This window comes from Mumia zhuanghuii, assembly GCF_042681565.1.
In the GTDB taxonomy this organism is placed as follows: Bacteria; Actinomycetota; Actinomycetes; order Propionibacteriales; family Nocardioidaceae; genus Mumia.
The window spans coordinates 335191-450117 of record NZ_JBHUFT010000002.1; the positions used below are offsets into that span (position 1 = coordinate 335191).

99 protein-coding genes and 4 tRNA genes (2 of these 103 cut by a window edge) are annotated in these 114927 nt (G+C 70.8%); 68 read left to right on the plus strand and 35 right to left on the minus strand.

Features of this window, described 5'->3' with window-relative positions; genetic code table 11:
• The 3 genes in view from ACFSDF_RS04755 to ACFSDF_RS04765 are tightly spaced (at most 11 nt apart) and all read left to right on the plus strand, a layout consistent with a single transcriptional unit that may run on beyond the window.
• On the plus strand, nt 1-201 hold the 3' end of the coding sequence (locus tag ACFSDF_RS04755) for an FAD-binding oxidoreductase (protein ID WP_377156463.1). Its footprint begins 1401 nt before the window's first position; only the last 201 of its 1602 coding nucleotides appear in the window; its start codon lies off the left edge, out of view; its stop codon occupies nt 199-201.
• Nucleotides 198-1097, plus strand: coding sequence for a diacylglycerol/lipid kinase family protein (locus ACFSDF_RS04760; RefSeq protein WP_167006006.1), 900 nt, complete (start codon nt 198-200; stop codon nt 1095-1097). Before ACFSDF_RS04755 ends, ACFSDF_RS04760 begins: the two co-directional genes overlap by 4 nt.
• A gap of 11 nt (nt 1098-1108) precedes the next feature.
• Nucleotides 1109-1726 (plus strand): TMEM175 family protein, encoded by a 618-nt coding sequence (locus tag ACFSDF_RS04765; RefSeq protein WP_167006003.1) that lies wholly within the window; start codon nt 1109-1111, stop codon nt 1724-1726.
• A 3-nt stretch (nt 1727-1729) separates the two neighbouring features.
• Here the strand turns inward: ACFSDF_RS04765 and ACFSDF_RS04770 are convergent, their stop codons facing one another.
• Together ACFSDF_RS04770 and ACFSDF_RS04775 are read right to left on the minus strand one after the other, a co-directional pair.
• Nucleotides 1730-2452, minus strand: a complete 723-nt coding sequence (locus ACFSDF_RS04770) for a dienelactone hydrolase family protein (protein ID WP_377156466.1) — start codon at nt 2450-2452, stop codon at nt 1730-1732.
• A gap of 15 nt (nt 2453-2467) precedes the next feature.
• The gene (locus ACFSDF_RS04775) at nt 2468-4063 is read right to left on the minus strand and encodes an alkaline phosphatase D family protein (RefSeq protein ID WP_377156468.1); all 1596 of its coding nucleotides are present in this window, start codon (nt 4061-4063) and stop codon (nt 2468-2470) included.
• Between the two features lie 106 nt (nt 4064-4169).
• On the opposite strand from ACFSDF_RS04775, the gene ACFSDF_RS04780 reads away from it, so the two are divergent.
• Entirely contained in the window at nt 4170-4721 is a 552-nt protein-coding gene (locus ACFSDF_RS04780) for a hemerythrin domain-containing protein (RefSeq protein ID WP_167005994.1), read from the plus strand.
• Nucleotides 4722-4745: 24 nt separating this feature from the next.
• Here ACFSDF_RS04780 and ACFSDF_RS04785 read toward each other — a convergent pair whose 3' ends face one another.
• Complete coding sequence (locus ACFSDF_RS04785) at nt 4746-5618, minus strand: 1,4-dihydroxy-2-naphthoate polyprenyltransferase (RefSeq protein WP_167005991.1); 873 nt, start codon at nt 5616-5618, stop codon at nt 4746-4748.
• Between the two features lie 135 nt (nt 5619-5753).
• Here ACFSDF_RS04785 and ACFSDF_RS04790 point away from each other — a divergent pair, with 135 nt between their 5' ends.
• The 6 genes from ACFSDF_RS04790 to ACFSDF_RS04815 all read left to right on the plus strand — a co-directional run bounded on the left by ACFSDF_RS04790 (nt 5754) and on the right by ACFSDF_RS04815 (nt 13422).
• Nucleotides 5754-6806, plus strand: a complete 1053-nt coding sequence (locus ACFSDF_RS04790) for an AMP-binding protein (RefSeq protein ID WP_377156470.1) — start codon at nt 5754-5756, stop codon at nt 6804-6806.
• Between the two features lie 19 nt (nt 6807-6825).
• Nucleotides 6826-8190: a DUF2252 domain-containing protein gene (locus tag ACFSDF_RS04795; RefSeq protein ID WP_167251542.1), complete on the plus strand. Its 1365-nt coding sequence runs from the start codon at nt 6826-6828 to the stop codon at nt 8188-8190.
• A gap of 63 nt (nt 8191-8253) precedes the next feature.
• Nucleotides 8254-9171, plus strand: a complete 918-nt coding sequence (locus tag ACFSDF_RS04800; protein ID WP_167251749.1) for an o-succinylbenzoate synthase — start codon at nt 8254-8256, stop codon at nt 9169-9171.
• The gene (gene menD / locus ACFSDF_RS04805) at nt 9168-10829 is read left to right on the plus strand and encodes a 2-succinyl-5-enolpyruvyl-6-hydroxy-3-cyclohexene-1-carboxylic-acid synthase (protein ID WP_377156472.1); all 1662 of its coding nucleotides are present in this window, start codon (nt 9168-9170) and stop codon (nt 10827-10829) included. The genes ACFSDF_RS04800 and menD overlap by 4 nt, the downstream gene beginning before the upstream one ends.
• Nucleotides 10830-10883: 54 nt before the next feature.
• On the plus strand, nt 10884-11792 hold the full coding sequence (locus tag ACFSDF_RS04810) for an AurF N-oxygenase family protein (RefSeq protein ID WP_167005983.1): 909 nt from the start codon (nt 10884-10886) through the stop codon (nt 11790-11792).
• Between the two features lie 10 nt (nt 11793-11802).
• Nucleotides 11803-13422, plus strand: coding sequence for an FAD-dependent oxidoreductase (locus tag ACFSDF_RS04815; RefSeq protein ID WP_377156474.1), 1620 nt, complete (start codon nt 11803-11805; stop codon nt 13420-13422).
• Here the strand turns inward: ACFSDF_RS04815 and ACFSDF_RS04820 are convergent.
• The 3 genes from ACFSDF_RS04820 to ACFSDF_RS04830 all read right to left on the minus strand — a co-directional run bounded on the left by ACFSDF_RS04820 (nt 13419) and on the right by ACFSDF_RS04830 (nt 16780).
• Nucleotides 13419-15014: an AMP-binding protein gene (locus tag ACFSDF_RS04820; protein WP_377156476.1), complete on the minus strand. Its 1596-nt coding sequence runs from the start codon at nt 15012-15014 to the stop codon at nt 13419-13421. The two genes, ACFSDF_RS04815 and ACFSDF_RS04820, sit on opposite strands and share 4 nt — an antisense overlap.
• Nucleotides 15015-15078: 64 nt before the next feature.
• Nucleotides 15079-15288 (minus strand): biotin/lipoyl-binding carrier protein, encoded by a 210-nt coding sequence (locus tag ACFSDF_RS04825; RefSeq protein WP_167005977.1) that lies wholly within the window; start codon nt 15286-15288, stop codon nt 15079-15081.
• Nucleotides 15275-16780 (minus strand): acyl-CoA carboxylase subunit beta, encoded by a 1506-nt coding sequence (locus ACFSDF_RS04830; protein ID WP_377156478.1) that lies wholly within the window; start codon nt 16778-16780, stop codon nt 15275-15277. Before ACFSDF_RS04830 ends, ACFSDF_RS04825 begins: the two co-directional genes overlap by 14 nt.
• A 180-nt stretch (nt 16781-16960) precedes the next feature.
• Here ACFSDF_RS04830 and ACFSDF_RS04835 point away from each other — a divergent pair, with 180 nt between their 5' ends.
• Both ACFSDF_RS04835 and ACFSDF_RS04840 read left to right on the plus strand, forming a co-directional pair.
• Nucleotides 16961-18436: a S8 family peptidase gene (locus tag ACFSDF_RS04835; RefSeq protein WP_377156480.1), complete on the plus strand. Its 1476-nt coding sequence runs from the start codon at nt 16961-16963 to the stop codon at nt 18434-18436.
• 130 nt (nt 18437-18566) lie between these two features.
• The gene (locus tag ACFSDF_RS04840) at nt 18567-19193 is read left to right on the plus strand and encodes a TetR/AcrR family transcriptional regulator (RefSeq protein ID WP_167005969.1); all 627 of its coding nucleotides are present in this window, start codon (nt 18567-18569) and stop codon (nt 19191-19193) included.
• A gap of 142 nt (nt 19194-19335) precedes the next feature.
• Here the strand turns inward: ACFSDF_RS04840 and acpS are convergent, their stop codons facing one another.
• Together acpS and ACFSDF_RS04850 are read right to left on the minus strand one after the other, a co-directional pair.
• A complete protein-coding gene (gene acpS, locus ACFSDF_RS04845) occupies nt 19336-19728 on the minus strand; it encodes a holo-ACP synthase AcpS (RefSeq protein WP_167005966.1) in 393 nt (130 codons plus the stop codon).
• Complete coding sequence (locus ACFSDF_RS04850; RefSeq protein ID WP_377156483.1) at nt 19725-28862, minus strand: fatty acid synthase subunit beta domain-containing protein; 9138 nt, start codon at nt 28860-28862, stop codon at nt 19725-19727. The genes acpS and ACFSDF_RS04850 overlap by 4 nt, the downstream gene beginning before the upstream one ends.
• Nucleotides 28863-28951: 89 nt before the next feature.
• Between ACFSDF_RS04850 and ACFSDF_RS04855 the strand changes: the two genes are divergently transcribed.
• Nucleotides 28952-30574, plus strand: coding sequence for a GMC family oxidoreductase (locus ACFSDF_RS04855; RefSeq protein WP_167005960.1), 1623 nt, complete (start codon nt 28952-28954; stop codon nt 30572-30574).
• A 51-nt stretch (nt 30575-30625) separates the two neighbouring features.
• Here the strand turns inward: ACFSDF_RS04855 and ACFSDF_RS04860 are convergent, their stop codons facing one another.
• Nucleotides 30626-31474, minus strand: coding sequence for an alpha/beta fold hydrolase (locus tag ACFSDF_RS04860; RefSeq protein ID WP_208322442.1), 849 nt, complete (start codon nt 31472-31474; stop codon nt 30626-30628).
• 157 nt (nt 31475-31631) lie between these two features.
• Between ACFSDF_RS04860 and ACFSDF_RS04865 the strand changes: the two genes are divergently transcribed.
• Together ACFSDF_RS04865 and ACFSDF_RS04870 are read left to right on the plus strand one after the other, a co-directional pair.
• Entirely contained in the window at nt 31632-32099 is a 468-nt protein-coding gene (locus ACFSDF_RS04865) for a hypothetical protein (protein WP_167005957.1), read from the plus strand.
• A gap of 443 nt (nt 32100-32542) precedes the next feature.
• Complete coding sequence (locus ACFSDF_RS04870; protein WP_377156486.1) at nt 32543-34084, plus strand: aldehyde dehydrogenase family protein; 1542 nt, start codon at nt 32543-32545, stop codon at nt 34082-34084.
• 45 nt (nt 34085-34129) lie between these two features.
• On the opposite strand, the gene pta is transcribed toward ACFSDF_RS04870, so the two are convergent.
• The 3 genes from pta to ACFSDF_RS04885 form a co-directional block, all read right to left on the minus strand.
• Nucleotides 34130-36211, minus strand: a complete 2082-nt coding sequence (gene pta / locus ACFSDF_RS04875; protein ID WP_377156489.1) for a phosphate acetyltransferase — start codon at nt 36209-36211, stop codon at nt 34130-34132.
• A gap of 105 nt (nt 36212-36316) precedes the next feature.
• Complete coding sequence (locus ACFSDF_RS04880) at nt 36317-36859, minus strand: GNAT family N-acetyltransferase (protein WP_167005948.1); 543 nt, start codon at nt 36857-36859, stop codon at nt 36317-36319.
• Between the two features lie 29 nt (nt 36860-36888).
• Nucleotides 36889-39522: a DEAD/DEAH box helicase gene (locus ACFSDF_RS04885; protein WP_167251560.1), complete on the minus strand. Its 2634-nt coding sequence runs from the start codon at nt 39520-39522 to the stop codon at nt 36889-36891.
• A gap of 83 nt (nt 39523-39605) precedes the next feature.
• Here ACFSDF_RS04885 and ACFSDF_RS04890 point away from each other — a divergent pair, with 83 nt between their 5' ends.
• Nucleotides 39606-40376: an SGNH/GDSL hydrolase family protein gene (locus ACFSDF_RS04890; protein WP_167005942.1), complete on the plus strand. Its 771-nt coding sequence runs from the start codon at nt 39606-39608 to the stop codon at nt 40374-40376.
• A 61-nt stretch (nt 40377-40437) separates the two neighbouring features.
• Entirely contained in the window at nt 40438-42261 is a 1824-nt protein-coding gene (gene ggt, locus ACFSDF_RS04895) for a gamma-glutamyltransferase (RefSeq protein WP_167005939.1), read from the plus strand.
• On the opposite strand, the gene allB is transcribed toward ggt, so the two are convergent.
• Genes allB through uraD form a run of 4 tightly spaced genes read right to left on the minus strand, consistent with a single transcriptional unit; the run spans nt 42262 to nt 45418 of the window.
• Entirely contained in the window at nt 42262-43647 is a 1386-nt protein-coding gene (gene allB / locus ACFSDF_RS04900; protein ID WP_377156493.1) for an allantoinase AllB, read from the minus strand.
• Nucleotides 43648-43651: 4 nt separating this feature from the next.
• Nucleotides 43652-44551 carry a factor-independent urate hydroxylase gene (gene pucL / locus ACFSDF_RS04905; protein ID WP_377156495.1) on the minus strand — a complete coding sequence of 300 codons (900 nt, stop codon included), beginning with the start codon at nt 44549-44551 and terminating at the stop codon, nt 43652-43654.
• A gap of 1 nt (nt 44552) precedes the next feature.
• Nucleotides 44553-44888 (minus strand): hydroxyisourate hydrolase, encoded by a 336-nt coding sequence (uraH, locus tag ACFSDF_RS04910; protein WP_377156498.1) that lies wholly within the window; start codon nt 44886-44888, stop codon nt 44553-44555.
• On the minus strand, nt 44885-45418 hold the full coding sequence (gene uraD, locus ACFSDF_RS04915) for a 2-oxo-4-hydroxy-4-carboxy-5-ureidoimidazoline decarboxylase (protein ID WP_167005927.1): 534 nt from the start codon (nt 45416-45418) through the stop codon (nt 44885-44887). Before uraD ends, uraH begins: the two co-directional genes overlap by 4 nt.
• Nucleotides 45419-45501: 83 nt before the next feature.
• On the opposite strand from uraD, the gene ACFSDF_RS04920 reads away from it, so the two are divergent.
• Nucleotides 45502-46008, plus strand: coding sequence for a nucleotidyltransferase family protein (locus ACFSDF_RS04920; protein ID WP_377156500.1), 507 nt, complete (start codon nt 45502-45504; stop codon nt 46006-46008).
• Entirely contained in the window at nt 46005-46346 is a 342-nt protein-coding gene (locus tag ACFSDF_RS04925; RefSeq protein ID WP_167005924.1) for a HepT-like ribonuclease domain-containing protein, read from the plus strand. Before ACFSDF_RS04920 ends, ACFSDF_RS04925 begins: the two co-directional genes overlap by 4 nt.
• 30 nt (nt 46347-46376) lie before the next feature.
• On the opposite strand, the gene ACFSDF_RS04930 is transcribed toward ACFSDF_RS04925, so the two are convergent.
• Both ACFSDF_RS04930 and ACFSDF_RS04935 read right to left on the minus strand, forming a co-directional pair.
• Nucleotides 46377-47627: an allantoate amidohydrolase gene (locus tag ACFSDF_RS04930; RefSeq protein WP_167251566.1), complete on the minus strand. Its 1251-nt coding sequence runs from the start codon at nt 47625-47627 to the stop codon at nt 46377-46379.
• On the minus strand, nt 47624-48841 hold the full coding sequence (locus ACFSDF_RS04935; protein WP_377156503.1) for a pyridoxal-phosphate-dependent aminotransferase family protein: 1218 nt from the start codon (nt 48839-48841) through the stop codon (nt 47624-47626). Before ACFSDF_RS04935 ends, ACFSDF_RS04930 begins: the two co-directional genes overlap by 4 nt.
• A gap of 177 nt (nt 48842-49018) precedes the next feature.
• Between ACFSDF_RS04935 and ACFSDF_RS04940 the strand changes: the two genes are divergently transcribed.
• Nucleotides 49019-52381: a DEAD/DEAH box helicase gene (locus tag ACFSDF_RS04940; protein WP_377156505.1), complete on the plus strand. Its 3363-nt coding sequence runs from the start codon at nt 49019-49021 to the stop codon at nt 52379-52381.
• On the opposite strand, the gene ACFSDF_RS04945 is transcribed toward ACFSDF_RS04940, so the two are convergent.
• Entirely contained in the window at nt 52378-53688 is a 1311-nt protein-coding gene (locus ACFSDF_RS04945) for an isochorismate synthase (RefSeq protein ID WP_417568538.1), read from the minus strand. The genes ACFSDF_RS04940 and ACFSDF_RS04945 overlap by 4 nt on opposite strands.
• Before the next feature lie 60 nt (nt 53689-53748).
• Here ACFSDF_RS04945 and ACFSDF_RS04950 point away from each other — a divergent pair, with 60 nt between their 5' ends.
• The 17 genes from ACFSDF_RS04950 (at nt 53749) to ACFSDF_RS05030 (ending at nt 74134) form a co-directional block, all read left to right on the plus strand.
• Nucleotides 53749-54441 carry a demethylmenaquinone methyltransferase gene (locus ACFSDF_RS04950; protein ID WP_167005915.1) on the plus strand — a complete coding sequence of 231 codons (693 nt, stop codon included), beginning with the start codon at nt 53749-53751 and terminating at the stop codon, nt 54439-54441.
• A gap of 252 nt (nt 54442-54693) precedes the next feature.
• Nucleotides 54694-55053 (plus strand): NADH-quinone oxidoreductase subunit A, encoded by a 360-nt coding sequence (locus tag ACFSDF_RS04955; protein ID WP_167005913.1) that lies wholly within the window; start codon nt 54694-54696, stop codon nt 55051-55053.
• Between the two features lies 1 nt (nt 55054).
• Nucleotides 55055-55609, plus strand: a complete 555-nt coding sequence (locus ACFSDF_RS04960) for a NuoB/complex I 20 kDa subunit family protein (protein WP_167005910.1) — start codon at nt 55055-55057, stop codon at nt 55607-55609.
• Nucleotides 55606-56346, plus strand: coding sequence for an NADH-quinone oxidoreductase subunit C (locus tag ACFSDF_RS04965; protein WP_167005907.1), 741 nt, complete (start codon nt 55606-55608; stop codon nt 56344-56346). Before ACFSDF_RS04960 ends, ACFSDF_RS04965 begins: the two co-directional genes overlap by 4 nt.
• Nucleotides 56343-57698, plus strand: coding sequence for an NADH-quinone oxidoreductase subunit D (locus ACFSDF_RS04970; RefSeq protein WP_167005904.1), 1356 nt, complete (start codon nt 56343-56345; stop codon nt 57696-57698). The genes ACFSDF_RS04965 and ACFSDF_RS04970 overlap by 4 nt, the downstream gene beginning before the upstream one ends.
• Nucleotides 57695-58483, plus strand: coding sequence for an NADH-quinone oxidoreductase subunit NuoE (nuoE, locus tag ACFSDF_RS04975; RefSeq protein WP_167005901.1), 789 nt, complete (start codon nt 57695-57697; stop codon nt 58481-58483). Before ACFSDF_RS04970 ends, nuoE begins: the two co-directional genes overlap by 4 nt.
• Nucleotides 58480-59796, plus strand: coding sequence for an NADH-quinone oxidoreductase subunit NuoF (gene nuoF, locus ACFSDF_RS04980; protein WP_167005898.1), 1317 nt, complete (start codon nt 58480-58482; stop codon nt 59794-59796). Before nuoE ends, nuoF begins: the two co-directional genes overlap by 4 nt.
• Nucleotides 59793-62309, plus strand: a complete 2517-nt coding sequence (locus ACFSDF_RS04985; protein ID WP_167005895.1) for an NADH-quinone oxidoreductase subunit G — start codon at nt 59793-59795, stop codon at nt 62307-62309. The genes nuoF and ACFSDF_RS04985 overlap by 4 nt, the downstream gene beginning before the upstream one ends.
• The gene (nuoH, locus tag ACFSDF_RS04990; protein ID WP_167005892.1) at nt 62306-63559 is read left to right on the plus strand and encodes an NADH-quinone oxidoreductase subunit NuoH; all 1254 of its coding nucleotides are present in this window, start codon (nt 62306-62308) and stop codon (nt 63557-63559) included. Before ACFSDF_RS04985 ends, nuoH begins: the two co-directional genes overlap by 4 nt.
• 5 nt (nt 63560-63564) lie before the next feature.
• Complete coding sequence (nuoI, locus tag ACFSDF_RS04995) at nt 63565-64125, plus strand: NADH-quinone oxidoreductase subunit NuoI (RefSeq protein WP_167005889.1); 561 nt, start codon at nt 63565-63567, stop codon at nt 64123-64125.
• A gap of 26 nt (nt 64126-64151) precedes the next feature.
• Nucleotides 64152-64934, plus strand: a complete 783-nt coding sequence (locus ACFSDF_RS05000; protein ID WP_243843069.1) for an NADH-quinone oxidoreductase subunit J — start codon at nt 64152-64154, stop codon at nt 64932-64934.
• Nucleotides 64931-65230 (plus strand): NADH-quinone oxidoreductase subunit NuoK, encoded by a 300-nt coding sequence (gene nuoK / locus ACFSDF_RS05005; protein WP_167005883.1) that lies wholly within the window; start codon nt 64931-64933, stop codon nt 65228-65230. The genes ACFSDF_RS05000 and nuoK (ACFSDF_RS05005) overlap by 4 nt, the downstream gene beginning before the upstream one ends.
• 10 nt (nt 65231-65240) lie before the next feature.
• The gene (gene nuoL / locus ACFSDF_RS05010; RefSeq protein WP_167005880.1) at nt 65241-67196 is read left to right on the plus strand and encodes an NADH-quinone oxidoreductase subunit L; all 1956 of its coding nucleotides are present in this window, start codon (nt 65241-65243) and stop codon (nt 67194-67196) included.
• 5 nt (nt 67197-67201) lie between these two features.
• Nucleotides 67202-68740: an NADH-quinone oxidoreductase subunit M gene (locus tag ACFSDF_RS05015; protein ID WP_182397110.1), complete on the plus strand. Its 1539-nt coding sequence runs from the start codon at nt 67202-67204 to the stop codon at nt 68738-68740.
• A 23-nt stretch (nt 68741-68763) separates the two neighbouring features.
• Nucleotides 68764-70350 (plus strand): NADH-quinone oxidoreductase subunit NuoN, encoded by a 1587-nt coding sequence (nuoN, locus tag ACFSDF_RS05020; RefSeq protein WP_167251753.1) that lies wholly within the window; start codon nt 68764-68766, stop codon nt 70348-70350.
• 95 nt (nt 70351-70445) lie between these two features.
• Entirely contained in the window at nt 70446-71378 is a 933-nt protein-coding gene (locus ACFSDF_RS05025) for a polyprenyl synthetase family protein (protein ID WP_167007133.1), read from the plus strand.
• Nucleotides 71379-71419: 41 nt separating this feature from the next.
• On the plus strand, nt 71420-74134 hold the full coding sequence (locus tag ACFSDF_RS05030) for a SpoIIE family protein phosphatase (protein WP_167005874.1): 2715 nt from the start codon (nt 71420-71422) through the stop codon (nt 74132-74134).
• A 6-nt stretch (nt 74135-74140) separates the two neighbouring features.
• Here the strand turns inward: ACFSDF_RS05030 and rarD are convergent, their stop codons facing one another.
• Together rarD and ACFSDF_RS05040 are read right to left on the minus strand one after the other, a co-directional pair.
• On the minus strand, nt 74141-75058 hold the full coding sequence (gene rarD, locus ACFSDF_RS05035) for an EamA family transporter RarD (protein ID WP_167005871.1): 918 nt from the start codon (nt 75056-75058) through the stop codon (nt 74141-74143).
• A 9-nt stretch (nt 75059-75067) separates the two neighbouring features.
• On the minus strand, nt 75068-75781 hold the full coding sequence (locus ACFSDF_RS05040; RefSeq protein WP_208322935.1) for a ThuA domain-containing protein: 714 nt from the start codon (nt 75779-75781) through the stop codon (nt 75068-75070).
• Nucleotides 75782-75879: 98 nt separating this feature from the next.
• Here ACFSDF_RS05040 and ACFSDF_RS05045 point away from each other — a divergent pair, with 98 nt between their 5' ends.
• From ACFSDF_RS05045 to ACFSDF_RS05060, 4 genes are all read left to right on the plus strand, one after another.
• Nucleotides 75880-77109, plus strand: coding sequence for a cytochrome P450 (locus ACFSDF_RS05045; protein ID WP_167005868.1), 1230 nt, complete (start codon nt 75880-75882; stop codon nt 77107-77109).
• Between the two features lies 1 nt (nt 77110).
• Nucleotides 77111-77407 (plus strand): Dabb family protein, encoded by a 297-nt coding sequence (locus ACFSDF_RS05050; RefSeq protein WP_377156512.1) that lies wholly within the window; start codon nt 77111-77113, stop codon nt 77405-77407.
• 87 nt (nt 77408-77494) lie between these two features.
• Complete coding sequence (locus tag ACFSDF_RS05055; RefSeq protein ID WP_167005862.1) at nt 77495-78370, plus strand: TrmB family transcriptional regulator; 876 nt, start codon at nt 77495-77497, stop codon at nt 78368-78370.
• An 87-nt stretch (nt 78371-78457) separates the two neighbouring features.
• Entirely contained in the window at nt 78458-78673 is a 216-nt protein-coding gene (locus tag ACFSDF_RS05060; protein ID WP_377156515.1) for a ferredoxin, read from the plus strand.
• Between the two features lie 10 nt (nt 78674-78683).
• Here ACFSDF_RS05060 and ACFSDF_RS05065 read toward each other — a convergent pair whose 3' ends face one another.
• Nucleotides 78684-79688, minus strand: coding sequence for an amidohydrolase family protein (locus ACFSDF_RS05065; protein WP_167005856.1), 1005 nt, complete (start codon nt 79686-79688; stop codon nt 78684-78686).
• Between the two features lie 142 nt (nt 79689-79830).
• Here ACFSDF_RS05065 and ACFSDF_RS05070 point away from each other — a divergent pair, with 142 nt between their 5' ends.
• From ACFSDF_RS05070 to ACFSDF_RS05085, 4 genes are read left to right on the plus strand one after another with little or no spacing between them, the layout of a single operon-like run.
• The gene (locus ACFSDF_RS05070) at nt 79831-81027 is read left to right on the plus strand and encodes a cytochrome P450 (protein WP_167251580.1); all 1197 of its coding nucleotides are present in this window, start codon (nt 79831-79833) and stop codon (nt 81025-81027) included.
• A 40-nt stretch (nt 81028-81067) separates the two neighbouring features.
• A complete protein-coding gene (locus ACFSDF_RS05075) occupies nt 81068-81829 on the plus strand; it encodes an SDR family NAD(P)-dependent oxidoreductase (protein WP_377156518.1) in 762 nt (253 codons plus the stop codon).
• A complete protein-coding gene (locus ACFSDF_RS05080) occupies nt 81826-82587 on the plus strand; it encodes an SDR family NAD(P)-dependent oxidoreductase (protein WP_167005848.1) in 762 nt (253 codons plus the stop codon). Before ACFSDF_RS05075 ends, ACFSDF_RS05080 begins: the two co-directional genes overlap by 4 nt.
• A gap of 17 nt (nt 82588-82604) precedes the next feature.
• Nucleotides 82605-83963 (plus strand): metal-dependent hydrolase family protein, encoded by a 1359-nt coding sequence (locus ACFSDF_RS05085; RefSeq protein WP_377156521.1) that lies wholly within the window; start codon nt 82605-82607, stop codon nt 83961-83963.
• 10 nt (nt 83964-83973) lie between these two features.
• Here ACFSDF_RS05085 and ACFSDF_RS05090 read toward each other — a convergent pair whose 3' ends face one another.
• The 9 genes from ACFSDF_RS05090 to ACFSDF_RS05130 all read right to left on the minus strand — a co-directional run bounded on the left by ACFSDF_RS05090 (nt 83974) and on the right by ACFSDF_RS05130 (nt 96415).
• On the minus strand, nt 83974-84792 hold the full coding sequence (locus tag ACFSDF_RS05090) for an FAD binding domain-containing protein (RefSeq protein ID WP_167251584.1): 819 nt from the start codon (nt 84790-84792) through the stop codon (nt 83974-83976).
• Nucleotides 84789-85301, minus strand: a complete 513-nt coding sequence (locus ACFSDF_RS05095; RefSeq protein ID WP_167005842.1) for a (2Fe-2S)-binding protein — start codon at nt 85299-85301, stop codon at nt 84789-84791. Before ACFSDF_RS05095 ends, ACFSDF_RS05090 begins: the two co-directional genes overlap by 4 nt.
• Entirely contained in the window at nt 85298-87694 is a 2397-nt protein-coding gene (locus ACFSDF_RS05100) for a xanthine dehydrogenase family protein molybdopterin-binding subunit (protein ID WP_347878347.1), read from the minus strand. Before ACFSDF_RS05100 ends, ACFSDF_RS05095 begins: the two co-directional genes overlap by 4 nt.
• A 204-nt stretch (nt 87695-87898) precedes the next feature.
• Nucleotides 87899-88975, minus strand: a complete 1077-nt coding sequence (locus tag ACFSDF_RS05105; protein ID WP_377156524.1) for a 2-oxoacid:ferredoxin oxidoreductase subunit beta — start codon at nt 88973-88975, stop codon at nt 87899-87901.
• Nucleotides 88972-90870, minus strand: coding sequence for a 2-oxoacid:acceptor oxidoreductase subunit alpha (locus ACFSDF_RS05110; protein WP_465264190.1), 1899 nt, complete (start codon nt 90868-90870; stop codon nt 88972-88974). Before ACFSDF_RS05110 ends, ACFSDF_RS05105 begins: the two co-directional genes overlap by 4 nt.
• 119 nt (nt 90871-90989) lie before the next feature.
• Nucleotides 90990-92036, minus strand: a complete 1047-nt coding sequence (locus tag ACFSDF_RS05115; RefSeq protein ID WP_167005830.1) for a cohesin domain-containing protein — start codon at nt 92034-92036, stop codon at nt 90990-90992.
• Between the two features lie 72 nt (nt 92037-92108).
• The gene (locus ACFSDF_RS05120; protein ID WP_377156526.1) at nt 92109-93722 is read right to left on the minus strand and encodes a M20/M25/M40 family metallo-hydrolase; all 1614 of its coding nucleotides are present in this window, start codon (nt 93720-93722) and stop codon (nt 92109-92111) included.
• 117 nt (nt 93723-93839) lie between these two features.
• Nucleotides 93840-94349: a hypothetical protein gene (locus ACFSDF_RS05125; protein ID WP_167005825.1), complete on the minus strand. Its 510-nt coding sequence runs from the start codon at nt 94347-94349 to the stop codon at nt 93840-93842.
• Nucleotides 94350-94435: 86 nt separating this feature from the next.
• On the minus strand, nt 94436-96415 hold the full coding sequence (locus tag ACFSDF_RS05130) for a S8 family serine peptidase (protein ID WP_167005822.1): 1980 nt from the start codon (nt 96413-96415) through the stop codon (nt 94436-94438).
• A gap of 79 nt (nt 96416-96494) precedes the next feature.
• Here ACFSDF_RS05130 and ACFSDF_RS05135 point away from each other — a divergent pair, with 79 nt between their 5' ends.
• The 11 genes from ACFSDF_RS05135 to rnhA all read left to right on the plus strand — a co-directional run bounded on the left by ACFSDF_RS05135 (nt 96495) and on the right by rnhA (nt 105750).
• Nucleotides 96495-96869 carry an NADH-quinone oxidoreductase subunit A gene (locus tag ACFSDF_RS05135; protein ID WP_167005819.1) on the plus strand — a complete coding sequence of 125 codons (375 nt, stop codon included), beginning with the start codon at nt 96495-96497 and terminating at the stop codon, nt 96867-96869.
• Nucleotides 96860-97465, plus strand: a complete 606-nt coding sequence (locus tag ACFSDF_RS05140; RefSeq protein WP_167005816.1) for an NADH-quinone oxidoreductase subunit B — start codon at nt 96860-96862, stop codon at nt 97463-97465. The genes ACFSDF_RS05135 and ACFSDF_RS05140 overlap by 10 nt, the downstream gene beginning before the upstream one ends.
• Nucleotides 97466-97470: 5 nt before the next feature.
• Nucleotides 97471-98229, plus strand: a complete 759-nt coding sequence (locus tag ACFSDF_RS05145) for an NADH-quinone oxidoreductase subunit C (protein WP_243843032.1) — start codon at nt 97471-97473, stop codon at nt 98227-98229.
• Complete coding sequence (locus ACFSDF_RS05150) at nt 98226-99179, plus strand: complex I subunit 1/NuoH family protein (protein ID WP_377156530.1); 954 nt, start codon at nt 98226-98228, stop codon at nt 99177-99179. Before ACFSDF_RS05145 ends, ACFSDF_RS05150 begins: the two co-directional genes overlap by 4 nt.
• Nucleotides 99176-99712, plus strand: a complete 537-nt coding sequence (locus tag ACFSDF_RS05155) for a NuoI/complex I 23 kDa subunit family protein (protein WP_167005810.1) — start codon at nt 99176-99178, stop codon at nt 99710-99712. The genes ACFSDF_RS05150 and ACFSDF_RS05155 overlap by 4 nt, the downstream gene beginning before the upstream one ends.
• Nucleotides 99709-100212 carry an NADH-quinone oxidoreductase subunit J family protein gene (locus ACFSDF_RS05160; protein ID WP_167251596.1) on the plus strand — a complete coding sequence of 168 codons (504 nt, stop codon included), beginning with the start codon at nt 99709-99711 and terminating at the stop codon, nt 100210-100212. The genes ACFSDF_RS05155 and ACFSDF_RS05160 overlap by 4 nt, the downstream gene beginning before the upstream one ends.
• The gene (nuoK, locus tag ACFSDF_RS05165; RefSeq protein WP_167005804.1) at nt 100212-100544 is read left to right on the plus strand and encodes an NADH-quinone oxidoreductase subunit NuoK; all 333 of its coding nucleotides are present in this window, start codon (nt 100212-100214) and stop codon (nt 100542-100544) included. The genes ACFSDF_RS05160 and nuoK (ACFSDF_RS05165) overlap by 1 nt, the downstream gene beginning before the upstream one ends.
• The gene (locus ACFSDF_RS05170) at nt 100541-102304 is read left to right on the plus strand and encodes an NADH-quinone oxidoreductase subunit 5 family protein (RefSeq protein WP_167005801.1); all 1764 of its coding nucleotides are present in this window, start codon (nt 100541-100543) and stop codon (nt 102302-102304) included. The genes nuoK (ACFSDF_RS05165) and ACFSDF_RS05170 overlap by 4 nt, the downstream gene beginning before the upstream one ends.
• Nucleotides 102301-103812, plus strand: coding sequence for a complex I subunit 4 family protein (locus ACFSDF_RS05175; RefSeq protein ID WP_167005798.1), 1512 nt, complete (start codon nt 102301-102303; stop codon nt 103810-103812). The genes ACFSDF_RS05170 and ACFSDF_RS05175 overlap by 4 nt, the downstream gene beginning before the upstream one ends.
• Entirely contained in the window at nt 103809-105239 is a 1431-nt protein-coding gene (locus ACFSDF_RS05180) for an NADH-quinone oxidoreductase subunit N (RefSeq protein ID WP_167005795.1), read from the plus strand. The genes ACFSDF_RS05175 and ACFSDF_RS05180 overlap by 4 nt, the downstream gene beginning before the upstream one ends.
• Nucleotides 105240-105309: 70 nt before the next feature.
• Nucleotides 105310-105750, plus strand: a complete 441-nt coding sequence (gene rnhA / locus ACFSDF_RS05185; protein WP_377156534.1) for a ribonuclease HI — start codon at nt 105310-105312, stop codon at nt 105748-105750.
• Here the strand turns inward: rnhA and ACFSDF_RS05190 are convergent.
• Nucleotides 105747-106241, minus strand: a complete 495-nt coding sequence (locus ACFSDF_RS05190; RefSeq protein WP_167005790.1) for a YajQ family cyclic di-GMP-binding protein — start codon at nt 106239-106241, stop codon at nt 105747-105749. The two genes, rnhA and ACFSDF_RS05190, sit on opposite strands and share 4 nt — an antisense overlap.
• 97 nt (nt 106242-106338) lie before the next feature.
• On the opposite strand from ACFSDF_RS05190, the gene ACFSDF_RS05195 reads away from it, so the two are divergent.
• Nucleotides 106339-106420: transfer RNA gene (locus ACFSDF_RS05195), tRNA-Tyr, on the plus strand.
• 68 nt (nt 106421-106488) lie between these two features.
• On the opposite strand, the gene ACFSDF_RS05200 is transcribed toward ACFSDF_RS05195, so the two are convergent.
• The gene (locus ACFSDF_RS05200) at nt 106489-107655 is read right to left on the minus strand and encodes a serine hydrolase domain-containing protein (RefSeq protein ID WP_167005787.1); all 1167 of its coding nucleotides are present in this window, start codon (nt 107653-107655) and stop codon (nt 106489-106491) included.
• A 90-nt stretch (nt 107656-107745) separates the two neighbouring features.
• Between ACFSDF_RS05200 and ACFSDF_RS05205 the strand changes: the two genes are divergently transcribed.
• From ACFSDF_RS05205 to ACFSDF_RS05220, 4 genes are all read left to right on the plus strand, one after another.
• A tRNA-Thr gene (locus ACFSDF_RS05205) sits at nt 107746-107818 on the plus strand.
• Nucleotides 107819-107871: 53 nt separating this feature from the next.
• Nucleotides 107872-107945: transfer RNA gene (locus ACFSDF_RS05210), tRNA-Met, on the plus strand.
• A gap of 43 nt (nt 107946-107988) precedes the next feature.
• Complete coding sequence (rpmG, locus tag ACFSDF_RS05215; protein WP_139088538.1) at nt 107989-108159, plus strand: 50S ribosomal protein L33; 171 nt, start codon at nt 107989-107991, stop codon at nt 108157-108159.
• A 72-nt stretch (nt 108160-108231) separates the two neighbouring features.
• The gene (locus ACFSDF_RS05220) at nt 108232-109281 is read left to right on the plus strand and encodes a UDP-N-acetylmuramate dehydrogenase (protein WP_208322438.1); all 1050 of its coding nucleotides are present in this window, start codon (nt 108232-108234) and stop codon (nt 109279-109281) included.
• Between the two features lie 39 nt (nt 109282-109320).
• Here ACFSDF_RS05220 and ACFSDF_RS05225 read toward each other — a convergent pair whose 3' ends face one another.
• Both ACFSDF_RS05225 and ACFSDF_RS05230 read right to left on the minus strand, forming a co-directional pair.
• Nucleotides 109321-109578 (minus strand): hypothetical protein, encoded by a 258-nt coding sequence (locus ACFSDF_RS05225; RefSeq protein WP_167005784.1) that lies wholly within the window; start codon nt 109576-109578, stop codon nt 109321-109323.
• Between the two features lie 248 nt (nt 109579-109826).
• The gene (locus ACFSDF_RS05230) at nt 109827-110858 is read right to left on the minus strand and encodes an adenosine deaminase (protein ID WP_243843031.1); all 1032 of its coding nucleotides are present in this window, start codon (nt 110856-110858) and stop codon (nt 109827-109829) included.
• A gap of 141 nt (nt 110859-110999) precedes the next feature.
• On the opposite strand from ACFSDF_RS05230, the gene ACFSDF_RS05235 reads away from it, so the two are divergent.
• From ACFSDF_RS05235 to rplJ, 7 genes are all read left to right on the plus strand, one after another.
• Nucleotides 111000-111072, plus strand: a tRNA-Trp gene (locus ACFSDF_RS05235).
• Between the two features lie 65 nt (nt 111073-111137).
• The gene (secE, locus tag ACFSDF_RS05240; RefSeq protein ID WP_167005782.1) at nt 111138-111365 is read left to right on the plus strand and encodes a preprotein translocase subunit SecE; all 228 of its coding nucleotides are present in this window, start codon (nt 111138-111140) and stop codon (nt 111363-111365) included.
• Between the two features lie 42 nt (nt 111366-111407).
• On the plus strand, nt 111408-112364 hold the full coding sequence (nusG, locus tag ACFSDF_RS05245) for a transcription termination/antitermination protein NusG (protein ID WP_243843030.1): 957 nt from the start codon (nt 111408-111410) through the stop codon (nt 112362-112364).
• Nucleotides 112365-112452: 88 nt separating this feature from the next.
• Nucleotides 112453-112881, plus strand: coding sequence for a 50S ribosomal protein L11 (gene rplK, locus ACFSDF_RS05250; RefSeq protein ID WP_167005779.1), 429 nt, complete (start codon nt 112453-112455; stop codon nt 112879-112881).
• A gap of 82 nt (nt 112882-112963) precedes the next feature.
• Nucleotides 112964-113677, plus strand: coding sequence for a 50S ribosomal protein L1 (rplA, locus tag ACFSDF_RS05255; protein WP_167005776.1), 714 nt, complete (start codon nt 112964-112966; stop codon nt 113675-113677).
• A 110-nt stretch (nt 113678-113787) separates the two neighbouring features.
• Complete coding sequence (locus ACFSDF_RS05260; RefSeq protein WP_167005774.1) at nt 113788-114600, plus strand: SCO4651 family lipoprotein; 813 nt, start codon at nt 113788-113790, stop codon at nt 114598-114600.
• 273 nt (nt 114601-114873) lie between these two features.
• Nucleotides 114874-114927, plus strand: partial view of a 50S ribosomal protein L10 gene (gene rplJ / locus ACFSDF_RS05265; protein WP_167005771.1) — the start only. The gene runs 531 nt beyond the window's last position; the window shows 54 of its 585 coding nt (coding positions 1-54); its start codon is at nt 114874-114876; its stop codon lies off the right edge, out of view.

The window sequence follows — 114927 nt, forward strand, 5'->3', positions numbered from 1 at the left end:
TGGGGGAGCGCGAAGGCCGCCGCGAACGCGGCGATCCGCGGCGTCGGTGCCGCGATCACGCACCACCACGGGGTCGGGCGCGACCACCGCGACACGTACGCCGAGGAGATCGGCCCGCTCGGCGTCGACGTGCTGCGCGCCGTGAAGGCCACGCTCGACCCGGCCGGGATCCTCAACCCCGGCGTCCTGGTGTCGCGATGAGCACCGGTCGTACGGAGGCCCGTGGGTTCACCGCGCTGGTGAACCCGATCTCCGGCAAGCGCGCGGCGCAGGACGCGTGGGAGCCGGTGGCGGCGCTGCTGCGTGAGGCGGGCGAGGACGTCGTGACGGTGGTGACTGAGAGCGCGGTGCATGCCGCTGAGGCCTCTGCCGTCGCCGCGCGCGAGGGGCGGGTCGCCGTCGCCGTCGGTGGTGACGGCATGGTGCGCGACGTGGCAGGCGGTGTCGTCGCCGCCTCCGGGACGATGGCGATCGTGCCGGGCGGGCGGGGCAACGATTTCGCGCACAAGCTCGGGGTTCCGGACGATGCGGCGGGGCTGGCCGAGATGCTGCTCGGCGGCCGCGTGCGCGAGGTCGACGTGATGGAGGCGGACGGCGTCGTCGTCCCGGGCAACCTGTACGTCGGTGTGGACTCGCGGGCGACCCGGATCATCAACCGCCTTCGTCGGGTGCCGGCGATCGTGGCGTACCGGGCGGGCGGGCCGCTGGCGATGATCACCTGGCGGGCTCCGACGTTCACGCTCACGACCGACGACGGCACGCGCGAGGTGCGGGCGCACAGCGTGATCGCGGCGAACTCCGGCTGGTACGGCCACGGGCTGAAGATCGTGCCGTCGGCCGAGGTGGACGACGGGCTGATCGACGTGATGGTGGCGCGCACCGACGGGCTCGGCCGGCGCAACATGGCCTCCTACATGTCTGAGGCGCGGACGGGGCGCCACGTCGAGCGCGACGCCGTCGACGTGCACCGGACGACGGTGCTCACCATCAGCGCCGACGCCGCGGTGCCTTTGTGCATGGACGGCGACGAGATCGGCACGCTGCCGGTGACCGTACGGCTCCGTGCGGGCGCGCTGCGGCTGGTCGTGCCGGGGTAGGGCTGCGGCACATGCGGTCCGAACGCGGCCTCGACCGGCTCCTCGCCTTCAGCGACGCCGTCGTCGCGATCGCGCTGACGTTGCTCGTCCTCCCGCTGGTCGACGTCGTCTCCCGGGCGAACGGTGCCGACAGCGTGCTCGACCTGGTGTCGGACGAGGGCGACGCGTTCGTGAGCTTCGCGATCAGCTTCCTCGTCATCTGGGTGCTGTGGGGCAACCACCACGCGATGATGGAGCACTTCAGGTCGTACGACGGCGGGGTCGTCGCGCTGCACTTCGTGTGGCTGCTGACGATCGTGCTGCTGCCGTTCACCACCCAGCTGCTCGACGCCTCGGACGGGATCGCTGGCGCGGCACCGACCTACGTCGGGACGCTGCTGGTCGCGATCGCGGCGCTCGTGGCGCTGGGATGGTGGGGTCGGTGGCGCCCGACGCTGCTGCGTGACGACGAGGACACCGCGAGATGGGTGGCGGAGCCGTCGGGCGTCGCGACCGTCGCGCTGCTCGTGGTCGCGCTCGGCGTCACGATCGCCGTGCCCTCGATCGGGATCTATGCGCTGTTCCTGCTGTTCCTCACGGGCCCGCTCGAGCATCTGAGCGCGGCGTGGCGCCGGCGCGGCACCGCATGACGCTCAGCGCAGGTGCTCGGCGAAGAACGCGCCGATCCGCCTCCACGCCTGCGGTGCGGCCTCGGGGTCGGGGCCGATCCCGGCGACGCGCAGCACGGGCTGGAGCACGCGCGGCCCACCCTGCGCGTCGTTGAGGAAGGCGTGCCCCGCGCCGTCGTACTCGCTGATCTCGTGCGGGACGCCTGCCGCGGTGAGCGCGGTTTCGAGTTGCGCCGCGCCGTTGCGGACCGTGCGGTCCTTCGTGCCGTACGACGCCACGACCGGGCACGAGGCTGCCACGACGTCGTCGAGGTCCTTGGGGATGAGGCCGTAGTTCACGCTGGCCGCGTCGTAGCCGCCCCGGCCCGCGACGAGCAGCGCGAAGCCGCCGCCGAGGCAGAACCCGATCACGCCGACCTTGCCGGTCGTGATCTTGCGGTCCACCAGCCACTGGCGGGCCGCGTCGATGTCGGAGAAGGTGCGCCCCTTGCCGCTGAGGAACGCGCGGCAGGTCGCGACGAGGCACCGCCGCGCGCCGCCGTCGCTGTAGAGGTCGACCGCCAGCGTCGCGTACCCCATCTCCGCCAACCGGTCGGCGTGACGGCGCATGTTGTCGTCGAGCCCGAACGCCTCGTGGATGAGAACCACCCCCGGCCAGGGGCCGGGACTGGTGGGTTCGGCGAGGTAGCCGCGCAGGTGACGGGACGCGTCAGGGACTGCGGTGCGGCTCAGGTCGATGTCAGGCATGCCGACACGGTACGGCTAGCGGCGGTGGGGTGACAGGGTCCTCTGGAACAGCGCCGCACCCTCGATGTCGCGCAGGGTGACGGTCAGCTCCTCCGTACGCCCGTCGATCTCGACCTCGCCGAAGAACTGCCAGCCCTCCGCCGGCGAGGTGTTCGCTCGCGGGGGCGCCGCCACAAACTCCGTGCGGGGGCCGAAGGTCGCGTCGAGCGCGTTGGGGCCGAACGCCCCGGCGTTGAGCGGGCCGGAGACGAACTCCCAGAACGGGTCGAAGTCCTGGTACGCGGCACGGTCGGGGGAGTAGTGGTGGGCCGCGGTGTAGTGGACGTCCGCGGTGAGCCATACGTGGTTGCGGATGCCGAGCCGCTGCAGCGCGGTGAGCACGGGGGCGAGGTCGAGCTCGCGCCCGCGCGGAGCGCCAGGATCCCCCTGGCCGATGCCCTCCTGAGCGGTGCCGTCTGGGACGACGAGGCCGATGGGCAGGTCCGCGGCGATCACCTTCCACGTCGCCCGCGAGCGCTCGAGCTCACGGATCAGCCAGCGGGTCTGCGTGGGCCCGAGAACGCCGCCGTCGCGCTCGGCCTCGGCGCCGGGCGTGTTCGGGTCCTTGTGGGTACGCATGTCGAGGACGAACAGGTCGAGCATGGGACCGAGGTGCAGGACACGGTAGAGGCGTCCGTCGGGGTCCGGTGAGAGCGGTGCGACGGGCATGTACTCGTGAAAGGCGCGCCGCCCGCGCTCGGCGAGCACGTCGACGCGTTTCTCGGTGTAGCGGGCGTCGGTGAGGATCTCACCGGGATACCAGTTGTTGGTGACCTCGTGGTCGTCCCACTGCGTGACCTGCGGGGTGTCGGCGAGGAATTGCCGCCAGTTGTCGGCCATGAGGTTGTATTTGAACTGCCCGCGGAACTCGTCGAGAGTCTCCGCGACCTTCGTCTTCTCGTCGATGACCAGGTTGCGCCAGAGCGAGCCGTCGGGCAGGGTCACGGTCTCGGTGAGAGGCCCGTCCGCGTAGACGTTGTCGCCGCTGCACAGGAAGAAGTCGGCCTGACGACGCGCCATCGCGTCGACGATGCGGAAACCTCCGTACGAAGGGTTCACCCCCCAGCCCTGCCCCGCGATGTCGCCGGACCAGAGGAAGCGCACGTCCTCGCCCCGGGCCGAAGCCGTACGGAGGTGGCCGACCTCGGGGGCGCTCGAGCGACGCGGGTCCCGAAGGTCGACGGCGCGGATGCGGTAGTGGAGGTCGGCGCCCGCCGGAAGGCCCCGGACGGTGAAGCGACCGGTGAGGTCGGACTCGGGCGTGACGACAGGACCGCGGAGCGTGACGGCCTTGCGGAACGAGCTGTCGCGGGCAATCTCGGCGACGAGCCGCGCGGGACGGTCCGCGCGTGACCAGAGCGTGGCCTGCCGGGTGAGCACGTCGCCGGCCTGGACGCCGTGGGTGAGCGAGGGGCGGCCGGCCCGGACGAGCGCGGGCGCGGAGCGGGAGGTCGTACGGGCGGTGGCAGAAGCGGCGCCGGAGCCGAGGACGACGGCGCCAGCCCCGACGGCGGCCGCACCGCGCAGCAGCGCACGGCGGCCGAGGGCAGGTTCGGGCTGAGTGCGAGTCATGGCTCAGACGGTTCCGCGTCCGGGCGAACGTGGGGTGACGTGCGGGTGAGGATCGGGCGTCGTCCTCGCGCTGAACGTACGCCGGGCGATGGCGTACGTTGGCGCCATGTCTTCCTCCGCCATCGACCTCGGACGCCCCGTTTCAGGCGACGTCATCGACCTGATCCTCGACGACCACCGGCGCTTCGAGGACCTCCTGCGCCAGCTGCGCGACGCCAGCGCCGACCGCGACGCCGTACGACGCGCCTTCGCCGCGCTGCACGTCGCCCACGCGGAGGCCGAGGAGAAGGAGGTCTATCCGACGCTTCGACGTCGTGACGCCATCGACGCGCACGAGGAGGAGCACGGTGAGGAGGAGCATGCCGAGGGCAACCAGGCCCTGCTGGCCGTGCTGGAGCTGAAGGGGACGGACACCCAGGCCTTCGACGACGCCGTCGAGGAGCTGGCGCGGGTGGTGAACCACCACCTGACCGAGGAGGAGCTGACGATCCTCAACCCGGCACGCGAAGGCGTCGCGGAGCGCACTCGGCAGTCGCTCGGTGAGGCGTTCGCCCGCGAGCGGAACGCGCAGGTCGACTCCGACTGCGGGCGGCTCGAGAACGTCCGCGCGATCGTCGCGCGCGACAAGCAGAAGGGGCTCCTCGACGACGAGGAGTGATACCCGGCCGACGCGGCTGCGCGGTCAGGCGCCGAGCGTGAGCCCGACGGCGATCCCGATCGCGTACACGAGCTCGGCGATGCCGGTGTCGCGCAGCGTCGGCAGGAGACCGAGGCCGCGCTCGCCGCGTGCGATCGGCGTCGCCGCTCGCAGTGCCCACGGGAACGCGAGCAGACCGAACAGCGCGGCGGGCGTGTACGAGGCAAGCCACCAGACGGTGACGAGCGCGACGACGAGCAGGATCACGAAGAAGACCCGGGAGCCGCGGTCGCCGAGCACCACGGCGAGCGTCTGCTTGCCGCTGACGGTGTCGGTCGGGATGTCGCGGATGTTGTTGGCGACGAGGATCGCGCACGCGAGCGCGCCGATGCCGATCGACGCCGCGAGGCTCGGGCCGGTGAACTCGCCGAGCTGGACGTAGGTCGTGCCGAGCACGGCGACCAGCCCGAAGAACAGGAAGACGCTGACCTCGCCGAGCGCGTGGTAGCCGTACGGACGCGAGCCCCCGGTGTAGAACCAAGCGGCGGCGATCGCAGCGACGCCGACGAGCAGGAGCCACCAACCGGACGTCGCGGCGAGCACCAGCCCGAGTGCTCCGCCAACCCCGAAGCACGCGAAGGCCGCCTGCTTGACCGTGCTCGCGCTCGCCGCGCCCGACCCCACCAGCCGCATCGGGCCCACACGGTCGTCGTCGGTGCCCTTGACGCCGTCGGAGTAGTCGTTGGCGTAGTTCACCCCGACCTGGAGGGCGAGCGAGAGGAGGAGGCAGACGACCGCCTTCCACCAGACGGCGCCGTCGGCGTAGAGCGCGGCGCCGGTGCCGGCGACCACGGGAGCGACCGCGGCCGGGAGCGTACGGGGCCGGGCGCCTGCGATCCACTGCGATGCTGTTGCCACGACCGTCAATCCTTGCACCCGACCGATCACCCGCCGACGGCGGACCTTGCCTGCACGTCGCTTTGAGGGTGTCAGTGACCGTCGGCAAGCGACTGCTCGGCGTCACCCTCCACGCTGCCCGCTAGCGTGGAGGCCGTGGCAGACGACGAGTCCGGTGGCACGCTGCGCCCAGTGAGCGGGACCCCTCGCGAGGTCGAGACGGCACTGCGCGAGTGGCTCTTCGCGCAGGCCGAGCCAGAGTCGCTGATCATCCGCACCTCGGGCTCCACCGGCAACCCCAAGGACGTGCTGCTCTCGCGCCGCGCGGTCACGGCGTCGGCGCACGCAACCCACGCGCGCCTCGGCGGACCGGGCCAGTGGCTGCTCGACCTACCCGCCCAGTACGTCGCGGGCGTGCAGGTGATCGCCCGCTCGGTCCTTGCCGGCGAGCGGCCCGTCGTCGCGGCGGAGCACGCGAGCCTCGGCGACGCGATCGTAGCGATGGACGGTCCCCGCCGTTACGCCTCGCTCGTCCCCACACAGCTCCACCGCCTCGCGGAGTCCGGACAGCTCGGCGCGCTCGCCTCGCTCGACGCCCTGCTCGTCGGCGGGGCAGCGCTCGACCCCGCGCTCCGCGCCCGCGCAGCCGAGGCCGGGGTGCGGGTCGTGCGCACGTACGGGATGAGCGAGACCGCGGGCGGTTGCGTCTACGACGGGGTGCCGCTCGACGGCGTCGCCCTGCGGATCGACGTCGAGCGCCGGGTGTGGCTCGCCGGACCGGTGCTCTTCGACGGGTACGACGGCGACCCCGAAGCCACCGCCGAGGCGCTGCACGACGGCTGGCTCCGTACGTCCGACCTGGGCGAGCTCGACGCCGACGGGCGCCTGCGGATCCTCGGGCGTACCGACGACGTCGTGATCTCCGGGGGCGTCAACATCGCCCTCCCGCGCGTCGCGGAGGCGCTGCGCCGGGTCGACGGTGTCACCGATGCCGTCGCCGTCGGTGTGCCCGACCCCGAGTGGGGCCAACGGGTGGTCGCCGTCGTCGCCGGAGACGCCTCTCTCGATGCGCTGCGCGACGGGGTCGAGGCCGCGGACCTTCCTCGTACGTGGGCGCCGCGCCGCGCCGTCTTCGTCGACGCCGTCCCGCTGCTGGAGCACGGCAAGGTCGACCGCCGGGCCGTACAAGCGCTCGCCGAGAATGCCTGAGCGCCCCTAGCCTGGGCAGATGGTCCGACGACTCATCGCCGACGAGCGCGATGCCGGGCGCGCGGCGCGCAAGGTGATGCCGAGGCGAACCCACGGCGAGATCTCGTCGTACGACCGGGATCCGGTCGCGCTGCTCGACAGCCAGAACGCTCACCGCATCGCCGACCTTGTGCCGGTGCGGTGGGGGCGGATGCTGCAGTCGCCGTTCGCGTTCTATCGGGGGAGCGCGGCGCTGATGGCCGCCGACCTCGCGACCGGTCCGTCGACCGGCATGCAGGTGGTCGCGTGCGGTGACGCGCACCTGGCCAACTTCGGGCTCTACGCGTCCCCGGAACGCCGGATCGTGTTCGACCTCAACGATTTCGACGAGGCCAGCAACGCTCCGTGGGAGTGGGACGTCAAGCGCCTCGCCGCGAGCGTGGTCGTCGCGGGACGCGACCTCGGTTTCGACGATGCGACGACCACGCGGGCGGCGACGGGGGTTGCCGCGGAGTACCGAAGCCGCCTCGCCGAGCTCTTCGCGCGGTCCGCACTCGAGCGCTACTACGCCTCGATCGACACGACGTGGCTGGACGAGCACATGGCCGACCACGGTCGCGGGTTGCTCCGCAAGACGCTCAAGAAGGCGCGTCGCCGGACGTCCGAGCACGTGCTCCACTCGCTCACCACCACCGACGAGAGCGGCCGCACCCGGATCGTCGACGACCCGCCGCTCGTCCGGCACCCCCCGGTCGAGGCCGCCGCGCTCGCCGAGGACGTCCTGGCCGAGTACGCGAAGGTGCTGCGGTCCGACATCGCGATGCTTGTCGGGCAGTTCGCCCTCGTCGACGTGGCGATGCGGGTCGTGGGGGTCGGAAGCGTCGGCACGCAGGCGTACATCGCGCTGCTCGAAGGGCCCGGCGGACCACCCCTGTTCCTGCAGGTCAAGGAGGCGTCGGAGTCTGTGCTCGCCTCGTACGGAGGTATCCCGGCCGTGCCACCGGCCGGGACCCAGCTGCCCGCCGACGCCGGGGAGGGAGCGCGCGTGGTCGGTGCGCAACGCATCCTGCAGGCCGTCTCCGACCCATTCCTCGGCTGGTTCGCCGGGCCGCGGCGCTCGTTCTACGTTCGGCAGCTGCGTGACATGAAGGGCTCGATCGACCTGGCGGCGCTGACCGCGAGCGAACTGGTGAACTACGGCCGGCTGTGCGCCTCGCAGCTCGCCCGCGCACACGCGCAGAGTCCGACGGCGGCGTTCGTGGCCGGCTACCTCGGCAGCTCGGAGTCGTTCGACGAGGCGATTGCCCGTTGGGCCGTCGCGTACGCCGACCAGGTCGAGCGTGACCATGCCGCGCTGGAGGCGGCCGCCGACGCGGGGCGCATCCCGGTCGAGCGGGGGGTCTGAGGCGCGATTACCGTGGCCGTCGTGAGCGACCCCGACCTGACCTGGATCCCGTACACGACGCCGATGCGGACCCGATTCCGGGGGATCACCGTGCGAGAGGGGCTGCTGCTGCGCGGCCCGCAAGGGTGGGCGGAGTTCAGCCCGTTCTGGGACTACGACGCGCGTGAGTCCCGTCCCTGGTACGACGCGGCGTTCGTGAGCGCGACCCTCGCATGGCCTGAGCCCGTACGCGACGTGGTGGCGGTGAACTGCACGGTGCCCGCCGTCGGGCCGGAGACGGCCGTCCAGATCGCGACCGCCGGGCACGGCTGCCGTACCGCGAAGGTGAAGGTTGCCGAGCCCGGCCAGACCCTGGCCGACGACGAGGAGCGGGTCGCCGCGGTCCGCGACGCCCTCGGTCCGGGGGGGACCGTGCGCATCGACGCCAACGGCGCGTGGTCGGTCTCCGACGCGATCGACGCGCTGCGCGTGCTCGACCGTGCCGCGGGTGGCCTGGAGTACGTCGAGCAGCCGTGCCGCACCGTCGAGGAGCTCGCGGAGGTCCGTCGCGCGACCCAAGTCCCCGTCGCCGCGGACGAGTCGATCCGGCGTGCCGACGACCCGTACCGTGTGGCCGCCCTCGAGGCCGCCGACATCGCCGTCCTCAAGGTCCAGCCGCTCGGCGGCGTCGCCGCGTGCCTCGAGATCGCCGAGCGCATCGGGCTGCCCGTCGTCGTGTCGAGCGCGCTGGAGTCGTCGATCGGCATCGCGGCGGGTGTCGCGCTCGCCGCGGCGCTGCCGGAGCTTCCGTACGCGTGCGGGCTGGGCACGGTGACGCTGCTCGAGCAGGACGTCGTCGCCTCGCCGCTCGTCCCACGGGACGGGGTGCTGCCCGTGATCCGTCCCGAACCGTCCGCCGCGTTCCTCGCGCAGGAGCCGCCGCCGGACCTCTCCGTACGGTGGTCGTCGCGGCTCTCCGAGGTCCGGGCGGTGGCCCTGTGAACCCCTCGACCGCGCTCGGGCGCGTGCTCGTCGACGAGCTCGTCCGCAGCGGCGTGCGCGACGTCGTGCTCTCTCCCGGCTCACGCTCCGCGGCGCTCGCGCTCGCGCTGCATGCCGGCGACGCCCGCGGCGACCTGCGGCTGCACGTGCGCATCGACGAGCGCAGCGCCGGATTCCTCGCGCTAGGGCTCGCGAAGGGCTCGCACCATCCGGTCGTGGTGGTGACGACCTCGGGGACGGCCGCGGCGAACCTGTACCCCGCCGTCCTGGAGGCCTCACACGCGCGCGTGCCGCTGATCGCGCTCACCGCCGACCGGCCGTCCGAGCTGCGGGGGACCGAGGCGAACCAGACGACCGACCAGGTGAAGCTGTACGGCGCGGCGGTGCGCGCGTACGTCGAGATCGCCGCGCCGGAGGTGGTCCCAGCCTCGAGTGCCGCGTGGCGTGCGGCGGTCGCGCGCGTGGTCGATGCTGCGCGTACTGGGGGGCCCGTGCAGCTGAACGTGACGTTCCGCGAACCACTGGTGCCGTCGCCGGAGGACGTCGCCGCGCCGCTTCCCGACGCGCTCGCGGGACGCCCTGTCGGCGCTCCGTGGCGTGCGCCCGCCCCTGAGACCCCGCTGCTCCCGACGGTCCTGCCGCTCGGCCCGCGCACGGTCGTCGTCGCCGGCGACGACTCCGGACCCGCGGCGCGGATCCTGGCACAGGAGGCCGACTGGCCGCTGCTCGCCGAGCCGTCGTCGGGAGCGCGCAACGGGACGCACCCGATCGCCACGTACCGGTTGCTGCTCGGGTTGCCCGAGCTCGCGGACCGGATCGAGCGCGTCGTCGTCTTCGGCCACCCGACGTTGTCGCGGCCGATCTCGCGACTGCTGTCGCGTGACGACGTGGAGGTCGTCGCGGTCGGCTCGGCCCCGTACACCGATCCGGGCAACCGCCTCGCGGCCGCGTACCCGGCGGTGCGGGTCGAGGGCAGCGACGGCCTCGGCTGGCTCGAGGAGTGGCGACGCGCCGACGCGGCGACGCTGGCGGCCCTCGAGGAGCTGGTGCTGGAACGGGCGCCGCTCAACCCGTGGCAGGTGGCTCGGTCGGTGTCGCGTGCGGTCGGACCGTATGGGCTGCTCGTGGTCGGCTCGTCCAACCCGGTGCGCGACCTCGACCTGATGGCGGTCCCGTACCCGGTCGGCGAGCGGCGCATGGTGATGTCCAACCGTGGTCTGGCCGGCATCGACGGCGTGGTCTCCACCGCGATCGGCGCGGCGCTGGCGCGTCCGCGGTCGGCGGCGCTGGCGTACCTGGGCGACCTCACGTTCCTCCACGACAGCAACGGGCTCGTCATCGGGCCCGACGAGCCGCGCCCCGACCTCACGTTCGTGGTCGCCTCCGACGACGGCGGGAGCATCTTCTCGACGCTGGAGCAGGGGGACACCCCGTACGCGGAGGCCTTCGAGCGCGTCTTCGCGACGCCGACGCGGGTCGATCTCGGGCAGCTCTGTGCGGCGATGGGCGTGGCCCACGTCGTCGTCGAGTCCGTGGACGCGCTCGACGCGGTTCTCGCTGACACCGCCGAGGGGATCTGGGTCGTCGAGGCGCGGATCGGCCGTGCGGACCGGCGAGAGGCCGATCTCAAGATCGTGGCCGCTGCACGGTTGCATTGATACATCGACGATGTAACATAACCCGAGTCACGTCACTGGAGGCTTGGAGGGGTTATGACCGTCGCCGCTGTCGCGTTCCGCGAGACCGCCACGATCGACGACGTCACCGCACGTCTGCTGGAGTCGTCGGCCGCGCTGTCGTACGACCCGAACGTCGAGGTGAGGTGGGACGAGCCGATCCCCGACGACCACTACGGGCTCAACCCGGAGTGGAGCACGCTGTACGGCACGCGCCTGTGGGACGAGATGAGCGAGGAGCAGCGCGTCCTGCTCACCCGCCACGAGGTCGGCTCGATCATGCAGACCGGCATCTGGTTCGAGATGATGCTGCAGCAGCTCATCTTGCGCGACCAGTACGCCAAGAACCCGGCCAACAACGAGTTCCGGTTCGCCCTCACCGAGATCGCCGACGAGTGCCGTCACTCGCTGATGTTCGCCCGGACCTGCGAGGTCCTCGACATCCCGCAGTACCTTCCGCCGCGCGCGACCGTCGAGCTCGCACGCCTCCTCAAGACGACCGGCCGCGCCGAGCAGGCGTACGGGCCGATCCTCATCGCTGAGGAGATCCTCGACGTCATGCAGCGCGACTGGATGCGCGGTGAGAACGTCGTCCACATCGTCCGGAGCACGAGCAAGATCCACGTGGTCGAGGAGTCGCGCCACATGAAGTTCGCGCGGGCCGAGATCAAGCACAGCCTCAAGCACGCCGGCAGGTTCCGCCGCGAGATGTCCGCGCACCTGTTCGCAGGAGCGGCGTACTTCATCGCGCGCGCGATGGTCAGCCCCGAGGTGTACGCCAACGTCGGCCTCGACAAGCAGCGTGCCGTCGAGGAGGTCACGACCAACCAGCACCGCAAGGCCATGATGCGCCTCTCGTGCGTGCACCTCATGGACTTCCTCGCCGACTGCGGTCTGCTCACCAAGCGCGTGATGCCGATCTATCAGTCCGTCGACATGATCTGAGGCCGGACCCATGGCCTACGCCGTCACGCAGAGCTGCTGCAACGACGCCACCTGTGTCTCCGTCTGCCCCGTCAACTGCATCCATCCGACACCGCAGGAGCGCGAGGCTGGTGCGGTCGAGATGGTGTTCATCGATCCCGACACGTGCATCGACTGCGGGGCGTGCGCCGACGCCTGCCCGACCGGCGCGATCGTGCCGGTCGACCTCCTCCGTGGACCCGACACCGTCTTCGCCGACCTCAACCGCGAGTACTACGAAGCCCACCCCGAGTCGGCCACGTGGGAGGCACTGACCTTCCCGACGACCGTCCCGCAGGGCTTCGGCGCGCTTCGGGTCGCCGTCGTCGGCACCGGCCCCTCGGCCGCGTACGCCGCGCGGGCGCTGCTCACGACCTCGCCCGCGCACGTCACGATGATCGACCGCCTCCCTGTCGCCGGAGGGCTGCTGCGCTCCGGCGTTGCCCCGGACCACCCGGACACCAAGCGCATCGAGGACGCGTTCGCCTGGACGTACGACCACCTGCGGGCCTCCGTCCAGCTCAACGTCGAGGTCGGCACCGACGTCACGCACGCGGAGCTGCTCGAGCACCACGACGCGGTCGTGTACGCCGTCGGGGCCGCGGAGGACAAGGTGCTCGGCATCCCCGGCGAGGGCCTGGCCGGGAGCATGTCGGCGACGGCTCTCGTCGCTTGGTACAACGCGCAGCCCGACCGCGCGCACGGCGACGTCGACCTCTCCTCGGAGCGGGTCGTCGTCATCGGCAACGGCAACGTCGCGCTCGACGTCGCGCGGGTGCTGCTCACCGAGCCCGACGTGCTCGCCCGTACGGACATCGCCGACCATGCGCTGGACGTCCTGCGTCGCAGCGCGGTGCGCGAGGTCGTCGTGCTCGGCCGTCGTGGCCCCGAGGACGCCTCGTACTCGCGTTCCGAGCTCGTCGGCATGCGCACGCTCCCCGGCGTCGACCTCGTCGTCGAGGACCACCCTCGTACGGTCGAAGCGGTCGAGGCTGCGCCCGTCGGCTCCAAGGCGGCGATGCTGCGCGACCTGCCACGCGTGAGGCTCGACGACTCCGAGGCGCCCGCCGCCGGCAAGCGCGTGGTGCTGGCGTTCTGGAGCGCGCCGGTGGCCCTCGAGGGTGAGGGCGCGGTGACCGGCGTCCGGACGGCCGAGCGCGTCCTCGCCACCGGCCTCGTCGTACGGTCGATCGGCTATCGCGGCACACCCGTGCCCGGGCTCCCGTTCGACGAGACCACGTCAACGGTGCCCAACGAACGTGGGCGTGTCCTCGACGCCAAGGGTCGGCCGATCCCCGGGACGTACGTCGTCGGCTGGATCAAGCGCGGCTCGCGTGGCGGCATCGGCGCCAACCGTGCCTGCGCCCAGGAGACGGTCGAGGCGCTGGTCGAGGATGCGTCGGCGGGCCTGCTCCCGGCGCCGTCCGGCACGGCGGGCGACTTCGCCGCACTCCTGCGCTGGCGCCGCAAGGACGTCGTCGGGCTGCGTCGGATGCGCGCGATCGATCGTGCCGAGCGGCTCGCCGGCGCCTCGCAGGGTCGGCCGCGACGCAAGCTCGCGACAGTGCCCGAGCTGCTTGCGGTCGCCGTCCCTGGGCGGTGGCGGCGCTAGTTGACCTGGCGCTGCTGGCCCTCCCAGTACGGGGCGCGCAGCTTGAACTTCTGCAGCTTGCCGGTCGCCGTACGGGCGAGCTCGTCACGGAACTCGATGCGTTTGGGGCACTTGTAGCCGGCCAGGTGCTGGCGCGTGTGCGCGATGAGCACCTCGGCGGTCACGGCCTCGGCGTCGGGGTCGACCACCACCAGCGCCGTCACGAGCTCGCCCCACTTCTCGTCGGGGATCCCGATGACCGCCACCTCGCGGACGGCCGGGTGCAGCATCAGCGCGTCCTCGACCTCGATGGACGTGACGTTCTCGCCGCCGGAGATGATGACGTCCTTCTTGCGGTCGGCGATCGTGAGGTGGCCGTCCTCGAACGTGCCGCCGTCGCCGGTGTGGAACCACCCGCCCTCGAGGGAGGCGGCGGTGGCGTCGGGGTTCTCCCAGTAGGCGTCGAGGTTGTGGTTGGACTGCGCGAGCACCTCGCCCGTGTCGTCGATCATGATCCGTACGCCCACCGCAGGGGCCCCCGCGCGTCCGAGCAGCCGTGCTTGCTCCAGCGGCTCGAGGTCGTCCCACTCTGCGCGCATCCGGCTCATCGTGAGCAGCGGCGAGGTCTCGGTGAGCCCGTAGATCTGGATGAACTCCCAGCCGAGGTCGCTGCGTACGCGCTCGATCGTGCGGGTCGGCGGCGGGGCGCCGGCGACGATGATGCGCACCCTGTCGCGGCCGGGGATCTCGCCGTCCCACGTCTTCGCCGCGTCGAGCACGGCGGCGACGACGGCCGGCGCCGCGCACATGAAGGTCACACCGTGGCGCTCCACGCGGCGCAGGATCTCGGCGCCGTCGATCTTGCGGATCACCACGTGCTTCGCGCCCATGCCGGTGGCCGCGTACGGCATGCCCCATCCGTTCGCGTGGAACATCGGCAGCGTGTGCAGATAGACGTCACGGTCGTTCACCGAGGCCTGCCAGCCGAAGATGCTCGCGTTGGTCCACAGGTTGCGATGGGTCAGTTGGACGCCCTTGGGTCGCGCCGTCGTCCCCGACGTGTAGTTGATCGTCGCCGTGGCGTTCTCGCCTTGTCCCGAGCCTGTCGAAGGGTCAGGGTTCTCCCACGGCTGCGGGTCGCCGTGCGTCGCCCACATGGGCTCGTCGCCCTCGCCGATCACGATCACGTGCTTCGCGGTGACCGTGTCGAGGAGCGAACGGACCTCCGGGTCGATGATCAGCACCTCGGCGCCGCTGTGCTCGACGATGTACTTCACCTCGGCGGGCGCGAGGCGGAAGTTGACCGGGACCAGCACCCGGCCCCAGCCGGAGACGCCGAAGAACGACGTCAGCAGTCGCGCCGAGTTCTGCGAGACGATCGCGACGCGCCCGCCCCGCGGGACGCCGAGGTCGTCGAGGTATGCCGCCTGCGAGCGGGCGCGCCGCCCGAGCTCGGCGTACGTGATCTCGCCCCACGACGGCGCGGGCTGGTCGGGCTCGTCGACGACCGCGATCCGGTCGGGATAGACGGTGACGGCGCGGTCGAGGAAGTCGCGGACGGTCAGCGGGAAGAACATCGAGCACCTCGTACGGTCGGCGGCGGGCGCGGTCACGCGAAGTGACCCTGCTCACGTCCTATCACGCACGTCGCGGCCCCGGGAGGGGAGCGTGGCGGTGTCAGCCGATCTCGGCGATGACGTCGCCCTCCTGGACGATCTGGCCCTCCGCGACCTTGAGTCGTACGGTGCCCGCGGCGCCGGCGTGCACGGGGATCTCCATCTTCATCGTCTCGAGGACCGCGACGAGGTCCCCGGCCGCGACCCGGTCGCCCTCACGGGCCACGACCCGCCACACGTTCCCGACGATCTCGGCCTTAGCGGCGTACATCGGCACCGCCCTCGTGGCCGAGGGTCGCCATCGCGTCGACGAGACGATCGCGCGTCTCCTCGGGCAGGATCACGTCGTCGATGATCCCCGCCTCGGCGGCGACGTAGGGCCGAGCGACGTTCTCTCGGTACTCCGCGGCGAGCTCGTCCCGTACGGCCTCGGGGTTCTCGGCGTCGCGCAGCGTACGGCGGTGCAGCAGCGCCACGGCGCCGCCGGGGCCCATCACGGCGATCTCCGCACCGGACCATGCCCAGGAGTAGTCCGCGCCGAGCGAGCGCGACCCCATGGCGATGTAGGCGCCGCCGTACGCCTTGCGGACGACGACGGTCAGCAGCGGGGACTCGGTCTCGACGTACGCCTTGAGAAGCTTGGCGCCGTGCGTGATGACGCCGCGTCCCTCCTCGACGGTGCCGGGAAGGAAGCCGGGGACGTCCACGAACGTCACCACCGGCAGCCCGAACCGGCCGCAGAACTCGATGAAGCGAGCGGCCTTCACCGACGACTTGGCGTCGAGGACGCCGCCGCGCGAGGCGGGCTGGTTGGCGAGCACGCCGACGGGCCGGCCGTCGAGGTGGCCGAACAGGGTCAGGATGCTGGGCGCGTGGGCGGGCATCAGCTCCAGGCGCGGGCCGTCGTCGAGCACGCCGTCGATCACCTCGCGCATGTCGAAGACGACGCTGGCCCGGTCCGGGACCACGTACGGGAGGCGCTCGGCCGCCACCGCGTCAGGCCGGCGCGAGGCGACGAGCGGCATCGGGGCGCCGACGTGGGACGGCAGGTACGAGAGCAGGAGGCGTGTCGCATGGAACGCCTCGCCCTCGTTCGTCACCTCGAGGTGCGCGACGCCGCTGGTCTCGGTGTGCATCTGCGACCCGCCGATGTCCTCGGCGCTCGCGTCCTCGCCGGTGGTCGCCTTGACGATGTCGGGACCGGTGAGGAACATCTGGCCCTGCTCGCGGACCATGATCGTCCAGTCGGTCAGGGCGGGGGAGTACGCCGCGGCTCCCGCGCACGGACCCAGGATCAGCGAGATCTGGGGGATGCGCTTCTGGGCCTTGACGTTGAGCGCGAACATCTCGCCGCAGCCGTGCAGGGCGAGGATCCCGTCATGGATCCGGGCGCCGCCGGAGTCGTTGATGTAGACGATCGGGTAGCCCTTGTCGATCGCGAAGCGCTGGGCCTTCTGGATCGTCTCGGCCATCACGGCGCCGATCGCTCCGGAGGCCACCGCGGCGTCGTGGCTCGCGACGACGACACCGCGCCCGTCCACCCGGCCCCAGCCGATGACGACGCCGGCGCCCTTGCCATCACCGTCGATGCGCATCGGGCTCATCTCGACGAACGACCCGGCGTCGACGAGCATCTCGGCACGCTCGCGAGCGGTGTACTCGCGGCGTCCGCGCGGCTCGACGTGACGGAACCGCTCCTGGCGACGACGGGCCAACCGGGCGCGGTGGTCGGAGGTTGCGGGCTCTGTGTTGATCGTGGTCAACTTCGGTCTCCTAAAACATGAGGGAAGCCTCAGGACTGCTTACAAAGATGAGGGGTACCTCATGTTCTTGTCAACCCGCAGCGCGGCGTGTCCCCGTCTCAGCAGCTGATCGGCGGGTGGCTCCGAGTCGGTCTACGGTTGCCGCACACAACGAGACTGCAACCGGAGGACGATGCCCCCATGGTCAGTTCGGCAACCCCACCCCCGACCCGCCCGTACCACCGCTCTCGACGCCCCTTCGCTGCCGCAGCCGCACTCTGCGGCTTCGGCCTTGTCGCTGCCGCCCTGAACGCCGCTCCGGCGTCTGCAGACGCCACGCAGACCGCTGACGGCGAGCTGACGAGCTACGTCGTCAACAGCAAGCCGAACCCGGGCCAGACCCGTCTCGCCGAGCGCGCCGTGCGCGACGCCGGCGGTACGGTCGTCCAGTCCTGGCCTCAGATCGGCGTCGTGGTCGCCCACTCGACGAGCGGTTCGTTCCGCGAGGACGTCGTGGACGCCGCCAAGGGCCACGCGGTCCAGTCGGTCGGCGCCACGCGTACCGCCGCCGTCAAGACACCCGCCGATGCGCCGCAGGCACGCACGCTCACGCGGAGCACCGAGACCCGCTCGGCCTTCGAGGTCCGCCAGGGCGTCTCTGCGACCGAGCTGGTCGCCACCGACCCGCTCGAGGCGCAGCAGTGGGACATGACCCAGATCAAGGCCGACGTGGCAGGCGACGGCAGCCGCGACGTCACCGTCGGCGTCCTCGACAGCGGCATCGACGACACGCACCCCGATCTCGCGCCCAACCTCGACGCGAAGAACTCGGTCGGTTGCACCGCGTACGGCGTGCCGGACACCAGCCGATCCGCGTGGATCCCGACGACCAGCGACCACGGCACGCACGTCGCCGGCACGATCGGCGCCGCCAAGAACGGCGTCGGGATCGTCGGCGTCGCGCCGAACTCCCTGATGACCTCGATCAAGGTGGTCGACGACGACGGCTACATCTATCCCGAGTACGCGATCTGCGGGTTCGTCTGGGCGGCCGAGCACGGGGTCGACGTGACCAACAACAGCTACTACATCGATCCGTGGATGTTCTGGTGCAGCAACGATCCCGACCAGGCGGCTGCCAAGGAGGCCGTGCGCCGCGCCGTCTCGTACTCCGAGCGCAAGGGAGTCGTGAGCGCTGCCGCCTCCGGCAACTCCAACTACGACCTCGCCAACAAGACGACCGACGCGACCAGCCCGAACGACACGACGCCGGGCACACGTCCGATCGACGAGGGCTGCGAGGACCTTCCGGCCGAGCTGCCGGGTGTCGTGACGGTCGCCTCGACCGATCAGGCCGGAGCGAAGTCGACGTTCTCCAACTACGGCGACGGCGTCATCGACGTGGCGGCTCCGGGCAGCCGGATCCTGTCGACCGTGCTCGGTGGCGGGTACGGGCTCAAGTCGGGCACGTCGATGGCCTCGCCCCACGTGGCCGGTGTGCTGGCGCTGCTGAAGTCGTCGCACCCCGACGCCTCGCCGGGTGAGCTCGCCGCGCTGGTGCGGGCCCAGGCTGACGACAAGCCGTGCCCGACGGACGTGCGCTGCACCGGCACCGACGCGTACAACGGCTTCTTCGGTGACGGCCTCGTCGACGCGCTCGACGCCGCAGGCCGCTGACGCAGAGACGAGTCCGGCGCGGCGCAGCCTCGTACGGGGCGCGCCGCGTCGCCGCGTCTGCGCAACTCGCGTTTGCATCGCGGGCCACGCCTCCCCGCGCCGGAACTTACGCATCGGTAGGGTTGGAGGCGTGAACGCGACCGTCGAGATCCTCGAGCCGCGGCGGAGGCCGACGCAGGAGCGGAGTCAGAAGAAGTTCGACCTGATTCTGCAGACCTCGCGCGACCTGCTGCTCGAGGCCGGGTTCGAGTCGTTCACGCTCGAGGAGGTCGCGAATCGCGCGGGCATCCCGATCGGCACGATCTATCAGTTCTTCCAGAACAAGTACGTCGTCGTCTGCGAGCTCGACCGACAGGACGTGATCGCGGTGCGGGCCGAGCTCGCGCGCCTCGCCGCCGAGCTGCCGACGCTCGACTGGCTGCGGCTTCTCGACCAGCTCGTGGACCACATCGCCGCCCTCTGGGTCACCGACCCGTCGCGGCGCGCGGTCTGGCACGCCGTGCAGTCCACGCCGGCGACACGCGCGACCGCCGCCGTCACCGAGCGCGAGCTCGCCGCCGACGTCGCGCACGTGCTCGCGCCGCTCACGCCGAAGACGCCGCGCGCCCGCCGCAAGATCATCGCCGAGGTCCTCGTCCACGTGGCGTACTCGATGCTCAACTTCTCGATCCGTGACGGCCAGGAGCACGCAGAGGCCGTCATCGAGCTCAAGCGCCTGCTCGGCTCGTACCTGCTCGCCGCCGAGCAGTCCGGCTAACCCCCCGGCCGCGGGTCACTCCCTGCCCGCCGCGGGTCACTCCCTGCCCGCCGCGGGTCACCTTCTGGCGGCGCCGGGTCACTCACACTGACCCGCGGGCACCAGAAACCGACCCGGGAGGCGAAAAGAGGGACCCGGGGCGTCAGGACGTGAGGGTCACGTACGCGATCGCGTAGTCGCCGTCGTGCGAGAGCGATACGTGCAGCCGTGAGGCGTCGAGGTGCTCGCGTACGGGGGAGTGCAGCACGATCGCCGGCCTCCCCCAGGCGTCCTTGACGACTTCGATCGCGGCCAGCGCCTTGGCCTCGTCGACGACCGGCGGCTGCCCATACAGCGAGGCCGACCACGCCTTCACGACCGCCTCCTTGGCGGCCCACCGGGCGGCGAGGTGACGCGCACGGTCGGAGGAACCATCCGACGCGTCACCTCGCTCGCCGGGGGTGAACAGCTCGGCGAACCGGCTTCCCGGCTGCGCGAGCTGTTCGGCGAACGACGGGACGTGGACCAGGTCCACGCCCACCCCGAGCACGCTCACGGCGTGCCCGGCTCGCCGTCCCCGATACCTGGCGCGGACGATCCCTGGTCGTACGCGGCACTTCCCACTCCCACCGCGTACGTCCCGTCCGTGCCGAGGCGTGCCTGCGGATCGAGGAGGATGGCTGCCTCCCGCTCCCGCACGCCGGAGTCGCCGAGACGACGTCCGACAGGTCGCTGGTACGGGGCGGGGCCGCCGTACATCGCGTGCACGAGCCGCAGCCGGCCCGAGACCTCGCGGGCCCGTGCGGCGCGTTCGTACTCGGCCCGCTCCTCGGCACCCAGCGTCGCGAGGAATGCCGCCGGGTGCGCGAGCGCGACGAGCGCGGCCACGTGGCCGAACCCGAGGCTCGTCACCAGCCCCGCCCGCAGCGGCGCCGGCGCCGTGAGCGCGTCGCGCAGCCACACCAGGTGCGGGTTCTCGTCGAGGACGTCGTCGACGCAGTCGAGCGAACGGTTCGGCGGCAGCACCTGGCTCCCGAGGACCTGGCAGAGCCCGATCATCTGGAACGCGGCCGCGCCGCCCTTGGAGTGACCCGTCAGCGTCTTCTGCGAGATCACGAACAGCGGGTTGCCGTCCGATCGGCCCAGCGACGCGGCGATCCGCTCGTGCAGCTCGGACTCGTTCGGGTCGTTGGCCGCCGTGGACGTGTCGTGCTTCGACACGACAGCGACGTCGTCCGCGCCGAGACCGAGGGCGGCGAGCCCCCGGGCCAGCGGCGACTGCGCGCCACCGCGGGCCGCGGCCAGCGCGCCGAGACCCGGCGCCGGGATCGACGTGTGGACGCCGTCGGCGAACGACCCTGCGTACGCGACCACGCCGAGCACCGGCAGGCCCATCCGCACCGCGACGTCGCCGCGCGCGAGGAGGATCGTGCCGCCGCCCTGCGACTCGACGAACCCGCCGCGCCGCCGGTCGTTGGCCCGGCTCACGAAGCGCGGGTCGATGCCCTTGGCGAGCATCACCCCCGAGTCGGCCGTGGCGGACATGTCGGCGAACCCGATGATGCCCTCCGTCGAGAGGTCGTCGAAGCCGCCGGCCACGACGAAGTCGGCCTTGCCGAGGCGGATCTTGTCGGCACCCTCCTCGACCGACACCGCGCTCGTCGCGCAGGCCGCGACCGGGTGGATCATCGCGCCGTAGCCGCCGACGTACGACTGCATGACGTGCGCCGCGATGACGTTCGGCAGCGCCTCCTGCAGGATGTCGTTCTGCTTCGCCTCGCCGAGCAGCGTGTCGATGTAGAGCGAACGCATCGACGTCATGCCGCCCATACCGGTGCCCTGCGTGCTCGCGACCGCCGCCGGGTGGACCCAGCGCATGAGCTCGGCCGGGCTGAAGCCGGACGACAGGAACGCGTCGACGGTGCAGACGAGGTTCCAGACCGCGACCCGGTCCAGCGACTCGAGCATCTCCGCCGGCACGCCCCACGCACCTGGGTCGAATCCGGTCGGGATCTGGCCGCCGATCGTCCGGGTCAGCGCGAGACGCCGCGGGACGCGGATCTCGGTGCCGGCCTTGCGGGTGACGGCCCAGTCGCCGTCGGCACCGGGTGCGATGACCGTACGGTCGGGGTCGGCGTCGTACATCGCCCGCGCGGCCGCCTCGTTGCCGACGCTGAACGTGAGGTCGTCATCGAGGTACGCCCGGGCGAGCAGCGGCGTGGAGGTGTCGACCAGCGCGCCGTCGTCGGCGTAGCGGCGGATGCCGCACCGCTCGACCACGGTGTCGTGATAGCGCTCGTGGATCTCGGCCTCGGTGACGGGCTCGCCCGACTCGACGTCGTACCAGCCGCCGTTGTCGTCCCAGGCGACCAGCCCGGTCGACCAGGCGAGCTCGAGCACGCCGGCAGCCGAGAGCTCCTCGGAGACCTCGTACTCGAAGCGCGTGCGCGCCGACCCATACGGGCCGAGCTCGCCGGCACCGACGATGACGACGAGGTCTTCGGGACGGGCCGAGAGGCTCGGCCACGACACGTCGGGCCGTGCCGGCAGCTGCGCCGGGGACGGGGCGAGTGCGTCGATCGTCGCCTCCGTCGGTCGAGCCCCCTCCGTCGGTCGAGCCTGTCGAGACCCCGCCTCGCGCGCCAGGGCTGCGAGGTCCAGCTCGACCTCGCCCAGCCCGCCGGTCAGGTCGGCCGTCACCGGCGCCATACGGGCACTCGCCCGTGCGTCGACGGTCGCGTGGTCGAGCAGCGCGTCGGCCATCTCGTCGGTCGACCACGTACGGACGCCAACCTTCTCGACGGCGTCCACGAGCGGGTCGTTGCCCCCCATCAGCCCGGTCCCGCGGACCCAGCCGATGATCGCGTGGACGAGAGTGACGCGCTGGTTCCACGTCGACTCGCTCGACCACCGCGTGACCATCGCGTCGAGCGCGGCCTTGGCCTCGCCGTACGCGCCGTCGCCGCCGAACATGCCGCGGTTCGGCGAGCCCGGCAGCACGACGTGGAGCGTGGACGCCAGGTCGTGGTCGCGGCCACTGGTGGCGAAGGCGCCGACGAGGCGCTCGACCGACCAGAGCAGGATCCGCATGTCGACCTCGCTGCGCGGCCCCACCTCGGTGAGGTCGCCGGAGACCGGGCCCGCGGCGAACGGGAACACCAGCGTCGGCTCGAGAGCAGGCTTGGTCACTGTGGTCACGCCGCCGGCGCTGGACGTCTGCTCCTCGACCACCCACGACGCGAGCGCGTCCACGTCGGCGAACGAGGCGAGGTTGGCCGGTACCACCCACAGGCGGGCACCGCCGCGGGCGTACCGGCGGTAGAGCGCCTTGAACGACCGCAGCTTGCGCTGGTCGAGGCTCGACGTCGTGGCGACCACCGTCGCGCCGCCGGCCAGCAGCCGGCCGACGACAGCTGACGCGATCGAGCCGGAGCTCGCGCCGGTGACGACGGCGACGTCGTCGGCCCACTCGCCGGGCGCCGTGTCGAGCGCGGCCTCGGCGATGGCGGTGAGGCGGTCCGCGAGGACCGGGTCGTCGGTACGGGGCGCCCACCAGCGAGCCTGGGTGGCGACGTCCTCTCCGGTGCCGGCGAAGGAGCTGGTCGCAATGGCGACCTCACGGCCCGCGGCGATGCGCGCGACGTCCTCGCGGGCGCTCGCCCAGCGGTCGTCGAGCAGCAGCGCCCGTCGGGCATCGAACGCTGGAGCGGTCAGCCGCGCCCACTCGGTGCCGAGCTCAGCCTCGACCTGCGCGAGCACGGCGGCGTCGGCGTCGCTGGTCGCGCTCGCCGTCGTCTCCGCGGTCGGCGCCACGCCCAGCTTCGCGAGCAGGTGCCGTGCCGTGGAGGCCAGCACGCCGTCCGGACCGGTGATGCCGGCGGTGATCTCATCGAGCGCGGCCGCGTCGACAGTGACGTCGCCGCCACCCCCGGCGCTCGGCAGCGCGACCGCGACACCGTGGCGTGCACCGACGGCCTGGACGGCCGCGTCGACCGCCGCGTCGAATCCTGCGGCGACGTCCAGGTCACCGAACGCGCCGCCTCGTACGCTCGTGCCCTCGCGGGTCGCGAGTGCGAGCTCGGCCGTCACGTGGCTCGCCCAGCCGGGGCCGAGCTGCCACGCGCCGGTGACGCGCTCCGCGATCGCGGCCTGGCGCTTGCCGGTCGGGCCGAGGACCTTGGTCAGGTGGTCGCCGAGGGCGGTCGCGAGGACCGGGCCGAACGGCTTGTACGCACGAGCGAGTCCCTTGACCTGACCCGACAGCGTCGGGAGGTCGGCGTCGGCCGCACCGTCGATCGCGCCGAGCGACAGCTCGCCGCCAAGGTCGACGAGCAGCTGGTTGCGTCGCGAGGACGCGCCGTCGCACAGCGACTCGATGGAGTCGGCGGCACCGATCTGGTCGAGCCGCATCTTGGTCCACCAGGCCAGCAGGACCTTGGTGGCGTCGGCGGCGTCGAACGCGAGGTCGGCCGGTCGCTCGGCCGAGGAGGAGACCGGTGCTGCAGCGGGGGAGGGAACCGTTGCAGCCCCGGCAGACTGGGGGGTCTCGACAGGCTCGACCGGCTTGTCCTCGACCGCCGAGGGCTCCCGCTCCGGGTCGGTGTCGGTCGCGAAGACCGCCGCCGCGTCCCGCTCGATGTTGAGCACCTCGATCGGGCGGTCGGGCGAGGTCGGGAGCTTGAGGGTCGACGACGCGAGGTTGGCGACGGTCGGCGCGTTGCCCACGCCGACCTCGACGAACCGCTCGACGCCGAGGTCGCCGAACATCAGGTCCTGCGTCTCGATCCAGCGCACCGGGCTCGCGAACTGCCAGGCGAGCAGCTCCACGAGGAGGCGCCGCGCCAGCTGGCCCGGCGTCGCGGCCCACGCGTCATAGTCGGCGAGCACCTCGTTGAGCGGCTCCGACGGAACCGTCTCGGCGATCTCGGCGATGAACGCGCGGTCGAGCGTGAACGGCCGCGGCACCAGGTTCGGGACGTAGCGCCCGAGCAGGATCGCGGGATCGATCGTTTCCGGCAGCAGCTCCTCGAGGCGCGTACGGAAGTCCGGCACGCCACCACGCAGGACGCGGCTGTGGAACGGTACGTCGATACCCGGGACGAGGATGAACGCGGCCTTGCCGCCGAACTCGGCGCGACGCTTCGTGATGTCCGCCTCGAGCGCCGCGAGCCCCTTCACCGTTCCGGCGATCGCGTACTGCGAGCCGCGCAGGTTGTAGTTCGCGATCTCCAGGAACTCGCCGGTCTCCTCGGCGATGCGCGCCACGTACGGGGCGACCGCGTCGTCGTCGAGCCCGATCTGGCTCGGCCGGATCGCCGCGAGACGGTAGTCGCTGCGGCCCTCGGCGTCGCGCGGGACGAGCGTGTGCATGACCGAGCCGCGCTGGAACACGACCTCGATCACGGCCTCCAGGCTGATGACGCCGGAGACCGCCGACAGCGCGTTGTACTCGCCGACCGAGTGGCCCGCCAGCATCGCGTCGTCGACGAACGCGCCGGCCTCACGCAGCTCGGCGATCTGCGCAGAGCCGAGGACGGCCATCGCGACCTGGGTGAACTGCGTGAGGAACAGGACGCCGTCGGGGTGCTTGTGCGTCACGCCGTGGGCGACGACGACCGTCGGGTTGTCGCGCACCACGGTGAGGATCGAGAACCCGAGCACCTCGCGGGTGTGCGCGTCGGCCCGGTCCCAGGTCTCACGCGCCGCCTTGCTGCGCTGGTAGCCGGCCATCCCCATGCCGGCGTGCTGGATGCCCTGCCCGGGGAACGCGTACGCGGTCCGCGGGGCGAAGGTCCGCGCGGTCGCGGCAAGGACGAGCTCGCCCTCGCTGCGTCCGGTGACCTCGACGATCTCTGCGCCGGAGTCCAGCCCCGTACGGACAGCGCGCAGCTCGACCTCGGCGCCCGGGCGTACCGGGGCGAGAAAGCGCGTGGTCCAACCGTCGATGCGGCGCGGTGCCAGCAGGTGCTGCGCGGCCGCCGACAGCCACATGCCGTGGACGATCGGCTCGCCCAGCCCGGCCAGGCGGGCCGCGGCAGTGCTGGTGTGGATCGGGTTGTGGTCGCCGGTGACGGCCGCGAAGGCCCGCAGGTCGCTCGGGGCGACGACGGTCTTCTCGGCGCGGGTACGGCGCGGGGTGTCGGCCACCGGGCCGCGTGCCGCGCCGCCGGCGATGACGGGGTCGGTGAGGTCGGCGGCGCCGGTACGGCCGCGGATCGCGAAGCGCTCGCGCATCGTGGCGACCGCGGCACCGGCCTCCGTACGGACGGTCACGTCGATCGTCACGACGCGCCCGACACCGGTGTCGGTGACGTCGGCGAGGCGCGCCTCGACGACCAGCGTCGTCGTCTCGTGAGGCAGCTCGCCCGCGAGAGCGATCGCGTGGTCCAGGTGGACGAGGTCGAGCATGCCCTCGACGAGCGGTACGGCGCTGTCGCCCTGCGCGTGCGACAGCACGGCGAAGACGGCAGGCCACGCGAGCCCGACGAGTGCGTCGGGGGCGGGACGGGCGCCGGGGACGAGCGGTCCGGAGCTGACCGCGGCGTGGTCGGAGCCGAGGTCGCCGGACCACGTCACGGCCGCGCGGGCGACGTCGCCCTCGACCGTCGGGAGCGCGTCGCCGGCCGCGAGGCCCGCGAGGTCGCGCATCGCCGTCACCGCGTCGTCTGCGGTGATGACCGGGGCGCCACCGTCGGCGGCGTCGGCGACCTGGAGGCGGACGGTCAGGGTACGGCCGCCGCCGAGGCCGACCTCGAGCACGGCGGTCTCACCCTCGGTACGCAGGACGGCACCGGTCTCGGCGTGCTCGGCGCGTGCCGGCTCGACGATGACCCAGTCGGTGCCGAGGCGGTGGACGGGGTTGCGGACCGTACGGCCCGCCCACGAGACGTCCGGCGCGGCGAGGACGAGACCCAGCACGTCGTCGGCGGCGTCGACGCGACGGCGACCCGCGACGCGCGAGGTGAGCGCACCGGCGGTCAGGACGTCGTCGACCGTCTCGTCCTCGAAGCGGCGCAGGAGGTCGGCGACGGGCTCGTCGACCTGCGTGATCCCGGCGACCGCGACGGTCCCGGGGATGATGCAGACGGCGTCCGCGTCGTACCGCGCGTCGTGGGCCTGCCAGAGCGAGTCCGAGCGGTACCAGCGGCGGACGTCGCCGTCGAGCACCGGCACGAACGGCACCGGCTTGCCCGGGCGGCGGCACACCTCGACGAAGAACGGCACGTCGGCCGGGTGGAGGGTCACCTCCGTCGCCTTCGGGTACGAGGCGAGCAGCGTCGCGAGCGCGGCGTGCGGGTCCTCGACGTCCGCGCCCTCGGCGAACAGCGTCGCGATCTCGCCGTGGTCGGCGGAGTGGAGGCGGGCCTCGGCACGCTGGATCATCGCGTGGAACCGGTCGCGCAGGGTCACGTCGAGCCAGCGGTCGGTGTAGGCGAGGTCGGCGAAGCGCGCCAGCCAGGCCGTGTACGTCATCTCGGTGACGTCGCCGAAGTACGGCTTGGCCGTCGGGGCGATCGCGGCGATGATCTCGTCGCGCCGCTGCTGCGCGGCCTCGGTGTCACCGGCGACCTCGTCGAGGAGGCGTCCGGCGCGCGAGGCGGCGTTGTCGATCTCGTGGATGTCGGCGCCGAGCTGGCTGCGCCCGGATGCCATGCCGGCGTCGGCGCGGCCGGCTCCGACCCACTCGGGCGTGCCGGGGGTGTCGACGAGCATCTGCTTGACCTGCGGCGACGTGGTCGCCTCGAGCGTCGCCATCGCCGCGGTGCCGATGAGGATGCCGTCGAGCGGCATCGCCGGATAGCCGTGGCGGCGTGCCCACGCGCCGGTCAGGTAGGCCGATGCGGCGTCGGGCGTGCCGATGCCGCCACCGACGCAGACGACGACGTTGTCCAGCGCACGCAGCTGCGCGTACGTGGTGAGGAGGAGGTCGTCGAGGTCCTCCCAGGAGTGGTGGCCGCCGGCCTTGCCGCCCTCGACGTGCACGACGATCGGAGTGGGCGCGACCTCGCGGGCGATCGCGAGCACCTCGCGGATCTGCTTGACGGTGCCGGGCTTGAACACCACGTACGAGATGCCGGACTCGCGCAGCTCCTCGACGAGCGCGACGGCGTCGGCGAGGTCGGGGATGCCGGCGCTGACGACGACGGCGTCGACGGCGGACCCTGTGGCGCGGGCGCGCTGGACCAGGCGCTGCTGGCCGAGCTGCATCTTCCACAGGTACGGGTCGAGGTAGAGCGCGTTGAACGCGTACGTACGTCCGTCGTCGAGCAGGTCGTCGAGCGTGCCGACGTTCTCGGCGAAGATGCCCTCGGTGACCTGCCCGCCGCCGGCGAGCTCGGCCCAGAAGCCGGCGTTCGCCGCAGCGGCCACGATGGCCGGGTCGACGGTCGTGGGCGTCATGCCCGCGAGGAGGATCGGCGAGCGACCGGTCAGGCGGGTGAAGCGGGTCTCGAGCACCGTACGGCCGTCGGGCAGCGTGACGGGCTTCGGGGCGACGGACGCCCAGGCCTCGCGTCGGCGGGGCGCGGCGCCCGGCGTCGTGAGCGCGCGGTGGCCCTCACGGGTGGCGGGCGCGACGAGCCCGACGCCGCGGGCGGTCGCCTCGTAGTCGGCGAGCAGCGAGGCGAGGTTGCCCGGTCCGAGATCGAGGATCCACTCCGGGCCGGAGTCGAGCGCGGACTCCAGGGCGTCGACCCAGTCTCCGGGGGCGATGACGGCGCGGACGGCGACGTCGCGCGCCCACTCCGGGTCGAGCCCGCACGCCTTTGCCCAGGTGGCGACCAGCTCGCCGGCGGGGCGCAGCCCGTGGTGGTGGAAGGCCGCACGCGGGTCGAGGGTCTCGAAGACGGGCGAGAACGGCGTACCGCCGGTCACCTTGCGCTCGCGCAGGGCGGCCTGGGCCTTGGCCTCGGCCTCGAGGCGGCGCTGGACGGTGACGAGGTCGGCGGCGGGGCCGCTCAGGACGACCGTACGGCGGCCGTTGCGCAGGGCGAGGTCGACGTCGACGCCGTCGATCGTGGCGAGGAGGCGCTCGACCTCGGCCGGGTCGACGCGGCGTACGGCGAGCATCGTGTCGCCGAGCAGGCCGGCGCGCTGGGCGGCGAGCTGGATGCCGGCGCCGACGAGGCGGGCCAGCGCGAGGACGTCGGCGGGGTCGCGGCCGGCGAGCACCTCGGCGGCGAGCACGCCCTGGGAGTGGCTCACGACGGCGGTCGGCGGCGTCGCGGCGGCCTCCAGGCCCTGCAGTGCGAGCGCCTGGAGGCCGGCGAGCTGGGCCAGCGCGATACCGGGCACGGAGACGGCAGGCTGGGCGAGCAGGTCGGCGTCGGGGGTCGCGGGCGCGTCGTCGGACGCGGCGGACTCGGCGACGGCGAGGGCGTCGGCCCAGGCCAGCGGGGTGAAGGCGTACGGGAGCCGTGCGAGCTCACCCCATACGGGCTCGAGCCGGGACTCGGCGTCCGCGCAGAGGGCGTGCATCGAGGAGCCGAGGGCGAACGTACGGAGCAGCTCGCTCAGGGGTTCGAGCCAGGGGCTGCCCTGGCCGCCGAAGGCGACGGCGTAGGGCGTACCGCCGTTCAGAGCGTCGATCAGCCGCGAACGGTGGTCGACGTGCGTCGTCCGGGTGGTCGGGGTGTCGATGATCGTCACGTGTCCCTCGAACTTCCTCAGGTAGATGCCGGAAGGTCTCATGATGACCCAAACATGAGGGAAACCTCAACATTTTCGTGAGGCAAGCCTCATGTTTTCCAGGGACATGTGACACATGCCACACTTCCGCCATGACGTCGTACGACTACGTGGTGGTGGGTGCCGGCAGTGCCGGAGCGGTGGTCGCGACGAGGCTCACGGAGGACCCGTCCGTGTCCGTCCTCCTGCTGGAGGCCGGGCCGGTCGACGACGCCGACGAGATCGCGATCCCGGCCGCCTTCGCGAACCTCATCAAGACCCGCTGGGACTGGGGCTACAGCACGGTCGCTCAGAAGCAGCTCGGCGGCCGCAGGGCGTACTGGCCACGCATGAAGGCGCTCGGCGGCTGCTCGTCGATGAACGCGATGATCTACATCCGCGGCAACCGGGTCGACTACGACACGTGGCGCGATGCGCACGGCGCGACCGGATGGGGGTACGAGGACGTCCTTCCGTACTTCCTGCGTTCCGAGGGCAACACCCGCCTCGCGGGCCCGTACCACGGGCAGCACGGCCCGGTGCGTGTCGAGGACCGCGTCTACACCCACCCGCTGAGCGAGGCGTGGGTCGAGTCGGCGGTGGCCTCGGGCCTGAAGGCGACCGACGACTTCAACGGCGAGTCGCAGGAGGGCGCGGGGCTCTATCAGGTCACGTGCCGCAAGGGCCGGCGCTGGTCCGTGGTCGACGCCTATCTGCGCCCGGCGCTCATTCGCCCGAACCTCACCGTGCTGACCGGGGCGCTGGTCACGCGGATCGTGATCGAGGGCGGGCGGGCCACCGGCGTCGCGTACCGCGTGGCCGGCGGCGAGCAGATCGCCCGCGCCGAGCGCGAGGTCGTGCTGTCCGGCGGCGCGGTCAACAGCCCGCAGGTCCTCATGCTCTCCGGCATCGGCCCGGCGGCCCACCTGCGCGAGCACGGCATCGACGTCGTCGCCGACCTGCCCGGTGTCGGCGCCAACCTCCACGACCACCCGGCGCTGCCGCTCGTCTGGGCGACCAGGGACTCGACCGACCTCGCGGAGGCGTCGACGCTCGGCAACCTCCTGCGCTGGAAGGCGACCGGCAAGGGGCCGCTCGCCTCGAACGTCGGTGAGGCGGGGGCGTTCTTCGCCACCCGTGACGGGCTCGCGGCACCCGATCTCCAGGCGCACGTCGCGCCGAGCGCGTTCTACGACAACGGCATGCACGAGCCTCAGGTCCGGTCGATGACGATCGCGCCGACGCTGGTCAGCGTCGCGAGCCGCGGGTCGCTCCGGCTGCGGTCGGCGGACCCGACCTGGCACCCGGAGATCGACGCCGCCTACTACGACGACCAGTCCGACCTCGATGCGATGGTCGCCGGGACGCAGCGGCTCCTCGAGACCGTGGCGTCGGGGCCGCTCGCGCGCTTCCTCAAGGATCTGTGGCTGCCCTCGGCGCGGCGCGCGGTGCCGACCGAGGCCGAGCTTGTCGCGCACGCCCGGGCGCAGACCCAGACGCTGTTCCATCCCGTCGGCACCTGCGCCATGGGCGACGGGGAGGCCGCGGTCGTCGATCCGGAGCTGCGGGTGCGGGGAGTCGTGGGACTGCGGGTGGTGGATGCGTCGGTCATGCCGGTCGTGCCGCGCGGCAACACCAACGCGCCGACGATCATGGTCGGCGAGAAGGCTGCTGACCTGCTGCGGGGGCGCGTCCTGCCGCCGGCGCGGGTGGGCGGCGCGCGCGTCGGTGCGTGAGTGGTCACCCGCGCCGGCGCGGTGACCACGGAGTCACCAACGCGTGCGGGGTCAGGCGAAGAAGTCCGCGAGGATGGGCGCGAGGACCGTCGGATCGACGTCGTGGGTCTGGTCCGGGAGCGACTGGTACGCGGCGGCGCTCACGAGGCACGCCACGATCCGTGACGGACGGCGCAGCAGCTCCGGGCTCGCGGCGCCGTCGAGGACGAGCGTCGGGACGTCGACGTGCTCGAACCGGCGGCGTGGCACGATCCCGTCGCCGAGCAGTGCCAGGTCGTACGCGAGGGTCGGCGCCAACGCCTCGTACTCCCGCCACACGGGGGTGTGCCGTACGAGCGTCACCATCTCCTTCGGCATCCCGGTCAGTGACATGAGCGTGGCCACCGCGTCGCCGTACCGGGAAGGCCCGCGGTCCTCGTCGGCCAGGATCGCCTCGAGCTCGTTGCGTGTGCGGCGGACGTCGGCGGGGCCGGTGACCTCACCGGTGTACGGGGGTTCGTACACGGCCAGGCGTCGTACTGGGAGGCCTGCGGCGACCGCTTCCAGCGCGAGCGCGGCACCGGACGACATCCCGAAGAGGCAGGCGTCCGGGCCCGCCTGGGCGATCACGGCAGCCAGGTCCTCAACCTCGCGGGCGGGTGCGTACGGGGGAGTGTCGCCGCTGGTCCCGCGTCCGCGGCGGTCGTAGTCGTACACGGTGAAGCGCGCCTCGAGCGCCATGGCGAGCGGCCGGCCGGGATCGGTGCGGCTCGACGTGAGGGCGCCGTCGACCAGCACCACCGCTGGCCCGCTGCCGCGCTGGGTGACCCCGATCGCGGTGCCGTCGGCGGACAGGACGCGGGTGCGCGTCGTCGGAGGTGCGCTCATGCCCGTACGACCTGCGGTGCCCGCCGAACTCATCGCGAGATGGAAGTCCGGTTGTATCCCTTGTGTCATGGTTTCTGATCACGAAACGGTTACAACGCTGGATCTGGAATAGCGTTCCGATGGCTGTGCATGAGTGGATCGCCGGTATGGCAGCCAATGAGGCAGCTGATATAGACAGGCTGGGCGAACTATGACCAACGGTCCCATTTCACGCGCTCTTGTGGGCATCGTGCTGAGCGTTTCCTCGGCAATGGTCGCCGGTCTTCTTGCGGCCACGCCAGCAACGGCGGCAATTGATCAGTCGGAAAGATCGAATCCCTCCGCTGGAGTGACAGATTCGGACGGCGACGGCGTCCAGGATCGCCCCGATGCCGTCTCGGCATCACTGGCTGCACGGCTCGCGGACAAGAAGGTTGAGGATCTGTCGGCGCGCACGGAGTCGGCGCAACTCTTCGCGAACCCTGATGGCACATGGACAGAGGAAGTGGCCTCGGGTCCGGTGCGGGTGAGGGATGACGCAGGGAAGCCGGTTGTGAAGTATATTGCGTACGCTTGGGCGCGGGTTTTTGTAGGGAAGTACTTCCGAAGAAAATACCCGGTCTGGTTGGGCGAGTACGCCAATACCTTCACCGACTATGGGCGTATTAACCCGTTATGAGGTGTGTGTGAGGAACTTCGCTTTGGCCGACATGCTTGCCGTCGGTCTCATAACGTGTTTCCTATTGGCGGTATGGGGAACTGCGTTGGCTACTTGTGGCAGTCGTTTGAGGAGAAAATCTGGCTGGAGGCGTCAGACCGTCGGTGTGCTCGTGTTGTCTATACTCATCGTCGGAGGGCCAATCCTTTCCGCTGTTTACCTCTCGGCGCTCCTGGTCGGCCATTTGGCAGGGCCTCGCGTCAATGCCATCTCCAGGCGCAGGGAGGCCCCGCCTACTCAACACGACACGGCCTCCCAGTCATGATGTCCAGCCAGCCCGCAATCGTCGCCATCGAGATCGCCGAGTCCGCCTGATGAACAGCTCTGCAGTGGCCCGGTCCACCGAGCAGTAGTCTTCGCGATGACGAGGTTGTGTCCTGCATCGCAGACCCCTGGAGGACGAGATGGCGACCACGAACGCGAGCTCACAGCATACGAAGGCCCAAGAGAACACCGGGGACCAGCCCGCGCCCACGACCTTCGACTCGCTCAGCCCGATCACCGGTGACGTCGTCGGCACCTACCCGGTGAGGTCGCGCGAGGAGGTCGACGCGGCTGTGGAGCGGGCCCGTCCCGCCGCGCAGTGGTGGGGTTCGCTCGAGTTCGCGGACCGCAAGGAGATCCTCAACCGCTGGAAGGGCGTGATCACGCGCCGCATCCACCAGCTCGCCGACGTCGTCCACGCCGAGACGGGCAAGCCGCACAGCGACGCCGTCCTCGAGATCGCCCTCGCGATCGACCACCTCGCGTGGGCCGCGGGCCACGCCAAGAAGCTGCTCGGCCGCCGTACGGTCAACCCCGGCCTGCTCATGGTGAACCAGAAGGCGACCATCGAGTACAAGCCGCTCGGCGTTGTCGGGGTCATCGGCCCGTGGAACTACCCGGTCTTCACGCCGATGGGCTCCATCGCGTACGCGCTGGCGGCGGGCAACGCGGTCGTCTTCAAGCCCAGCGAGTACACGCCGGGCGTCGGCCAGTGGCTCGTCGACTCCTTCGCGGAGGTCGCGGGCGACCACCCGGTGCTCCAGCTCGTCACCGGCCTCGGCGAGACCGGCGCCGCGCTGGCGTCGTCCAAGGTCGACAAGGTCGCCTTCACCGGATCGCCGGGCACGGGTCGCAAGGTCATGGAGGCCGCCGCCAAGAACCTCACGCCTGTCGTCATCGAGGCCGGCGGCAAGGACGCCATGATCGTTGACGAGGACGCCGACCTCGCCGCGGCCGCCGATGCCGCACTGTGGGCTGGCATGTCCAACGCGGGCCAGACCTGCATCGGCATGGAGCGCGTATACGTCCACCAGAAGGTGTTCGACGCCTTCGTGGCCGAGTTGACCGCGCAGGCGGCGGAGGTGCGCGCAGGCAGCGACCCCGAGGCGAAGTTCGGCCCGATCACGATGCCCGGCCAGCTCCCGATCATCAAGCGCCACATCGACGACGCGCTCGCGCGTGGCGGCCGGGCCGTGGTCGGCGGCGCGGACGCGGTGGGGGAGCGGTACGTGCAGCCGACCGTGCTCGTCGAGGTCCCCGAGGACTCGGTCGCCGTGACCGAGGAGACCTTCGGCCCGACGCTCGTCGTCAACAGCGTCCCCTCGATGGAGGATGCGATCCGCCGCACCAACGCCACCTCGTACGGGCTGGGCGGCGCCGTCTTCGGCAAGAAGCGTGGCGCCGAGATCGCGCACCGGATCCGCTCGGGCATGACCTCGGTCAACGCGGTCACGGCGTTCGCGGGTGTGCCGTCGCTGCCGTTCGGCGGGGTGGGCGAGTCCGGGTTCGGGCGCATCCACGGCGAGGACGGGCTCAAGGAGTTCACCTACTCCCACGCGGTGACCGTGCCGCGGTTCAAGCCGATGATGGTGCTCACGAGCTTCAAGCGGACCGAGGCGCAGGACAAGAAGCTCACGAGCCTGCTGACCATGCTGCACGGCGGCAAGCAGCTCAAGGACTGAGCGCCGCACTTTCCGTGGGGCCCAACGGAAAGTGGGCGGGCGCGGTCAGCCGGTGGGCAGCTGCTGGGCCTGGATCGCGGTGATCGCCACGGTGTTGACGATGTCGCGCAACGTGGCGCCGCGCGAGAGGTCGTTGACCGGCTTGCGCAGGCCCTGCAGCACCGGCCCGACCGCGACCGCACGGGCCGAGCGCTGCACCGCCTTGTAGGTGTTGTTGCCCGTGTTGAGATCAGGGAACACGAACACCGTCGCGCGCCCCGCGACCTCCGACTCGGGCAGTTTCGTGCGCGCGACGGCGAGGTCGATCGCGGCGTCGTACTGGATCGGCCCTTCGATCATCAGCTCGGGCGCCCGCTCCTGGGCGAGACCGGTCGCGTTGAGGACCTTCTCGACGTCGGCGCCGCTGCCGGAGCTGCCGGTTGAGTACGACAGCATCGCGACCCGCGGCTCGATGCCGAACGCCGACGCCGTATGCGCCGACGAGATCGCGATGTCGGCGAGCTGGGTCGCGTCGGGGTCGACGACGACGGCGCAGTCGCCATAGACCAGCACCTGGTTCTCGAGGCACATGAAGAACACCGACGACACCGTCGAGACTCCCGGCACCGTCTTCACGACCTCGAGCGCGGGGCGGATCGTGTGCGCGGTGGTGTGGACCGCCCCCGACACCATGCCGTCGGCGTACCCGAGCTCGACCATCATCGTGCCGAAGTACGACACGTCGGTGACCGTCGTCCGCGCGTCCTCGAGGTCGACGCCGCGGTGCTTGCGGCGTCGGTAGTACTCCTGCGCGAAGTGCTCGCGGTCGTCCGACGTCCGCGGGTCCACGATCCGGGCGGCGGACAGGTCGACACCGAGGCTCGCGGCGCGTCCGGTCACCGCGATCGGGTCACCGAGCAGCGTCAGCTCAGCGACGCCGCGGCGCAGCAGGATGTCCGCGGCCCGCAGGATGCGCTCGTCCTCGCCCTCCGGCAGCACGATGTGGCGCCGGTCGGCGGTCGCCCGGTCCAGGATCGTGTGCTCGAACATCAGCGGAGTGACGACCGTCGTCCGGGACACCTCCAGCCGGTCGAGGAGCGCGTCGCCGTCGATGTGCTCGGCAAACACCGCGAGCGCGGTCGCGATCTTGCGCGGCGACTCCCGGGTCAGCAGCCCGCGCCGCCCCGTCAGTGCCTGAGACGTCGCGTGCGTGCCGAGGTCGGTGGCGACGATCGGCATCGTGGAGCCGACCCCGCGCAGCAGCCGCTCGACCTGCTCAGGCAGCGCGATACCGCCGTTGAGCACGACGCCGGCGATCTGGGGGAACTCGGTCGACGCATGCGCCGACAGCACGCCGAGCACGATCTCGGGGCGGTCTCCCGGCACGATCACGACGGCGCTCTCGAAGAGCCGGTCGAGCACGTTCGGCAGGGTCATCGCGGCCACGACGAAGCCGCTGGCCTCGCGTCCGAGCAGCCGCTCGTCGCCCCGTACGAGCGTGCCGTCGCACGCGGCCATGAGGTCGGCGACCGTCGGTGCGGACAGCACGGGCTCGTCCGGAACGGAGTACACGAGCACGTCGCGATCGACGAGCGTCGCCGGGTCGGCGGCGACCTCGGGGTCGGTCACGCGGTTGATGACGACGGCGAAGAGCTCGGCGTGGTTCGCCTCAAGCTCGGCCACTGCGACGTCGGAGATGCCCGCGACCTCGGCGCGCGTACGGTCGGCGCCGTTGAGCACGAGCAGCACCGGCGACGCGAGGTTGGCCGCGACCCGTGCGTTGTACGCGAACTCGGTGGGCGCGGCCACGTCCGTGTAGTCCGTGCCGACCACCACGACCACGTCGCACGCCGCGGCGACCGCCGCGTGGCGGTCGATGATCTGCTCCATCGCCGCGACGGGATCGGCGTGGATCTCCTCGTACGTCGTGCCGACGGCCTCCTCGTACGAGGTCGTCACCGCGTCGTGCGCCACCAGCATGTCGAGGACGTAGTCCCTGCCGCCTGTGGCCGCGACGTCTCCGCGCACGATCGGACGGAAGACACCCACGCGGCGTACCCGCCGTGACAGCTGTTCGACGACGCCGAGCGCCACGGTGGACTTGCCGGTGAACCCCTCGACGGACGCGATGTAGACGCTGCTTCCCACCCGCCCGAGCCTAGGGCGGTGCGGTGCGGCGTGCCCGTCCGGTCCCGCGACCACCCCTGCGGAGGTGAGCCAGGTCCCACCGCGGCGACGCGCGTGGGACCTGATTCACCGCTCCGGGTGGGAGCGGGATTCGAGCGTGAGCAGCATCGTGATGTCGTCTCGGTCGTCACCATGGCCGACGCGGATCGCCCCCGGAACGCGGCCGACCTCCTTGTAGCCGCAGCGCGCGTAGAAGTGCTCGAGCCCGAGCCCGCCACGGCAGCTGAGGCGTACGGCCTCGATGCCGGGCATGCTGCGCGCCAGCGAGCCGAGCGCGAGCATCAGCGCGAAACCGGCGCCGCGCCCCTGGGCCGTGGGGTGCACCATGATGGTCGTCGCCCAGACCCAGTGCTGCATCAGGCGATGGGAGTTCGACTCCAGGAACCCGGCGGCCCGCACCTGGTCGCCGTCGAGGCCGACAACCATCCGGATGCGGCCGTCGGCGACTGCCGCCAGCTGCTCGTCGAGGATCGGCTCGACGTCGAGCGGGGAGACCGGCGGGACGAACCCGATCGCACCACCGGCGTTCGAGGCGTCGGTCCAGGTCTTGAGCAGACCCGCCCGTACCGGTCGCGTGACGGTCGGATCGGCGACGAAGAAGAGAGCCACGGAGACACGGTACGAGGTGCCGTCCGGCGTCAGACGCCTGTGTCCGTCTGGGGGCCCACATCCGTGATCTGCACGACTGCCTCGCCCGCTTCGTCGGACGCGTCGAGGTGCACTGTGGCGAAGATGGCCCAGTCGCGGTCGCCCTCGGGGTCGTCGAGGATCTGGCGCACGTGCCAGACGCGGGGGGTCTCGACAGGCTCGACCAGCGAGGGGTCGGTGTCGACCGGCGAGGGGTCGGTGTCGACCGGCGAGGGGTCGGTGTCGACCAGCGAGGGGTCGGTGTCGACGACGAGCATCGCGGGGCCGCGCGCGTCGGGGCCGGTGCCGAGCGTGTCGTACTCGGCGAAGTAGTCCTGGATCGCCTCCTGCCACACGTCGGCGTTCCACCCGGCGGCACCGTCCATCGCGCCGAGGTCGATCCAGCGACGCAGCGCCATCAGCTCGACCCGGCGGAACAGTGCGTTGCGGACCAGCACCCGGAACGCCCGCTCGTTGGCCGTGACCGGAGGCGGGCCGGCGTCGAGGGCTTCGTGCTGGGCGATCACCACGTCGACCGAGCCGCCCTCGCCCGACGCGAGCGCCTCCCACTCGTCGAGGAGGCTCGAGTCGGTCTGGCGGACGACCTCGCCGAGCCAGTACGTGATGTCGTCGATCTCGTCGGTCACATAGCTGTCGGGGACCGTGTGGCGCAGCGTCCGGTAGATGTCCGACAGGTAGCGCAGCACGAGCCCCTCGGAGCGCGCGAGCTGGTACATGCTCACGTACTCGGCGAACGTCATCGACCGCTCCCACATCTCGCGGGCGACGGACTTCGGCTTGAGCTCGTAGTCGGAGACCCAGGGGTGTCCGGTGCGGTAGGCCTCGTACGCGACTTCCAACTCGTCGCGCAGCGGCTGGGGGTGCTCGACCTCCTCGAGGAGCTCCATGCGCTCCTCGTACTCCAGCCCCTCGGCCTTCATCTCGGCCACGGCCTCGCCCTTGGCACGGTTGCGCTGGGCGCTGATGATCGGGCGCGGGTCCTCCAGGATCGCCTCGAAGACCGAGACGACCTCGAGCGCGTACGTCGGTGACTCGGGGTCGAGGATCTCGAGCGCGGCGACGGCGAACGGGGCGAGCGGCTGGTTGAGCGCGAAGTCCGCCTGCAGGTCGACCGTCAGCCGTACGGTGCGGCCCTCGGCGTCGGGCTCGGCCAGCTCCTCAACGACACCGCCCTCGATCAGCGTCTCGAAGATCGACTCCGCCTCGGCGAGCATCCGCTCCTGGTCTGCCTCGCTCGCGTGGCTGTCCATGACCAGCGACTTCACGGCGGCGCGGGCGTCGCCGGGACGCGCGACGAGGTTCAGCACCATCGCGTGCGTCATCCGCATCCGCGACGCGAGCGGCTCCGGCTGGCCGGTGGAGAGCTTGTCGAACGTCCGGTCGGACCAGTTGACGAAGCCCTCGGGCGGCTTCTTGCGCTGGATCCGACGCAGCTTCTTGACGTCGTCGCCTGCCTTGCGGACCATCTTGGCGTTCTCGACCTCGTGCTCGGGTGCCTGGACGACGACACGGCCGATCGTGTCGTACCCGGCGCGGCCGGCCCGCCCCGCGATCTGCTGGAACTCGCGCACGTGCAGGTGCCGCTGGCGGATGCCGTCGTACTTCGACAGCCCCGAGAACAAGACCGTACGGATCGGCACGTTGATGCCGACGCCGAGCGTGTCCGTGCCGCAGACGACCTTGAGCAGGCCCTTCTGGGTGAGCCGCTCGACGAGGCGCCGGTAGCGCGGAAGCATCCCTGCGTGGTGCACGCCGATGCCCATCCGGACCAGTCGCGACAACGTCTTGCCGAACCCCGTCTGGAACCGGAAGTCACCGAGCGCGGCGGCGATCGTGTCCTTCTCCGCACGGGTCGTCACATTGATGCTCGACAGCGCCTGTGCGCGCTCGATGGCCGAGGCCTGCGTGAAGTGCACGATGTAGATCGGCGACTGCCCGGTCGCGAGCAGCTCCTCGACCGTCTCATGCACGGGGGAGGTGACGTACTCGTGGACGAGCGGGACCGGCCGCTCGGTGCCGGCGACGAGGGTCGTCTCTCGGCCCGTACGGCGGGTGAGGTCCTCTTCGAAGCGGGCGGTGTCTCCCAGCGTGGCCGACATCAGGAGGAACTGCGCATGGGGCAGCTCGAGCAGCGGGACCTCCCACGCCCAGCCACGGTCCGGCTCGGAGTAGAAGTGGAACTCGTCCATCACGACGAGCCCGACCTCGGCCGCCGCGCCCTCGCGCAGCGCCTTGTTGGCCAGGATCTCTGCGGTCGCCGCGATGATCGGCGCGTCGGCGTTGACCGAGGCGTCGCCGGTCATCATCCCGACGTTGTCGGCGCCGAACATCTCGACCAGCGCGAAGAACTTCTCCGACACCAGCGCCTTGATCGGGGCGGTGTAGAAGCTGCGCTTGCCCTTCGCCATCGCGGCAAACTGCGCGCCGGCGGCGACGAGGCTCTTGCCGGACCCGGTGGGCGTCGCGAGGATGACGTTCGAGCCGGACACGATCTCGATGAGCGCGTCCTCCTGGGCGGGGTAGAGGGTCAGGCCCTCACCCTCGGCCCACGTGCTGAACGCGTCGAAGACGACGTCGGCGTCGTCGGACTCCTCGGCGGCGGGGAGGTGGTCGACGAGGCGCATGATATGACCATCATCGCATCCGGAAACCACCGTCGAACGCCACCTCCACGGTCCGCGGGTGGGCCGGTGCGAGAATCGAGCACATGGTCAGCGAACCCGTGTACCACCGCTACGTCGCGCTCGGCGACTCGTTCACCGAAGGAGTCGGGGACCCCGACAAGCGCCGCCCCAACGGGCTGCGTGGTTGGGCCGACCGGGTGGCCGAGGTGCTGGCGACCAAGTCCGACGACTTCGGGTACGCCAACCTCGCCGTACGAGGTCGCCTGCTCAAGCCCGTGATCGCCGAGCAGCTCGAGGCGGCGCTCAAGCTGTCGCCGGACCTCGTGACGATCTATGCCGGCGGCAACGACATCCTGCGCCCGAAGGTCGACCTCGACCTCCTCGGTGAGCTGTACGACGCGGCCATCGGGCGGCTCGCCGTCTGCGGGGGGCGCGTGGTGATGTTCACCGGGTACGACCTGGGCTACGCGCCGGTGTTCGGCAAGCTTCGGGGCCGCGTCGCGATCTACAACGAGATCGTCCGCGAGATCGCCGACAGGCACGGCGCGACGCTGGTGGACTTCTGGCGGTTCCGCGAGTACCGCGACGACCGCTACTGGGACACCGACCGTCTCCACCTGTCGAGCTACGGCCACAAGCAGATGGCGTTCCACGTGCTCGACACGCTCGGGGTCAGCCACGAGCTCAAAAAGCCCCGTCTGCCGAAGGCGGCGCCGCCCACCAAGAAGCAGCGGCGCGACGCCGACCTCCAGTGGGCCAAGGAGTTCGCGGTGCCGTGGGTCCAGCGGCGGATCAACGGGACGTCCTCGGGCGACACGGTCAAGCCGAAGCGCCCCACGCTCGAGCGGATCTGACCGCCGCGAGGCACCGCGCTGAGGGGTTGCGGGCCTCCGTGACCCCTGCCACGGTCGGATGATGAGCCCCCGCATCCTCACCGTCGCCGCCGCACTCACCCTCGTCGCGCTCGTCGGGACGCCTCCCGCCCAGGCCCACCGGCCCGCTCCGGAGCCACCGCCCCCCGTACCGACCCCCACCTCGTACGGCACGGGCGGCGCGGTCTCGTCGGTCGACGCCACCGCGAGCCGGGTCGGACGTGACGTGCTGGCCCGTGGGGGCAACGCCGCGGACGCCGCGGTCGCGATGGCGGCCACGCTCGGCGTCACCGAGCCGTACAGCGCGGGGATCGGGGGCGGCGGCTACTTCGTCTTCTACGACGCGAAGAAGCGCAAGGTCTCCACGATCGACGGACGCGAGACCGCGCCGGCCGGCATCTCGCCCGAAGATGCGTTCCTCGACCCCGCGACCGGGCAGCCGTACCGGTTCACCCCGGAGCTCGTCTCGTCCGGCGTCGCGGTCGGCGTGCCGGGCACGGTCGCGACGTGGGACGCGGCGCTGGCGCGCTTCGGCACCCGCAGCCTCGCCCGAGCCCTCGCACCGGCGACGGAGGTCGCGGCAAAGGGCTTCCCGGTCGACCAGACGTTCCGCAGCCAGACGCTCGACAACAAGGCGCGGTTCGCTGCTTTCCCGGACACCGCCGCTCTGTTCCTGCCCGGTGGCGACGCCCCGCAGGTCGGCACGACGTTCCGCAACCCCGACCTCGCCCGCACGTACGCCGCGATCGCGAAGCGCGGGCCGAAGGCCTTCTACGGCGGCGCGCTCGCCGAGGAGATCGCCAAGACCGTCCAGGCGCCGCCGAAGGACCCGGCCTCCGCGCTGCCCGCACCGGCGGGCTCGATGACGACCGAGGACCTCGCCGCGTACCGCGTCCGTCACCAGGCGCCGAGCAAGGTGAGCTATCGCGGGCATGACGTCTATTCGATGGCGCCGTCGAGCTCGGGCGGGACGACGGTCGGCGAGGCGCTGAACATCCTCGAGAACTATCGCCTGGGCGGCGGCGCGGACACGGCACAGAGCCTGCACCTGTTCCTCGAGGCCAGCGCCCACGCGTTCGCCGACCGCAACGCGTACGTCGGCGACCCGGCTTTCGTGGACGTGCCGACGAAGACGCTGCTCAGCCAGCGGTTCGCCGACTCGCGCGCGTGCGTCATCGATCCGACGAAGGCCGCGATCCGGCCCGTGGCGCCCGGCGCGCTCAGCGGCACCGGCTGCGGCACGGCTGACCGTACGGAGAAGCCCGACACCGAGAACGTCTCGACGACCCACCTCTCGGTCGTCGACAAGTGGGGCAACGCCGTCGCCTACACGCTCACCATCGAGCAGACCGGTGGCTCGGGCATCACGGTGCCGGGACGCGGGTTCCTGCTGAACAACGAGCTGACCGACTTCACCGCGGTGTACGACGCGGCTGATCCCAACCGCATCCAGCCCGGCAAGCGCCCGCGCTCCTCGATGGCGCCGACGATCGTGCTCGACGACGGCAAGGTGAAGTACGTCCTCGGCTCGCCCGGCGGTGCCACGATCATCACGACCGTGCTGCAGATCCTCGTGAACCGCATCGACCTCGGCATGACGTTGCCGGAGGCGGTCGCGGCACCGCGCGCGTCGAGCCGCAACGCGGCCACGACACCAGCCGAGCCGGAGTTCATCGACGCGTACGGGGCGGCGCTCGCTCCGTACGGGCAGCGGCTCGTCCCGTCCGGCGACGCGTTCACGTCGGCCGCGCAGATCGGGGCGGCCGCGACGATCGAGGTCGGCAAGCGCGGTGCGATGACCGCAGCAGCCGAGCCCGTACGACGCGGCGGTGGCACGGGGCTCGTGGTGCGCCCGCAGCGCCGGTAGTCAGCGCCGCAGGAGCCGTCCCCGATTCGGGCGCTTCTCCACCTCATCGCGGTCGCGCAACGGTGGAAAACTGCCCGAATCGGGGACGGGGCCTACCGGCTCGCCGCGTAGGTCCGTACGGAGGACGCGGCCGCGCAGGGTGAGCCCGTCGTATGCCGACAGCTTGTTCTTGTGCGCGAGCGCCTCGGCGCGGACCTCGTACGAGCCGCCGGGTGACCACCAGACGAGGTCCGCGTCGTTGCCGACCGCGATCGCGCCCTTGCCCTTGATGCCGGCGATCCGCGCCGGGCCCGCCGACATCCACGCGCTGACCTGCGCGAGGCCGATCCCGCGCCGCGACGCCGCGTCCGCGACGGCCGCGAACCCGACCTGCAGCCCCGCGATCCCACCCCAGGCCTGCTGGAGGTCGCCGTCGCCGCGGGCCTTGTCGGCGAGCGTCGTGGGGGAGTGGTCCGAGACGACGCAGTCGATGATCCCCTCGACGAGGGCGTCCCAGAGCGCGTCCTGGTTGCCGCGGTCGCGGATCGGCGGGCAGCACTTGTACGCGGCGGCGCCGTCCGGCACGGATGCGGCGTCCAGCACGAGGTAGTGCGGGCACGTCTCGACCGTCAACGGCAGGCCCTCGGCCCGCGCCTCCGCGATCAGGTCGAGCGCACGCGCCGACGACAGGTGGACGAGGTGGGTGCGCGTGCCGGTCTCGCGTACGGCGTCGACGACACTCGCGATCGCGGCGACCTCGGCGCCGTCAGGTCGCGAGGCGACGAAGTCCGCGTACGCCCTGCTTGGCCGCGCCGACGCCGACGCCGACGCGATCACGCCCGGGTCCTCTGCGTGGACGAGCAGCAGCCCGCCGAAGCCGCCGATCTCGCGCATCGCCGCCTGGAGCTGGTCGCCGTCGAGCGGCGCGAACTCGGGGACCCCGGAGTCGACCAGGAAGCACTTGAACCCGTACACGCCCTCGTCCCATAGCGCCTCCAGCGACCCCAGGCTGTCGGGCACCGCGCCACCCCAGAAGCCGGTGTCGACCCGCAGCTGACCGGCCGCGCACTCCCGCTTGAGCGCGAGCGCCGCCGGGGTCGTCGTCGGCGGGATGCTGTTGAGCGGCATGTCCACGAGGGTCGTGACGCCTCCCCGCGCGGCGGCCTCGGTCGCGGTCGCGAAGCCCTCCCACGCCGTGCGCCCGGGCTCGTTGATGTGGACGTGGGTGTCGACGACGCCGGGGAGGAGGTACGCGCCGCCCCCGCCCCCACCGTCGGTCGAGCCACCCCCATCGCCGGTCGAGCCTGTCGAGACCCCCACCACCACCCCGTCCCGCACGGTGAGCGCCGCGGGCTGCAGCACCCCGTCGACGAGCGCCCGCTCCGCTCGGACGACGTGGGTGGCCATGGCGTCAGCAGAACCCGCCGGCCGAGGCCCACACCGCATCGGCGGGATCGGCGCCCATGCGCAGCACGCTGGCCTCGATCAGCCCGTACGGCCGGTCGGCCGCGAAGAAGACCTCGCCGGGGTTGTCGAGGCCGAAAGGCCCGAGGTCGACGAGGAAGTGGTGCTTGTTGGGCATCGAGAAGCGGACCTCCACTGCCTCCGGCACGGCGTCGAGCACCGCGCTCCCCATCGCGTACGCGGTCTGCTGCAGAGAGAGGGAGTGCGTGCCGGCGAACGCCTCGAGCATCGCGGCCCGCGCGGCGGCGTACGCCTCGTCGTACGCGACCGCTCCGCCGTACCGCCACCGTGCGGTCACCGACGTCGCGAGGACCCGGTCGGTCGCCTCGGGCAGCGTCGTGAAGCGGTCCCGCGGGAAGCCGACGAACTCCGACCCCGTCGACGCGAGCACGACGAGGTCCTTCAACCCCGCCAGCACCGTCGTCGCGTCGCCGTCACGGACCACGGCGGCCGTACGGACCTCGCCGCCGTCGCGCGTGAAGGCGTGGTCGTGCCCGGTGTCGCCCACCGCGATCCGCGACCACGCGTACTGCTCGGCCGTCCACCGACCGCCCGTGACCCACGCGAACGACCCAGTGAAGTGGTCCGCGAGGCGCAGCAGGAACTCCTCGGGAGCCCCGATGCCGTCGCGTGCGAACGCGTACACGGTGTTCTTCTGCGTGTCCGTCGCCACCACGTGCGCGTTGTCGCCCCCCTCGTGTGCCGCCTCGAAGTCGCCGGTCAGCTGGCTGGTGACCGACAGGTCGGTGAGCGCGTGGCGCGGCGTCGCGCGGTCCACGCGCAGCACCCGGACCTCGGCCTTGCCGTACCGGTTGGCGCCGAGCGCGTACGGGGGAGGCGGGCCCATCTCAGCTCCCTCGGTAGGTGGAGTAGGCGAACGGGCTCAGCAGCAGCGGCACATGGTGGTGCTCGGAGGAGTCGAGGACGAACGTCACCTCGACGAAGGGGAAGTACGCGGGCCGGTCGTCGCGGGCGAAGTAGGCACCGGTGTCGAAGGTGAGGCGATAGGTGCCTGCCGCGAGGTGCTCCGGGCCGAGGTCGGTGAGGCGGCCGTCGTCGTCGGTGGTCCCGACGGCCATGATCTCGACGACGCGCTCGTCGACGAGGCTGAGCGTCACGGCGACCCCCGTGGCCGGGCGGCCGAGCGCGGTGTCGAGGACGTGGGTGGTGACGTGGCTGGTCATGAGCCATCCTCCCGCGCGGCGTCGGTGGTGAGGGTCGTCGTTGTCACGGCGTCGCGCAGGCGCAGCAGCGCGATCTCGCGGAGCTGTCCCTTCACGACCTCGCGCTCGGTGGCGTCGTCGTTGCTGAGCCGCTCCTCGAGCAGCGCGAGGACCTCGTCGGCGTCGCGGCCGGCCGCCCGTACGAGGAACACGCGGTCGAACTGTTCCTCGTACGCCGCATTCGCCTCGCGCAGCCGAGCGGCGACGTCGCCGCCCGCCCGGACCCCGGACTGCTCGTGCGCCGACATCGCCGCCTCGGCCGCGGGACGACGGGAGCGTTCTCCGATGCGCGGGTGCTGGGCGAGCGCGTGCGTCACCTCGTCGTCCGTCCACGTGGCGGCAAGCGAGTCGGCGTACGAGAGCAGCGCGTCGACCGACTCGTACGGGCGATCGTCGACGAGCGCGTCGACCCACCGGGGGACGTCGGCGCAGGACGTCAGCGACGCGGCGAGGATGTCGCGCGGAGCGTCGTTGAGAGCGACGAGGTCCATGCCCACGAGCATGGCCCTCTCGTGCCGTGGCGCATCCCGTGTTGGACTCGCTCGACGGTGATAGCAAGTGCTATCGTCGTTTCGTGAGGTCATCGCTCGAGGAACGGTTCGCCCGGCTGATCGAGGCCGGCGCGCGTGCTGACCTGCTTCGGGACACGGCCCACGCGCTGCTCATCGATGCCGTGCACGACGCGGTCGAGGCCGGCGCCTCACAGCGGCAGATCGCCGAGCGGCTAGGGCGCTCACAGCCAGAGGTTTCACGCCTGGCGAAGCTTGCACGAGAGGAGTTCCGTGGAACGACGCGGCTCGGCCGGCTCGTGCGCGAGCACCGCACGGCGATCCGCCGTGCAGTCCGGGAGGCGGGTGCGAGCAACGCACGAGTCTTCGGATCGGTGGCACGCGGCGAGGACGACGAGCAGAGCGACGTGGACATCCTGGTCGACATCCCTGATGACTTCACACTGTTCGATCTCGGCGATCTGACGGTGCGTGTCGGAGACATTCTCGGGGTTCCTGTTGATGTGGTCCCCACTCGAGGTCTGAAGGGGCAGATTCGCTCGACCGCGTTGAATGAGGCGGCAACGCTGTGACTCGCGCGCCGTCGGAGCGGATCCGGAACGCGCTCTCGCATGTCGCGATCCTGCGTCAGCACCTTGAACGGGGCCCGATCGACGACCTCCTGATCTTCGATGCAGTGTGCCAGCGACTCGCTGCCAGCATCGAAGAAGTCATGGCGTTGCCGGAGGAGCTCGTGATTGCTGAGTTCGGCGCGCGGTGGCGCGGTATTCGCGCGACACGCAATGCGCTCGCGCACAACTACAGGTTTGTCGACCACCTCGCAGTCCGCCAGACGGTCAGTGACAACCTCGACGACTTCGAGCAGGGGCTCCGCCGTCTGCAGGTGACGATTGCGGCCGGGGGTGGATAGGGCGAAGCCCCTGTAGGGAGAGTCGGCTTCTCAGAACTCCGCCGCCACCGCCAGGACGGCGGCCTCGAACGCGTCGATCGCGAGCGCCACATCGTCCAGTCGCACCGCCTCGTCCGGGTGGTGCGAGATGCCGTCGCGACAGCGGACGAGCTGCATCGCCACCGGCGTCACCGCCGCCATCGCCATCGCGTCGTGCCCGGCGCCGCTGAACAGCACCGTCACCGACTCTTCGCCGGTCGTCGCGCGGATGCCTGCCGCGACGGCGTCCCGCAGTGCCGGATCCATCGCGACTGCCTGGGCGCGATGCGTCTCGACCGCCTCGAAGACCAGTCCCCGTTCGGTGCAGCGTTTCTCGACGGCGCTCGCGATCAGGTCCCAGGCCCGGTCGCGGTCGGCGTCGTGCTCGGCCCGCAGGTCGAGCGTGAGGTCGACGTGCCCGGGGACCACATTCGCCGCGCCCGGGTGCACCTCCAGCGCACCGACGGTGGCGACCACGCCCTCCGTACGGGCGATCCGCTCGACCTCGATCACGGCGTGGCTCGCGCCAACCAGGGCATCGCGGCGGCGCTCGTACGAGGTGCCGCCGGCGTGGCGCGCCTCGCCGACCACGCGCAGCGCGAAGCGCCGAGCGCCCGCGATCGCGCTGACGACGCCGAGCGGGCGGTCGGCGTCCTCCAGGGACGGGCCCTGCTCGATGTGCGACTCCAGATAGCCGACCAGCGACTCCGGCGGCCGGGCGGCCTCACCGACGCGCGCCGGGTCGAGCCCGAACTCCACGAACGCCTCGCGCAGCCTCACCCCACCGGCATCGACCTGCGCCCACCACGCCTCGTCCCAGGTCCCCGCGAGGCCGCGGCTCCCCGTCAGCGCGGCGCCGAAGCGGGTCCCTTCCTCGTCGGAGAAGCCGACGACCTCCAGCGCGAACGGCAGCGAGGCGACGCGTGCGTGCAGCCGCACGGCCACCGCGAGCGCGATGGCGACGCCGAGCGGCCCGTCGTACCGGCCTGCGTCGGGCACCGTGTCGAGGTGTGACCCGAGGAGGAGTGCGGGCAGGTCGGAGGTCAGCCCCTCCAACCGTCCGCACACGTTGCCGACGGCATCGACCCACGTCGCCATCTCCGTCTGCGCCATCCACGACGCGACGAGGGCGTTCGCCTCCGCATGTGAACGCGTCAGCGCGAACCGGTCGATCCGGCCCGACCGGGCACTCAGCGCGGCGAGAGCGTCGCAGCGTGCCAGTGCCGTACGGGCGTCGGCGAGCGCAGTCTCGGACGGCCTCACGTCGCGTACACCTCTCTGGCCGCGGCCACACCCGATCCCGGCGTCGGCGAGGTGCCCGCAGCTCGCAGCACCTGCTCGAGTGCCGCCAGCGTGGTGAGTACGGCGTCGTGGCGGGCGTTCCAGCCCATCGTGCCGATCCGCCAGACCTTGCCGTGGAGCGGTCCGAACGACGTCCCGATCTCGATGCCGAAGTCCTCGAGCATCGCCGTCCGCCCCGCGTCGCCGTCGACACCGTCGGGGATCTCGACCGCGACCACGTTGTGCATCTTGTGCCGCTCGTCCCCGAAGACCGCGAGCCCGAGCGCCTGCACGCCCGCCGTCATCGCCGAGCCGTGCAGCCGGTGACGCTCGACGGCCTCGGGCATCCCTTCCTCGACGAGCAGGCGGGCGCACTCGCGCGCCCCGTACAGCATCGTCGTCGCCTCGGTGTGGTGGTTGAGCCGCCGCGGACCCCAGTAGTCGAGGATCATCGCGAGGTCGAGGTAGTTCGAGCCGATCCGCGTCCCACGGTCCACGTCGCCGGCCTCGCGCAGTCCCGCCTCCACGTGCCGCCGCCCCTCGACGACCGCGACGGCGGCGTCCGACAGGGTGATCGGGGCGCTCCCCGACGGCCCGCCGAGGCACTTCTGCAGGCCTGCGGTCGCGACGTCGAGCTCCCACCCGTCCATCGCGAACTCGTTGCCCGCGAGCGACGCGGTCACGTCGACGTACGTCAGCACGCCGAGCTCGCGGCAGGTCGGCCCGAGCGAGGACAGCGGCTGGCACATCGAGGTCGACGTGTCTCCCTGGACGGTCGCCAGCACCTTCGGACGGATCCGGCGTGCGGCGTCGACGAGCTCCTCCTCGTCGAACACCGTGCCCCACGGCGTCTCGACCACGTGCACCTCGGCGCCGCACCGCTCGGCGATCTCGCGCAGGAGGTGGCCGAACCTCCCGAGGATCGGCACCAGCACCCGGTCGCCAGGCTCCAGCAGCGAGACCAGCGCCGCCTCGATCCCGGCCCGCGAGGTGCCGTCGACGAGCAGCGTCGCGGCATTCGTCGTACGGAAGACCTCGCGGTAGAGCGCCCTCGTCTCGTCCATGGTGGCGAGCATCCACGGGTCGTACTGGCCGACGAGCTGCGCCGACATCGCTCGCAGCACCCGCGGGTCGGCGTTGACCGGTCCCGCGCCCATCAGCAGCCGCGGCGGCGGGGAGATCGGTGCAGCGGGCACGGTTCCTCCTCGTCCGGGATCGGGCCGACGGCGGGCGCGGCGTGCGTCGCCTCCCGTCAACTCTGACATCGCCGCGCCGACTCGCCCTTCGGAACGGGTGTGTGTCCGGGTCGACACACCGGGCCTCGCCTGTGGACGACCGGCCCGGTAGTCAGGGGCGCGACCTAGTCTTGACAGGTGCTGACCCTCGCCGACCTCGCCGACCTGGCACTGCTGCGTCGGCACATGGACGAGGGCACCATCGACCGCGGCAAGGCGTACGCCCGCGGGGGATACGTGATCGATCTCGACGTCGCCCGCAACCGCGACGGCTACGTCCTGCAGAGCAGCGTGGCGGGCAGCGGCGTCGCGACCTACCAGACCGTCGTCTCCGCGCGGCGCGACCACGACACGCCGATCGAGCTCTACACGGCGTGCTCCTGCCCGGTCAGCCACTTCTGCAAGCACGCGGTCGCGACCGTGCTGGTGGCCCATGCACGCGAGGTCGCGCCGACGTCCGCCCCGGCAGCACCGGGGTCGAGCTGGGAGCGGATCCTTGACGAGCTCGTCGCCGACGTCGACGAGGGCCCGTCCTCGCCCGGGCCTGACGGCCGCCGTGCCAGCGGCGAGCTCGCGCTCCGTTTCGAGGTGGCCCCGCACCGCCACGACGAGCGACGGTTCGGCCGCGGCGCCCCGTCGTCCGCGCGCTCGCCCCTGCACCTGCGCCCGGTCACGCGCGGGCGACGCGGCGAGTGGATCAAGAAGGGCGTCGAGTGGCGCGACCTCGTCGTCGCCGACCCGCGCGACGGCCGGTACGTCCCCGAGCACGTCGACGTGCTCCGCGCCATCCACGGCACCCATCGAGCTCGGATGTCGTACGGGTTCGGGTCCGAGGACAACCTCCCGCTCGCCAAGCTGGGCGCCTCCCTGTGGCGGCTGCTGCGCGAGGCCCACGAGGTGGGGTTGCCGCTCGTCGCGTCAGGGTTCGCCGAGCTGCGTGTCGCGTCGCAGCCGGCGCGGCTGTCGATGGATGCCCGTGCCGACGGTGGTGGGGGAGCGGTCCTCCTCGCCGGTGCCGGGGTCGGCGGCTCGTGGGTCCCCGCGGAGGACGCGACGCTGCTCGGGTCGCCCGAGCACGGAGTCGCGCTGTGGGAGGGCGAAGGCGACGACGCCGTGGTCACGCTCGCCCCGCTCGACCGTGCGCCGACGGCCGCGGTGCGTGAGCTGTTCCTGACTGGCCGCACGGTCGCCGTGCCGCGTGAGGGCATGGCCGACCTCCTCCACACCTATCTCCCTCGCGTCCGCAGGCTCGTCGAGGTGACCTCGCGCGACGACTCCGTCCAGGTGCCCGAGCCACCCGCTCCCCACCTCGTCCTCGCGCTGACCTGGGTGGACGGCCACGAGGTGCGCCTGTCGTGGGCGTGGCACTACCGCTCCCTCGCGACGGGCCAGACCGTGCGCGTGTTCGCTCTCGACGAGGAGCCCGCCCCTTACGGCATGCGCGACGCCGACCTCGAGCGCATCTCCCTCGACCGCCTCGCGCTCGAGGACGACGCCGCCGTCCTGCTCCTCCGTACGACCACGGCGGGCCCCCGTCCGTACCCCGAGCTCGTCCTGCGCGAGATGGACGCGGTCCGCTTCGCCGAGGACGTCCTCCCCGGTCTCCGCGACCACCCCGCCTTCGAGGTCCACACCGACGGCCAGCCGCAGTTCCGCGAGGTCGTCGGCAAGCCCGAGATCCAGTTCACGTCGGCGCCCGCGCCCTCCGGCCGTACGGACTGGCTCGACCTCGAGGTCGTGGTCACGATCGGCGGCCGCCAGGTCGGGCTCGCGACGATCATCGAGGCGATCGCGACCGGCCAGGACAAGGTGCTGCTGCACAAGACCGAGCCCAAGGGCACCTACCTCTACGTGAGCGTCGACCATCCCGAGCTCGACGCGCTCGCGCGGATGCTCGCCGACGCCCGCGCCCTCGACGACCGACCCCGTGACGTCGCGACCATGAGCCTCGCCACGCAGGCCTTCGACCTCTGGGACGAGCTCGGTGAGCTCGGCGTCGTCGACGTCGAGGCGGCACGCTGGGTCGCGCTCGCCCGCACGCTCGTCGGCCAGGACGGCGTCCCGGACGTCGCGCCGCCGGTCGGTCTCAAGGCGACGCTGCGCCCCTACCAGCGCGAGGGCTTCTCGTGGCTCGCATTCCTCGCCGAGCACGGCCTCGGCGGCATCCTCGCCGACGACATGGGCCTCGGCAAGACGCTGCAGACCCTCGCGCTGATCGCCCACGCCCGTGAGCGCGAGCCCGACGCGCCGCCGTTCCTGGTGGTCGCGCCGACCAGCGTCGTCGGCACGTGGGCGAGCGAGGCCGCGACGTTCGCGCCCGACCTCGAGGTCCGTACGGTCACCGAGTCCGCCGCGCGGCGCTCCCAGCCGCTGAGCGACGTGGCGGCCGGAGCCGACCTCGTCGTCACGTCCTACACGCTGCTGCGGCTCGAGGCCGACGCGTACACCCGCCTCGCGTGGTCCGGCCGCATCCTCGACGAGGCGCAGGCGGTCAAGAACCACCGCGGCAAGACCTATCAGGCCGTACGCCGGGTCGAGGCGCCGTTCTCGCTGGCGATCACCGGCACACCGGTCGAGAACGACCTGATGGAGCTGTGGTCGCTCCTCTCGCTGACCGCGCCCGGGCTCTTCCCCTACCCGCTGCAGTTCGCCAAGACCGTCGCCCATCCGATCGAGAAGGGCGGCGACGCCGACCTGCTGGCGATGCTGCAGCGGCGGATCCGTCCGGTCCTCCTGCGCCGCACCAAGGACCTTGTCGCGTCCGACCTCCCGCCCAAGCAGGAGCAGGTTCTCGAGGTCGCCCTGTCGGCGCGCCACCGCAAGATCTACGACACCCACCTGCAGCGTGAGCGTCAGCGCATCCTCGGGCTTCTCGAGGAGGCCGGCGACGACGAGGTCGCACTGCGGCGTCACCGGATCACGATCTTCGCGGCCCTGACCCGCCTGCGGCAGCTCAGCCTCGACCCCGGCCTGGTCGACGCCGCGTACGACTCCGTCGGGTCCGCCAAGCTCGACCTGCTCGTCGAGCACGTGCGCGAGCTTGCCGCCGAGGGGCACCGGGCCCTGGTCTTCAGCCAGTTCACGTCGTTCCTGAGGCGTGTCCAGGATCGGCTGGAGCGTGAGGGCCTCACGACGTCCTACCTCGACGGCAGCACCCGTGACCGGGCTGCCGCCATCGACGGGTTCAAGGCCGGCGACCAGCCGGTGTTCCTCATCAGCCTCAAGGCGGGAGGCGTCGGTCTCACCCTCACCGAGGCCGACTACGTCTTCGTCCTCGATCCCTGGTGGAACCCCGCGGTCGAGGCGCAGGCCGTCGACCGCGCCCACCGGATCGGGCAGGAGTCGCCGGTCATGGTCTACCGGCTCGTCGCCACCGGCACGATCGAGGAGAAGGTCGTCGAGCTCAAGGCGCGCAAAGCCGAGCTCGTCGCGAGCGTCCTCGACGGTGGCGCGTCCTCCGGGGGCCTGACCGCCGACGACCTCGCCGGGCTCTTCGGCTAGGAGTCCTCGGTCCCTGCGAGGGCGTCGCGGACCGGGACGAGCTTGGCCTGCGACTCCGCGAGCTCGGCCTCCGGGTCGGAGTCGGCGACGATCCCGCACCCCGCGAACAGCCGGACCCGTGCTCCGTCGTACTCCGCCGAGCGCAGGGCGATGCCCCACTCGCCGTCACCGTCGGCATCGATCCATCCGACCGGTGCGGCGTAGCGGCCGCGGTCGAGCTTCTCGATCTCGTCGATGAGCGCGAGCGCGTCGGCGCGCGGGGTGCCGCCGACCGCCGCCGACGGGTGGAGGGCGGCCGCGAGGTCGAGCGCGGTCGCCGTCTCGCGCTCGGCGTCCACGACGCCCGCGACGTCGGTCGCCAGGTGCATGACGTTGGGGAGGTGGAGGACGAACGGTGCCTCGGGCACGTTCATCGACGAGCAGTACGGCTCGAGGGCGTCGGCGACCGAGCGCACCGCGTACTCGTGCTCCTCGAGGTCCTTGCTCGAGCGCGCCAGCGAGCCCGCGAGCGCGAGGTCACGGGAGTCGTCGCCGGTGCGCCGGATCGTGCCGGCCAGCACCCGCGAGGTGACGAGGCCGCGTTCGCGCCGTACGAGCATCTCCGGCGTGGCGCCGAAGAGGCGGTCGACGTGGAACGTCCAGCAGTTCGGGTACGACGCGGCGAGCCGTCGCAGCGGAGCGCGGACGTCGAGGGGAGCGGCGAGCTCGGCCACGAGGTCGCGTGCGAGGACCACCTTGTCGAGGTCGCCGGCCTCGATGCGGCGGACGGCCTCGGACACGATCGACTCCCACTGCGCGCCCGAGGTCGAGCCGTCGGCGAACGCGACGTCCTCGGGGGCGACGGGATCCTCGGTGGCCCGCAGCTGCGGAGCGGTCGCCAGCGCGGACTCGCGGATCGTCGTGACCCAGGCCGTGCCGCCACGGCGTCCGACGACGACGCTCGGCACCACGAGGACCGAGCTCCCGTCCGCGCGCCCGCGGGTGGCACCCGAGGCGTCGGCGAAGGCGAAGGACCCGAACGCCACGAGGCCGCTCCCGGCGACCTGGACCTTGTCGCGGACGACGGCGTGGGCGGAGATCTCGCGCCACCACGCGCTCGCGTCGGCGAAACGCTGCGCCCCGGTGGTCTCGACCCGGGCGGCCTCGCCCCACGCGACGAGCCCGTCGCCGTCGCGCACCCAGGCCAGCGCGCCGTCGGAGGGGAGCAGGTTCACGAGCGGGACGCCGTCCAGCGTGGAGGGGGCGAGCGGGACCGTCTGCGCCACGAGACGGAGCGGTCCCTGGAGGGGCACGACGGTGTCGGTCACGTCTGCCAGGGTACGACCCGTGGCATCGCGAGCGTCGCGGTGCGTGACACAGTTGGGCACGTGAGCCGAGCGAGCCTGGACAAGCAGCCCCACGAGGTCGCGTCGATGTTCGACGCCGTCGCACGTCGCTACGACCTGACCAACGACGTGTTGTCGCTGGGGCAGGACCGGGCGTGGCGCCGCCGCGTCCGCGCGCTCGTGGGCGCCCGTACGGGGGAGAAGGTGCTCGACCTCGCGGCAGGCACCGGCACCTCGTCGGTGCCGTTCGCCGACGACGGGGCGTACGTCGTCCCGTGCGACTTCAGCCTCGGGATGCTCCGCGAGGGCAAGCGTCACCACTCCGCCCTGCCGTTCACCGCGGGCGACGGGATGCGTCTGCCGTTCGCCGACGAGACGTTCGACGCCGTGACGATCTCGTTCGGTCTGCGCAACGTCCACGAGCCCGCGGTGGCCCTCGAGGAGATGCTGCGCGTGACCAGGCCGGGTGGGCGTCTGGTGGTCTGCGAGTTCAGCCACCCGACGTTCGCGCCGTTCCGCAAGGTCTACCTCGAGTACCTGATGCGCGCGCTCCCGCCGGCCGCCCGTGCGGTGTCGTCGAACCCCGACTCGTACGTCTATCTCGCCGAGTCGATCATGTCGTGGCCCGACCAGCTCGGGCTCGCCAAGGTCATCGCCGAGTCCGGGTGGGGGCCCGTGCGCTGGGAGAACCTCTCCGGCGGCATCGTCGCGCTCCACACCGCGACCAATGGCTGACCTCCGCGCCGCATGCCACCCTCCGACGTCGTACGGAGGGTGTTTCCGCGCCCCCGTACGCGTGCTGAATTACGCAATGTATTCCGCGCGAAATCGCAGGTCGGACGGCGTTCGCAGGGGAGTCCTGCGACCTTCACCACCCCCTGTCGTGAGTGTCCTGCGCCCGTGGCATAGTGACGGGAAACACAGGATCTCACCGACCGTGAGAGCCTGTGGACAGGCTCGTGAAGGTTTTCACGAAGGGAGGATGCGGTGACCGAGTACACCCCGATTCTGGTGCTCGCCGCCATCTCGGGAGCATTCGCGGTTTTCTCCGTGCTGATCGCTCCGATCACGGGGCCGAAGCGCTACAACCGCGCCAAGGTCGACTCGTACGAGTGCGGCATCGAGCCGTCGCCCCAGGCGGCGGGCGGTGGACGCGTCCCGGTGAAGTACTTCATCACCGCGATGCTCTTCATCGTCTTCGACGTGGAGATCATCTTCCTCTACCCCTTCGCGGTGGAGTTCGACCTTCTCGGCTGGTTCGGCATCGTCGAGATGCTGCTGTTCATCGCGACGGTCTTCGTCGCGTACGTCTACGTCTGGCGCCGCGGCGGACTGGAGTGGGACTGACATGGGTCTGGAGGAGAAGCTCCCGAGTGGAGTCCTGCTGACGACAGTCGAGGGACTCGCGGGCTACTTCCGCAAGGCGTCGTTCTGGCCGGCCACGTTCGGCCTCGCCTGCTGCGCGATCGAGATGATGGAGTTCGGCGCGCCGAAGTACGACTCGTCGCGCTTCGGCATGGAGGTCTTCCGCGCCTCGCCGCGCCAGGCCGACCTGATGATCGTCGCGGGCCGCGTCAGCCAGAAGATGGCGCCGGTTCTGCGGCAGATCTACGACCAGATGGCCGGCCCCAAGTACGTCCTCGCGATGGGCGTCTGCGCGAGCTCGGGCGGGATGTTCAACAACTACGCGATCGTCCAGGGCGTCGACCACGTCGTCCCGGTCGACATGTACCTGCCCGGTTGTCCGCCGCGCCCGGAGATGCTCATCGACGCGATCATGAAGCTCCACGACAAGATCCAGCACACCAAGCTCGGTGCGCACCGTGTGGCCGAGATCGCCTCCGACGAGAAGATCGCCCTCGAGGCCGTCCCGACGTCGGCGATGAAGGGGCTGCTGCGATGAGCGGGGTTTCGACAGGCTCAACCAGCGGGGGCGGCTCAACCAGCGGGGGCGGCGAGGAGGTCGTCCCGTCGCAGGCGCGGATCCTCGAGGTCGTCGAGGTCCGCGAGGGTATGTTCGGCGTCGACGGCACCGGCGACACGTCCGGCTACGGCGGTCTGCAGCGCCCCGTCGCGATGCCGGCGGCCTCGCGTCGTCCGTTCGGCGGCTGGTACGACGACCTCGCCGACCGGCTCGAGGCTCTCCTCGGCGAGACGATCGGTGAGGGTGCGATCGAGTCCGTGGTCGTCGACCGCGACGAGGTCACGCTGCACCTCCACCGCACGCGCGTCCGCGAGGTGTGCCAGCACCTGCGCGACGACGCCCTCCTGCGCTACGAGCTGTGCAGCGGCATCTCCGGCGTGCACTACCCGCATGAGATCGGCCGCGAGCTGCACGCCGTCTACCACCTGCTGTCGATGACCCACAACAGGCGCATCCGCCTGGAGGTCGCCGCCCCGGAGTCCGATCCGCACATCGAGTCCGTCGTCGCCGTCTACCCGACCGCCGACTGGCACGAGCGCGAGACCTACGACTTCTTCGGGATCATCTTCGACGGCCACCCGGCCCTGACCCGGATCCTCATGCCAGACGACTGGCCGGGGCACCCCCAGCGCAAGGACTACCCGCTCGGCGGAATCCCCGTCGAGTACAAGGGCGCAACCATCCCACCGCCGGACGAGCGGAGGTCGTACTCGTGAGCACCACAGACACCGGCGCCAGCGCCGACCCGTACGCACAGAGCCAGGACACGACGGCCGGCCCGGTCTTCACCGTCACCGGTCAGGACTGGGACGACGTGGTCGCGGGCGTCGACCCCGACGCGTCCGAGCGCATCGTCGTCAACATGGGCCCGCAGCACCCGTCGACTCACGGCGTGCTCCGGCTGATCCTCGAGATCGAGGGCGAGTCGGTGACCGAGGCCCGTTGCGGCATCGGCTACCTGCACACCGGCATCGAGAAGAACATGGAGTACCGCAGCTGGACGCAGGGCGTGACGTTCTGCACCCGCATGGACTACCTGTCGCCGATGTACAACGAGGCCGCCTTCGTCCTCGGGGTCGAGAAGCTCCTCGGCATCACCGACCAGGTCCCCGAGAAGGCCTCCGTCCTGCGCGTGATGATGATGGAGGTCAACCGGATCTCCTCGCACCTCGTCGCGCTCGCCACCGGTGGCATGGAGATCGGCGCCCTCACCGTGATGACGGTCGGCTTCCGTGAGCGCGAGCTGTGCCTCGACCTGTTCGAGCTGTTCTCGGGGCTGCGGATGAACTCGGCCTACCTCCGCCCCGGCGGCGTCTCGCAGGACGTCCCCGACGGCGGACTCGACGCAGTCGACCGGTTCGTGGCGCTCATGCGCAAGCGGCTCCCCGAGCTCGCCGCGCTGTGCAACCAGAACCCGATTTTCAAGGGCCGCCTCAAGGAGGTCGGCTACCTCGACCTCGCCGGCTGCCTCGCGCTCGGCGTCACCGGACCGGCGCTGCGCTCGACCGGCTACGACTGGGACCTGCGCAAGAAGCAGCCCTACAGCGGTTACGAGACGTACGACTTCGACGTCATCACCCGCGACGAGCCCGACGCGTACGGACGCTTCCGCATCCGCCTGGACGAGATGGACCAGTCGCTGCGCATCGTCGAGCAGTGCGTGGCGCGGCTCCGTACGCTCGAGGGCGCCCCGGTCATGGTCGCCGACAAGAAGATCGCCTGGCCCGCGCAGCTGTCGGTCGGCCCTGACGGTCAGGGCAACTCCCTGGAGCACATCCGCCACATCATGGGCGAGTCCATGGAGGCGCTGATCCACCACTTCAAGCTGGTCACAGAGGGCTTCCGCGTTCCGGCCGGGCAGGTCTACACGAGCGTCGAGTCGCCCCGCGGCGAGCTCGCGTGCCACCTCGTCTCCGACGGCGGGACACGGCCCTACCGGGCGCACTTCCGCGACCCGTCCTTCAGCAACCTGCAGGCGACCGCCGCGATGTCCGAGGGCGGCATGCTCGCGGACGTCATCGTCGCGATCGCCAGCCTCGACCCGGTGATGGGAGGCGTGGACCGATGAGCAGCCTGGACTCCGCCCACGTACGCGACGACCTGCAGGCGATCATCGCCCGCTACCCGCAGAAGCGTTCGGCCCTGCTGCCGATGCTGCACCTCACACAATCGGTCGAGGGCCGGGTGACCCCGGAGGCGATCGAGCTCTGCGCTGAGCTGCTCGACATCTCGACCGCCGAGGTGAACGGGGTCGCGACCTTCTACACGATGTACAAGCGGCGCGAGGTCGGCGACTACCACGTCGGCGTCTGCACCAACACGCTGTGCGCGGTGATGGGCGGCGACGCGATCTTCTCCCGCCTGCGCGAGCACCTCGGTGTCGGCAACGACGAGCGCACGGCCGACGGCAAGGTGACGCTCGAGCACATCGAGTGCAACGCCGCCTGCGACTACGCGCCGGTGATGACGGTCAACTGGGAGTTCTTCGACAACCAGACGCCCGACTCCGCCGTCGAGCTCGTCGACGACCTGCGCGCCGGCACGCCCCGTACGGCGACCCGCGGCGCCCGCATCACGACGTGGCGCGAGGCCGAGCGGGTGCTCGCGGGCTTCCCCGACGGGCGTGCCGACGAGGGACCGTCCGCCGGTGACCCGTCGCTGGCCGGGCTGCGGCTGGCGCACGAGCGAGGGTGGGTCGCGCCGGGAGAGGACGGATCTCGACAGGCTCGACCGGCGGAGGATGCCGAGGCCGCCGTCGCGCAGGCCGACACCCGCCGGGCCGAGTCCGAGACGTTGGTCGACGACAGCACGACCCCGCCCGCGCAGCGCGAGGAAGCGGAGGACACCGAATGACCGTCGCACCTCTCACTCCCGTCCTCACCAAGGACTGGGACCACGAGCGCTCCTGGACTCTCGACTCGTACGGCGACTACGCCGGGCTGCGCGCGGCCCTGCGCATGGATCCCGACGAGGTGATCGCCCTCGTCAAGGACTCCGGCCTGCGCGGCCGCGGCGGGGCGGGCTTCCCCACCGGCATGAAGTGGGGCTTTATCCCGCAGGGGCCCGAGCCCGACGGCACCGTCAAGCCGCACTACCTCGTGGTCAACGCCGACGAGTCCGAGCCGGGCACGTGCAAGGACATCCCGCTGATGATGGCCACGCCGCACACCCTGATCGAGGGGGTGGCGATCACGTGCCATGCGATCCGCGCCAAGAACGCGTTCATCTACGTGCGCGGCGAGGTCCTGCACGTCATCCGCAGGCTGCAGGCCGCGGTCGCGGAGGCGTACGCGGCCGGGGTGCTCGGCAAGGACGTCTTCGGCTCGGGGATCGACATCGACGTGGTGGTCCACGCCGGCGCCGGGGCCTACATCTGCGGTGAGGAGACCGCGCTCCTCGACTCCCTCGAGGGGCGTCGCGGCCAACCGCGGCTGCGCCCGCCGTTCCCCGCCGTCGCAGGCCTGTACGCCGCGCCGACCGTGATCAACAACGTCGAATCGATCGCATCGGTGCCGTGCATCGTCGAGCGTGGTGCCGACTGGTTCGGGTCCATGGGCACCGAGAAGTCCAAGGGCATGACGATCTACTCGCTCTCGGGCCACGTGAAGAACCCCGGCCAGTACGAGGCGCCGCTCGGTATCACCCTGCGCGAGCTCCTCGACATGTCGGGCGGCATGCGTGAGGGATCCGAGCTGAAGTTCTGGACGCCGGGAGGCTCCTCGACCCCGCTGCTCACCGCCGCCCACCTCGACGTGCCCCTCGACTACGAGGGAGTCGCCGGAGCCGGGTCGATGCTGGGCACGAAGGCGCTGCAGCTGTTCGATCAGACGACCTCGGTGGTCCGCTGCGTGCTGCGGTGGACCGAGTTCTACAAGCACGAGTCCTGCGGCAAGTGCACGCCCTGCCGCGAAGGCACGTGGTGGCTGGTGCAGACCCTCGAGCGGCTCGAGGCCGGCAAGGGCACGGAGGGTGACATCGAGCTCCTCCTCGACCAGTGCGACAACATCCTCGGGCGGGCGTTCTGTGCGCTGGGAGACGGAGCGACCAGCCCGATCACCTCGGCCATCGAGCACTTCCGCGACGAGTTCGAGGCCGGGATGCACACGCCGGCATGGGACCTGTTCCCGTACGTGGCGTCCACCGCCTGGAAGGGAGTCTCGGCATGACCGTCACCCAGGACAACGACTCCGGAGCAGAGCTCGTCGACCAGAACCTCGTCTCGCTGACGATCGACGACGTCGAGGTGAGCGTCCCCGAGGGCACGCTCGTGATCCGTGCGGCCGAGCTGATCGGCGTCGAGATCCCGCGCTTCTGCGACCACCCGCTGCTGGCTCCGGTCGGCGCGTGCCGCCAGTGCCTGGTCGACGTCCCCGACGCCGGCAACGGGCGCGGCTTCCCCAAGCCGCAGGCGTCGTGCACGCTCCCGGTGTCGCCGGGCATGGTCGTCAAGACGCAGGTGACGTCGCCGGTGGCCGACAAGGCGCAGACCGGGATCATGGAGTTCCTCCTGATCAACCACCCGCTCGACTGCCCGATGTGCGACAAGGGCGGCGAGTGCCCCCTCCAGAACCAGGCGCTCAGCCACGGGCAGGGCGAGACGCGCTTCGAAGAGACCAAGCGCACCTATCCCAAGCCGCTGAGCATCTCGCAGCAGATCCTTCTCGACCGCGAGCGCTGCATCCTCTGCGCCCGCTGCACGCGCTTCTCCGAGCAGATCGCCGGTGACCCGTTCATCGCGATGGCCGAGCGCGGCGCGCTCCAGCAGGTCGCGATCTACGAGAACGAGCCCTTCTCGTCGTACTTCTCCGGCAACACGATCCAGATCTGTCCGGTCGGTGCGCTGACGAGCACCGCCTACCGGTTCCGCTCGCGGCCGTTCGACCTCGTGTCGACGCCGTCGGTGGCCGAGCACGACGCCTGCGGTGCCGCGATCCGGGTGGACCACCGGCGCGGGAAGGTGCTGCGCCGTCTCGCCGGCGACGCCCCCGAGGTCAACGAGGAGTGGATCAGCGACAAGGACCGCTTCGCGTTCGCGTACGACCGCCAGCCCGACCGCCTGACCCGGCCGCTCGTCCGCGATCCCGAGACGGGTGCGTTGGAGCCCGCGTCGTGGCCGGCCGCGTTCGCCGCCGCCGCCCGTGGGCTGCTGAGGGCTGCGGGCGGGGTCGGCGTCCTCACCGGCGGGAGGCTCCCGCTCGAGGACGCGTACGCATACTCCAAGCTCGCACGCACGGTGCTCGGCACCAACGACATCGACTTCCGTGCCCGCCCGCACTCCGAGGAGGAGGCGGCGTTCCTGGCCCATGCGGTGGCCGGCACCGGGCTCGGGGTCACCTACTCCGACCTGGAGGCGGCCCGCAAGGTCGTGCTCGTCGGTCTGGAGCCCGAGGACGAGGCAGCCACGATCTTCCTGCGGCTGCGCAAGGCGTGGCGCAAGAACGGCACCGAGGTCGTCGCGCTGGCCAGCCACGCGACGCGGGCGCTCGAGAAGACGGGCGGACGCCTGGTCCGTACGGTGCCGGGCGACGAGGCCAAGGCGCTCGGCGAGGCCGGTCTCGAGACCGGCACGATCGTGCTCCTCGGCGAGCGGCTCGCGAGCGTCGAGGGCGCGTTCTCCACCGCGCTCGTCGCCGCCCGCCGCGCCGGCGCCCGCCTGGCGTGGGTCCCGCGCCGCGCCGGTGACCGCGGTGCGGTCGACGCCGGCTGTCTGCCTCACCTCCTGCCGGGCGGTCGCCCGGTCGCCGACGCCGAGGCACGCGCCGACCTGGCCGCCGCCTGGGGTGTCGCGTCCGTGCCCTCGTCCCCAGGTCGCAGCACCGACGAGATCTTGGCCGCCGCACGCTCGGGGCAGCTCGGTGCGCTCCTCGTCGCCGGTGTTGAGGTCGACGACCTCGCCGACCCGCAGGGCGCGATCGAAGCGCTCGACGCCGCGGGCTTCGTGGTCAGCCTCGAAGTACGCGCCAGCGCGGTCACCGAGCGCGCCGACGTGGTGCTGCCGGTCGCCTCGACCTCCGAGAAGGCGGGATCGTTCATCTCGTGGGAGGGTCGTCGCCGGCCGTTCGACGAGGTCTTCTCGCTGCCGAACACGCTGTCGGACACCCGTGTCCTCGCCGGGATCGCCGAAGCCGCCGGCCGCGACCTCGGATTCCGTACGACGGGAGCCGCCGGTGCCGAGCTCGACGAGCTGGGTGCCTGGGACGGCGCCCGCGCGCCACGGCCGGAGGTCGTCCCCGGACGCGCCGCCCGCACCGATCCGAGCGAGGTCGTCCTCGACACCTGGCGCCGGCTGATCGACGACGGCCGCGGCCAGGACGGCGACCGCCACTACCAGGCGACGGCCCGTCCCTCGGTGGCGCTGGTGTCGGCCGCGACGGCCCGCGCGATCGGCGTGCACGACGGCGACGAGGTCGTCCTCGGCACGGAGCGGGGTGCCGTCGCGGTCCCCGTGGCGGTGGCCGACATCGCCGACGGGGTCGTCTGGACCCCGACCAACTCCAACGGCTTGTCGCTGCCACGCATCCTCGGCGCCGCGTACGGAGACGTCGTGACGCTCGAACGGTCCCCGCACGCCCGACCGGACGACCGGACGGCGGCCGAGCCCGCCGAGGTGCTCGAACCCCTCGAGTCGGCCGACCCGTCGACGGCCCCGGCGTTCGAGAGCAAGGAGTCCGAGCTGTGAGCGAGTTCTTCGGCAACGAAGCCTGGTGGGTCGTCCTGATCAAGGCCCTCTGCATCTTCGTGCTGCTGGTCGTCTTCACGCTGTTCAACATCTGGTTCGAGCGGCGGGTCGTGGCGCGCATGCAGCACCGCGTCGGCCCCAACGTGTGGGGTCCGTTCGGGCTCCTCCAGAGCCTCGCGGACGGCGTCAAGCTCGCGCTCAAGGAAGAGATCTTCCCGAAGAACGCGCACAAGGTCGTCTACTTCATCGCCCCGGTGATCGCGACCGTGCCGGCGTTCCTCGCCTGGGCGGTGATCCCGCTCGGTCCCGAGGTGACGATCCCGTTCACCGACACCCAGACACCGCTCCAGCTCACCGACATGCCGGTGGCGGTGCTCTACATCCTCGCCGTCACCTCGATCGGCGTGTACGGCATCGTGCTCGGCGGCTGGTCCTCCGGCTCGACCTATGCGCTGCTCGGCGGCATCCGCTCCTCGGCCCAGATGATCTCGTACGAGGTCGCGATGGGTCTGTCCCTGGTCACCGTCTTCATCTACGCCGGCTCGATGTCCACGTCGGAGATCGTGGCCGCGCAGGCGGCAGACGGGTGGTTCGCGCTCCCGCTGCTGCCGTCGTTCCTCATCTACATGATCGCCATGGTCGGTGAGACCAACCGCGCGCCGTTCGACCTCCCGGAGGCCGAGGGCGAGCTCGTCGGCGGCTTCCACACCGAATACTCGTCGTTGAAGTTCGCGCTGTTCTTCCTCGCCGAGTACATCAACATGGCGACCGTCTCGGCGCTCGCGACGACGATGTTCCTCGGCGGCTGGAGGGCTCCCTGGGGCATCTCGCAGATCGACGGCGCCAACGAGGGCTACTGGCCGGTGCTGTGGTTCCTCGGCAAGACGCTGCTGTTCATCTTCGTGTTCATCTGGCTGCGGGGCTCGCTGCCGCGGATGCGCTACGACCAGTTCATGAAGTTCGGCTGGAAGGTCCTGATCCCGGTCTCGCTCGCATGGATCGTCGTGGTCTGCGTGATGCGCCGCCTGATCACCGACGGCGACCTCGATCCGACGATGATCCTCGTCATCGCCGGTGTGGTCGTCGCGGCCCTGCTGGTCGTCCAGTTCCTGCCCGAGCGGCGCTCGCCCGAGGAGCCGGAGCCGTCGCGCGACGCGTTCGCCGGCGGATACCCCGTACCCCCCATGCCGGGTGAGCCGCCCGTCACGACCGCCGTGCCGGCTGGCACGCGCGGCGAGAAGGAGGACTGATCGCGATGGCGACGCTGAAGGAGCAGCTCTGGGACCCGATCGCCGGCTTCGGCGTGACGTTCCGGACGATGTTCAAGAAGCCGGTCACCGTGCAGTACCCGTTCGAGAAGCGGCCTACCGCGCCGCGTTTCCATGGTCGGCACCAGCTCAACCGGTGGCCGGACGGACTCGAGAAGTGCATCGGGTGCGAGCTGTGCGCGTGGGCGTGCCCTGCGGACGCGATCCTCGTCGAGGGCGCGTCCAACACCGAGGACGAGCGCTTCTCCCCGGGTGAGCGCTACGGCCGCGTCTACCAGATCAACTACCTGCGCTGCATCCTCTGCGGACTGTGCATCGAGGCGTGCCCGACCCGCGCGCTGACGATGACCAACGAGTACGAGCTCGCCGACACCAGCCGCGAGTCCCTGATCTACGAGAAGTCCGACCTGCTCGCACCGCTGCTGCCGGGCATGGAGGCGCCGCCCCACGAGATGCGGCTCGGTGACACCGAACGCGACTACTACCGCGGTGACGCCGCGGCGCGGGCGGTCGCTCACGGGAGTGTCGCGGCGGGAGACGAGCAGTGACCGCGTTCTGGTTGCTGGCGCCGATCATGGTGCTGGCGGCGCTCGGTGTCGTGCTCGCCCGCAAAGCGGTGCACTCGGCGCTGCTGCTCGCGGTCGTGATGATCTGCCTGGCGATGATGTACGCGATGCAGGACGCGCCCTTCCTGTTCGCCGTGCAGATCATCGTCTACACCGGCGCGATCATGATGCTGTTCCTCTTCGTGCTGATGCTCGTCGGCGTCGACAAGACCGACTCGCTGGTGGAGACGATCCGCGGACAGCGCCTCGTCGCCGTCGTCGTGGGTGTGCTCTTCGGCTTCCTCCTCGTGACCGTGGTCGCGCAGACGACCGTCGGTCCGGTGATCGGTCTCGGCGAGGCCAACGCGGACGGGAACGTTCACGGGCTCGCACGGCTCCTCTTCAACCGTTACGTGTTCGCCTTCGAGGCGACCAGCGCGCTGCTCATCACCGCTGTGCTCGGGGCGATGGTGCTCGCGCACCGCGAGCGCCTCGAGCCGAAGCGTTCGCAGCGCGACCTGGCGCTCGAGCGCATGCAGCGCTACGCCGAGCACGGCGAGCACCCCGGCAACCTCCCGACTCCGGGCGTCTTCGCACGGCACAACGCGGTCGACGTGCCGGCGCTGCTGCCGGACGGCTCGCCCGTCGAGCAGTCGACGTCCAAGACGCTGCGCGAACGCGGCGTCGTTCGCGAGGGGGCGTTCGACGGAGACGTGGCGCTGACCTTGCGCAAGCTCGAGGCCGACGGGTCGCCGCGCGAGCGCGGTGTGATCGAGTCGGCTCGACCGGCCGAAGGCGAGGAGGACCTGTGAGCGTCGAGCCCTTCATCGGGTTGTCCGCCCTGCTGTTCACGATCGGCGCCGTCGGCGTCCTCGTGCGGCGCAACGCGATCGTCGTGTTCATGTGCGTCGAGCTGATGCTCAACGCCTGCAACCTCGCGTTCGTCACGTTCGCGCGGGCTCACGGCAACCTCGACGGCCAGATCGCGGCCTTCTTCGTGATGGTGGTCGCCGCGGCCGAGGTGGTCGTGGGCCTCGCGATCATCGTGTCGATCTTCCGTACCCGTCGCTCGGCCTCGGTCGACGACGCCAGTCTGCTGAAGCTCTGAGGGGGCGGGAATGACGAGTCTCTCCAGCGTCGTGCTGGCCGCGAGCGAGCACGCCGAGGTCGTGCCGGTCGCCGCCGACGGCGTGTTCTCGTGGGTGTGGTTGGTGATCGCGATCCCCGCGGTCAGCGCCGCGATCCTCCTGATCGGCGACGGCGCGGGTGATCGCGGTCCGCTCGACCGCTTCGGTCACCTCCTCGGCACCGCGGCCTCGATCGCCTCCTTCGTCGTCGGTGTGGTCGCCTTCGTCGCGCTCCTCGGACGCGACGCCGCCGAGCGGGCGATCACGCAGGACCTGTGGACCTGGATCCAGGTCGGCGGGTTCGACGTGACGATGAGCGTCTACTACGACCAGCTCGCCGCACTGTTCGTCCTGCTGATCACCGGCGTCGGGTCCCTGATCCACGTGTACTCGATCGGCTACATGGCGGACGACCCACGCAAGCGCCGCTTCTTCGGGTTCCTCAACCTCTTCATCGCCGCGATGCTCGTCCTGGTCCTGGCCGGCGACTACCTCGTGCTGTTCCTCGGCTGGGAGGGCGTCGGCCTGGCCTCCTACCTGCTCATCGGGTTCTGGCAGGAGAAGCGCTCCGCGGCGGTGGCGGCCAAGAAGGCCTTCGTCGTCAACCGCGTCGGCGACCTCGGCCTCGCCCTCGGCATCATGCTGATGTTCGCGCAGTTCGGGACGACGAACATCCACGACGTCGGCCTGAACGTCCAGAACGCCACCCAGGGCGTCGCGACCGCGCTGGGCCTGCTGCTCCTGCTGGGTGCCTGCGGCAAGTCCGCCCAGGTCCCCCTCCAGAGCTGGCTGCTCGACGCGATGGAGGGCCCGACCCCGGTCTCGGCCCTCATCCACGCGGCGACGATGGTCACTGCCGGCGTCTACCTGGTGGTCCGTTCGGCGGCGATCTACGACCTGTCCGAGGTCGCCCGTACGGCGGTGATGATCGTCGGTACGGTCACGCTGCTGGTCGGCGCCTGGATCGGCTGCGCCAAGGACGACATCAAGAAGGCGCTCGCCGGTTCGACGATGAGCCAGATCGGCTACATGATGCTCGCGGCCGGGCTCGGTCCGGCCGGCTACGCGTTCGCGATCTTCCACCTGATCACGCACGGCTTCTTCAAGGCCAACATGTTCCTCGGCGCCGGCTCGGTGATGCACGGCATGAACGACGACGTGGACATGCGCCACTACGGCGCGCTGCGCAAGCTGATGCCGCTGACGTTCGCGACGTTCGCGATGGGCTACCTCGCGATCATCGGCTTCCCAGGGTTCTCGGGCTTCTTCTCCAAGGACAAGATCATCGAGTCGGCCTTCGCGACGAACTTCTGGGCCGGGCTGGCCGCGCTGATCGGCGCAGGCGTCACCGCGTTCTACATGACACGCGTGATGATCTTGACGTTCTTCGGCGAGAAGCGCTGGCGCGACGACGTCCACCCGCACGAGTCGCCCAAGATCATGACGATCCCGCTGATCGTGCTCGCGGCGCTGTCGGTCGCCGGAGGTGCGCTCACGTTCTCGAGCTGGATCAGCGACTGGCTGGCCCCGGTGACGGGGGAGGAGCACCACGACCTCCCGGTCCCGGCGATCGTGATCACGGCGATCATCGTCCTCGTGGTCGCCGCAGGTGTCGCGCTCGCGTACGTGCTGTTCGCGACGCGCCCGGTGCCCGACACCGCTCCACAGAACGTCTCGGTCTTCACTCGCGCCGGCCGCGCCGACCTCTACGGCGACGCCGTCAACGAGGCGCTGTTCATGCGACCAGGCCAATACCTCACCCGGTCGCTGGTCTACGTCGACGGCAGCGGGATCGACGGCGCCGTCAACGGCACCGCCGAGCTTGTCGGTGACGGTGCACGTGGCCTGCGCCGGCTGCAGACCGGATTCGTCCGGACGTACGCCGCCGAGATCTTCGGCGGAGCCCTCGTCCTCGTCCTGGCCCTCCTGGCGGTGAACCTCGCGTGAGTGACATGTCCTTCCCCTGGCTGACGGTCCTCTTGGTCGTCCCCCTCGTCGGCGGCGCAGTCGTCGCCTTCCTGCCGCGCAGCCGTCCCGAGCTGGCGAAGTGGACGGCGCTCGGCGTCTCCCTCGTGACGCTGGCTCTCTCGTTGGCGGTGCTGGCGCAGTACGACCTCGGCGCCTCCGGCTACCAGCTCGGCGAGCAGCACGCCTGGATCGAACCGCTCGGCGTCTTCTACTCCCTCGGTCTCGACGGCATCGGGATCACGCTCGTGCTGATGACGACGATCCTGGTCCCGATCGTCATCCTGGCCGGCTGGAACGACGCCGACGGCGCCCGCTGGAGCGTTCGTACGTTCTTCGCACTGATGCTCGCGCTCGAGGGCCTCGTCCTCGGCGTCTTCATGGCGACGGACGTGTTCCTCTTCTACGTCCTCTTCGAGGCGGCGCTCGTCCCCGCCTACTTCCTCATCGGCGGCTACGGCGGCGCCCGGCGCTCGTACGCGGCCCTGAAGTTCCTCATGTTCTCCCTCGCCGGCGGCCTGCTCATGCTCGCCGCGGTGATCGGCATGTGGGTGATCTCCAACGGCCAGGGCGACCCGTCGTTCCTGCTCGCCGACATGAAGGATCTCTCGGTCGGCACGGTCGAGGGGCGGTGGCTGTTCATGGGCTTCTTCCTCGCGTTCGCGGTGAAGGCCCCGATGGTCCCGCTGCACACCTGGCTCCCCGACGCCGCGTCGGCGGCCACCCCCGGCACGTCCGTGCTGCTGGTCAGCGTCCTCGACAAGCTCGGCACGTTCGGCATGATCCGCTTCTGCCTCGGGTTGTTCCCCGAGGCGTCGCAGTGGGCGAGCCCCGTCGTCATCACCCTGGCCGTCATCAGCATCCTGTACGGAGCGCTGCTCGCGATCGGTCAGGACGACATGATGCGGCTGATCGCGTTCACCTCGGTGTCGCACTTCGGGTTCATCGTGCTCGGCATCTTCGCGCTGACGTCGCAGTCGGCGTCCGGCTCGACGTTCTACATGTTCAACCACGGGTTGTCGACGGCGGCGCTGTTCCTCATCGCGGGGTTCTTGATCCAACGTCGGGGCTCGGCGCGGATCTCCGACTTCGGCGGCGTCCAGAAGATCGCCCCGATCATGGCGGGCCTGTTCCTCATCGCGGGCCTGGCCTCGCTCTCGCTCCCGGGCCTGTCGACGTTCGTCGGCGAGTTCCTGGTGCTCGCGGGCACGTTCACGGTGTCGACGACGGCCGCGGTGTTCGCCACGCTGGGCATCGTCCTGGCGGCGCTCTACATCCTCCTGATGTACCAGCGGACAATGACCGGCCCGCTGCGCGAGGACAACCGCGGGATCACGGACATGGTGCCGCGCGAGATCATCGCGATCGCGCCCGTCATCGTCCTGCTCATCGGGTTCGGCCTCTTCCCGCAGGTGATCCTCGACGTGGTCAACCCGGCCGTGTCAGAGACGCTCGACCACGTCCAGGTCGGCGACCCCGAGCCTGAGACACCGTCCTTCCCGACCGCTGAGGGGAGCTCGAAGTGAGCGCCGTGTCCCACCTCGCCCCGATGGCGCCGTCGCCGATCGACGCGCCCGACATCGACTACGCGACGCTGTCGCCGTTGCTGATCGTTCTCGGCGTGGCGGTCGCCGGCGTGCTCGTCGAGGCGTTCGTCCCGCGGGCGTACCGGTTCGTCACCCAGGCCGTCGTGGCCGTCGCCGGGCTGGTCGCCGCCTTCGGGGCGACCGTGTGGGTCGCCACCGACCTCACCGAGGTCGAGGGTGACGTCCCGGCGCGCGGCGGCCCGTCCGCAATGGGGGCGCTCAGCATCGACGGCCCGGCCGTGTTCACGTGGGGCACCCTGCTGCTGTTCGGCGTGCTCGGCATGCTGCTGTTCGCCGAGCGGCGCCTCGACGGGGGCCTGAGCGCGTTCACGAGCCAGGCGTCGACCGCGCCGGGGAGTGCCGACGAGCGTCGGGCCACCAAGCTGCGCATCGAGCACAGCGAGGTGTTCCCCCTCGCGGTGTTCGCGCTCGGCGGCATGATGTTCTTCGCCTCGGCCAACGACCTCCTCGCGATGTTCGTGGCGCTCGAGGTGCTGAGCCTCCCGCTCTACCTGATGTGTGGCCTGGCGCGTCGTCGCCGGCTGCTCAGCCAGGAAGCCGCCATGAAGTACTTCCTCCTCGGTGCCTTCTCGTCGGCGTTCTTCCTGTACGGGATCGCGTTCGCCTACGGCTACGCCGGCTCGTTCGACCTCGGCGAGATCTCGACGGCGGTCAGCAACCGGATCGGCGGCGAGAACCTCCTCCTGGCGGGCATGGCGCTGATCCTCGTCGGCCTGCTGTTCAAGGTCGCGGCGGTGCCGTTCCACGCGTGGACGCCCGACGTCTACCAGGGCGCGCCGACCCCGGTCACGGCCTTCATGGCAGCCGGTACGAAGGCTGCCGCGTTCGTGGCGATGCTCCGGATCTTCTACGTGGCCTTTGACGGCGCACGCTGGGACTGGACGCCTGTGGTCTGGGCCGTCGCGATCATCACGATGCTGTTCGGCGCGATCGTGTCGATCGCCCAGACCGACGTCAAGCGGATGCTCGCATACTCCTCGATCGCGCACGCCGGCTTCGTCCTCGTCGGACTGGCCGGCCTCGTGACCGGCACCGGCCTGACGAGCGTGTCGGCGATCCTCTTCTACCTCCTCGCGTACGGCGTGGCAGTGATCGGTGCTTTCGCGGTGGTCATGCTGGTGCGCGACGCGGGCGGCGAGACCACCCACCTCGGCCGCTGGGCAGGGCTCGGCAAGGAGTCGCCGCTGGTGGCGATCGCCTTCACCCTCTTCCTCCTGTCCTTCGCAGGGATCCCGTTGACCGGCGGCTTCATCAGCAAGTGGTCGGTGTTCGCGGCGGCCTGGGAGGGCGGCGCGTGGCCGCTCGTCGTGGTCGGCGTGGTGGCGTCCGCGATTGCGTTGTTCTTCTACGTCCGTGTGGTCGTCCTGCTCTTCTTCGCGGCGCCGCAGGGCGATGGCCCGACGGTCGCCGTGCCCAGCCCGCTGACCTCGTCGGTCATCGTCGTCGCGGCGGCTGTCACAATCGTCCTGGGTGTTCTTCCCGGTCCGGTGCTCGAGCTCGTGCAGCAGGTCGGGGCGTTCGTCCGTTGACCTGCCGCACGACCGAGGGAGCAGCAGCCGTGGCGTCAAACGCCTGGGGCATCGCCGAGTCCGACCCCACACTCGTTGCCCGTGTCAGCGACCGGATGGACGAGGTCGAGAAGCAGCTCAGTGCTGCCGTGCACGACGACGACGGGTTCGTCGGCGAGGCGGCGAGCCATCTGCTGGATGCCGGAGGCAAGCGGTTCCGCCCGCTCGTCGTCCTGCTGGCGGCCGAGTTCGGTGAGCAGCCGGGCTCCGTCGACGTCCCGCCTGCCGCTGTCGTCATCGAGCTCACGCACCTCGCGACGCTCTACCACGACGACGTCATGGACGAGGCGGCCCTGCGGCGTGGCGCGGCCTCGGCCAACGCCCGCTGGGACAACTCGATCGCGATCCTCACCGGTGACTACCTCTTCGCGGTCGCTTCACGGGTTGTGGCCGGGCTCGGCACCGACGCCGTCCGCATCCAGGCCGAGACGTTCCAGCGGCTCGTCCACGGACAGATCCACGAGACGATCGGCCCGCGCGACGGCCAGGACCCGCTCACGCACTACCTCGGTGTGGTCGCCGACAAGACAGGCTCCCTCATCGCCTCCGCCGCCCGCTTCGGCGCCATGACCAGCGGGGCCGATGCCGAAACGATCGAGGTGCTGACGGAGTTCGGTGAGCGGATCGGCTCGGTCTTCCAGCTCGCCGACGACGTCATTGACATCGCTAGCGCCACCGCCGACTCGGGCAAAACCCCGGGCACGGACCTGCGCGAGGGTGTTCCGACCCTGCCCACGCTGCTCGTCCAGCAGGCCGCGCGCACCGAGGATGCCCGGCTCCTGGAGCTGCTCTCCGGACCGATCGCCGAGGACGCCGCCGTCGACGAGGCGCTGTCCCTGCTTCGCGCCAACCCGGCGCTCGACGCGGCCCGGGCGTTGGTCCACCGCGACGCGGAGGCTGCGCGTGCGCTGCTCGACCGGCTCCCGGCCAACGCCGCCCGCGAAGCCCTCGCCGGGCTCTGTGACCGCGTGGTGACGCGCGTGGGCTGAGGTGGGCCGCATACTGGCATCACACGGCGTGGAGGTCGCAGGTGAGCAGGCACAGGTCGAACGCAGGTCTGGCGCTCTTCTCCGTCCTCACGCTGGCCGCGGCCGCCGGGATGGCCGCGTACGCCGCCTCTCTCGACCTGGGTCCGTCGTCGATGCTCCCGCTGGCCTGCCTGCCGGTCCTGGTGCTGGTGGTTGCGGCCGCTGAGGCCTACCAGGTCGAGGTCAGCGGCCCCACCAGCCCGGCGCGCTTCACGCTGGTCACGTCGACGATCGCACCGCTGATCTACGGGTACGACGTGGGGATGGTCGCCGCCGCTGTCGCTCTCGGCCATCTTCCGGGGCTGTTCTCGCGGTCGCAGCCCCGGCTTCGTGGCCTCACCCTCATGGCGCGGTGGACGTTCGGTGCGACGGTGGGCGCGATCGTGGCCGATCTGCTCGGTGTCGATGCGCGGCTCACCGTCCCCGTGGTCGTGGCGACCGTGGTCAGCCTGGCGGTCATCACCCTGGTCAACCTCGGGTGGGTGCTCGCCGAGGCGGCCCTCACCGATCCTGTGTCATGGCCGTACGCGGTCCACAAGCCGCTCTTCCTCACCGTGGTGGCTGCTGCCAGCTGGGTGATCAACACCCTGTTCGGCCTGCTGTTCGTCTTCGCGCTGGCGGGGAGTCCGCTCGGCGTGCTGCTGGTGCCGGTCCCGTTGCTGCTCGTCTTCTTCACCGCGCGCCTCTACACCGACGCGTACGCCGATCGCGGCCGTGTCGAGACCCTCAGCGAGGCGAGCCGGATCCTCTCCGAGCCGGTCGACCCGATGACCGCCGTCCGGCCGTTCCTCGAAGAGATCCGCGAGCGCTTCGGGGCGCGCATGGTCGCCCTGGTCATGGTGAGCGAGGACAACCGTCCGTCGGCCTTCCGGTGGTCTGCCGACGGCTCGTACGAGGACGAGGCACCGGTCAACCCCCTCGAGCGGCGGCTCGTCAAGCGCGGCGCGCTGACTCGTGTGGCAGCGAGCGACAACTCCGCGCTCGCGCGTCTGCTGCGTGAGGACGGTCGGCAGTCGTGTGTCTCGGCGCCGATGCAGCTGGGGACGCGCATCGTGGGCGTCATCGTCCTGTACGACCTGCAGGGGCCCACGCCGTACGCCGAGCGCTACCAGGTGTCGGTGCTCGAGACGCTGGCGCGCCAGACCGTGCACACGCTCAGCCGGGGCTGGGCGGTCTCGAAGGTCGTCCAGAACGAGCGTGCGCTCGCCGAGATCCTGCAGAGCACCTCGGACGGCATCTTCACCATCGACGCCGCGGGCGCGATCACGACGTGGAACCCTGCGTGCGAGCAGATCACCGGCCTGGCAGCCACCGAGGTCCGAGGGCGGCGCGATGCCCTCCCGCGCCTGCACGCCCGCACAGCATCGGGACGTCCCGTCGACCTCGTCAACTGGCGGGAGGTCGCGGACTTCCCGCGGGAGATGGTCATCACGGCGACCAACGGGGAGCAGCGTCAGCTGGCGTGCTCGTTCACGCGCGCCGAGAACAGCGACGGGACCCGTAGCCTGGTCGTCGTCGCGCGTGACATCACGCCGGCGACGGAGTTCCACGAGCTGAGCGAGCAGTTCAAGAAGCTCGTCGAGATGCAGGCCGCTCAACGCCTCGTCGTGGACCACCTCCAGCAGGCGGTGGCTCCGGAGCCGCCCGGGATGGAGGGCGTCGACATCGCGGTGGCCTACGTGGCGTCCGACCCGACCGCACCCACCGGCGGCGACCTCTTCGACTGGCACGAGCTGCCGACGGGCGAGCTGCACGTGGCGGTCGTCGACGTACTCGGCCACGGCGTCACGGCGACCCGCGACGCGCTGAGCGTGATTCACACCCTGAGGCACGTCGCCGTCGAGGGGACGCCGCTCGAAGACGTCGTCGCGCGTGCCGACATGCTGCTCGGGGCGCAGGACTCCGAGCTCGTCGCGACGGTCGTGGTCGCACGGTTCAATCCGAGCACCGGTGACCTCCGGGTGGCTTCGGGTGGCCACCCGCCGGCCGTGATCGTGGCACCAGACGGCTCCGTACGCCAGGTGGCCGGCAGCGGTGGCGCGATCGGGTGGCCGGGTGTCGGGAGCAGCGGCATCGCGGTTACCCGCCTGGAGGAGGGGGAGTCGCTCATCCTCTACACCGACGGTCTGGTCGAGGCACGGCGCGACATCATCGCCGGGATGGAGCAGCTCGAGAAGATCGCCAGCGAGATCGCCGGCCTGCCGGCCCAGGAGCTCTCCGACACGCTCGTCCAGCGCTCGCTCGAAGGCGCCGAGCGCCACGACGACGCGCTCGCGCTGGTGGTGCGCCGCGCTTCCAAGCCCGCCCTGGCGTCGTTCGCGCGCTGGGAGCTCAGCCCGCAGGCGACATATCTGCTCAGCCGCGTACGCCGGGAGATGCGTGAGTGGATGGCCGCGCACGAGATCGTCAGCGAGGATGCCCTCCTGGTCGCCGACGAGCTCCTGGCCAATGCCCTCGACGCCGCGCGCACCCGAGCGGTCCTGTCGGTGGAGGTCGCCGACCGGACCCTGACCATCGAGGCCACCGACGACGGCAGGGGCGATCCCCTTCTCAACGAGCACGGGAAGACGCGGCCCCCCGATGGCCGTGAGCGTGGCCGGGGCCTCTACATCGTGCGGCGGCTCTCGCGAGAGGTGCAGGCACTCAGCACCGTCGAGGGATCGGTCGTCCGCGCCCAGGTCGTCGCCGGACCTCGCGCGGACGCCTCCGTGAGCTGACGTCCGTCAGACGACGTTGGCGGCGGCGGCCCTGAGGGTACGGCGCCGGTGACGCGCGGCTTCGACGGTGATGATCACCAGCGCCAGCCAGACGAGCGCGAACCCGATCCAGCGGCCGGTGGTCATCTCCTCGTGGAAGAGCAGGACACCGAAGGCGAACTGCAGGATCGGCGCGAGGTACTGCAGGAGGCCGAGCGACGTGAGCGACAGGCGAGTCGCTGCCGCGCCGAAGAGCAGCAACGGGGCGGCGGTCACGACCCCGGACGACGCGAGGAGCAGGGCGTGGCCGACGCCGTCGGTGCCGAACGTCGAGGCGCCGGTCACGGCCAGGAACACGACGTAGCCGAGCGCGATCGGTGCGACGGTCGCGGTCTCCAGCGCGAGCCCCTCGACAGACCCGATCCCGGCCTTCTTCTTCATCAGCCCGTAGACGCCGAAGGTGAGGGCGAGGACGAGCGCGATGTACGGGACGCGGCCGTACTCCCAGGTCAGCTCGGCGACCGCGACGGCGGCGATCCCCAGCGCGACCCACTGCACAGGCCGCAGCCGCTCACGGAGGAAGAGCACGCCGAACGCGATGGTGATCAGCGGGTTGATGAAGTAGCCGAGCGAGGACTCCACGACCTGGCCGGAGTTGACGGCGTAGATGTACGTCCCCCAGTTGAGGGCGACGACGAACCCGCCGACCGCGACGTAAGTCAGCCGCCGCCGGTCGCGGACGACGACCATCGCGTGGCGCCACCGCCGCGCGGCCAGCAGCAGGACCGCCACCGTGACCAGCGACCACAGCACCCGGTGGGCAAGGATCTCGACGGGCGGTGAGGGCTCCAGCAGCGGCCAGTAGAGCGGAAACAGGCCCCACAGGAGATAGGCGCCAGCGCCGAACGCGAGACCTTCGGCGGAGTCGGTACGGCGCTGGGTCACCCCGGCAGGTTACGGCGAGGGCGTGCCGGTGTGCTGAGCGCGGGTGGCCCAACGTGCGAGCCGTCGTACGAGCTCACGGTGCGTCGCCGCCTCGTACGACCTCCCGTGGTGGCCGAGGGCGTCGTGCGCGACGCGTCCGCCGCCGATCTCGCGGATCCAGGCCAGCGGCTGGCGCCTGCCGCCGACGACCGTGCTGGCCAGCGGGACCACGTCGGTGGCGACCGCCAGCGCGGCGTACGCCTCGTCGTCTGTGGAGAAGTCGTCGAGGTCGGCGACCAGCTCGTGGGAGGAGCGTGAGACCTCGACCGTCATGGAGCCCACCGGCGGGTGGTACGACCGGTCCCAGTCCCAGCAAGCCCCCAGCATTCGCGGCCACTCGTCCCAGTCGTCGAAGCAGAGGGTGGCGGTGTGCATGGCGAGCACGCCGCGCCCGGCGGCCAGGTGCGTGGATAGCGCGTCTTTCAGCTCGAGCGGGGTGCAGAACCCGTGCGCGGCGGCCTGAGCCGCGTACCGCTCGGGTCGTCGCATCGTCCAGCGCAGGGTGTTGAACACGGCCAGCGACGCTCCCGGGAGGCGGGCGACGAGCTCGGACGCACTCTCGGTGACAGTCACGCTCCAGCCGTCCGCCGCGAGGATCGCCGTCAGAGCGCCGCTGGTCGTCACGAAGTCATGGGTGACACCGCCCGAGTAGACGACGGCGCTGCGCGTCATCGGAACGCTCATCGGCCGCTCCCGATACTTGACGTCAGAAGACTAACGACTGCATGCTAGCCGAACGGCCTCGGCGCGTGCCGTGAGCGGTTCGCGGAGGGAGCGGGCAGATGGCGGAGCAGGAGAGTGTCGTGGAGACGACGTTCGTCGTGGACACCTTCGAGATGGCCAAAGAAGCCTACCGTTGCAAGGATCTGCGGCAGTCGCTCTACGACGAGGGTGAGGTCGTCATGGCCGATGTCCTCGTGAACCTCCACGGGCTCGAACACCGCACCCGACGTCGCGCCGAGAACCGGATGTTTCGTCGTGAGACGTTCGACTACTACGAGGGTGAGCTCTTCCCTGAAGTGATCGAGAAGACGATCGCCCCGTACGTCGAGGCGGGGGCGGTGGACCTGGTCCACCTCGGTCACGAGCTGATGCTGAACCTCGCGGCGCTCACGGCCGGCGTCGACCGGCCCGAGGGCACGACCGAGGAGACGCAGCGGCTCTACGACCACATGATGCTCTTCGTGAAGGGAGCCACCCTTGCCCACGCCACGGGAGACAAGGACGCTCAGCGCGCATGCGTGTTCGAAGGCCTCGTGCAGTGGGACGAGGAGTTCCTCCAGCCGTCGGTGCGCAGGCGGGCCGCGATCCTCGACCAGATCGCCGCGGGCCAGGCGTCGGAGTCCGACCTGCCTCGCGACGTCCTGTCGGTCCTGCTGAAGGATCGCGAGGAGCTCGCGCTGAGCGACGAGATCATCCGGCGGGAGGTCGCGTTCTTCCTGCTGGCCGGCGCCCACACCAGTGCCACGGCCTTCGTACGTTCGATCGACCACATCCTCGGATGGCTCGAGGAACATCCCGAGGATCGCGCGCTGCTGACGTCGAGGGCCTTCGTCCAGCGGTGCATCCACGAGACCATCCGTCTCAACCCCTCGAGTCCTATCGGCAAGCGTCGTGCGCTCGCGCCCGTGTCGTTCAAGTCCGGCGACGAGGTGCCAGCGGGCGGCACGGTCGTCATCGACCTCATGCAGGTCAACCGAGACGTCTCGGTGTTCGGCCCGGACGCTGCCGTGTTCAACCCGCACCGAGTGCTCCCGCCGGGCGTCGGGCCGTTCGGGCTCTCGTTCGCCGCCGGGATGCACGTGTGCATCGGGCAAGACCTTGCCGCCGGCGTCCTGGGCAACGACCCGGACGCGTCCGACGGGCAGCTGTACGGCCTCGTGACGTCCGCGGTCCAGCGGATGTTCGACGCAGGTGTCGCCAGCGACCCGGACAACCCGCCGCAGCGGGACGCGAACACCGCGCGCCCGTACTGGGGCGTCTATCCGGCGACCTTCCCGGTGGGGGCCTGACGTGGGCTTTCGGCACGTCGTCCTCTTCCGGTGGGCCGACGGCGCCACGGCGGCGCAGCAGGACGACGCGCTCGCGGCCCTCGTGCGTCTGGGTGAGCAGATCGCCGACCTGGGCAGGTTGACGGTCGGTCGTGATGCCGGGTCGACGCCGGGGAACGCTGACGTCGCGGTGACGGTGGACTTCCCGGACGCATCGGCGTACGAGGCGTACGCGACCAACGAGCATCACGTGCGCGTCGTCACGGAGAAGATCCGGCCGATCCTCGCCGAGCGGACCGCCGTGCAGCACCCGACCTGACATTCGCGCTCGCGACGGGTCGTGGTCGTGATCGTGCGTGCGACAATCGGGACCGTCATTCCAGTCAAGGCGAAAGGCTCCTCCTAGATGACCCAGGAAACCGTCATCGCCGAGCTGCAGCGGCTAGGCATGTCCGGCTACGAGGCCAAGGCGTACATCGCGCTGGTGGCGGCTGGCGCCCCGCTCAACGGGTACGAGGTGGCCAAGCGATCTGGTGTCCCGCGCAGCACCGTGTACGAGACGCTCAACAAGCTCTGCACGCGCGGCGCCGCGTACGAGGTGCGCACGGGCGACGACAACGTCGGCTACCTCTCGTTGCCGCCCACCTCGCTGCTCGACAGGCTGCGCCGGGACTTCGAGAGCTCGATCGAGGTCCTCAGCGCGCAGCTCCCCGAGATCACGGCCCCGCCCGAGGTTCGGTTGCTGCACGGTCTGGACAGCCAGCCCGGACTGGTGCTCCGTGCCCAGGACGTGGTTGCCGCTGCTCGTCACGATCTCTTCGTCTCCGGCTGGCCGTCCGAGATCGAGACCCTGAAGGACCTGATGAAGGAGGCGGCCGGGCGCGGTGTCGAGGTCTCGGTGGTCAGCTTCGGCCGCGACTCGGACCCGGTCGGCAGCACGACCGAGCACCGCTACTCGGAGCCGGACGTCGTCCTGGAGAACCTGGGGTGCCGGCTTCTGGTGGTGGCGGCCGATCGCAACCAGGCCGTGATCGGGGGCCTGACAGAGCGCGGCGCGTGGGGTGTCTACACCGACGACCCGGCCGTGGTTCTCGTCGCCGTCGAGTTCGTCAGGCATGACATCGCAATGCATCTGGTCGTCGACCGTCTCCTCGACCCCGCGGCCTTCGAGGAGTTCTGGGTGAACGACGACGCGATCAAACGCCTGCGCGCCGACCACGGTGCCGCAGCCGAGGTCCTGCGACAGACCTACCGCCATTCGCAGCACGGCCGAGGAGCCTGACGGCGTCCTTCCTGAGATCTGGCCAGCATCCTCTTGACGTTATAGAACTAACGACTAATGATGTGGCGAGAGACGACGGAGGGCACGATGGCGTACAGGGTCGAGGTCGACCAGGACCTCTGCATGAGTTCTGGCAAGTGCGTCGCGGACGCGCCGCAGGTCTTCGCTTTCGATGAGGACGAGATCGCCGAGGTCCGCGCCGAGCCGGGTGAGGTGTCCGACGAGAAGCTGGTCGAGATCGCTCGCCACTGCCCGTCCGGTGCGATCCGTCTCCTCGAGGGCGACCGCGAGGTCCTCGTCTGACCCAAGGTGGTCACAGGCGCAGGAGCCTCGTGGCGTTGCGGGACAGGGCGTCGGCGAGCTTGCCGGGCTCGGGGGCCTCGGCGCCGTCCCATCCGGCGAAGTTGGTGCCGAACACGAGGTGGTCCGTCCCGACCGCATCGATGAGGCATGCGAGCGCACGGTCGCTGTGGACGTGAGTGTCGAACCACAGCCTGCGCAGCTGGCGCTCGAAGCCGCCGTCCGCGAGGTCGGGTGCGGCCCAGGGGCGCCGCCGCGCCGCGCTTGCCAGCCGGCCGGCCAGCAGCGCGGTCGCGCCGCCGCCATGGGAGACACAGACGTCGAGGCCGGGATGTCGATCGAGCACACCGCCCAGGATCAGGGTGGACACCGCCAGCGTCTCGTCGTACGCGAAACCCACGAGGAGGTCGAGGTCGAAACGGCGCAGTCGACGGTCAGCCGGAGGGCCCTCGGGGCCGAGGGGGCTGGGGTGCAGGAACAGTGGCACATCGAGCTCGACGAGGGTCTCGTAGAACGGGTCCATCGCGGGGTCGTCGAGGGCGCGGAGGGGATCGGTGTCGATGGCGGCTGACACCAGTCCGAGGTCGCTGACCGCTCGCCGGAGCTCGGCCACTGCGGCGTCGACGTCTTGCAGAGGGAGCTGCGCCGCACCGCACAGGCGGTCGCGGTGGTCGCCGACGACCGTGGCGAGAGCGTCGTTGTGCTTGCGGCAGTAGGTCACCGCGTCGTGGACGGCGAGGTCGCCGAAGTAGGTCAGCGGGTTGGGCGACAGCATCTGCAGGTCGATGCCGACCTCGTCCATCCGCGCGATCCGCAGGTCCGGGTCCATGAACGGGCTGTCGCGATAGCGGACGCCGTGCAAGACGTATCCACCGACGCGGTACCACGGTTGATCCGGGTCGGCGCTGAGCTCGGGACCTGCATCGCCGGCCGCTCCGAGCGTCTCGGCGAGGACCGCGTGGGCGTGGACATCGATGACGCGGAGGGTGTCGTTCTCACCACGGGGAACGGGACTCATCTCGGCCTCCGGTAGTCGCGCGTATCGTCACGACGTCCACCCTAGAGGCTGGACAGGCGGCGCCGCCGTTCCTATAGTCGTTAGGGCTACCACCACGTACGATACGGGAGGTTCAGTGAACATCGGCGGGTGCCCCGGGTCGGTGACCTCCTGCGATCTGACGGGCTACCAGGAGGTCTGGGACGCGCTTCGGCAGCGCGACCTGCGCCAGGCCCTGTACGACGTGGGCGGGGTGGTCATGGCCGACTGCCTGCTCGATCTGCACGGCGCCGACCACCAGGCCCGGCGCAGACTCGAGAACCGACTTTTCCGTCGGGGAACGTTCCGCTGGTGGGAAGCCGAGCTCGTCCCCGCGATCATCGCCGGCGCGATCGCTCCGTACGTGGCCGCGGGCGGGGCTGACCTCATCGAGCTCGGTTACCGCACCACCATCAACCTGACCGCCCAGGTCGCGGGCATCGACCGGCCCCTCGGCACCCCGGCTGAGACCGACGCCCTGCAGGACTTCGCGGTGAGGTTCAGCGAGGGCGCCGTGCTCGTGCACTCGACGCGAGACCACCGTGAGGTCGAGGCCGAGGTCGCAGACGCTCTGGACCGTTTCGACGAGATGTTCCTGCAGCCGTCGATCGCGCGACGTCGCCAGCTCATCGCCCGCCATGCCGCTGGCGAGATCACCGATGCGGACCTGCCGTCCGACGTGCTCACAGCGCTCCTGCGCAACCTCGACGCGCTCGAGCTGACGCCGGACGTCGTACGCCGCGAGGTTGCGTTCTACCTGCAGGCCGGGTCGCACAGCACCGCCGACGCGTTCGCACACTCGGCTGACGAGATCTTCGGCTGGCTCGAGCGCAACCCCGAGCATGCCGACAGGCTGAGCAGCGACGTGTTCCTCCAGCGCTGCGTTCACGAGACCTTCAGGCTGCACCCGGCCAGCCCGGTCGCCTCGAGGCGCGCGCTCGCCGAGGTCACGCTGCGAGACGGTCGCCAGATCCCGGCGGGTGCCTCGGTCCAGCTGGACCTGCGGGCGGCCAACCGCGACGTCGAGGTCTTCGGTTCGGACTCCGCCTCGTTCGACCCCGACCGACCGATCCCCGACGGTGTGCAGCCCTGGGGGCACACCTTCGGCGGCGGGATGCACGCGTGCATCGGCATGGAGCTCGACGGCGGCACGGTGTGGCGCGACGACGCCCCGTCGGACCACGTCCTCGGGACCGTGCCGCTGATGGTGCGCGCACTGCTCGACCACGGCGCCCGTCCCGACCCGGACCGCCCTGCGACCAAGGATCCGCACTCGGCGCGTGACCACTTCAGCGCGTACCCCGTGGTCTTCGGCCGATGAGCCGGCCCACGCGACACCCCAGCGACAGGAGACGCACGCGATGAACTGGGCTGTAGTGACCGGCGCAGCCAAAGGGATCGGCGCCGTCATCTCCGAGCACGCCGTCAAGGCGGGCTATCTCGTCTCTGCGTGGGACGTCGACGCCGATGCCGTTCACCGACTGGCCGATCGCGTGGACGGGGTGACGCCGTGCGTCGTCGACGTCACCGACGAGGTCGCGGTGAACGACGCGATGGCGGCTCTCCCCGAACCGCCCGCGCTGGTGGTCAACAACGCGGGTATGGTCCGCTTCGGGCCGCTGCTCGACCTCGCACTCGAGGACTGGAACGCCGCGCTGCAGCTCAACCTCACCGGCACGTTCCTGGTGGGGCGCGCCGCCGCGAGACGGATGAGCGACATCGGCGGCAGCATCATCAACCTCGCCTCGATCAACGGGGTCGCTGCCGCTCCGAACGCCGGCTCCTACACGGCGAGCAAGGGAGCGGTCATCCGGCTCACCGAGCAGATGGCCATGGAGTGGGCGAGTCGTGGGATCCGGGTCAACACGGTCGCACCCGGTCTCATCGATGCGGGCATGTCCGAGCCGATCTACGCCGATCCCGACGCGCGCCGGCAGCGGACGTCGCACGTGCCGACCGGCCGCCTCGGGACGGCCGAGGACGTCGCCGACACCGTGATGTTCCTGGCCTCGGAGAAGGCGTCGTACATCACGGGTCAGAACCTCGTCGTGGACGGTGGCCTCACCAAGGCGGTCCTTGCCGGCCTGGCGCGGCCACGGTCGGTGGACGGAGGTCCGCGATGAGACCGGTCAAGGGAGCCTCGGTGATCGTCACCGGAGGCGGCTCCGGGATCGGTGCCGGAGTCGCGCGGCACCTCGTCGAGCACGGCGCGCGGGTCACGATCGCCGGGCGCCGCAAGGCGAAGGTCGAGGAGGTTGCCGCGTCGCTGGGTCCTCGGTGCGTGGCCGTCCAGGCGGACGTGACATCGACAGCAGACCGGGCCCGCCTCGTCGAGGTCGCGGTGAGCCATGGCGGCGGGATCGACGCGCTGGTGAACGCGGCGGGCAACATGTATCGCGGCCCGCTCGACGACCTCGACGAGCACGAGACCCTCGCGTTGTTCCACACCAACGTCGTCGGCCCCATGCAGCTGGTCCGCGACTGCCTGAGCCACCTGCGGGCGAGCCACGGGTCGGTCGTGTTCTTCGGCTCGGCGCACACGCAGCGCGCGTTCCCCGGGGCATCGCCGTACGCCGCGACCAAGGGGGCGCTCGAGACGCTCACGGGCGTTCTCGCTGCGGAGCTGGGGCCGCAGGGGATCCGTGTGAACTGCCTGCGGCCCGGTGCGGTCTTCACCGAGCTCAACCAGCGGGCCGGGCTGTCCGACGACGCCTCCGCGCTTGCGCGGCTCAACGGGCTCGCCCCGGCGCACGCGCTCGGACGGATCGGGACGGTCGAGGAGATGGCCGAGGCCGTCGAGTACCTCGTCCGCGCGGAGTGGACCACTGGGAGCATCCTGACTGCTGACGGCGGCCTCGTCCTCGGCGTCACGAACGCCTAGCCGAGAGGGAGAGTGGCATGACTGACCTGCTGATCGAGGGAGGGACGCTCGTCGACGGGACGGGAGCCGAGCCCGTCCCGAACGTGGCGATCCTCGTCTCGGGGGACCGCATCACCGCGATGGGGCAGCACGCTCTCGACGCGTGCCGCGAGCGGAGCGACGTCGAGCGGATCGACGCCACCGGCAAGACCGTGATGCCGGGACTGATCGACGCGCACACCCACCTGACGTTCGGGGAGCCGACCGGCAACGACGAGCTCTTCTACCACCGCACCGAGGCGTACAGCTCGATGCTCACGGCCTACAACGCGCGCAAGGTGCTGCGGGCCGGGGTGACAGGGGTCCTCGATGCCGACTGCCTGTGGAACATCGGGGTCGAGCTCCGAGACGCCATCGAGGCAGGCATCGTCGAGGGGCCGCGGGTCGCCTCCGGCGGGAACGCCTTGATGACGTCGGTCGGGGGCACCGCCGGACGCCTCATCAAGGACGAGGGACGGACCGGGTACGCCACGGTGGTGCAGGACCGCAGCGTGATGGTGAGCGAGATCCGGCGCCAGATCAAGCACGGAGTCGACTGGATCAAAGTGCACGTGACCGGGGTGATCCCCTCCCACAAGGGCCCCGAGATGAAGGTCTGGACCTTCGACGAGCTCAAGACCGTCTGCGACACCGCGCACGACCTCAACACGCGGGTCGTCGGCCACGCGCGCAACTCGCTCAGCACCAAGGAGTCGGCCGAGGCCGGGATGGACCTGATCTACCACTGCTCGTATATGGACGACGACGCGTTGCAGGCCGTGATCGACAACGGCTCGGCGATCTGCCCGACGTTCACGCTGCTGGGCAACCTCGCCGACTACGGCACCAAGATCGGGACCGCCCCTGAGCTGCTTGACCTCTTCCGGGCCGAGATCGACGCCACGGGTGAGATGGTCCACAAGGCGCACCGGGCCGGCGTGAAGGTCCTGGCGGGCTCCGAGACCGGATTCGCCGTCACTCCAGTGGGGGAGTGGCACGCTCGCGAGCTCGAGATGCTCGTCGAGTACGCCGGCCTGACGCCGATGGAGGCGATCGTGGCCGCGACGGGCAACGGTGCGCTCGCGATGCGCCTCGAGGGTGAGGTCGGCACTCTCCAAGAGGGGTGGCTGGCCGATGTCGTCGTCTTCGACGGCGACCCTCTGCGCGACGTTCGCCTGCTCGCGGACAAGACGCGCTTCGCCGAGGTCATCAGTCGAGGGAAGCGGATCGACATCACGACACCGATCCCCGAGCGCAAAGTCCGCGCGTCCGAGCAGGTGCGCTTCCTGGCGGCGTGCCCGCTCACCCAGTCCTTGGCGCTCAGCGAGGACGACCTGGTCGCGCTCTCGCTTGCCTGAGGGGTGGCGCTCAAACCACCTCCGCGAGGGCGCGAGCCGTCATCACCCGTGCGAGGTGACGGCGGTACGTCGCGTCGGCCCGAAGGTCCTTCGAGGGTGCGGTGCCCACGTCGGCCAGCGCAGCGGCGTCGGCGATGCCTGCGCCGTTCGTGAGGGCTTCCTCGACGGCGCGCGCCCGCACCGGGGTCGCGGCCATGTTGACCAGGGCCACCCTCGGCGAAGTGCCACCGACGGCCGCGACGCCGACGATCGCCCAGTCCTGCGCACGCTGATGGAACTTTACGAAGCTGACCGGAAGGTCGACGCTGCTCGGCACGGTGATCGTCGTCAGGACCTCGTCGGGTTCGATGGCGGTCTGCCAGAAGTCGACGAAGAAGTCCGAGATCGCGACCTCGCGAGTCCCACGAGGACCCCGCAGCGTGACCGTGGCATCGAGCGCGAGCAGGGCCGCCGCGAGGTCGGCAGCGGGGTCGGCGTGGACGACCGACCCGCCGATCGTCCCGCGGGCACGGACCTGAGGATCGCCGATCGTCGCCGCAGCCTTCGCCAGCAGGGGCGCCATCCGTGCGACGTCAGGGTCGTTCTCGAGCTCCCGGTGCCGGGTGGCGGCACCGATGAGGAGTCGGTCCCCATCGGCCCGGATGCCGCGCAGCTCCGACAGCGTACGGATGTCGACGAGCGTCGTCGGATTGGCTAGCCGGAGCTTCATCAGCGGCAGCAGGGAGTGGCCACCGCAGAGCAGCTTCGCCTCGTCACCGTGCTCGACGAGGAGATCGAGCGCGTGGTCGACCGACGATGCGCGGCGGTAGGAGAACGGGCTCGGGATCATGAGGACGCGCCCTCTCGCTCAGCGGTTGCGACTGCGCCTGGTCCGCCGTTCTCGGCCGCCCAGCGCACGGACTCCACGATCATCTGGTAGCCGGTGCACCTACAGAGGTTGCCCTGCAGGCCGGTGCGGATCTCGTCGGGCGCAGGGTCGGGGTCGTCGAGCAGGAGCCCGGTCGCGGCCATCACCATCCCCGGGGTGCAGTAGCCGCACTGAAGTCCGTGGCACTCGCGGAAGCCCTGTTGTACGGGGGTGAGGGAGTCCCCGCCGCCGCCGAGTCCCTCGATGGTCAGGATCGAGGCGTCTGCAGCCGCGACGGTGAGGATGGTGCACGACTTCACTGCCTCGCCGTCTACGAGCACCGTGCAGGCGCCGCAGTTGGACGAGTCGCAGCCGACGTGGGTCCCGGTGAGCCCGAGGTCTTCGCGCAGGAAGTGCACGAGCAGCTGCCGTGCCTCGACGGTCGCGGTGACCGACGTCCCGTTGACCGTCAGCTCGACGTCGTGTTTCATGCTTCCTCCTGCAGGTCGGGGTTGATCGCGCGCCACACCTTCAACGGCGTCAGGGGCATGTCGAGCGTGCGGATCCCGAGATGGCTGACGGCATCGACCACGGCGTTCACGACCGCCTGCGGCGCGGCGGTGGCGCCGGCCTCGCCGAGTCCCTTGGCTCCCAGAGAGTTGCCGGTGGTCGGGACTTCCAGATGGAAGGTCTCGAGGTCGGGCATGTCGGCGGCGGACGGGACCGAGTAGTCGACCAGGGTCGAGGTGACCGGCTGCGCCCCCTCACCGAACGTGACCTCCTCGAGAAGTGCCTGTGCGATGCCCTGAACCACGCCGCCGTGCACCTGTCCACGCGCGAGCAGAGGGTTGATCACCACCCCGCAGTCGTCGACCGCGACGTAGCGGAGGATCGAGACCTCTCCGGTCGCGCGGTCGATCTCCACGAGGCACCCGTGGGCGCCGCTGGGGTAGGAGAGGTTCGTGGGCTCGTGGTAGCTGACGAACTCCAGCCCGACCTCGCTGCCCTCGGCCAGCTTATGAGGCTTGTACGCCGTCATGGCGACATCACCGAGCTGAACGCTCGAACCGGGGACCCCCTTGACCGCGAAGACACCGTCGTGAAGCTCGATGTCGTCGACCGAGGCCTCGAGCATGTGCGCCGCGACCTCGACCAGGCGCTCTCTCAGCTTGCGGCTCGCCATCTGCACGGCCGGGCCGGCCACCGGAACCGCGCGGCTGCCCATGGTGCCGATGCTCTCCTGGATCGCGGCGGTGTCCCCGTGCTCGACGACGATCCGGTCGAACGCGAGCCCTCCGAGCTCGTCGGCGGCGATCTGGGCGAACACCGTCTCGTGGCCCTGGCCGTGCGGGCTGGTGCCGACGCCGAGGAGCACCGAGCCGTCCGGGTTCATCCGGACCTTCGCCGACTCCCAGCCGCCGACGTATCCGAACTGCTCGAAGAACGCCGACGGCCCGAAGCCGGCCATCTCGACGAAGACCGAGAGCCCCACGCCCAGCAGCGGGGCTTCGGGGTCCTGGCGCCGTACCTCCTGCTCGCGGCGGACGCCTTCGTAGTCCAGCTTCTCGAGGAGCATCTCGAGGAGGCGTGGGTAGTCGCTCTCGTCGTAGACCACGATCGGGAACTGCGTGGGATAGGGCATCTCCTCGGGCTGGATGAGGTTGCGGCGGCGGAACTCCGCCGGGTCGATCCCCAGATCGCCGGCGGCGACGTCGACGAGGCGTTCGATGAGGTAGGCCGCCTCAGGTCGGCCGGCCCCTCGATAGGCGGCGACGGGCGTCGTGTTTGTGGTGACGCTGCGGAAGGACGCGCCGATCTTCGGGATCTTGTAGCAGCCGCCGGCCATGAACGAGGTCAAGGTGGGGAGCCCGCTCCCGGTGACGTCGGGCCACGCCCCGCAGTCCTGGATGATCTTGACCTGCAGCGCCAGGATCTTGCCCTCGTCGTCGTAGGCGAGGCAAAGATCGTGGGTCTGCGCACGACCGTGGGTCATCGCGACCATGTTCTCGCTGCGCGTCTCGACGTACTTCACCGGTCGTCCCAGCCGTCGTGACAGCTCGAGGGTCAAGAGGTACTCGGGATAGAACGAGGCCTTCGACCCGAAGGCGCCGCCGACGTCCGGCGCGACCACGCGCATCTGCTGCTGGGACAGCCCGAACATCTCGCACAGCTCGTTGCGGATCGGGTGCGGCGCCTGGACGGTCGCCCACAGGGTCGCCCCTCGCGCTGACCAGTCGGCGACGCAACCGATCGGCTCGATCGGCACCGGAGCGACGCGCTGGTTGACGAGGTGGAGCCGGGACACGTGGGGAGCGGCGTCGATCTCGGCCTGCGCGTCGTCCTCGGTCAACGCCATCTCGATCACCACGTTGCTGGCCTGTCCCGGAACGATCGGGGCTGCGCCCGAGGACATCGCCTCCCCGATCGTGGTCAGGACCGGCAGCGGGTCGTAGTCGATCTGGACCTTCTCGGCGGCATCGACCGCTCGGGCGCGATCGGTTGCCACGACCACCGCGACCGGCTCGCCGACGAACCTGACGGCATCCTTCGCGAGCGGGTACCGCTCCATCGTCGGCACGGAGCGGATGGCGGGGAGGTCGGCGAGATCAGCGGCCGTCCACACCCCGAGCACCCCCGGCATCGCCCGCGCCTCGGTGGTGTCGATGGCGAGGATCGTGGCGTGGGCGGCCTGGCTGCGGACGTAGACCATCGTGGTCATCCCCGGCAACACGATGTCGTCGACGAACCGACCACTCCCCGTCAGCAACGGCAGGTCTTCTGACCGTCGAACCGGACTTCCGACTAGTGGCGCCACGAGACCCTCTTCTCTGTCGTACGGGGGGAAGGTCGTGTACGAGCACCTCGCCGCTGTGTCCTGGATCACACTGTGGAGATGTCAGGGAGAGAAATCAAGGCTTTTTGAAGAAATAGTCGTTTGTTGGGACACGACGCTTTTTGTGCTGCAGTGCAAGCGTGTTGGACCGGGCTACGCCAAGGCGTCGTTCCGGCTCTTGCTACCAGGCCGTGCCAAGCACCCGGACATGCGGACGGGCCCCCGACCGCGGTCGGGGGCCCGTCTGCATTTCTGTCAGGCGATGGTCCAGGTGTCGCTGCCGGTGAGGAGCTTCTGGAGGTCGCCCGGGCCCTGGGCCTCGGCGGCCGCCGCGAGCTGCGCGCGCGCCTGGTCGTCGTACGTCGGGCGCTCGACCTGGCGGAAGATCCCGACCGGTGCGCGGTCGAGGTAGCCCCCGTCGGTGAGACGGCTGATCGCGAAGGCCAGCGAGGGGTCCTCGGCGTGCGCGTCGTGGACCAGCAGGCTGTCGCGGGTGGTCTCGTCGACCTCGACCACCGAGACCGCGCCCGAGGCAGGGTCGCGGACCAGGCCGTGCTCGCCCTCGGGACCGAACGTGATCGCCTTGCCGTGCTCGAGCCGGATGACCGCGTGGTCCTTGGTCGCCGGGTCCTTGATCGCGTCGAACGCGCCGTCGTTGAAGATCGGGCAGTTCTGGTAGATCTCGACCAGCGCCGTCCCGCGGTGGGCGGCTGCCTCGCGCAGCACACCGGTGAGGTGGTTGCGGTCGGTGTCGATGGTCCGCGCCACGAACGACGCCTCGGCGCCGAGCGCCAGGCTGATCGGGTTGAACGGGGTGTCGAGCGAGCCCGTCGGCGTCGACTTCGTGACCTTGCCCGGCTCCGAGGTCGGGGAGTACTGACCCTTGGTGAGGCCGTAGATCCGGTTGTTGAACAGCAGGATCGTCATGTTGACATTGCGGCGCAGTGCGTGGATCAGGTGGTTGCCGCCGATCGACAGCGCGTCGCCGTCACCGGTGACGACCCACACCGACAGGTCGTCGCGCGACGTCGCCAGGCCCGTCGCGATCGCCGGCGCACGGCCGTGGATCGAGTGCATGCCGTACGTGTCGAGGTAGTACGGGAAGCGCGACGAGCAGCCGATGCCCGAGACGAAGACGATGTTCTCGCGCTTGAGACCCAGATCGGGCAGGAACCCCTGGACGGCCTTGAGCACGGCGTAGTCGCCGCACCCGGGGCACCAGCGGACCTCCTGATCGCTGGTGAACTCCTTGCCGGTCTGCTTCAGGTCCGTCGTCGGGATCCCGGCGAGGCCCTCGCGGGCGAGGGTGGGGGGAGGCAGGTCGATGCTCATCGGTGGTTCTCCTGGCTGGGACGGTCCAGGCTCGGCGTGTCGAGCGACTTGACGGCTTGCGCGATGACCTCGGCGAGCTCCTCCGAGCCGAACGGCATGCCGGTCACCTTGTCGTACCCCTGGATGTCGACCAGGTACTGCGCGCGCAACAGCAGCGCGAGCTGGCCGAGGTTCATCTCCGGCACGATCACCTGGTCGTACGCGCGGAGCACCTCGCCGAGGTTGCGGGGGAACGGGTTGAGGTGGCGCAGGTGGGTGTGGGCGACGTCGATGCCCTGCGCCCGCGCGGAGCGGACTCCGGCACCGATCGGCCCGTACGTGGAGCCCCACCCGAGGACGAGGACGCGTGCGTCTCCCGTCGGGTCGTCGACGACGAGGTCGGGGATGGAGTCGGCCACGCGCGCCACCTTGGCGGCGCGGTGCCGGACCATGCGGTCGTGGTTGGCCGGGTCGTACGAGATGTTGCCGGTGCCGTCGGCCTTCTCGATGCCGCCGATGCGGTGCTCGAGGCCCGCGACCCCGGGCGGTGCCCATGCGGGGGCGTGGGTCTCCGGGTCGCGCGCGTACGGCATGAAGGTCTCGCCCTCGCCGGGTGCGGTGGCGAAGCCGGGCTCGATGCGGGGGAGCGTCGAGGCGTCGGGGATCTGCCACGGCTCGGAGCCGTTGGCCAGGTAGCCGTCGGAGAGCAGGATCACCGGTGTGCGGTAGGTGACGGCGATCCGGGCCGCCTCCAGCGCAGCGTCGAAGCAGTCGGCAGGGGACTGCGGAGCGATCACCGGCAGGGGAGCCTCGCCGTTGCGGCCGAACATCGCCTGCAGCAGGTCGGACTGCTCGGTCTTGGTCGGCAGGCCCGTCGAGGGGCCGCCACGCTGGACGTCGACGACCAGCAGCGGCAGCTCGATCATGACGGCGAGGCCGATGGTCTCCGACTTCAGCGAGATGCCGGGGCCGGAGGTCGTGGTGACACCGAGCGCTCCGCCGAACGACGCGCCGAGGGCGGCGCCGATGCCGGCGATCTCGTCCTCGGCCTGGAACGTCGTGACGCCGAACGCCTTGTGCTTGGACAGCTCGTGCAGGATGTCGCTGGCAGGGGTGATCGGATACGCGCCGAGGAACACCGGCAGCCCGGACTGCTGGCCGGCGGCCACGATCCCGTACGACAGCGCGGTGTTGCCCGTGATGTTGCGGTAGCGGCCCTGCGGCATCGGCGCTGGCTTGATCTCGTACGAGACGGCGAACGCCTCGGTGGTCTCGCCGAAGTTCCAGCCGGCCTTGAACGCGGCCAGGTTGGCGTCGCGGATCGCAGGCTTGCTCGCGAACTTCTTCTCGAGATAGGTCGTCGTGCCCTCGGTCGGGCGACCGTACATCCACGAGAGGAGGCCCAGGGCGAACATGTTCTTCGCGCGGGCTGCGTCCTTGCGTCCGAGCCCGAACTCCGAGACCGCCTCGACCGTCATGCCGGTGAGGTCGACCGGGTGCACCTGGAAGTCGGCCAGGGAGTCGTCGTCGAGCGGCGAGGAGGTGTATCCGGCCTTCACGAGGTTGCGGCTGGTGAAGTCGTGGCTGTCCACGATCACGATCCCGCCGGGGCGCAGCGCGTCGATGTTCGCGGCGAGCGCAGCGGGGTTCATCGCGACGAGCACGTCGGGACGGTCACCGGGGGTGAGGATGTCGTGGTCGGCGAAGTGCACCTGGAACGACGAGACTCCGGGAAGCGTGCCCTGGGGGGCGCGGATCTCGGCCGGGAAGTTGGGGAGGGTCGAGAGATCGTTGCCGAAAGCTGCAGTCTCCTGGGTGAAGCGGTCACCCGTCAGCTGCATGCCGTCGCCCGAGTCGCCCGCGAACCGGATGACCACCCGATCCAGCTGTTCGACCTGCTTGCCGTCGATCGCCAAGGCTTGGGGCCCTTCTGTGCGTTGGTGCGTTGAAACCAGCCTAGGCGATGATTTTGGAATGCCGTTGCGACTCCGAGATTTGGACGCAAAGAAGTCCGCTGGCGGCCCCCGTCCGGCGCTCAGCGCACCCGGAGCCGCAGGGTCCTGGCACTCGCCGTGAACCCGGGGGCAGGCCGATAGGTCACCCGGATCTTGGACGATCCACGCTTGGTCGCCTTGAGCGTGACGGTGGTGATCCCGGTCCGCTTCAACGTCACGTGCCGGGTCTTGCCCCGGTATGTGACGGCCGCGGCGCCGGTCGGCGTCACGCCCGCCGCGCTGACGCGCAGCTTGACGGTCACCTTCGCGCCGCGCTTGACCGAGCGCCTCACCTTGGCCGCGACGCGGCTGGCGGCGGGCGCGACGGCGAGGGTCGGGGCGGACGTCACGGCACCTTGGAGGTGGCCTTCTTTGTCGCCGACGACGTGGACCGTGACCTTCTTGCCGGCGTCGGCCGGTGAGAGCCGGTACGACGCGCCGCGCGCGCCGGCGACCGGGGTCCCGTCACGCCGCCACTCGTACGACGCGGTGGTGCCGGCGACGTCCCAGGGCGCGGGGATGGCCGTCAGAACGGCTCCGACGCGGGCAGTCCCGCTGACCTGGGGGGCCCGCGTCGCGACCGGGGCAGGCCTGGCGGCGACCTCGACGGTGGTCGCGCCCAGATCCGACTCGATCGTCGAGCCGTTGTCGGCACTGACCGCCTCGAACGTCGACGCCTCGACCGACGCCTTGCCGGGCTTGAGCGTCCGGAACGTGGCGGTCGCGAGGGTGGCGGCACCAGAGACGCCCGAGCTGCCCAGCCCGGTGTGGACGACGTGGAGCGCACCTTCGCTCGCGATCCCGAAAGTCCTTCCCCCCGTGTCCGTGGACGCGCTGTCCTCGACGTACGCGAGCGTCTCCGGGTCGTAGGCGAGCGCGAGCTCGTACGCGTGGACGTCGCGCAGCCCGTCGGCGGCGACGGTGACCGTCACGGTGTCGCCGAGGGTGAGCGAGGACGTCGAGGTCGACACCGCGTACGCAGGGACGTCCTCGACCGACGCGGAGCCGATCGCGAGACTTGCGGCGACCAGGCTGACGGTGGCGAAGCCCGTCGCGGCACCGAGCCAGGCCTTCTTGTGGGGCGTCATAGTCCTCGTATTGTCCTCGACATCGCCCGGGACCGTGGAGAATCCCGGGCGATGTCGTGCGGACCCTCGGTGCTAGCGGCTCGCCCGGTGGAGCGGACCGCCGTGGCCGAGACCCTTGCCGTGGCCGCGGCCGTGGCCGCGGTGCGGACGGCGCGGCGGCTCGACGCCGTTGACGGTCGACGTGTCGTACGCGAAGGTCCACGTCGCCGCGGCGATCGCGTCGGAGTTCACGTCGAGGGCGTGCTTGTTGACGTTGCCCACGAGTCGATAGTGCTCGCGCAGCTGGTCGTACAGCGCCACGTCCTGACCGTCTCCACGCAGGTTGTCGCAGAACGCGTGGTAGCACGGGTCGTACGCCGCGCCGGCGACTCCGCCGTAGAGGGCCGCCTCCTCGGCGGTCTTCTCACCTTCGGCCCCGGTGAAGAGGCCACCGGCCGGGACGCCGACCGCGATGAACGGCCCGTAGTCCGAGCGCCCCGAGAACTCCGTGTCCTGGAACGGTTCGCCCCGGTCGGCGTAGAACTTCTCGAAGACGTCCTCGATCGCGTCCGACCCCGGGGGGATGGTTTCGGGGTCGGCGGTCCCGCTGGAGTTGTCGCCGTCGTAGACGCCGAACATGTAGTTCGGGGAGCCGACCATGTCGAAGTTCAGGTAGAGCGCGATGTCGTCGAGCTCGTCGGGGCTCAGCGCTGCGACGTAGTGCTCGGACCCGAGAAGACCGGACTCCTCCGCACCCCACCACGCGAAGCGCACGGTGTTGTTCGGCTTGGCGTGGCGCATCTGGATCGCGGTCTCGAGCAGCGCGGCGCTGCCGGTGCCGTTGTCGTTGATGCCCGCGCCGTCCTGCACACCGTCGAGGTGCGCTCCGGCCATGACCACGTTGGAGTCGTCGCCCTTGCGGGTCTCGGCGACGACGTTGTAGGCCGACCGGGTCTCGGCCACGTAGTCGACCGTGACCGTCACCGTGGAGCCGGCGACGCGGGCGAGGTCCTCACCGGCCGCCGACGTGGCGAACACGGTGGGGATCGCCAGACCGGTCGCGTCGCCGATCATGTTGATCAGGCCCGTGCGGTCGGTCTGACCCTCGTTCATGATCACCACGCCGCCCGCGCCTGCGGCCTGGGCGTTGAGCGCCTTGACCGCGAACCCGCACGTGCCGCGCTGCATGAGGGCGATGCCGCCGGGCTCGAGGTCGGCGAAGTCCGCCGCCTCGCAGCCGCTGGTGTTGCTGTTCGGAGGGAGACCGGCCGCCGGGACGACCAGGTCGATCGGGGTGAGGGGGCCGGTGACCGTGCCCTCGGGGCTCCCGGTGTCGAAGGCGTTGCGGAGGAAGTCCGTGCCCTGCTCGAACGTGCGCGCCTCCGGGCTCACCCGGATCAGCTCGGAGTTCTCCTCGACGTAGTCGAACGGGAACTCCTGCACCTGCGGGTCGTACCCCGCGCGCCGCAGCTGCGTGACGACGTACTGCACGGAGGCGGCATAGCCGGGGCGCCCGGCAGCGCGGTCGCCGTGCTCGTCGGAGACCTCCTGGAGCTCCTCGAGGTGGTCGAGCACCGCCTTGAGCTTGACGGCGTGGGTGATCTTCTTGGTCGACCGGTCGTCGTGGTCGCGAGACCCGGCGCTTGCCGGCGCAGCACCGGCGGCGACGAGGGTGGCGATCGCAAACCCCGCGCAGATGGTCGTCATGGACGTACGTGTCACGTGAACGAGCCCTTCCTGTGAAGTGCTCGGCCCTTGCCCGAGACCGCCGAACGGCACGAGCGTAGGGCGTACGCGGCCGCGCCGCCGTTCGTTGGCAGCTCCTCAGGAGCTGGGTGACGAGTCACGGGCGCTCGTGTCGCCGGCGGCGATCATCGCGCGGACGCCCTCGAGCGACTCGCGGATCGTGGTCCCGTAACCGTCGTGGGGGAGGACGTCGACGCGTGCGGCCGTGTGCTCGACGTGGGCGCTCGCCTCCTCGAAGCGGCCGAGCCGCCGCAGCACGTCGGCGAGGTTGAGGTGCAGCGACGGGAAGAACCCGGCGATCGCCAGCGACGCGTGGTAGGACCGGGCGCGCTCGTCGGTCGTCTCGTGCGCCGCTGCGAGAGCACGCTGGTCCCAGGCGAGCTCCTCCTCGGCGTCGGGCGTGACGTCGGCGAGGTAGTGGGCGATCACGCACCGGTGGAAGGCGTCGCCGTCGTCCCCCACCTCCGCCCAGAGCGCGAGGAGGGCGGATCGGGTCGCCTCGCGGTCATCCTGGTGGCCGAACGCCACTGCCTCGGTGACGCGCTGCATGACGGGGTCGGGGGCGGGGGCGGGGGACGCGTCAGTCATGGCCCCGAGCGTACGAGAGGGCGAGGACACGATTCGCGTCCTCGCCCTCTCGCGCCGTCATCGCGGCGTACTCGCTGTGGTCACCCTCAGCGGACCAGCAGCCTGACCGGCCGGGACACCGAGCTCTTGAACGCGGGGTGCTTGGCCACGTACCTCGCCGTGATCTTGTGCTTGCCGCGCTTGAGCTTGGTCGACGACAGCTTGAGCACGGCCTTGCCCTTCTTCACCTTGACGGTCTTGATCTTCTTCTTGCCGTCACGGAAGACCACCTTGCCCTTGATCGGGCCGGCCGCCACGCGCACCCGCGCGACCAGCTTGGCGCCCGACCTGCCGTAGCTGGTCCTCTTGGGTGAGACCTTCAGGCGGACGCTCGTCCCGACCTTCGCGACGCGGACGCCCGCGGTGCCCCGCCACAGTCCCGGCGAGCCAGCGCCCTTGCGGCCGGCGACCTGGGCCTGGACGACGGCACCGCCATCAGCGGCGGTGATGCGGTACGAGGTGCCGGTGGCGCCCGGGATCGGCTTGCCGTTGCGCATCCAGCGGAAGGAGTACGAGGTGGGGCCGCCGGTCCACGTGCCTGCGGTCGTGGTGAGCACGCTCCCGCGACGGTTGGTGCCGCCCAGGACCGGGGGCTTGGTCGAGAACGACAGCTTCGAGACGTCCAGGACGCCGGTGCCGCACGCCGTGGTGTTGCAGTTGTGACGACCGTTGGACAGCTGCGGGAAGGGCTTGACGGCCCAGCGCAGCGCGTGCTCGACCGTCGCCGGGCTGTAGGCGCCATGGGAGGAGATGAGCGCGGCGGCCGCGGCCACGGCCGGCGCGGCCATGCTCGTCCCGGCCATCTCGCCCCACGTGGGGCCGCCGGGGGTCGAGGTCCCGGTGTTCAGCGTCGAGTAGACCTGGTTGCCGGCGACGGCGTCACCGCCCGCGGCGGACAGATCGACGACGCGCCCGTAGTTGGAGTAAGGGAACCACTGGGTGCCTCCGCTGCTGCCCGCGATCTGCCCGACCTTGTTGGTGGAGCCGACCGTGATCACGCCGGGGCAGTTGGCCGGCGAGTAGGAGGCCGCGTCCCGGAATTCGTTGCCGGCGGCCACGACCACGGCGGTTCCCCGCGCACGGGCGGCGTTGATCGCGTTGCGAAGGACCGCGGGGCAGTAGCTGGAGGCGCCGGCGATGGAGAGGTTGAGGACGCGTGCGGGCGTCTTGTTGCGGGCCAGGCCGCGGACCTTCGCGCCTGAGCCCCAGAGGATCGCGGTGGCGATGTCCGACATCGTGCCGCCGCAGCGGCCGAGCACGCGCAGGTGCTGGACACGGACGCCCGGCGCATTGCCGGCGATCCCGTAGCCGTCGTTCGTGCGCGCACCGACGATGCCGGCGACGTGGGTGCCGTGCCAGCTGCTCCTGGTCGCCGGAACCCCGGCCGCGCACTCGTTGGCGGCCACCCAGTCACCCTGGTCCTGCGGGTTGGAGTCGCGACCGTTGCCGTCACGAGACCGCGACGCGCTGCTGATGAAGTCCATCCCGGCGACCGTCTTGCTGTCGAGGTCGGGGTGGGCGGTCCGGCCAGTGTCGACGATGCCCACGACGACCCGTCCGGTCGTCGACGGCCACGCGGCGGTGGCCTTCGACCCGTACGTGCCGTGGATGTTCCACTGTCGGGACCACTGCGGGTCGTTCGGCGCAGCTGCCGCCGTCATGACGAGGTCGGGCTCGACACTGGCGACACCGGGCATGTCGGCGAGCTCGGCGGCGGCCTTCTCGGCCTCAGCGAGCGTCGTCGTCTCCGTGAAGGCCAGCGCCTCCACGTCGTCGGTGACGGGGGTCGTGGTCGGTGCGGTGTCGACGCCCTCGGCCTCGACGACGCGGCGTGCCGCGGCGACGGCGGGGCGCGCCCCGGGCTCGTAGGTGATGACGAGGCCTGCCGCGCGAGGCGACGGAGAGGCCAGAGGCGAAGGGGTGGTGCCCCATGTCTGGGGCTCGTCGGAGGCAAAGGACGGTGCGACGGCGGCGAGCACGAGGCTGGCGCCCGCGACCAGCGCACACACGCGGGGGAGTCGTGACATGGGCCATAGTCTGTCGGGTCCGGGGGTCGCGGCCTCCAGGGCCCGCGCGGGGTCCGTGTCACCCCCTAGACTCAGGCGCATGTCCGACTACGCCGACTACCTCGCGTCGTACGCCTCGGTGGCCGCGATCGTCGGCGTCGGCGTGGTCGTCGCGGCCGGGATGCTCGGGGCCAACCGGCTGTTCCGGCCGGTCGTCGCCGACCCGGCGAAGCTGCTGACGTACGAGTCCGGGGTGGATCCGGTCGGTTCCGGATGGGCGCAGAGCAACGTGCGCTACTACGTCTACGCCTTCCTCTACGTGATCTTCGCGGTCGACGCGGTCTTCCTCTTCCCGTGGGCAGTCGTCTTCGCGGAGATCGGCTGGCCGGCTGCGGTCGAGATGGCGGTGTTCCTCGGGTTCATCGGACTCGGTCTGGTCTACGCGTGGCGCAAGGGGGTGCTCACATGGACGTGACCCCTTCGTCGGTCAACCTGGGTGTCCCGACGATCCAGCGCCTGGACACGCCCGAGCTCGGTGTCGGGTCGGCGCTCGCGCCGCGTCCCGTGCGCTACCTCCTCAACTGGGGCCGGCGCTACTCCCTGTGGGTGTTCAACTTCGGGCTGGCGTGCTGCGCCATCGAGTTCATGGCCGCCTCGATGGCCCGCCACGACTTCATCCGCCTCGGCGTCATCCCGTTCGCACCGGGCCCTCGCCAGGCCGACCTCATGATCGTGTCGGGCACGGTCACCGACAAGATGGCGCCCGCGATCGAGCGCCTGTACGCGCAGATGCCCGACCCGAAGTACGTCATCTCGTTCGGCTCGTGCGCGAACTCCGGCGGGCCCTACTGGGACTCGTACTGCGTGACCAAGGGCGTCGACCAGATCATCCCCGTCGACGTGTACGTGCCGGGGTGCCCGCCACGACCGGAGGCGCTGCTCCAGGGCATCGTCACGCTCCAGGACAAGATCGCAGGGGAGGACCTGGCCCAGCGGTACGGCCGTACGGGTCTGCGCCGCTCGCTCTCGTCGCTCCTGCGACCACCTGTGACTCCCGAGCAGGACGGATAGCCGGCGTGGGGTGGGCCGAGGACGTCCTCTACCTCGGTCGCGCGGTCGCGGGTGACCGGGTGACCGCGTCGCAGGAGTTTGGGCAGCAGACCCTCACGGTGCCCGCCGGGTGGTGGCGACCGATCGTGATGATGCTCCGCGACCAGGGAGGCTGCCAGTTCTTCGACTGGCTGAGCGCCGTCGACGAGGCCGGCGCCCCGAGCCCATACCCGGACGAGCCCTCGCTCACGGGAGGCCTGCGCATCGTCTGCCATCTCGCGGCGCTCTCGCCCGGCGTGGGCCGGACGGCCGTGCGCCACCTGCTCGTCCAGACCCACGTCCCTCGGACGCAGCCCGTCCTCGACTCGATCGTCGATCTGTACGCCGGTGCGGCGTGGCACGAGCGGGAAACGCACGAGATGTTCGGCGTCGACTTCCGGGGCGGCGTGCCGCTGGAGACGCTGCTGCTGCCCGACGCCTTCGAGGGCCACCCGCTGCGCAAGGAGTTCGTGCTGGCCTCGCGCGTCGTGAAGCCCTGGCCGGGTGCGAAGGAGCCGGGCGAGTCCGACCACGACGTCGCGGCGGCCGACTCCTCTCCCGGACGACGCCGGGTGCGGCCGCCAGGTGTGCCCGACGCCGAGCAGTGGGGGCCGCGCGAGCCGGGCTCGTCCGCGCCTGACCCGCTGTCCCACGCGACAGCGGGCCCGGCCGCCCGCCCCGCCCGGCCGCGCCGTACCCGCCGTGCCGATCCGCCGCCCGAGCCCTCCTCCGAGGACCCGGCATGATCGACCTCCTCGACCTCCTCCTGCGGTGCGGGCTCGTGCTCGTGGCGTTCTTGGTGCTGCCGCTGGTCGTCGGTCAGCTCGAGCACAAGACGATGGCGCACATGCAGTCGCGGGTCGGCCCGATGTATGCCGGTGGCTTCCACGGCTGGGCACAGCTGATCGCCGACGGCGTGAAGTTCGCCCAGAAGGAGGACGTGACGCCGCGCGCCGCTGACCGCCCCGTCTTCGCGCTCGCGCCGGCCGTCGCGCTGGTCCCCTACCTCGTGGTGCTCTTCGTGATCCCGCTCGGCCCGAGCGTCGTCGGTGCCGACCTCGACCTCGGTCTGTTCTTCGCGCTGGCGGTCATGAGCGTGGGCGTGCTCGGCACCCTGATGGGCGGCTGGGCGAGCGCCAACAAGTACTCGCTGCTCGGCGGTCTGCGCACCGCCTCGCAGCTGATGAGCTACGAGCTCCCGATGGTCCTGGCGGCGGTCTCGGCGGCGATGATGGCCGGCTCGTTGTCGCTGGTCGGCATCGCGCAGGCGTGGGAGTGGTCGTGGCTGGTGTGGCAGCTCCCAGCGCTGTGCGTGTTCGTGGTGGCGGGGCTGGCCGAGCTGCAGCGGCCGCCGTTCGACATGCCGATTGCCGACGCCGAGGTGATCCTCGGCCCCTACACGGAGTACGGCGGCATGCGGTTCGCGATGTTCCTCCTCGCCGAGTACGCCGGCATCGTCGTGCTCGCGGGGCTCACGACGACACTGTTCCTCGGCGGCTGGCGCGGGCCGTCGTCCGAAGAGCTGGGCTGGCTGTGGGCGTTGCTCAAGACGTTCGCGGTGGCGTTCTGCGTGGTGTGGTTCCGGGTGGCCTGGCCGCGGATGCGCGAGGACCAGCTCAACGCTCTGGCCTGGAAGCTGCTGGTGCCCGTCGCGCTCGGGCAGCTGGCTCTGACGACGGTGGTGGTGCTCGTATGAAGGGACTCCTCAAGGGCCTGCAGGTGACGTGGCACAACCTCACCCGGCGCGCTGTGACCCAGCAGTACCCAGACGTCCTCCCGGAGCTACCTCCGCGCAGCCGCGGGGTCATCGCCCTGCAGGAGGAGAACTGCACGTCCTGCATGCTGTGTGCGCGTGAGTGCCCGGCGTGGTGCATCTACATCGACTCGCACAAGGAGACCGAGCCTCCCGTGACCGAGGGCGGCCGCGAGCGCTCCTTCAACGTGCTGGACCGTTTCGACATCGACTACTCGCTGTGCATGTACTGCGGCATCTGCGTCGAGGTGTGCCCCTTCGACGCGCTCCACTGGTCGCCGGAGTTCGAGTACGCCGAGCTGGACATCCGCGACCTGACCCACGACAAGGACCGCCTCCGTGAGTGGATGTGGACGGTGCCGCCGCCCCAGCCGCTCGATCCCGCGGCCGAGCCCCCGAAGGAGATCGGGGTGGCGGAGAAGGCGGCTCATCGGGAGGCGGAGAAGGCGCAGCGTCCCCCGGAGCCCGGCGCATGACGGCCGTCACGGTGGTCTTCGCGGCGCTCGGCCTGATCACGCTCGTGTCGGCGTTCCTCGTCGCGACCAGCGACCAGATCGTCCACGCCGCGCTGTGGCTCGTCGTCACCCTGGGCGCCCTGGCAGGGCTGTACGTGCTGCTCGCGGCCGAGCTGGTGGCGTGGGTGCAGGTGCTCATCTACGTCGGCTCGGTGATCGTGCTGCTGCTGTTCGCGCTGATGCTGACGCGCGCGCCGACCGGCAGCGGCTCGGCCACGGCGACCGCCAACCAACCGCTCGCCGCCGTGATCGCCGCTGCGGCGACGGTCGCGCTCGGCGCCGTGATGTGGGCCGGGTTCGGCGGCGAGGTGATCGACGAGGACGAGATCCGGATCGGCACCGCCGGGCGGCTCGGCGACGCGATCTTCCGGACGTGGGTGCTGCCCTTCGAGGTGCTCTCGGTGGTGCTCCTGGCGGCGCTGGTCGGCGCGATCGCCCTCACGCGCAGGGGGGAGCGCTGATGCCGCTGATGCTCCCGCTGACCGTCTCGTGCGGCCTGTTCGGTCTCGGCCTGTACGCGGTGCTGGCCCGGCGGCACGCGGTGATGGTGCTGCTGGGTGTCGAGTTGATGCTCAACGCCGTCAACCTCAACCTCGTCGCGTTCGACACCTGGTGGGCCGACACGCTGCACACGGGCCAGTCGCTCACGCTGTTCGTGATCGCCCTCGCCGCGGCAGAGATCGGCCTGGGCCTCGCGCTCGTGCTCGTGCTGTTCCGTACGGTCGGCAACGCCGACGTCGACGGCCAGGAGAGCCTCCCTCAGGTGATGCCGGACGGGGGTGACGAGCTGTGAGGCGCCGTGACAGCGCGTCGACGGTCGCGATCACCGCGCTGCTCGCCGTGTGCGCGGCGGTCGTCGCGTTCCCGCAGCTCGGCGAGCGGACCGGGCCGTACGGCGTGCCGGCGGGCGCGCAGACCACCCTCGTCGACGGCGGCGATCTCCTCGGCGTCTCGGTGACATTCTTCGTCGACCACCTCAGTGCGGTGATGCTGCTGCTCGCGGCCGGTGTCGGACTGCTCGTCCAGATCTACTCCGTCGCGTACATGGCAGGCGACTCGCGCTACCGCGCCTACGCGACGATCATCCAGCTCTTCCTCATCGCGATGGCCACCGTCGTGACCGCCGACAACCTGTGGATGCTGCTGGTGGGCTGGGAGGTCATGGGCCTGTGCTCTTACCTGCTGATCAGCCATCACTGGGAGCTCTCCCCAGCACGCGCCGGGGCCGTGAAGGCCTTCCTCCTGACCCGGATCGGCGACCTCGGCCTGCTGGTGGCGATCTTCGGGATCGGCCACACGTTCGGGACGTACGAGATCAGCGAGGTCCTCACGGCGATGGCGTCGCCGGGTGCGCCCGAGGGGCTCACCTGGATCGGCCTGCTGCTCGTCCTCGCGGTCGTCGGCAAGTCGGCGCAGTTCCCGCTGCACACCTGGCTCGCCGACGCGATGCCGGGCCCGACACCGATCAGCGCCCTCATCCACGCGGCGACGATGGTCGCGGCGGGCGTCTTCCTCGTCGCACGCCTCTATCCCGTGCTCGCCGCCTCGGCGGTGACGATGACGGTGCTCGCGGTCATCGCATGCGTGACGATGCTGCTGGCCGCGCTCTTCGCGCTGACGTCGCGCGACCTCAAGCGGGTGCTGGCCTGGTCGACCGTCAGCCAGCTGGCGTACATGTTCGCGGCCCTGTCGGTCGGCGGCTACGACGCGGGCATCGACCACCTGCTGTCCCACGGCGCGTTCAAGGCGCTGCTGTTCCTCGCGGCCGGGTCGGTCGCGCACGCCGTCGGCTCGACGGCCCTGTCGGACCTGGGCGGTCTGCGCGCGGTGATGCCGTGGACGTTCGTGACGGCCACGATCGGGTTCGCGGCGCTCGCCGGGGTCGTGCCGACGGTCGGGTTCTTCAGCAAGGACGCCGTGATCGAGGCGGCGTGGCACGGGATCGGGCACGAGGCGCCCGTCGCGCCCGCCGTGGCCGCGCTGGTGCTCGCGTGCGGGCTGGTGACGGCGGTCGTGACGGTCGTCTACGCCTTCCGCACCTGGTGGGTCACGTTCGTCGGCGGCGAGGGCCGTACGGCGATGGCTGAGGCGGGATCGCGGTCGCCCGCCCTCCACGAGGCCCCGCCGCTGATGGTCGGTCCGCTGGTCGTGCTCGCGGCGGTGAGCCTCCTGCTGAGCCTGGCGATGCCGCTCGAACCGCTGACCGGTCTTGTGACGACGGTCCTGGTCGTCGCCGCGGGGTGGCTTGCCTGGCGCACGGTGGCCGCCGGTCGCGACCCCGCCGACCTGCTCGGAGCCGTCCGTCCGGCGTTCGACCGCGAGCTCGCGATGGACGTCGCGTACGACCGTGCGGGCGTGGCTGCTCGCGGGGCGGGTGACGCCGTGGTGGCGACCGACCGCGACATCCTCGGGTTCTACCCGCGGGCGGCCGCGTGGGTGACGGTGTCCCTCTCCAAGGGGTTCGCGCGTGCCCAGTCCGGCAACGCCCAGGTGTACGTCACCGTGCTCGCCGTCGGAGTGCTCGTGATCGCGGGCCTGGTGGTGGTCCGATGAACGGGCTCGTCGTCGCGCTCGTGGTTCCTGCGCTGACAGCGGCCCTTCTGGGGCTCGCCCGCACGATGGTGACCGACCGCGTCGCCGCGCGTGCCGGCGTGGCCGCATCGGTCCTTTCCGGGCTGTTCGTCCTCGGGGCGTGGCTCGTGCACGACGGCGGAGGGTACGCCTCCGAGATCGACGTGGTGTGGGTCCGGGCGATCGGAGTGCACCTCCACCTCGGGATGGACGGCATCTCCTTCCCGCTGCTGCTGATGACGACTCTGCTGTCGGCCCTCGTGTGCTGGGCACTCGTCGACGATCCGCCGGCAGGCGACAACGCGACGCCCGCCCTGGTCGCGCTCGTGATGGTCGTGCTGTCGGCGGCGATCGGGGTGTTCGCGTCGCTCGACCTGCTGCTCTTCTTCGTGTTCTTCGAGCTGGCGCTGATCCCGATGTGGTTCGTGATCGCGCGCTGGGGAGACCCGCGCGACCCGGTCGGACGCCGGGTCGCCGCCACGCGCTTCCTGCTCTACACCGTCATCGGGTCGGCGTTCATGCTGGTCGGGTTCGTGACCGTGTGGGCGCTGACCGGCACGCTCCAGATCCCTGAGCTGGCCGCGCGCTCGGGCGTGCTCGACGGCGGCTGGGCGCTGTTCGCGGCGTCCATGATCGCGGTCGGACTCGCGGTCAAGACGCCGATCTGGCCGTTCCACCTGTGGCTCCCCGACGCCCACGCGAAGGCCCCGACGGTGGGCTCGGTCCTCCTGGCGGCCGTGTTCCTCAAGCTCGGCACGTACGGGCTGCTCCGCGTGCTCGTCTCGGTGCTGCCGGGCCCGGCGCGCGAGCTCGCCCCGTGGTTGGGGGTGCTCGGCGTGATCGGCATCGTCGTGGCTGCGCTCGCGTGCCTGCGGCAGAGCGACCTCAAGCGCCTCATCGCGTACTCGAGCGTCGGCCACATGGGCTTCGTCGTCCTCGGCATCGCCACGCTCACCGACATCGGCGTCGCCGCGGCGGTGTTCGCCAGCGTTGCCCACGGTGTGGTGACCGGGCTCCTGTTCTTCAACGCGGGTTCGCTCAAGCGTCGCTTCGGCAGCGCCGAGATGGCCGTGCTCGGGAGGGGCCTGTACGCCCGCATGCCGGCGCTCGCCGTGGTGCTGGCCTTCGCGGCGTTCGCGAGCCTCGGACTTCCGGGGCTGGCCGGCTTCTGGGGGGAGATGATGGCGCTGCGCAGCGCGTACGAGGCGGCGGTGGACTCCGGAGCGGGGCTCGTCCCGGTGCTCGCGGGCGTCCTGCTCGTCGCCGCGCTCGTCGGTGTGCTGCTGACGTCGGCCTACTTCCTGCGGATGATCCGGCGCACCCTCCAAGGCGTGCCGACCCCGCATGACGCCGACCTCGACCTCGCGGGCTCCGAGCGGGGCATCGCCGCCGTCCTCATCGTCGCCGTGCTGCTCCTCGGGCTGGCGCCGGGCCTCGTGATGGGCGTGGTCGAGCCGAGTATCCCGGCGATCCTCGGGAGCGGACGATGACCCCGGACGCCGTCGACTGGGCCTCGGTCGGCGTGCCGCTGATGGTGGCCGTCGGCGCGATCGTCGCGCTGCTCGTGGACGCGTTCTGGCCCGCGGGCGGGTGGCGCCGCCAGGGTGTCGTCGCCGGGGCGTCGCTGCTCGCGGCCGGGGCGTGGCTCGCCGACACGGGCTCGAGCGGTCCGCTCGTCGCCGGCTTCTCGTGGGTCCTCCTGGTGTCGGCGCTGGTCGTGGTGGTCCTCACGCAGTCGCTCGAGGACGACCCCGCGATGCCGCCGGGGGAGTCGACGTTCCTGGTCCTCTCGGCCACCGCTGGAGCTCTGACCCTTGCCGCCGCGCAGGACTTCGTGACCTTGGTGGTCGCCCTCGAGCTGTTGTCGCTCCCCTCGATCGCCCTGGTCGCGATGCGCCGCGACCGCCGCGAGTCGGTGAGCTCGGCGTGGACGTTCTTCCTCGCGTCGGCCACCGCCACCGCGGTCACGCTGATGGGGCTCTCGCTGCTCTACGGGCTGACCGGCACCCTGACCTACGACGGTGTGTACGCGGCCCTGCAGACGTCCGAGGCCCCGGCCCGCGTCGCCGCCGCGGTCGTCGTCCTGCTCCTCGTGGGCCTGGTCTTCAAGGTCGGCGCCGTGCCGTTCCACCTGTGGATCCCCGATGCCTACCGCGGCGCCCCGATCCCGGTCGCCGGCTTCTTGTCGGTGGTCTCCAAGGGCGGCGCGCTCGCCGCGCTCCTCGTCGTCCTCGCGTACCCGCTGGTGTCGCTGCAGCCTCGCTGGGACCTCTTCGTCGCCCTCGTCGCTGCGCTCTCGATGACGGTCGGCAACATCGGGGCCCTGGCTCAGCGCGACCTCGTCGGGATGCTGGCGTGGTCGTCGATCGCGCAGGGCGGATTCGTCCTGGCCCCGATGGTCGCACTCGCCGTCCGCGCCGACATCGTGCTGACGGCGCCGCTGCGCTACCTCGCGGTCTATGCGATCGCCAACCTCACGGTCTTCGCCGTCGCGGCGGTCGCGCTGCGCCGGTTCGGGGGGACCACCTACGCCCACCTCGCTGGTGCGGGCCGCCGAGACCCGGTGCTCGGCGTCGCCCTCGTGCTCGGGCTGCTCACCCTCGCCGGGTTCCCGCCGGCGGTGATCGGGCTGGTCGCGAAGTACGTCGTGCTCCAGCCCGTCATCGTCGCTGGGTACGCCTGGCTGGCGGGCGTGATGGCGGTCAACGTCGCGCTCGGCCTGGTCTACTACCTGCGGCTCGTCGTCGTCGCGTACGCGCCTGCGGACCGGGTCGGCGACGCGGCGGACGCGCCCCCGGTGACCAGCGTGCGCGAGGGGCGCGGGGCCCGGCTCGCGTACGCCGTCGTCGTCGTCGGCGCGGTCGCTCTCGCCGCGACCTCGATCGCTCCGACGCTGCTTCTCGGTCCTCTGCCCTGACGCGCCCCCGCCCGAGCGCCGATGGGACTCCTGGCGTGACTAGGGTTCCGGTGTGCCCGACGAAGCGACAGTGACGATCCATACCGACGGCGCCTGCCTGGGCAACCCAGGACCGGGTGGATGGGGTGCCGTGCTGCGCTATGGCGACCACGTCGCAGAGCTCCACGGGGGCGACCCGGCAACGACCAACAACCGGATGGAGCTGATGGCGGCCATCCAGGCGCTCGAGACCCTCACCCGGCCGGTGGGCGTCGACCTGCACACCGACAGCAGCTACGTTCGCAACGGGATCATGTCGTGGGTCACGAAATGGAAGGCCAACGGCTGGCGTACCGCCGCCAAGCAGCCGGTCAAGAACGAGGACCTCTGGCGCCGCCTCGACGAGGCGGCCCAGCGGCACGACGTGCGGTGGCACTGGGTGAAGGGCCACGCGGGCGACCCTGGCAACGAGCGCGCCGACGAGCTCGCCGGCCGCGGCGCGCTCGAGGCGAAAGGCGGCGCGGCGCGCTAGCGGTAGTTGACGAACTGCACCGCGAAGTCGAGGTCGGCGCCCTTGACCAGGGCGATGACCTCCTGCAGCTCGTCGCGCTTCTTGCCCGTGACCCGCAGCTCGTCGCCCTGGATCTGGACCTTGACGCCCTTGGGGCCCTCCTCACGGATCAGCTTGGAGACCTTCTTGGCCTGCTCCTGAGTGATCCCCTCGGAGAAGGTGCCGTTGATGACGGACTCCTTGCCGGACTGCTTGGGGTCGCCCGCCTCCAGCGTCTTGAGGGAGACTCCCCGCTTGACGAGCTTGTCCTTGAGCACGTCGAGCACGGCGAGGGCCCGCTCGTCGGCGTTGGCCTTGATGACGACGTCGGTGGAGCCGCTCTTCTCGATCGAGGCCCCGGTGTTCTTGAAGTCGTACCGCGTCGAGATCTCGCGCGCGGCCTGGTTGATCGCGTTGTCGATCTCGGCGTGGTCCAGCTTGCTCACGATGTCGAACGACGAGTCCGCGGCCATGATGATCCTCTCGGTCAGGCAGCTGGTCACCCGATTTCGGGTGCGCTGGAGCGCTGCGCTAAAGTCGTGCTGTTGCTCGCGCAGAGTAACAACCCCTGGCAGGTTGCCCGAGCGGCCAATGGGAGCTGACTGTAAATCAGCCGGCAATGCCTTCGCAGGTTCGAATCCTGCACCTGCCACGGTCGACGAGCCCGGTTCCGCACGTGCGGGGCCGGGCTCGTCCGCTTATGCGGACCGTGCGGGCGCCTCATCGCATCGCGTCGAGGACGTCGGCGGTGAAGGCGTCCGCCGACAGGGCCTGCGGGTCCTGCGGGGCCGCGCCCATCCGTACGGCCACGATCCCGTCCGAGGGCACCACGGCGACGATCTGGCTGCCCAGACCGAGCGCCCAGAACGCGTCCTTCGGCGCGTGTGGTGCGAGCCGGCTGCGGGTGGGAGCCTCCCCGGCGTCCGCACCGGCTCCGGAGGCCGTACGCGCCCCGTGGACGGGCCCCTTGCGGTTGACCCACCACAGCAGCCCGTACGCGGCGTTGAGCGGGGACGAGGACCGTCCGGTGGCCTGCTCCACGTACGCGGAGGAGACGACCTGGCGTTCGTCCCAGCGTCCGTCGCGCATCATGAGCAGCCCGAGCCGCGCCAGGTCGAGGCACGACGCGTCGACGCCCGAGAACATCAGGGTGTTGCCCGCCGCGTCCTCGCTCCAGGACGTGCGCGACATCCCGAGCGGGCCGAGGAGCTTCTCCTGGGCGTACTCGCGAGGGTTCTTCCCGGTGGCGACCTGGAGCACCTCGTCGAGGGTCTGGATCGCGGCGTTGTTGTAGCGCCAGACCGTGCCCGGCCGGGCGTCCTGCGCGAGCGCGATCGAGAAGGCGGTCTTGTCACGCGCGGCGATCGCCATCTGCTGGTAGTCGGTGGCGAAGTCCCAGTGCCGGCCGGACACGTTCGCGAGGAGGTCGCGGATCGTGACCCGCGCCGCCGGCGTGCCCCGCCAGGCGCGGACGTACGCGGACGCCCGGTCGTCGAGCTCGAGGAGGCCCTCGTCGGCGGCGATGCCCACCAGGACGGACGTGAACGACTTCGTGACCGAGAACGCGGGGCCCGTCGAGTCGCGGTCCGCGTCGCCGAAGGTCGCCTCGTGGACGAGCGCGCCGTCGCGGGTCACGACGACGCAAGAGGACCCGGCGGCGGCCTGGTCGCGGTCGAGCGCACGCAGCGCCGCGGGGTCGAAGCCGGCGGTCACCGGGTCGATCGTCGCCCAGTCGTCACCGGGCACGACGTCGGTCGGCGCGGCGCTCGTCGGGCTCGTCGTCGGGGCTGCCGTCGGGTCACCGGACATCGATCCGCTGCCGCCGGAGCTGCAGGCGCTGACGAGCAGCAGGGCTGCGGCCGCGAGCGCCGTACGACAGGTGGGCATGGTCGTATTATGTGACCGGAATCATGGGGGAGACCCCCGATTTCGGTTCGTCGCAGCGGCCGTGTATCTTTGCTTCTCGGTTCGCCGATCGCCCCTTTAGCTCAGTCGGCAGAGCGTCTCCATGGTAAGGAGAAGGTCTACGGTTCGATTCCGTAAAGGGGCTCTGAGTCTCACCCGCTCCCTCCGCCCGGTGCGAAGGGCGGCGGGATGACGCATGGCGGGGTAGCTCAGGTGGTTAGAGCACACGGCTCATAATCGTGGTGTCGCGGGTTCGAGTCCCGCCCCCGCTACAAAAGACGACAGAAGCAGTTCCAGCGAAGAAGAGGCAGACTCGTGGCCAGCAAGAGCTCTGACATCCGCCCCAAGATCACCTTGGCGTGCACCGAGTGCAAGCGACGCAACTACATCACCAAGAAGAACCGTCGCAACGATCCCGATCGCCTCGACCTCAAGAAGTTCTGCCCGCACGAGCGTCGTCACACGGTCCACCGCGAGACCCGCTGACCCACCTCGTACGACTTCCCACGTACACACCGTTCACCAGGGTCCCGCCGAACAGGCGCGGACCCTGGTGTCATGTTGGGAGCCTTCTCGATGCGTGACCTGACCGTCCTCGCCCCGCTCACGACGCTGCGGATCGGTGGACCCGCCCGTGAGATCGTCGAGGTGACAGACGCCGACGATCTTGTCGACACCGTCCGCGCGCTCGACGAGGCCGGTGAGCGGGTCCTCCTGCTCGGGGGCGGCAGCAACGTCGTCGTCGCCGACGAGGGCTTCGACGGCACCGTCGTCCTCATCCGTACCCAGGGCCTGGTCGCCGACGTCGACCGCTGCAGCGGTGCCACCCTGACGGTCGCCGCGGGGGAGGTGTGGGACGACTTCGTCGCTCACGCCGTCGAGCAGGAGTGGGTCGGCATCGAGACCCTCTCCGGCATCCCCGGACGGGTCGGAGCCACGCCGATCCAGAACGTCGGTGCCTACGGCCAGGACGTCGCCCAAACCATCGCCCGGGTCCGTACCTACGACCGCCGCGACCGGCGTGTGGTCACGTACTCCGCGGTCGACTGCGGCTTCGGCTACCGCACGAGCCGCTTCAAGGCCGAGCCCGGACGCCACGTCGTGCTCGAGGTCACCTTCCAGCTCGAGCTCGGCTCGCTCGGCGCCCCGGTCCGGTACGCCGAGCTGGCCAAGACCCTCGGCATCGCGGTCGGCGACCGTGCGCCGCTCGCGGACGTCCGCGACGCCGTCCTCGACCTGCGTGCCGGCAAGGGCATGGTGCTCGATCCGGACGACCACGACACGTGGAGCGCGGGGTCGTTCTTCACCAACCCGGTCCTGTCGGCCGACGCCGCAGGTGCGCTGCCTGCTGACGCGCCGCGCTTCGGGCAGCCCGACGGGCGTGTCAAGACCAGCGCCGCGTGGCTGATCGAACACGCCGGCTTCGGCAAGGGGTACGGCGAGACGGCGGCCCGCGTCTCCACCAAGCACAGCCTCGCGCTCACCAACCGTGGCGGCGCCACCGGCTACGAGCTCCTCGCACTGGCTCGCGAGATCCGCGACGGGGTCGAGGCGAAGTTCGGCGTACGCCTGGAGAACGAGCCGGTCCTCGTCGGCACCGAGCTCTGAGCCCGACCGGCTCCCGCTCGCTCAGCGACGTCTTGACCCTCACGGCGTCCTGGACGAACCGACGCTGAGGTGGCCGTACAGGCGCTGTGCTCGCGCGAGCTCACGACGCAGTCGCGCTGCCGTGCGCTCGGCGTTCTCGGGGGCCAGGTCGGCCCACGTCAGCCGGACAACGTGGTATCCGAGATCTCGGACCTTCAGCTCACGCTTCTTCTGGGCCCAGACGGTCGTCCTGGCCTCGTCCTCGTCATCGTCGTCGTACGTGACCCGCCCGTCGAACTCGACCACCAGGCGCTGCACCGGCCACAGGAAGTCGACCTCTGCCCGACGGCCGTCGACGAGCGCGAGCTCCCGCCCTGCTGTCGTGCGATCCGCTGCAACCGTTCCACCCGAGAACTGTGGTCTACCGGCGGCACTCTCTGCAGAGACCCCTGTGGACAACAGAGGGCGGCCCGCTCCACGCGTCGGGGAGCGCTGTTCCGGCACCCTCGGCGTCGGCTCGTCCAGGACGTCGAGCGGGTCACACCGTCGTCGACTGGCCCGTCGCGTCAGTCGGGGTCGGCGGCGAGCCAGGCGTCGATCGCGGCGAGCGCGGTGTCGCGAAGCTCGTCCGGAGCGTACGAACCACGCAGCGACATGCGGGCGAGCTCGGCCAGCTCGGCATCGCTGAAGTCCTGAGCCGCCCGCAGCGCGGCGTACTGGCCAGACAGGCGCGCGCCGAACAGCAGCGGGTCGTCCGCGCCGAGCGCGACCCCGACCCCGGCCTCCATCAGCGTCCGGACGGGCACCTCCTCGAACGTGTCGTAGACGCCGAGCGCAACGTTGGACGAGGGGCACACCTCCAGCGTGATGCCGGCACGCGCGACGGCGTCGAGCACCGCGGGATCCTCGACGCAGCGCACGCCGTGGCCGATCCGGTCCGGCTCGAGGTGCTGCAGGACGGCGGCGACGCTCTGCGGGCCGCGCAGCTCGCCTCCGTGGGGCATGCTGCGCAGGCCCGCGCGGCGCGCGATCGCGAACGCGGGCGCGAACGACGCGGTCTCGCCGCGCCGCTCGTCGTTGGACAGCCCGAACCCCACGACGCCGCGTCCGGCGTATTGCGTGGCGAGCCGAGCGAGCGTACGGGCGTCGAGGGGATGGCGGGTGCGGTTCGAGGCGATGACGACCGCCATCCCGATCCCGTACGTGGCGCTGGCGTCGCGCACGCAGTCCAGGACGAGGTCGGTGAACGCCGTGATCCCGCCGAACTTCGCTGCATAGCCGGAGGGGTCCACCTGGATCTCCGTCCACACCGAGCCTTCGGACGCGTCGTCCTCGGCGACCTCGTGCACGAGGCGCCGGACGTCGCCGGGGGTACGCAGGACCGAGCGCGCGGTGTCGTACAGGCGCTGGAAGCGGAACCAACCCTTCTCGTCGGTCGCGCGCAGCAGCGGGGGCCACTCCTCGACCAGCGCGGGCGGGAGCCGGACCCCGTCGCGCTCGGCCAGCTCGACCAGCGTGGTGTGCCGCATCGACCCCGTGAAGTGGAGGTGAAGATGGGCCTTCGGGAGACGGTCGATCGAGCGCATCGCTACGGCCATGCGGTCATCGTGCCAGCCGGTTCGACTCCGTGCCGGGGCACCCCGTACACTTGACGACCGGTGGATGTTTCCACTGTGTCGTCATGCCCGCGCGCCTCCCCAACGGCCGTGGTGACGAGGCAGCGGAGCGGCCATCGACGAAGGGCAGTAGCTCAACTGGCAGAGCATCGGTCTCCAAAACCGAAGGTTGGGGGTTCAAGTCCCTCCTGCCCTGCAAAGGCCTGGTCCGTCCCGACGGCGGACCGATGACAGGCACCACGATCGAAGGGAACGGTCAGCATGAGCGAGACGTCAAGTGCTCCGACCGAGAGCACACGCTCCGGGCGTACGTCTCCGATGACCTTCTACCGTCAGGTCGTCGCGGAGCTCCGCAAGGTGGTGTGGCCGACCCGTTCGCAGGTCGCCAACTACTTCGTGGTCGTGCTCTTCTTCGTGCTGGTCATGATGGCCATCGTGGCAGGCCTGGACTACGGCTTCGGAAAGCTGATGTTCTGGGTCTTCGCCTGACCCGCGACCCGCGGGTCAAGACGAGACGAGGAAAGAGGCGCTGTGTCCCAGCCGTATGACGAGTTCGACGACGCCCCGCGCGACGCCGTCGCTCCTACGAGCAACCGTGCGCCGTTGGACGACGACGAGCAGGAGCTCGAGGTCGAGGAGGTCGAGGAAGGCCTCGACCTCGCCGAAGACGAGACCGAGCAGGTCGATCCTGAGCCGCTGACGCCGTTCGAGGAGCTCTCCGAGGCCGACGAAGAGCGTGCCGAGATCGAGGCCGCGGACGCCGAGGACGAGATCGAGGACCTCGCCGACGAGGTCGTCGAGGAGGCGCAGGAGATCGCCGACGCCGCCGCGACCACCGAGGACGTCCTCGAAGCCGTCGCCACCGAGCTCGATCCGCTCGCGGCGTTCCGCGAGCAGCTCCACAACCAGTTCGGCGACTGGTATGTCGTGCACACCTACTCCGGCATGGAGAACAGGGTCAAGTCCAACCTGGAGAACCGCATCACCTCCATGCACATGGAGGACTACATCTTCGAGGTCGTCGTCCCGACCGAAGAGGTGGCCGAGATCAAGAACGGTCAGCGCAAGCTCGTCAAGCGCACCGTGCTCCCCGGCTACGTCCTCGTCCGGATGGACCTCACCGACGAGTCCTGGTCGACGGTGCGCAACACGCCGTCGGTCACCGGCTTCGTGGGCAACGCCCACCAGCCCGTGCCGCTGACCCTGGCCGAGGTGGAGAGCATGCTCGCTCCCGCCGTCGAGGCTCAGGCTGCGGTCGATGCGCCGGCAACGGCGTCCTCGTCGACGGCGCAGTCGCAGGCGCCGAAGGTCGAGTTCACCGACTTCTCCGTCGGCGACTCGGTCATGGTCGTGGACGGTCCGTTCGCGACGCTGCACGCCACGATCACCGAGATCAACGTCGACGCCCAGCGTGTCCGGGCGCTCGTCGAGATCTTCGGTCGGGAGACCCCCGTCGAGCTGAGCTTCGCGCAGATCCAGCGGGTCTGAGCCAGCAGGTACGCTCGAGAGGGCTTCCGCGCAACACCAGTGGGAGGGCCGAGGCAGGCCCACCGAGACCACGAGAAGGAAAAGAGATATGCCTCCGAAGAAGAAGATCGCTGCCCTCGTCAAGGTGCAGCTGCAGGCCGGAGCGGCCACGCCGGCCCCGCCCGTCGGTACCGCCCTCGGTCCGCACGGCGTCAACATCATGGAGTTCTGCAAGGCGTACAACGCTGCGACGGAGTCCATGCGTGGCAACATCGTCCCGGTCGAGATCACGATCTACGAGGACCGGTCGTTCACCTTCGTCACCAAGACGCCCCCGGCTGCGGAGATGATCAAGAAGGCTGCAGGTCTGCAGAAGGGCTCGGCCGTCCCGCACAAGGACAAGGTCGGCTCGATCAGCAAGGACCAGGTCCGCGAGATCGCCCAGACCAAGCTCCCCGACCTCAACGCGAACGACATCGACGCCGCGATGGAGATCATCGCCGGCACCGCTCGCTCCATGGGCGTCACCGTCGACTGACGGCGGAGCAACCCGACCGACCGCACTGTGGCAGGGCCAGCTGGGCCCGACGACCACGACTGGTAGAGAGAGAAGAACCAGAATGCCTCAGCACAGCAAGGCGTACCGCAACGCCGCTCAGAAGATCGACAAGGACGCGCTCTACACGCCGCTGCAGGCGATGGAGCTCGTCAAGGAGTCGGGTTCGAAGAACTTCGACTCGACCGTCGACGTCTCCATGCGCCTGGGTGTCGACCCGCGCAAGGCCGACCAGATGGTCCGCGGCACCGTCAGCCTGCCGAACGGCACCGGCAAGACCGCTCGCGTCCTCGTGTTCGCGACCGGTGCGAACGCCGAAGCCGCTCGCGAGGCCGGCGCCGACTACGTGGGTGCCGACGACCTCGTCGAGAAAATCTCGGGCGGATGGCTCGACTTCGACGCCGTCGTCGCCACGCCGGACATGATGGGCAAGGTGGGTCGCCTGGGTCGTGTCCTCGGCCCCCGCAACCTCATGCCGAACCCCAAGACCGGCACGGTGACCCCGGACGTCGCGAAGGCCGTGAAGGACATCAAGGGCGGCAAGATCGAGTTTCGTATCGATCGCCACGCCAACCTCCACTTCGTGATCGGCAAGGCCTCGTTCAGCGCCACGGCGCTGGCCGAGAACTACGCCGCCGCGCTCGAGGAGGTCCTCCGACTGAAGCCGGCCAGCTCCAAGGGCCGCTACATCAAGAAGATCACCGTCTCGACGACGATGGGCCCGGGTGTGCCGATCGACCCGAACCGCACCCGCAACGTCGCCTCCGACGACGAGTGACCCTCACGCACGCCTGTACGCGTGACGTGAGCTGACACAGACGCCGCCTCCCCACAGGGGATGCGGCGTCTGTGCGTCTGACGAACCATGCACGAGGTAGCGTGGTCGTCATGCGTACCCGAACGATCTCGGCCGCTGTCGCGGCTCTCGCCCTCGCACTCACCGCCGGCTGCGGGAGCAGCGCGGACGTCGCCGACGGCGGCGACGGCGGCGCCGGCGCCACCCCCTCGACCTCGTCGCAGGGCGGGTCGTCGGACGAGGGAGCGACCGAGCTCACCTCGGCCAACTTCGCCGACACGCTCGGCGGCGCCCAGACGGACGCGAGGTCGGCGCACATGACGATCTCGATGGAGGCGGCAGGCCAGAAGATCGACGCCGAGGCCGATGTCATCACCGACAGCGACCCGAGCAAGACGGCGATGCGCATGACGATGGACGCGAGCGGACAGAGCATCGAGATGACGCTTGTCGACGGCGCGCTCTACATGAAGGCGCCGGGCATGCCCGAGGGCAAGTGGATGAAGCTCTCCCTCGACGCCGCCGCGGGTGCCGCAGGCGAGTCGTTCGGCCAGCTGCGCGACTCGATGGATCCGACCAAGAGCATCGAGAACCTCAAGGACGCGCTCAAGTCCGTGACGGCGACCGGACAGACCGAGACCATCGACGGCGTCGAGGCCAGCCGTTACGACGTCGTCGTCGACACGTCCAAGATCGCCGGCATGGAGGCGGCTGCAGCAGCGCAGCTGCCCGCCGAGATCACCTACGAATACTGGGTCGGCCCTGATGACCTCCCGCGCAAGGTCGTCATGGATGTGGCCCAGATCCCGATGGAGATGACCTTCACCAAGTGGGGCGAGGACGTCGAGATCACCGCGCCCCCGGCCGGCCAGGTCGTCGACGGCTCGTCGATGATGGGCGGCTGATCGACCCGATTTGGATCTGCGCGGGCCGGTCACGTAGTCTGGACGATGCCGAAGACCGCCGGTCGTCCGCGGCACTCCCCAGGGAGCGCCTCGGATCGAAGGTCCCGCACACAGCGGGCGGCCCGCGCAGGTTCACCGAGTTCACGCACTCTCCCGTGTGTCGCGCCCCGTGCTCCTGCGCCGGGGCGTTCGTCGTTCCCGGGCCTGTTGCGCCGGTGGCCTTCGTACGTACCAGGTGCTCGCCGTGCGGCGGGTACGACACGAAGGAGAACCATGGCGCGACCGGACAAGGCCGCAGCGGTTGCCGAGCTGACGGACGAGTTCCGC

Coding starts and splice junctions, on each gene's coding strand:
- ACFSDF_RS04760 (WP_167006006.1), top strand. CDS start 198: ATGAGCACCGGTCGTACGGAGGCCCGTGGGTTCACCGCGCTGGTGAAC.
- ACFSDF_RS05140 (WP_167005816.1), top strand. CDS start 96,860: ATGGACGTGACCCCTTCGTCGGTCAACCTGGGTGTCCCGACGATCCAG.
- ACFSDF_RS04965 (WP_167005907.1), top strand. CDS start 55,606: ATGAGCGGGGTTTCGACAGGCTCAACCAGCGGGGGCGGCTCAACCAGC.
- ACFSDF_RS04855 (WP_167005960.1), top strand. CDS start 28,952: ATGACGTCGTACGACTACGTGGTGGTGGGTGCCGGCAGTGCCGGAGCG.
- ACFSDF_RS05125 (WP_167005825.1), bottom strand. CDS start 94,349: ATGACTGACGCGTCCCCCGCCCCCGCCCCCGACCCCGTCATGCAGCGC.
- ACFSDF_RS04825 (WP_167005977.1), bottom strand. CDS start 15,288: ATGTACGCCGCTAAGGCCGAGATCGTCGGGAACGTGTGGCGGGTCGTG.
- ACFSDF_RS04800 (WP_167251749.1), top strand. CDS start 8,254: ATGCGGACCCGATTCCGGGGGATCACCGTGCGAGAGGGGCTGCTGCTG.
- ACFSDF_RS04765 (WP_167006003.1), top strand. CDS start 1,109: ATGCGGTCCGAACGCGGCCTCGACCGGCTCCTCGCCTTCAGCGACGCC.
- ACFSDF_RS04780 (WP_167005994.1), top strand. CDS start 4,170: ATGTCTTCCTCCGCCATCGACCTCGGACGCCCCGTTTCAGGCGACGTC.
- ACFSDF_RS05065 (WP_167005856.1), bottom strand. CDS start 79,688: ATGAGTCCCGTTCCCCGTGGTGAGAACGACACCCTCCGCGTCATCGAT.
- ACFSDF_RS04850 (WP_377156483.1), bottom strand. CDS start 28,862: ATGAGACCTTCCGGCATCTACCTGAGGAAGTTCGAGGGACACGTGACG.
- pucL (WP_377156495.1), bottom strand. CDS start 44,551: ATGGGCCCGCCTCCCCCGTACGCGCTCGGCGCCAACCGGTACGGCAAG.
- ACFSDF_RS05055 (WP_167005862.1), top strand. CDS start 77,495: ATGACCCAGGAAACCGTCATCGCCGAGCTGCAGCGGCTAGGCATGTCC.
- ACFSDF_RS05120 (WP_377156526.1), bottom strand. CDS start 93,722: ATGACGACCATCTGCGCGGGGTTTGCGATCGCCACCCTCGTCGCCGCC.
- ACFSDF_RS05150 (WP_377156530.1), top strand. CDS start 98,226: ATGATCGACCTCCTCGACCTCCTCCTGCGGTGCGGGCTCGTGCTCGTG.
- ACFSDF_RS05025 (WP_167007133.1), top strand. CDS start 70,446: ATGGACGAGGTCGAGAAGCAGCTCAGTGCTGCCGTGCACGACGACGAC.
- ACFSDF_RS04865 (WP_167005957.1), top strand. CDS start 31,632: ATGACCAACGGTCCCATTTCACGCGCTCTTGTGGGCATCGTGCTGAGC.
- ACFSDF_RS05015 (WP_182397110.1), top strand. CDS start 67,202: ATGTCCTTCCCCTGGCTGACGGTCCTCTTGGTCGTCCCCCTCGTCGGC.
- ACFSDF_RS05075 (WP_377156518.1), top strand. CDS start 81,068: ATGAACTGGGCTGTAGTGACCGGCGCAGCCAAAGGGATCGGCGCCGTC.
- ACFSDF_RS04885 (WP_167251560.1), bottom strand. CDS start 39,522: ATGCGCCTCGTCGACCACCTCCCCGCCGCCGAGGAGTCCGACGACGCC.
- ggt (WP_167005939.1), top strand. CDS start 40,438: ATGAGCCCCCGCATCCTCACCGTCGCCGCCGCACTCACCCTCGTCGCG.
- ACFSDF_RS05200 (WP_167005787.1), bottom strand. CDS start 107,655: ATGCCCACCTGTCGTACGGCGCTCGCGGCCGCAGCCCTGCTGCTCGTC.
- nuoE (WP_167005901.1), top strand. CDS start 57,695: ATGAGCAGCCTGGACTCCGCCCACGTACGCGACGACCTGCAGGCGATC.
- ACFSDF_RS05045 (WP_167005868.1), top strand. CDS start 75,880: ATGGCGGAGCAGGAGAGTGTCGTGGAGACGACGTTCGTCGTGGACACC.
- ACFSDF_RS05155 (WP_167005810.1), top strand. CDS start 99,176: ATGAAGGGACTCCTCAAGGGCCTGCAGGTGACGTGGCACAACCTCACC.
- ACFSDF_RS04985 (WP_167005895.1), top strand. CDS start 59,793: ATGACCGTCACCCAGGACAACGACTCCGGAGCAGAGCTCGTCGACCAG.
- nuoF (WP_167005898.1), top strand. CDS start 58,480: ATGACCGTCGCACCTCTCACTCCCGTCCTCACCAAGGACTGGGACCAC.
- ACFSDF_RS04810 (WP_167005983.1), top strand. CDS start 10,884: ATGACCGTCGCCGCTGTCGCGTTCCGCGAGACCGCCACGATCGACGAC.
- ACFSDF_RS05060 (WP_377156515.1), top strand. CDS start 78,458: ATGGCGTACAGGGTCGAGGTCGACCAGGACCTCTGCATGAGTTCTGGC.
- nuoI (WP_167005889.1), top strand. CDS start 63,565: ATGGCGACGCTGAAGGAGCAGCTCTGGGACCCGATCGCCGGCTTCGGC.
- ACFSDF_RS05090 (WP_167251584.1), bottom strand. CDS start 84,792: ATGATCCCGAGCCCGTTCTCCTACCGCCGCGCATCGTCGGTCGACCAC.
- secE (WP_167005782.1), top strand. CDS start 111,138: ATGAGCGAGACGTCAAGTGCTCCGACCGAGAGCACACGCTCCGGGCGT.
- ACFSDF_RS05115 (WP_167005830.1), bottom strand. CDS start 92,036: ATGACGCCCCACAAGAAGGCCTGGCTCGGTGCCGCGACGGGCTTCGCC.
- rplA (WP_167005776.1), top strand. CDS start 112,964: ATGCCTCAGCACAGCAAGGCGTACCGCAACGCCGCTCAGAAGATCGAC.
- ACFSDF_RS04795 (WP_167251542.1), top strand. CDS start 6,826: ATGGTCCGACGACTCATCGCCGACGAGCGCGATGCCGGGCGCGCGGCG.
- ACFSDF_RS04775 (WP_377156468.1), bottom strand. CDS start 4,063: ATGACTCGCACTCAGCCCGAACCTGCCCTCGGCCGCCGTGCGCTGCTG.
- ACFSDF_RS04960 (WP_167005910.1), top strand. CDS start 55,055: ATGGGTCTGGAGGAGAAGCTCCCGAGTGGAGTCCTGCTGACGACAGTC.
- ACFSDF_RS05130 (WP_167005822.1), bottom strand. CDS start 96,415: ATGTCACGACTCCCCCGCGTGTGTGCGCTGGTCGCGGGCGCCAGCCTC.
- ACFSDF_RS05095 (WP_167005842.1), bottom strand. CDS start 85,301: ATGAAACACGACGTCGAGCTGACGGTCAACGGGACGTCGGTCACCGCG.
- nuoL (WP_167005880.1), top strand. CDS start 65,241: ATGACGAGTCTCTCCAGCGTCGTGCTGGCCGCGAGCGAGCACGCCGAG.
- ACFSDF_RS05175 (WP_167005798.1), top strand. CDS start 102,301: ATGAACGGGCTCGTCGTCGCGCTCGTGGTTCCTGCGCTGACAGCGGCC.
- ACFSDF_RS05180 (WP_167005795.1), top strand. CDS start 103,809: ATGACCCCGGACGCCGTCGACTGGGCCTCGGTCGGCGTGCCGCTGATG.
- ACFSDF_RS04770 (WP_377156466.1), bottom strand. CDS start 2,452: ATGCCTGACATCGACCTGAGCCGCACCGCAGTCCCTGACGCGTCCCGT.
- ACFSDF_RS04860 (WP_208322442.1), bottom strand. CDS start 31,474: ATGAGTTCGGCGGGCACCGCAGGTCGTACGGGCATGAGCGCACCTCCG.
- ACFSDF_RS04870 (WP_377156486.1), top strand. CDS start 32,543: ATGGCGACCACGAACGCGAGCTCACAGCATACGAAGGCCCAAGAGAAC.
- ACFSDF_RS05230 (WP_243843031.1), bottom strand. CDS start 110,858: ATGGCCGTAGCGATGCGCTCGATCGACCGTCTCCCGAAGGCCCATCTT.
- allB (WP_377156493.1), bottom strand. CDS start 43,647: ATGGCCACCCACGTCGTCCGAGCGGAGCGGGCGCTCGTCGACGGGGTG.
- uraH (WP_377156498.1), bottom strand. CDS start 44,888: ATGACCAGCCACGTCACCACCCACGTCCTCGACACCGCGCTCGGCCGC.
- ACFSDF_RS05135 (WP_167005819.1), top strand. CDS start 96,495: ATGTCCGACTACGCCGACTACCTCGCGTCGTACGCCTCGGTGGCCGCG.
- ACFSDF_RS04815 (WP_377156474.1), top strand. CDS start 11,803: ATGGCCTACGCCGTCACGCAGAGCTGCTGCAACGACGCCACCTGTGTC.
- nuoK (WP_167005804.1), top strand. CDS start 100,212: ATGCCGCTGATGCTCCCGCTGACCGTCTCGTGCGGCCTGTTCGGTCTC.
- ACFSDF_RS05190 (WP_167005790.1), bottom strand. CDS start 106,241: ATGGCCGCGGACTCGTCGTTCGACATCGTGAGCAAGCTGGACCACGCC.
- ACFSDF_RS05220 (WP_208322438.1), top strand. CDS start 108,232: ATGTTGGGAGCCTTCTCGATGCGTGACCTGACCGTCCTCGCCCCGCTC.
- ACFSDF_RS05160 (WP_167251596.1), top strand. CDS start 99,709: ATGACGGCCGTCACGGTGGTCTTCGCGGCGCTCGGCCTGATCACGCTC.
- ACFSDF_RS05260 (WP_167005774.1), top strand. CDS start 113,788: ATGCGTACCCGAACGATCTCGGCCGCTGTCGCGGCTCTCGCCCTCGCA.
- ACFSDF_RS05000 (WP_243843069.1), top strand. CDS start 64,152: ATGGTGCTGGCGGCGCTCGGTGTCGTGCTCGCCCGCAAAGCGGTGCAC.
- ACFSDF_RS05085 (WP_377156521.1), top strand. CDS start 82,605: ATGACTGACCTGCTGATCGAGGGAGGGACGCTCGTCGACGGGACGGGA.
- ACFSDF_RS05105 (WP_377156524.1), bottom strand. CDS start 88,975: ATGAGCATCGACCTGCCTCCCCCCACCCTCGCCCGCGAGGGCCTCGCC.
- ACFSDF_RS04835 (WP_377156480.1), top strand. CDS start 16,961: ATGGTCAGTTCGGCAACCCCACCCCCGACCCGCCCGTACCACCGCTCT.
- nuoN (WP_167251753.1), top strand. CDS start 68,764: ATGGCGCCGTCGCCGATCGACGCGCCCGACATCGACTACGCGACGCTG.
- ACFSDF_RS05040 (WP_208322935.1), bottom strand. CDS start 75,781: ATGAGCGTTCCGATGACGCGCAGCGCCGTCGTCTACTCGGGCGGTGTC.
- rplK (WP_167005779.1), top strand. CDS start 112,453: ATGCCTCCGAAGAAGAAGATCGCTGCCCTCGTCAAGGTGCAGCTGCAG.
- ACFSDF_RS05080 (WP_167005848.1), top strand. CDS start 81,826: ATGAGACCGGTCAAGGGAGCCTCGGTGATCGTCACCGGAGGCGGCTCC.
- ACFSDF_RS04890 (WP_167005942.1), top strand. CDS start 39,606: ATGGTCAGCGAACCCGTGTACCACCGCTACGTCGCGCTCGGCGACTCG.
- uraD (WP_167005927.1), bottom strand. CDS start 45,418: ATGGACCTCGTCGCTCTCAACGACGCTCCGCGCGACATCCTCGCCGCG.